Source organism: Stenotrophomonas sp. JAI102 (genome assembly GCF_013409105.1).
In the GTDB taxonomy this organism is placed as follows: Bacteria; Pseudomonadota; Gammaproteobacteria; order Xanthomonadales; family Xanthomonadaceae; genus Stenotrophomonas; species Stenotrophomonas maltophilia_AA.
Window position 1 is genome coordinate 169221 of the sequence record NZ_JACCCI010000001.1, and the last position, 112295, is coordinate 281515.

At 64.7% G+C, this 112295-nt stretch carries 116 protein-coding genes and 4 tRNA genes (2 of these 120 cut by a window edge); 92 read left to right on the forward strand and 28 right to left on the reverse strand.

What is annotated here, in order from left to right; translation table 11 throughout:
- The 5 genes from trpB to glmM form a co-directional block, all read left to right on the forward strand.
- Nucleotides 1–708, forward strand: partial view of a tryptophan synthase subunit beta gene (gene trpB / locus HDC96_RS00760; protein WP_123730627.1) — the 3' portion only. The gene continues 519 nt to the left of window position 1, outside the view; the window shows 708 of its 1227 coding nt (coding positions 520–1227); the start codon falls outside the window, past its left edge; its stop codon occupies nt 706–708.
- Nucleotides 705–1403, forward strand: coding sequence for a hypothetical protein (locus tag HDC96_RS00765; protein ID WP_179458343.1), 699 nt, complete (start codon nt 705–707; stop codon nt 1401–1403). Before trpB ends, HDC96_RS00765 begins: the two co-directional genes overlap by 4 nt.
- A 1-nt stretch (nt 1404) precedes the next feature.
- Complete coding sequence (trpA, locus tag HDC96_RS00770; RefSeq protein ID WP_179458344.1) at nt 1405–2217, forward strand: tryptophan synthase subunit alpha; 813 nt, start codon at nt 1405–1407, stop codon at nt 2215–2217.
- Between the two features lie 138 nt (nt 2218–2355).
- Nucleotides 2356–3240 carry an acetyl-CoA carboxylase, carboxyltransferase subunit beta gene (accD, locus tag HDC96_RS00775; RefSeq protein WP_019182669.1) on the forward strand — a complete coding sequence of 295 codons (885 nt, stop codon included), beginning with the start codon at nt 2356–2358 and terminating at the stop codon, nt 3238–3240.
- On the forward strand, nt 3240–4592 hold the full coding sequence (gene glmM / locus HDC96_RS00780) for a phosphoglucosamine mutase (protein WP_179458345.1): 1353 nt from the start codon (nt 3240–3242) through the stop codon (nt 4590–4592). Before accD ends, glmM begins: the two co-directional genes overlap by 1 nt.
- Before the next feature lie 72 nt (nt 4593–4664).
- Here the strand turns inward: glmM and HDC96_RS00785 are convergent, their stop codons facing one another.
- Together HDC96_RS00785 and HDC96_RS00790 are read right to left on the reverse strand one after the other, a co-directional pair.
- Nucleotides 4665–5519, reverse strand: coding sequence for a polysaccharide deacetylase family protein (locus HDC96_RS00785; RefSeq protein WP_179458346.1), 855 nt, complete (start codon nt 5517–5519; stop codon nt 4665–4667).
- Nucleotides 5506–6657: a glycosyltransferase family 4 protein gene (locus HDC96_RS00790; RefSeq protein WP_179458347.1), complete on the reverse strand. Its 1152-nt coding sequence runs from the start codon at nt 6655–6657 to the stop codon at nt 5506–5508. Before HDC96_RS00790 ends, HDC96_RS00785 begins: the two co-directional genes overlap by 14 nt.
- A gap of 316 nt (nt 6658–6973) precedes the next feature.
- On the opposite strand from HDC96_RS00790, the gene HDC96_RS00795 reads away from it, so the two are divergent.
- From HDC96_RS00795 to HDC96_RS00935, 29 genes are all read left to right on the forward strand, one after another.
- The gene (locus tag HDC96_RS00795; RefSeq protein ID WP_179458348.1) at nt 6974–7909 is read left to right on the forward strand and encodes an isopenicillin N synthase family oxygenase; all 936 of its coding nucleotides are present in this window, start codon (nt 6974–6976) and stop codon (nt 7907–7909) included.
- Nucleotides 7910–8150: 241 nt separating this feature from the next.
- Nucleotides 8151–8906: a triose-phosphate isomerase gene (tpiA, locus tag HDC96_RS00800; protein WP_179458349.1), complete on the forward strand. Its 756-nt coding sequence runs from the start codon at nt 8151–8153 to the stop codon at nt 8904–8906.
- A gap of 55 nt (nt 8907–8961) precedes the next feature.
- A complete protein-coding gene (secG, locus tag HDC96_RS00805) occupies nt 8962–9402 on the forward strand; it encodes a preprotein translocase subunit SecG (RefSeq protein ID WP_123730889.1) in 441 nt (146 codons plus the stop codon).
- A 49-nt stretch (nt 9403–9451) separates the two neighbouring features.
- Nucleotides 9452–9536: transfer RNA gene (locus HDC96_RS00810), tRNA-Leu, on the forward strand.
- A gap of 112 nt (nt 9537–9648) precedes the next feature.
- Nucleotides 9649–10005, forward strand: a complete 357-nt coding sequence (locus tag HDC96_RS00815; protein WP_026069699.1) for an NADH-quinone oxidoreductase subunit A — start codon at nt 9649–9651, stop codon at nt 10003–10005.
- Nucleotides 9996–10550, forward strand: coding sequence for an NADH-quinone oxidoreductase subunit B (locus HDC96_RS00820; RefSeq protein WP_019182677.1), 555 nt, complete (start codon nt 9996–9998; stop codon nt 10548–10550). Before HDC96_RS00815 ends, HDC96_RS00820 begins: the two co-directional genes overlap by 10 nt.
- Nucleotides 10551–10582: 32 nt before the next feature.
- Nucleotides 10583–11335: an NADH-quinone oxidoreductase subunit C gene (locus HDC96_RS00825; RefSeq protein WP_179458350.1), complete on the forward strand. Its 753-nt coding sequence runs from the start codon at nt 10583–10585 to the stop codon at nt 11333–11335.
- Complete coding sequence (locus HDC96_RS00830) at nt 11332–12639, forward strand: NADH-quinone oxidoreductase subunit D (protein WP_179458351.1); 1308 nt, start codon at nt 11332–11334, stop codon at nt 12637–12639. The genes HDC96_RS00825 and HDC96_RS00830 overlap by 4 nt, the downstream gene beginning before the upstream one ends.
- A 94-nt stretch (nt 12640–12733) precedes the next feature.
- Nucleotides 12734–13261: an NADH-quinone oxidoreductase subunit NuoE gene (gene nuoE, locus HDC96_RS00835; protein WP_121038421.1), complete on the forward strand. Its 528-nt coding sequence runs from the start codon at nt 12734–12736 to the stop codon at nt 13259–13261.
- Nucleotides 13262–13264: 3 nt separating this feature from the next.
- Nucleotides 13265–14605, forward strand: a complete 1341-nt coding sequence (gene nuoF / locus HDC96_RS00840) for an NADH-quinone oxidoreductase subunit NuoF (protein ID WP_123730636.1) — start codon at nt 13265–13267, stop codon at nt 14603–14605.
- Nucleotides 14602–16836, forward strand: coding sequence for an NADH-quinone oxidoreductase subunit NuoG (nuoG, locus tag HDC96_RS00845; RefSeq protein WP_179458352.1), 2235 nt, complete (start codon nt 14602–14604; stop codon nt 16834–16836). The genes nuoF and nuoG overlap by 4 nt, the downstream gene beginning before the upstream one ends.
- Nucleotides 16833–17924 (forward strand): NADH-quinone oxidoreductase subunit NuoH, encoded by a 1092-nt coding sequence (gene nuoH, locus HDC96_RS00850; RefSeq protein ID WP_121038412.1) that lies wholly within the window; start codon nt 16833–16835, stop codon nt 17922–17924. The genes nuoG and nuoH overlap by 4 nt, the downstream gene beginning before the upstream one ends.
- A 3-nt stretch (nt 17925–17927) precedes the next feature.
- On the forward strand, nt 17928–18416 hold the full coding sequence (nuoI, locus tag HDC96_RS00855) for an NADH-quinone oxidoreductase subunit NuoI (protein WP_121038409.1): 489 nt from the start codon (nt 17928–17930) through the stop codon (nt 18414–18416).
- A gap of 9 nt (nt 18417–18425) precedes the next feature.
- Nucleotides 18426–19082 (forward strand): NADH-quinone oxidoreductase subunit J, encoded by a 657-nt coding sequence (locus tag HDC96_RS00860; RefSeq protein WP_179458353.1) that lies wholly within the window; start codon nt 18426–18428, stop codon nt 19080–19082.
- Nucleotides 19079–19384, forward strand: a complete 306-nt coding sequence (gene nuoK / locus HDC96_RS00865) for an NADH-quinone oxidoreductase subunit NuoK (protein ID WP_019182685.1) — start codon at nt 19079–19081, stop codon at nt 19382–19384. Before HDC96_RS00860 ends, nuoK begins: the two co-directional genes overlap by 4 nt.
- Before the next feature lie 7 nt (nt 19385–19391).
- Entirely contained in the window at nt 19392–21578 is a 2187-nt protein-coding gene (nuoL, locus tag HDC96_RS00870) for an NADH-quinone oxidoreductase subunit L (protein ID WP_179458354.1), read from the forward strand.
- 23 nt (nt 21579–21601) lie between these two features.
- Entirely contained in the window at nt 21602–23110 is a 1509-nt protein-coding gene (locus HDC96_RS00875) for an NADH-quinone oxidoreductase subunit M (protein WP_179458355.1), read from the forward strand.
- Between the two features lie 36 nt (nt 23111–23146).
- A complete protein-coding gene (nuoN, locus tag HDC96_RS00880) occupies nt 23147–24607 on the forward strand; it encodes an NADH-quinone oxidoreductase subunit NuoN (RefSeq protein ID WP_176989302.1) in 1461 nt (486 codons plus the stop codon).
- 126 nt (nt 24608–24733) lie between these two features.
- Nucleotides 24734–24810 (forward strand) — tRNA-Met (locus HDC96_RS00885).
- Between the two features lie 187 nt (nt 24811–24997).
- A tRNA-Met gene (locus HDC96_RS00890) sits at nt 24998–25074 on the forward strand.
- Nucleotides 25075–25687: 613 nt separating this feature from the next.
- Entirely contained in the window at nt 25688–26278 is a 591-nt protein-coding gene (gene rimP, locus HDC96_RS00895; protein ID WP_176989303.1) for a ribosome maturation factor RimP, read from the forward strand.
- A 4-nt stretch (nt 26279–26282) separates the two neighbouring features.
- Complete coding sequence (nusA, locus tag HDC96_RS00900; protein ID WP_176989304.1) at nt 26283–27794, forward strand: transcription termination factor NusA; 1512 nt, start codon at nt 26283–26285, stop codon at nt 27792–27794.
- A gap of 95 nt (nt 27795–27889) precedes the next feature.
- The gene (gene infB / locus HDC96_RS00905) at nt 27890–30532 is read left to right on the forward strand and encodes a translation initiation factor IF-2 (protein ID WP_179458356.1); all 2643 of its coding nucleotides are present in this window, start codon (nt 27890–27892) and stop codon (nt 30530–30532) included.
- Nucleotides 30533–30691: 159 nt separating this feature from the next.
- The gene (gene rbfA, locus HDC96_RS00910) at nt 30692–31120 is read left to right on the forward strand and encodes a 30S ribosome-binding factor RbfA (RefSeq protein WP_176989306.1); all 429 of its coding nucleotides are present in this window, start codon (nt 30692–30694) and stop codon (nt 31118–31120) included.
- A 118-nt stretch (nt 31121–31238) separates the two neighbouring features.
- Entirely contained in the window at nt 31239–32150 is a 912-nt protein-coding gene (gene truB / locus HDC96_RS00915; RefSeq protein ID WP_179458357.1) for a tRNA pseudouridine(55) synthase TruB, read from the forward strand.
- 172 nt (nt 32151–32322) lie between these two features.
- Nucleotides 32323–32583: a 30S ribosomal protein S15 gene (gene rpsO, locus HDC96_RS00920; RefSeq protein WP_038687260.1), complete on the forward strand. Its 261-nt coding sequence runs from the start codon at nt 32323–32325 to the stop codon at nt 32581–32583.
- Nucleotides 32584–32730: 147 nt separating this feature from the next.
- A complete protein-coding gene (pnp, locus tag HDC96_RS00925) occupies nt 32731–34839 on the forward strand; it encodes a polyribonucleotide nucleotidyltransferase (RefSeq protein ID WP_179458358.1) in 2109 nt (702 codons plus the stop codon).
- Nucleotides 34840–35111: 272 nt separating this feature from the next.
- Nucleotides 35112–36296: a glycoside hydrolase family 18 protein gene (locus HDC96_RS00930; protein ID WP_179458359.1), complete on the forward strand. Its 1185-nt coding sequence runs from the start codon at nt 35112–35114 to the stop codon at nt 36294–36296.
- Between the two features lie 40 nt (nt 36297–36336).
- Nucleotides 36337–37947, forward strand: coding sequence for a winged helix-turn-helix domain-containing protein (locus HDC96_RS00935; RefSeq protein WP_179458360.1), 1611 nt, complete (start codon nt 36337–36339; stop codon nt 37945–37947).
- Here the strand turns inward: HDC96_RS00935 and HDC96_RS00940 are convergent.
- The 4 genes from HDC96_RS00940 to HDC96_RS00955 form a co-directional block, all read right to left on the reverse strand.
- Entirely contained in the window at nt 37916–38992 is a 1077-nt protein-coding gene (locus HDC96_RS00940) for a serine hydrolase (protein WP_179458361.1), read from the reverse strand. The two genes, HDC96_RS00935 and HDC96_RS00940, sit on opposite strands and share 32 nt — an antisense overlap.
- A 108-nt stretch (nt 38993–39100) precedes the next feature.
- The gene (locus HDC96_RS00945) at nt 39101–40666 is read right to left on the reverse strand and encodes a PepSY-associated TM helix domain-containing protein (RefSeq protein WP_179458362.1); all 1566 of its coding nucleotides are present in this window, start codon (nt 40664–40666) and stop codon (nt 39101–39103) included.
- A gap of 10 nt (nt 40667–40676) precedes the next feature.
- Nucleotides 40677–40940: a hypothetical protein gene (locus tag HDC96_RS00950; RefSeq protein WP_179458363.1), complete on the reverse strand. Its 264-nt coding sequence runs from the start codon at nt 40938–40940 to the stop codon at nt 40677–40679.
- Nucleotides 40940–41236 (reverse strand): hypothetical protein, encoded by a 297-nt coding sequence (locus tag HDC96_RS00955; protein ID WP_179458364.1) that lies wholly within the window; start codon nt 41234–41236, stop codon nt 40940–40942. Before HDC96_RS00955 ends, HDC96_RS00950 begins: the two co-directional genes overlap by 1 nt.
- Nucleotides 41237–41584: 348 nt before the next feature.
- Between HDC96_RS00955 and thrS the strand changes: the two genes are divergently transcribed.
- The 12 genes from thrS (at nt 41585) to HDC96_RS01015 (ending at nt 51922) form a co-directional block, all read left to right on the forward strand.
- A complete protein-coding gene (gene thrS, locus HDC96_RS00960) occupies nt 41585–43489 on the forward strand; it encodes a threonine--tRNA ligase (protein WP_179458365.1) in 1905 nt (634 codons plus the stop codon).
- A 48-nt stretch (nt 43490–43537) separates the two neighbouring features.
- Complete coding sequence (gene infC / locus HDC96_RS00965) at nt 43538–44077, forward strand: translation initiation factor IF-3 (protein ID WP_172838068.1); 540 nt, start codon at nt 43538–43540, stop codon at nt 44075–44077.
- 435 nt (nt 44078–44512) lie between these two features.
- Nucleotides 44513–44710: a 50S ribosomal protein L35 gene (gene rpmI / locus HDC96_RS00970; protein WP_017355265.1), complete on the forward strand. Its 198-nt coding sequence runs from the start codon at nt 44513–44515 to the stop codon at nt 44708–44710.
- 10 nt (nt 44711–44720) lie between these two features.
- The gene (gene rplT, locus HDC96_RS00975) at nt 44721–45080 is read left to right on the forward strand and encodes a 50S ribosomal protein L20 (protein WP_017355264.1); all 360 of its coding nucleotides are present in this window, start codon (nt 44721–44723) and stop codon (nt 45078–45080) included.
- 195 nt (nt 45081–45275) lie between these two features.
- The gene (locus tag HDC96_RS00980) at nt 45276–46271 is read left to right on the forward strand and encodes a phenylalanine--tRNA ligase subunit alpha (RefSeq protein ID WP_070470901.1); all 996 of its coding nucleotides are present in this window, start codon (nt 45276–45278) and stop codon (nt 46269–46271) included.
- A 93-nt stretch (nt 46272–46364) separates the two neighbouring features.
- Nucleotides 46365–48746 (forward strand): phenylalanine--tRNA ligase subunit beta, encoded by a 2382-nt coding sequence (gene pheT, locus HDC96_RS00985; RefSeq protein ID WP_179458366.1) that lies wholly within the window; start codon nt 46365–46367, stop codon nt 48744–48746.
- 26 nt (nt 48747–48772) lie between these two features.
- Nucleotides 48773–49072, forward strand: a complete 300-nt coding sequence (locus HDC96_RS00990; RefSeq protein ID WP_005410432.1) for an integration host factor subunit alpha — start codon at nt 48773–48775, stop codon at nt 49070–49072.
- Nucleotides 49053–49409 carry a MerR family transcriptional regulator gene (locus tag HDC96_RS00995; protein WP_019182707.1) on the forward strand — a complete coding sequence of 119 codons (357 nt, stop codon included), beginning with the start codon at nt 49053–49055 and terminating at the stop codon, nt 49407–49409. Before HDC96_RS00990 ends, HDC96_RS00995 begins: the two co-directional genes overlap by 20 nt.
- A gap of 67 nt (nt 49410–49476) precedes the next feature.
- Nucleotides 49477–49553: transfer RNA gene (locus HDC96_RS01000), tRNA-Pro, on the forward strand.
- Nucleotides 49554–49638: 85 nt separating this feature from the next.
- Nucleotides 49639–50121, forward strand: a complete 483-nt coding sequence (locus tag HDC96_RS01005) for a hypothetical protein (RefSeq protein ID WP_179458367.1) — start codon at nt 49639–49641, stop codon at nt 50119–50121.
- Nucleotides 50122–50222: 101 nt separating this feature from the next.
- Nucleotides 50223–50834 carry a hypothetical protein gene (locus tag HDC96_RS01010; protein WP_179458368.1) on the forward strand — a complete coding sequence of 204 codons (612 nt, stop codon included), beginning with the start codon at nt 50223–50225 and terminating at the stop codon, nt 50832–50834.
- On the forward strand, nt 50834–51922 hold the full coding sequence (locus HDC96_RS01015; protein WP_179458369.1) for an ImmA/IrrE family metallo-endopeptidase: 1089 nt from the start codon (nt 50834–50836) through the stop codon (nt 51920–51922). Before HDC96_RS01010 ends, HDC96_RS01015 begins: the two co-directional genes overlap by 1 nt.
- 70 nt (nt 51923–51992) lie before the next feature.
- Here HDC96_RS01015 and HDC96_RS01020 read toward each other — a convergent pair whose 3' ends face one another.
- Nucleotides 51993–53147 carry a tyrosine-type recombinase/integrase gene (locus tag HDC96_RS01020; RefSeq protein WP_306455607.1) on the reverse strand — a complete coding sequence of 385 codons (1155 nt, stop codon included), beginning with the start codon at nt 53145–53147 and terminating at the stop codon, nt 51993–51995.
- Complete coding sequence (locus HDC96_RS01025) at nt 53096–53293, reverse strand: helix-turn-helix domain-containing protein (protein WP_179458371.1); 198 nt, start codon at nt 53291–53293, stop codon at nt 53096–53098. The genes HDC96_RS01020 and HDC96_RS01025 overlap by 52 nt, the downstream gene beginning before the upstream one ends.
- Before the next feature lie 133 nt (nt 53294–53426).
- On the opposite strand from HDC96_RS01025, the gene HDC96_RS01030 reads away from it, so the two are divergent.
- The gene (locus HDC96_RS01030) at nt 53427–54047 is read left to right on the forward strand and encodes a hypothetical protein (RefSeq protein ID WP_179458372.1); all 621 of its coding nucleotides are present in this window, start codon (nt 53427–53429) and stop codon (nt 54045–54047) included.
- A 23-nt stretch (nt 54048–54070) separates the two neighbouring features.
- Here HDC96_RS01030 and HDC96_RS01035 read toward each other — a convergent pair whose 3' ends face one another.
- Genes HDC96_RS01035 through HDC96_RS01070 form a run of 8 tightly spaced genes read right to left on the reverse strand, consistent with a single transcriptional unit; the run spans nt 54071 to nt 56272 of the window.
- Nucleotides 54071–54328, reverse strand: coding sequence for a hypothetical protein (locus HDC96_RS01035; protein WP_179458373.1), 258 nt, complete (start codon nt 54326–54328; stop codon nt 54071–54073).
- Nucleotides 54325–54831: a hypothetical protein gene (locus HDC96_RS18280; RefSeq protein ID WP_257018546.1), complete on the reverse strand. Its 507-nt coding sequence runs from the start codon at nt 54829–54831 to the stop codon at nt 54325–54327. Before HDC96_RS18280 ends, HDC96_RS01035 begins: the two co-directional genes overlap by 4 nt.
- Nucleotides 54828–55124: a hypothetical protein gene (locus tag HDC96_RS01045; RefSeq protein ID WP_179458374.1), complete on the reverse strand. Its 297-nt coding sequence runs from the start codon at nt 55122–55124 to the stop codon at nt 54828–54830. The genes HDC96_RS18280 and HDC96_RS01045 overlap by 4 nt, the downstream gene beginning before the upstream one ends.
- Complete coding sequence (locus HDC96_RS01050; RefSeq protein ID WP_179458375.1) at nt 55121–55312, reverse strand: hypothetical protein; 192 nt, start codon at nt 55310–55312, stop codon at nt 55121–55123. The genes HDC96_RS01045 and HDC96_RS01050 overlap by 4 nt, the downstream gene beginning before the upstream one ends.
- Nucleotides 55309–55581, reverse strand: coding sequence for a hypothetical protein (locus HDC96_RS01055; protein WP_159497391.1), 273 nt, complete (start codon nt 55579–55581; stop codon nt 55309–55311). Before HDC96_RS01055 ends, HDC96_RS01050 begins: the two co-directional genes overlap by 4 nt.
- A gap of 13 nt (nt 55582–55594) precedes the next feature.
- Nucleotides 55595–55891, reverse strand: coding sequence for a hypothetical protein (locus HDC96_RS01060; protein WP_257018547.1), 297 nt, complete (start codon nt 55889–55891; stop codon nt 55595–55597).
- A gap of 4 nt (nt 55892–55895) precedes the next feature.
- The gene (locus HDC96_RS01065; RefSeq protein ID WP_179458376.1) at nt 55896–56045 is read right to left on the reverse strand and encodes a hypothetical protein; all 150 of its coding nucleotides are present in this window, start codon (nt 56043–56045) and stop codon (nt 55896–55898) included.
- Entirely contained in the window at nt 56042–56272 is a 231-nt protein-coding gene (locus HDC96_RS01070; RefSeq protein ID WP_179458377.1) for a hypothetical protein, read from the reverse strand. Before HDC96_RS01070 ends, HDC96_RS01065 begins: the two co-directional genes overlap by 4 nt.
- Before the next feature lie 246 nt (nt 56273–56518).
- Between HDC96_RS01070 and HDC96_RS01075 the strand changes: the two genes are divergently transcribed.
- Entirely contained in the window at nt 56519–57064 is a 546-nt protein-coding gene (locus HDC96_RS01075) for a DUF4124 domain-containing protein (RefSeq protein WP_257018548.1), read from the forward strand.
- A gap of 41 nt (nt 57065–57105) precedes the next feature.
- Here HDC96_RS01075 and HDC96_RS18285 read toward each other — a convergent pair whose 3' ends face one another.
- Both HDC96_RS18285 and HDC96_RS01085 read right to left on the reverse strand, forming a co-directional pair.
- A complete protein-coding gene (locus tag HDC96_RS18285; RefSeq protein WP_257018549.1) occupies nt 57106–57432 on the reverse strand; it encodes a hypothetical protein in 327 nt (108 codons plus the stop codon).
- Complete coding sequence (locus tag HDC96_RS01085) at nt 57386–57934, reverse strand: hypothetical protein (protein ID WP_257018550.1); 549 nt, start codon at nt 57932–57934, stop codon at nt 57386–57388. Before HDC96_RS01085 ends, HDC96_RS18285 begins: the two co-directional genes overlap by 47 nt.
- A 453-nt stretch (nt 57935–58387) precedes the next feature.
- Between HDC96_RS01085 and HDC96_RS01090 the strand changes: the two genes are divergently transcribed.
- The 29 genes from HDC96_RS01090 to HDC96_RS01230 all read left to right on the forward strand — a co-directional run bounded on the left by HDC96_RS01090 (nt 58388) and on the right by HDC96_RS01230 (nt 88975).
- Nucleotides 58388–58639 carry a hypothetical protein gene (locus tag HDC96_RS01090; protein WP_179458379.1) on the forward strand — a complete coding sequence of 84 codons (252 nt, stop codon included), beginning with the start codon at nt 58388–58390 and terminating at the stop codon, nt 58637–58639.
- Between the two features lie 47 nt (nt 58640–58686).
- Nucleotides 58687–59166, forward strand: coding sequence for a hypothetical protein (locus tag HDC96_RS01095; protein WP_343202987.1), 480 nt, complete (start codon nt 58687–58689; stop codon nt 59164–59166).
- 49 nt (nt 59167–59215) lie between these two features.
- On the forward strand, nt 59216–59389 hold the full coding sequence (locus HDC96_RS01100; protein ID WP_179458381.1) for a hypothetical protein: 174 nt from the start codon (nt 59216–59218) through the stop codon (nt 59387–59389).
- A gap of 199 nt (nt 59390–59588) precedes the next feature.
- A complete protein-coding gene (locus HDC96_RS01105) occupies nt 59589–60647 on the forward strand; it encodes a CHC2 zinc finger domain-containing protein (RefSeq protein WP_179458382.1) in 1059 nt (352 codons plus the stop codon).
- Nucleotides 60648–60818: 171 nt separating this feature from the next.
- Nucleotides 60819–62243: a VapE domain-containing protein gene (locus tag HDC96_RS01110; protein ID WP_179458383.1), complete on the forward strand. Its 1425-nt coding sequence runs from the start codon at nt 60819–60821 to the stop codon at nt 62241–62243.
- 432 nt (nt 62244–62675) lie between these two features.
- A complete protein-coding gene (locus tag HDC96_RS01115; protein WP_179458384.1) occupies nt 62676–63233 on the forward strand; it encodes a hypothetical protein in 558 nt (185 codons plus the stop codon).
- The gene (locus HDC96_RS01120) at nt 63230–65314 is read left to right on the forward strand and encodes a terminase gpA endonuclease subunit (protein ID WP_179458385.1); all 2085 of its coding nucleotides are present in this window, start codon (nt 63230–63232) and stop codon (nt 65312–65314) included. The genes HDC96_RS01115 and HDC96_RS01120 overlap by 4 nt, the downstream gene beginning before the upstream one ends.
- Nucleotides 65314–65646: a hypothetical protein gene (locus tag HDC96_RS01125; RefSeq protein ID WP_179458386.1), complete on the forward strand. Its 333-nt coding sequence runs from the start codon at nt 65314–65316 to the stop codon at nt 65644–65646. The genes HDC96_RS01120 and HDC96_RS01125 overlap by 1 nt, the downstream gene beginning before the upstream one ends.
- A 312-nt stretch (nt 65647–65958) precedes the next feature.
- Nucleotides 65959–67491: a phage portal protein gene (locus tag HDC96_RS01130; protein ID WP_179458387.1), complete on the forward strand. Its 1533-nt coding sequence runs from the start codon at nt 65959–65961 to the stop codon at nt 67489–67491.
- Entirely contained in the window at nt 67488–69734 is a 2247-nt protein-coding gene (locus HDC96_RS01135; protein ID WP_179458388.1) for a ClpP-like prohead protease/major capsid protein fusion protein, read from the forward strand. Before HDC96_RS01130 ends, HDC96_RS01135 begins: the two co-directional genes overlap by 4 nt.
- A 77-nt stretch (nt 69735–69811) precedes the next feature.
- Complete coding sequence (locus HDC96_RS01140) at nt 69812–70174, forward strand: DUF2190 family protein (RefSeq protein ID WP_179458389.1); 363 nt, start codon at nt 69812–69814, stop codon at nt 70172–70174.
- Between the two features lie 76 nt (nt 70175–70250).
- A complete protein-coding gene (locus tag HDC96_RS01145) occupies nt 70251–70547 on the forward strand; it encodes a hypothetical protein (RefSeq protein ID WP_179458390.1) in 297 nt (98 codons plus the stop codon).
- On the forward strand, nt 70544–70906 hold the full coding sequence (locus HDC96_RS01150; RefSeq protein ID WP_179458391.1) for a hypothetical protein: 363 nt from the start codon (nt 70544–70546) through the stop codon (nt 70904–70906). The genes HDC96_RS01145 and HDC96_RS01150 overlap by 4 nt, the downstream gene beginning before the upstream one ends.
- Before the next feature lie 188 nt (nt 70907–71094).
- Nucleotides 71095–71772, forward strand: a complete 678-nt coding sequence (locus HDC96_RS01155; protein ID WP_257018552.1) for a hypothetical protein — start codon at nt 71095–71097, stop codon at nt 71770–71772.
- The gene (locus HDC96_RS01160) at nt 71769–72215 is read left to right on the forward strand and encodes a hypothetical protein (protein WP_179458393.1); all 447 of its coding nucleotides are present in this window, start codon (nt 71769–71771) and stop codon (nt 72213–72215) included. The genes HDC96_RS01155 and HDC96_RS01160 overlap by 4 nt, the downstream gene beginning before the upstream one ends.
- Nucleotides 72191–72487, forward strand: coding sequence for a hypothetical protein (locus HDC96_RS01165; protein WP_179458394.1), 297 nt, complete (start codon nt 72191–72193; stop codon nt 72485–72487). The genes HDC96_RS01160 and HDC96_RS01165 overlap by 25 nt, the downstream gene beginning before the upstream one ends.
- A gap of 148 nt (nt 72488–72635) precedes the next feature.
- Nucleotides 72636–72899: a hypothetical protein gene (locus HDC96_RS01170; protein WP_257018553.1), complete on the forward strand. Its 264-nt coding sequence runs from the start codon at nt 72636–72638 to the stop codon at nt 72897–72899.
- Nucleotides 72886–73389 (forward strand): hypothetical protein, encoded by a 504-nt coding sequence (locus HDC96_RS01175; protein WP_179458396.1) that lies wholly within the window; start codon nt 72886–72888, stop codon nt 73387–73389. The genes HDC96_RS01170 and HDC96_RS01175 overlap by 14 nt, the downstream gene beginning before the upstream one ends.
- Entirely contained in the window at nt 73389–74189 is an 801-nt protein-coding gene (locus HDC96_RS01180) for a hypothetical protein (protein WP_179458397.1), read from the forward strand. The genes HDC96_RS01175 and HDC96_RS01180 overlap by 1 nt, the downstream gene beginning before the upstream one ends.
- Before the next feature lie 110 nt (nt 74190–74299).
- A complete protein-coding gene (locus HDC96_RS01185) occupies nt 74300–74878 on the forward strand; it encodes a hypothetical protein (protein ID WP_179458398.1) in 579 nt (192 codons plus the stop codon).
- Nucleotides 74878–78633, forward strand: coding sequence for a phage tail length tape measure family protein (locus HDC96_RS01190; protein WP_179458399.1), 3756 nt, complete (start codon nt 74878–74880; stop codon nt 78631–78633). The genes HDC96_RS01185 and HDC96_RS01190 overlap by 1 nt, the downstream gene beginning before the upstream one ends.
- A complete protein-coding gene (locus HDC96_RS01195) occupies nt 78630–79046 on the forward strand; it encodes a hypothetical protein (RefSeq protein ID WP_179458400.1) in 417 nt (138 codons plus the stop codon). The genes HDC96_RS01190 and HDC96_RS01195 overlap by 4 nt, the downstream gene beginning before the upstream one ends.
- A gap of 3 nt (nt 79047–79049) precedes the next feature.
- Complete coding sequence (locus HDC96_RS01200) at nt 79050–82652, forward strand: hypothetical protein (protein WP_179458401.1); 3603 nt, start codon at nt 79050–79052, stop codon at nt 82650–82652.
- Nucleotides 82649–83620 (forward strand): hypothetical protein, encoded by a 972-nt coding sequence (locus HDC96_RS01205; protein ID WP_179458402.1) that lies wholly within the window; start codon nt 82649–82651, stop codon nt 83618–83620. Before HDC96_RS01200 ends, HDC96_RS01205 begins: the two co-directional genes overlap by 4 nt.
- Nucleotides 83621–84737: 1117 nt before the next feature.
- On the forward strand, nt 84738–85763 hold the full coding sequence (locus HDC96_RS18290; protein ID WP_179458403.1) for a hypothetical protein: 1026 nt from the start codon (nt 84738–84740) through the stop codon (nt 85761–85763).
- Complete coding sequence (locus HDC96_RS01215; RefSeq protein ID WP_179458404.1) at nt 85753–85986, forward strand: hypothetical protein; 234 nt, start codon at nt 85753–85755, stop codon at nt 85984–85986. The genes HDC96_RS18290 and HDC96_RS01215 overlap by 11 nt, the downstream gene beginning before the upstream one ends.
- 78 nt (nt 85987–86064) lie before the next feature.
- Nucleotides 86065–87030: a DUF2971 domain-containing protein gene (locus HDC96_RS18470; RefSeq protein ID WP_179458405.1), complete on the forward strand. Its 966-nt coding sequence runs from the start codon at nt 86065–86067 to the stop codon at nt 87028–87030.
- A gap of 512 nt (nt 87031–87542) precedes the next feature.
- A complete protein-coding gene (locus HDC96_RS01225; RefSeq protein WP_179458406.1) occupies nt 87543–88475 on the forward strand; it encodes an SOS response-associated peptidase family protein in 933 nt (310 codons plus the stop codon).
- Between the two features lie 197 nt (nt 88476–88672).
- On the forward strand, nt 88673–88975 hold the full coding sequence (locus HDC96_RS01230; protein ID WP_179458407.1) for a hypothetical protein: 303 nt from the start codon (nt 88673–88675) through the stop codon (nt 88973–88975).
- Nucleotides 88976–89088: 113 nt separating this feature from the next.
- Here the strand turns inward: HDC96_RS01230 and HDC96_RS01235 are convergent, their stop codons facing one another.
- Complete coding sequence (locus HDC96_RS01235) at nt 89089–90441, reverse strand: HEPN domain-containing protein (protein ID WP_179458408.1); 1353 nt, start codon at nt 90439–90441, stop codon at nt 89089–89091.
- A 707-nt stretch (nt 90442–91148) separates the two neighbouring features.
- Entirely contained in the window at nt 91149–91640 is a 492-nt protein-coding gene (locus tag HDC96_RS01240) for a hypothetical protein (protein ID WP_179458409.1), read from the reverse strand.
- A 254-nt stretch (nt 91641–91894) separates the two neighbouring features.
- Here HDC96_RS01240 and HDC96_RS01245 point away from each other — a divergent pair, with 254 nt between their 5' ends.
- Nucleotides 91895–92230: a hypothetical protein gene (locus HDC96_RS01245; protein ID WP_179458410.1), complete on the forward strand. Its 336-nt coding sequence runs from the start codon at nt 91895–91897 to the stop codon at nt 92228–92230.
- An 88-nt stretch (nt 92231–92318) separates the two neighbouring features.
- A complete protein-coding gene (locus tag HDC96_RS01250; protein ID WP_218842003.1) occupies nt 92319–92753 on the forward strand; it encodes a GNAT family N-acetyltransferase in 435 nt (144 codons plus the stop codon).
- A gap of 136 nt (nt 92754–92889) precedes the next feature.
- Here HDC96_RS01250 and HDC96_RS01255 read toward each other — a convergent pair whose 3' ends face one another.
- The gene (locus HDC96_RS01255) at nt 92890–93351 is read right to left on the reverse strand and encodes an Lrp/AsnC family transcriptional regulator (RefSeq protein WP_179458411.1); all 462 of its coding nucleotides are present in this window, start codon (nt 93349–93351) and stop codon (nt 92890–92892) included.
- 120 nt (nt 93352–93471) lie between these two features.
- Here HDC96_RS01255 and HDC96_RS01260 point away from each other — a divergent pair, with 120 nt between their 5' ends.
- From HDC96_RS01260 to HDC96_RS01290, 7 genes are all read left to right on the forward strand, one after another.
- The gene (locus HDC96_RS01260; RefSeq protein WP_179458412.1) at nt 93472–94089 is read left to right on the forward strand and encodes a LysE family translocator; all 618 of its coding nucleotides are present in this window, start codon (nt 93472–93474) and stop codon (nt 94087–94089) included.
- A gap of 31 nt (nt 94090–94120) precedes the next feature.
- On the forward strand, nt 94121–94966 hold the full coding sequence (gene panB / locus HDC96_RS01265; protein WP_179458413.1) for a 3-methyl-2-oxobutanoate hydroxymethyltransferase: 846 nt from the start codon (nt 94121–94123) through the stop codon (nt 94964–94966).
- Between the two features lie 125 nt (nt 94967–95091).
- A complete protein-coding gene (locus tag HDC96_RS01270; protein ID WP_179458414.1) occupies nt 95092–95616 on the forward strand; it encodes a sigma-70 family RNA polymerase sigma factor in 525 nt (174 codons plus the stop codon).
- Complete coding sequence (locus tag HDC96_RS01275; RefSeq protein WP_343202988.1) at nt 95613–96668, forward strand: FecR domain-containing protein; 1056 nt, start codon at nt 95613–95615, stop codon at nt 96666–96668. Before HDC96_RS01270 ends, HDC96_RS01275 begins: the two co-directional genes overlap by 4 nt.
- A 159-nt stretch (nt 96669–96827) precedes the next feature.
- The gene (locus HDC96_RS01280) at nt 96828–99878 is read left to right on the forward strand and encodes a TonB-dependent receptor (protein WP_179458415.1); all 3051 of its coding nucleotides are present in this window, start codon (nt 96828–96830) and stop codon (nt 99876–99878) included.
- Between the two features lie 76 nt (nt 99879–99954).
- Complete coding sequence (locus HDC96_RS01285) at nt 99955–101337, forward strand: hypothetical protein (protein WP_179458416.1); 1383 nt, start codon at nt 99955–99957, stop codon at nt 101335–101337.
- A gap of 119 nt (nt 101338–101456) precedes the next feature.
- Complete coding sequence (locus HDC96_RS01290) at nt 101457–101630, forward strand: DUF1328 family protein (RefSeq protein WP_019182774.1); 174 nt, start codon at nt 101457–101459, stop codon at nt 101628–101630.
- Nucleotides 101631–101723: 93 nt separating this feature from the next.
- Here HDC96_RS01290 and HDC96_RS01295 read toward each other — a convergent pair whose 3' ends face one another.
- From HDC96_RS01295 to HDC96_RS01310, 4 genes are all read right to left on the reverse strand, one after another.
- Entirely contained in the window at nt 101724–102494 is a 771-nt protein-coding gene (locus HDC96_RS01295; protein WP_179458417.1) for a transporter, read from the reverse strand.
- Between the two features lie 155 nt (nt 102495–102649).
- Nucleotides 102650–103066 carry a hypothetical protein gene (locus HDC96_RS01300; protein WP_179458418.1) on the reverse strand — a complete coding sequence of 139 codons (417 nt, stop codon included), beginning with the start codon at nt 103064–103066 and terminating at the stop codon, nt 102650–102652.
- Between the two features lie 38 nt (nt 103067–103104).
- Entirely contained in the window at nt 103105–103317 is a 213-nt protein-coding gene (locus tag HDC96_RS01305; RefSeq protein WP_179458419.1) for a hypothetical protein, read from the reverse strand.
- Nucleotides 103318–103319: 2 nt separating this feature from the next.
- Nucleotides 103320–104108, reverse strand: coding sequence for a MipA/OmpV family protein (locus tag HDC96_RS01310; protein WP_179458420.1), 789 nt, complete (start codon nt 104106–104108; stop codon nt 103320–103322).
- A gap of 114 nt (nt 104109–104222) precedes the next feature.
- On the opposite strand from HDC96_RS01310, the gene HDC96_RS01315 reads away from it, so the two are divergent.
- From HDC96_RS01315 to HDC96_RS01340, 6 genes are all read left to right on the forward strand, one after another.
- Complete coding sequence (locus HDC96_RS01315; protein ID WP_179458421.1) at nt 104223–104897, forward strand: response regulator transcription factor; 675 nt, start codon at nt 104223–104225, stop codon at nt 104895–104897.
- Nucleotides 104894–106258 (forward strand): HAMP domain-containing sensor histidine kinase, encoded by a 1365-nt coding sequence (locus HDC96_RS01320; RefSeq protein WP_179458422.1) that lies wholly within the window; start codon nt 104894–104896, stop codon nt 106256–106258. The genes HDC96_RS01315 and HDC96_RS01320 overlap by 4 nt, the downstream gene beginning before the upstream one ends.
- A gap of 68 nt (nt 106259–106326) precedes the next feature.
- On the forward strand, nt 106327–106575 hold the full coding sequence (locus tag HDC96_RS01325) for a hypothetical protein (RefSeq protein ID WP_179458423.1): 249 nt from the start codon (nt 106327–106329) through the stop codon (nt 106573–106575).
- A gap of 276 nt (nt 106576–106851) precedes the next feature.
- Complete coding sequence (locus HDC96_RS01330) at nt 106852–107892, forward strand: linear amide C-N hydrolase (RefSeq protein ID WP_306455622.1); 1041 nt, start codon at nt 106852–106854, stop codon at nt 107890–107892.
- 118 nt (nt 107893–108010) lie between these two features.
- Nucleotides 108011–108214, forward strand: coding sequence for a hypothetical protein (locus tag HDC96_RS01335; RefSeq protein ID WP_179458425.1), 204 nt, complete (start codon nt 108011–108013; stop codon nt 108212–108214).
- Between the two features lie 169 nt (nt 108215–108383).
- Nucleotides 108384–108944: a DUF3011 domain-containing protein gene (locus HDC96_RS01340; protein WP_179458426.1), complete on the forward strand. Its 561-nt coding sequence runs from the start codon at nt 108384–108386 to the stop codon at nt 108942–108944.
- Between the two features lie 60 nt (nt 108945–109004).
- Here HDC96_RS01340 and dxs read toward each other — a convergent pair whose 3' ends face one another.
- The 3 genes from dxs to HDC96_RS01355 all read right to left on the reverse strand — a co-directional run.
- Nucleotides 109005–110915, reverse strand: coding sequence for a 1-deoxy-D-xylulose-5-phosphate synthase (gene dxs, locus HDC96_RS01345; protein ID WP_179458427.1), 1911 nt, complete (start codon nt 110913–110915; stop codon nt 109005–109007).
- A 116-nt stretch (nt 110916–111031) separates the two neighbouring features.
- On the reverse strand, nt 111032–111691 hold the full coding sequence (locus HDC96_RS01350) for an HNH endonuclease (RefSeq protein ID WP_179458428.1): 660 nt from the start codon (nt 111689–111691) through the stop codon (nt 111032–111034).
- Nucleotides 111692–111991: 300 nt separating this feature from the next.
- Nucleotides 111992–112295 carry the final stretch of an acyl-CoA dehydrogenase C-terminal domain-containing protein gene (locus HDC96_RS01355; protein ID WP_179458429.1) on the reverse strand. Its footprint extends 1490 nt past the window's final position, so only the last 304 of its 1794 coding nucleotides appear in the window; its start codon lies beyond the right edge, outside the window; its stop codon occupies nt 111992–111994.

A 112295-nucleotide genomic window follows, 5' to 3' on the forward strand; every position in this document is an offset into this window, starting at 1 on the left:
ACCTCCGGCTCGGCCACGCTCAAGGATGCGCTCAACGAAGCGATGCGCGACTGGGTCACCAACGTGCGCGACACGTTCTACATCATCGGCACCGTGGCCGGCCCGGACCCGTACCCGCGCATGGTGCGCGATTTCAATGCGATCGTCGGCCGCGAGGCGCGCGCGCAGATGCTCACCGACTACGGCCGCCTGCCCGATGCGATCACCGCCTGCGTCGGCGGGGGCAGCAATGCGATCGGCCTGTTCCATGCGTTCCTCAATGATCGCGACGTGCGCATCGTCGGTGCCGAAGCGGCCGGCGACGGCATCGAGACCGGGCGCCATGCTGCCTCGATCGCGGCCGGTCGCCCGGGCGTGCTGCACGGCAACCGCACCTATGTGATCTGCGACGACGACGGCCAGATCACCGAAACCCACTCGGTCTCGGCCGGCCTGGACTATCCGGGCGTTGGTCCGGAGCACGCCTTCCTGGCCGATGCCGGGCGCGCCGAGTATGTCGGCATCACCGATGACGAGGCCTTGGCGGCGTTCCACCAGCTGGCCCACAGCGAAGGCATCCTGGCCGCGCTGGAGTCCAGCCACGCGGTGGCGCAGGCGATCAAGATCGCGCGCGATCTGCCGCGCGACAAGCTGGTGCTGTGCAATCTGTCGGGCCGTGGCGACAAGGACGTGCACACCATCGCCGCCCGGGAGGGTCTGGTCCTGTGAATCCGCTACTGCGCCAGGGAAGTGCGCTGCTGATGGTGGTCGGCCTGACCGGATGTGCGCCGCCGGACCCGCCGGTCTTGCCGGCCCCTGCGGCACCGCTCGGTGTGGTGGCGCCGGCACGCGAACAGGCCAGCAATGACGACGACATCGCCAACCGTCCGATCGAGGACGCACCGGCAGCGCCACCGGCCGCCGAGGCAGCCGTGGCGGACGACGCCGTGCCGTCGGTGGTCTCGGTCGCGCTGGATCATGCGGGCGATGTCGTGATCGGGCAGCGGTTCACCGAGCTCGCCGCCGACGGCCCCTGGCATTCGGCCGGCCTGAGCGAGGGCGAGCCCGCCGGCGCCTGCGAGTATTACGAGCGGGGCAACCTGCCCGAAGGCGTGTCGATGATGGTCGAGGACGACCACGTGCAGCGCTTCGAGCTGGCCCCGATCGAAGATTCCTACGAAGCCATCACCCAGCCCGGGCCGTTCGGCCTGCGCCTGGGCATGACCCGTGACGAGGCGATGCAGCGGCTGCCGCCCGGCAGTACGCGCGCACCGCACGCCTATGACCCGCAAACGGGCGAGTACCTGACCTGGCAGGACCCCGGTTCGGATCTGGCGATCCGGCTGGAGATCTTCGACGGGGTGATATCGAAGCTGTACTGGGGCGCCAGTGGCGCCGTTGAATTGATTGAAGGATGTGCCTGAGATGTCCGTTGACCGTATCGATGCCTGTTTTGCCCGCCTGCGCGATGAGCGTCGCAAGGCGCTGATTCCCTTCATCACCGCCGGTGATCCGGGCCTGGATGCCACCGTGCCGGTGATGCACGCACTCGCCGCCGCCGGCGCGGACGTGATCGAGCTCGGGGTGCCGTTCTCCGACCCGATGGCCGACGGCCCGACCATCCAGCGCAGCTCCGAGCGTGCGCTGGCCCGTGGGGCAGGGCTGCGCTATGTGCTGGAGACCGTCGCCACGTTCCGCAAGGACGACGCCACCACCCCGGTGGTGCTGATGGGCTACCTCAACCCGATCGAGATCCACGGCACGGCCCGCTTCGCGCAGTCGGCCATCGCGGCCGGCGTGGACGGCATCCTGCTGGTCGACCTGCCGCCGGAGGAAGCCGCCGAAACCCGCGAGATCTTCACCGCCGCCGGCCTCGCGCTGATCCTGCTGGCCTCGCCGACCACGGCCGATACGCGCCTGGATGCACTGTCCGCGATGGCGCAGGGCTATCTGTACTACGTCAGTTTCGCCGGGGTGACCGGGGCCTCGGATCGGCTGGACAGCGGTGCCGCCGGTGCCCGCCTGCGCGACCTGCGCAGCCGGTCGGCGGTGCCGGTGGTGGCCGGCTTCGGCATCAAGGATGCGGCCAGTGCCGCGGCCATGGCCGTGGAGGCCGATGGCGTGGTGGTGGGCAGCGCGCTGGTGGCTGCATTGGGCGAGGCCCCCGATGCCACGGCCGCCACACAGGCCGCGCAGGCATTCCTCACGCCGCTGCGACGCGCACTCGACGCCGCCTGAAGCACGCAAACGTACGTACCAGAATGGTTTACGCCAGCCCCCCGGCATCGGCCGGGGGGTGCCCGAGCATGGAAACGGTGAGCTAGACTGTCCGCCTTTGCGGCCCCCGGGCCGCCCTGAACGGAAGTAGCATCCCGCATGAGTTGGCTCAGCAAGTTGATGCCGTCTGGCATCCGCACCGACAACGTCCCCAGCAAGAAGCGCAGCGTCCCCGAGGGCCTGTGGGAGAAGTGCAGCAGCTGCGGCAGCGCGCTCTACCGTCCTGAGCTGGAAGAGAACCTGGAAGTCTGCCCCAAGTGTGGCCACCACATGGCCATCCGCGCGCGCGCGCGCCTGGCCGCGCTGTTCGATGCGGACAGCACCACCGAGATCGGTGCGCGCCTGGGCCCGACGGACCTGCTCAAGTTCAAGGACCAGAAGAAGTACAGCGAGCGCATCAAGGCCTCGCAGAAGAATACCGGCGAGTACGACGCCCTGATCGCCATGCAGGGCCTGATGAAAGGCCGCCCGCTGGTCGCCTCGGCCTTCGATTTCGCCTTCATGGGCGGCTCGATGGGCTCGGTGGTCGGAGAGCGCTTCTCGCTCGCCGCTGAAAAGGCGCTGGAAATCGGCGCCCCTTACGTGTGCTTCTCCGCCAGTGGCGGCGCGCGCATGCAGGAAGGCCTGTTCTCGCTGATGCAGATGGCGAAGACCTCGGCGGCGCTGGGTCGCCTGCGCGACGCCGGCCTGCCGTACATCTCGGTGCTGACCCATCCGACCACCGGCGGCGTGTCGGCCTCGTTCGCGATGCTGGGCGACATCAACATCGCCGAGCCGCAGGCGCTGATCGGCTTCGCCGGCCCGCGCGTGATCGAACAGACCGTGCGCGAAAAGCTGCCGGAAGGCTTCCAGCGCTCGGAGTTCCTGCTGGAGCACGGCGCGATCGACCAGATCTGCGACCGCCGCGAAATGCGTGATCGTCTGTCCGAGATCCTGGCCATGCTGGCGCGCCAGCCGGCGCCCGCACCGGATGCGGCTGCCTGATGGCGTCGCGCAAGTATTTCGGCACCGACGGCATCCGCGGCAAGGTCGGTGAGGGCGTCATCTCCGCCGATTTCGTGCTGCGCCTGGGCAATGCGCTCGGGCGCGCGCTGACCGAGCGCAACGGGCGCCGCCCGGTGGTGGTGATCGGCAAGGACACGCGCATCTCCGGCTACATGTTCGAAGCCGCGCTCGAAGCCGGGCTGGTCGCGGCCGGCGCCGATGTGCAGCTGCTCGGCCCGATGCCGACCCCGGCGGTGGCCTTCCTCACCCGCACCCTCGGTGCGGATGCGGGCATCGTCATCAGCGCCTCGCACAACCCGCACTACGACAACGGCATCAAGTTCTTCTCCGCCGATGGCGAGAAGCTCGATGACGCCACCGAGCTGGCGCTGGAAGCCGCGCTCGATGCGCCGTTCACTACCGTCGAGTCCGAGCGGCTGGGCAAGGCCATGCGCGCGCGCGATGCGGTCGGCCGCTACATCGAGTTCTGCAAGGCCAGCGTGCCGCGCGGCTTCGACCTGCGTGGGCTGAAGATCGTGCTCGACTGCGCGCACGGTGCCACCTACCACGTCGCCCCGCTGCTGTTCCGCGAGATGGGCGCCGAGGTGATCAGCATCGGTGATGCGCCCAACGGCCTGAACATCAACGATGGCGTCGGCTCGATGCACATCGACAATCTGGCGGCCAAAGTGCGCGAGGTCGGGGCCGATTTCGGCATCGCCTTCGACGGCGACGGCGACCGCGTGCTGATGGCCGATGACCAGGGCAACCCGGTCGACGGCGATGACCTGCTGTTCGTGCTGGCCCAGGCCTGGCAGCGCAGCGGTCGCCTGCATGGTCCGGTGGTCGGCACGCTGATGACCAACTTCGGCCTGGAGCAGGCACTGGAACGGTTGAACATCCCGTTCCAGCGCAGCAACGTTGGCGACCGCTACGTGCATCAGGCGCTGGTGGAAAACAACGGCGTGCTCGGCGGCGAAGCCTCCGGCCATCTGCTGTGCCTGGACCGTGCCACCACCGGTGATGCGATCGTCAGCGCGCTGCAGGTGCTGGAAGTGCTGCGTCGCGACGGCACCTCCCTGCGCCAAGTGCTGTCGGTGCTTACCAAGGTGCCGCAGAAGACCGTCAACGTGCGTCTGCAGGGCGCTGCCAAGGCGACCGTGCAGGCCGAGAGCGTGCAGGCCGCGCTGGTCGCCGCGCAGCAGGCGGTGAAGGGGCGCGGTCGCGCGTTCCTGCGCCCCTCCGGTACCGAGCCGGTGGTGCGCGTCACCGTCGAAGCGGACACTGCCGAGCTGATGCAGGCCACGCTGGACAGCCTGTCGGCAGCGGTGAAGGCGGCGGCTGCGGCCTGAGCCGGCGGAAACACGGCTGAATCGAAAACGCCCCGGGAGACCGGGGCGTTTTCGTTGCGGAACAGCTGCGGGTCAGGGCCCTGCCACCATCTTCTTTTTTTTCGCCTTGAAGCGGTTGAACAGCGGCGCGATCAGCGGGTGGTAGCTGTAGGCGATGCGCTTGCGCAGCCAGCGCGCCGGGCGGTCACGGATCGCGAACCGGTAGATGTGCTCCGGGTCGCCCCCGACCACGTTGCGGCCGAACGGATGAGTGGTGTGCAGATACTTGAAGCCCTGCGCCCGCGCGATCTGCACATAGTCCTCGTCGAAATCGCCGTACGGCCAGCACAGCGTGTCCGATACGTCGCCCAGCTGCTGCCGGAGCACGTCGCGTGCCACCGACAGGTCGTCGCTGATGCCCTGACGCTTGTGCTCGCGGGAGATATCCTGCTTGAGCCAGCGGGTATGCGTGTGCGTGTGGCAGTGCACCTCGAAGGTGCCGGCGGCGATCATCTCGCGCGCTTCGCTCCAGCGCATCATGACGTCGTCGGGGCGGTTCTCACGCAGGATGGCCGCCTCGCAGCCGCGATGGTCCGGCGTCGCGGGCAGGGTGGCGCCGGGCTGCCCGGCATGCGGGCGGACCTGGCCTTCGCCCATCCAGCCGGTGACCACGAACACCACGGCGTGCATCCCGTACTTGGCCAGGATCGGGTGCGCGTACACCCAGTTGTCCAGGTAACCATCATCGAAGGTGATCACGATCGACTTGGCCGGCGTGGGCTTGCCGGCGAGGAAACCGGCGTACTGGTCCAGGGTCAGCGAGGTCCAGCCGTTGGCTGCCAGCCAGGCGATCTGGCTTTCGAAGTTTTCCGGCGAGACCGTGATCATCCCCGGCGACGGGGAGACGTGGTGGTGCATCAGCACCGGGACGGATCTAGCGTTGGCCATGGCCCAGTTCCTTCAACCACTGGTGGTAATAATGTTCGGTCGCTTCAGTGTGACCGGTCGGGGTGAAGCGGTGGGCGCTGCGCATCCATTCCCAGCCGGCCATGCCCATCTGCTCGCGGCGCTCGGGCTGCTCGATCAGGGTGCGCAGCGCGCCGGTCAGCGCGGCCTGGTCGCCCAGTGGCGCAAGCAGGGCATTGCTGCCTTCCACCACCATTTCCGGGACGCCGCCGACACGCGTGGCGACGATCGGCACGCCTACGTAGGCCGCCTCGAGAAACACCGTGCCGGCCGCTTCCTTGTGGGTGGCGAGGGCGAAGATATCGAAGGCGGTCATCAACCGGCAAGCGCCCTGGCGGTAGCCGAGCAAGTGGACCTGCGCGGTGATGCCGAGCTGCTCGCGCAGGGCGATCAGGCGCTCCATGACCGGCTGGCCGTCGCCCACGATCACCAGTTGCACGCGTGGATCGGCGCGGCACAGCGGTGCCATGGCCTGCAGCAGATCGAGGTGGCCCTTCGGTTCGCGCAGCACGGCAACGCAGCCGACCACGATCTGGTCGTCGCTGAAGCCCAGCTCGGCGCGCGTTTCCGCGCGGGTGTCCTGCCGGCACTGCCACGGATCGCGCTTGGCGATCTGCGACCACTGCGGCGGCACCGCGATCGGCGGGACGATCCCCACGTGCGCGTCGTCGATGCCGCGGCTGACCATCAACTTCTTGACGAAGCTGCTCACTGTCATCACCCGGTGGGGCAGGCCGGTGTAGGTCAGCAGCGAGTTGATCGGGCTCATCAGGTGACGCGAGCGCACCACCAGTGGCGTCCCTCCGAGCCGGGCGCCGGTCGCGGCGATCAGGCTGTCGCGGCGGCTGGTGGTGTTCACCACGTGGTAGCCATGGCGGCGCACCAGGCGCGACACCGACCAGATCCCGCGCAGCAGGCGCAGCAGGCCGCCCATCTTGAGCGCGTGGACGGTGAAGCCGGCTTCGCGCGCCATCTCACCCAGGCGGGCGTCGGGCTGGCACAGCAGGGAGACGTCGTGGCCGCGGTCGCGCATCGCCAGCATGTGGCGGTAGATGTAGATCTCCTGCCCGCCAAATCCCTTGGCAGCCTCGGTATGGAGAATTTTCAGTGGAACGTTCATCGGTGGACAGTCCATGTGTGGAAGCGCGCCCGCGGCATGCGCGGGCGGTGGTCGTCATTGCCTGCGGGATCGCGCCAGCGCATCCGATGCGCTGTGCGGTGCCGTGGGTGGGAGGTCGTGCGGGGGCAGCGGCCACGCGCGCGGCCCTGCCGGCGTGGGCCAGCGCAGCGCCGTCGGTGGCCCGTTGTGGCCGTCCGGGCGCGCGCATTGTATCGGTTTGTATCAATGTATCGGTGGCGGGGATGGCCCGATCTGGCACAATGTTCAGCCGGGCCACAGCTGGCCCACCGACCACCATGAACAAGCAGGAATCGCTGTGAGCCAGATCCCCACCCTCGACATCACCCGTTTCGACACCGACCGCGATGCGTTCGTGGCTGAGCTGGGTGCGGCCTACCGCGAATGGGGCTTTGCTGGCATCCGCAACCACGGCATTCCGCAGGCGGACATCGACGCCGCGTATGAGGTCTTCAAGGCCTTCTTCGCGCTGCCGGAAGAGACCAAGCGCCAGTACCACGTGCCCGGCAGCGGCGGCGCGCGCGGCTACACCGCCTTCGGCGTGGAGACCGCCAAGGGCTCGCAGCACTTCGATCTGAAGGAGTTCTGGCACATCGGTCGCGAGATCCCGGACGACTCCAAGTACCGTGACGTGATGGCCCCGAACCTGTGGCCGAGCGAGGTTCCGGGCTTCCGCGAACGTGGCTACGGCCTCTACCAGGCCCTGGACAAGCTGGGTTCGCGCGTCCTGTCGGCGCTGGCCCTGCACATCGGCCTGCCGGAGGACTTCTTCGCGGACAAGACCAACAACGGCAATTCGATCCTGCGCCCGATCCACTACCCGCCGATCACCGCCGAGAACATCCCGAACGTGCGCGCCGGTGCCCATGGCGACATCAACTTCATCACCCTGCTGGTCGGCGCCAGTGCGGCCGGGCTGGAAGTGCAGTCCCACGAGGGCAAGTGGGTGCCCTTCACCTCGGACGCGGACACCATCGTGGTCAACATCGGCGACATGCTGCAGCGCCTGACCAACCATGTGTATCCGTCCACGATCCACCGCGTGGTCAACCCTCCGGGTGAGCAGGCGCGCCAGCCGCGCTATTCGGTGCCGTTCTTCCTGCACCCGAACCCGGATTTCCTGATCGACGTGCTGCCGACCTGCATCACCCCGGAAAACCCGAGCCGCTACCCGGAGCCGATCACCGCCCACGGCTTCCTGGAAGAGCGCCTGCGCGAGATCAAGCTGAAATGAGCAAACGAAGGCCGCCGCAAGGCGGCCTTCATCGTTCCAGTAGTGCCGGCCGCTGGCCGGCTCGCTCCAACCCACCCACGCCCGCCCACTCCGGGCACGTCCACCGGCCCCGTCGCCCTTGCTTTTGACTTGGGGCCGCCGCGGAAAATAAATATCCAATTGAAATGTAAGCGTTTTCCCGCCCACGCCATTTCGTTGCATCCGTTATCATGGCCGGCTGATACCCAAAGGAGCCATCGCCATGCGCCGCAAGATCGTCGCCGGTAACTGGAAGCTGCACGGCAGCCGCCAATTCGCCACCGACCTGGTCAGTGACCTGGTTGCCGACCTCCCGCGGCAGGGCGTCGAGGTCGTGGTCCTCCCGCCGCTCCCGTACCTGGGCGAACTGGTCGAAGCCTTCGAAGGCCGCGCCGTCGCCTTCGGCTCCCAGGATGTCAGCAGCAACGAGAAGGGCGCCTACACCGGTGAGGTCTCGGCCACCATGCTGGCCGAAGTCGGCGCCCGCTACGGGCTGGTCGGGCACTCCGAGCGCCGCCAGTACCATGCGGAAAGCAGTGAGCTGGTCGCGCGCAAGTTCGCCGCCGCCCTGCACGCCGGCCTGACGCCCATCCTGTGCGTGGGCGAAACCCTCGCGCAGCGCGAGGCCGATCAGACCGAGGCGGTCATTGCGGCCCAGCTCGCCCCGGTGCTGGAGCTGGTCGGCGCCGCCGGCTTTGCCCAGGCCGTGGTCGCCTACGAGCCGGTCTGGGCCATCGGGACCGGCCGGACCGCCTCCAAGGAGCAGGCCCAGCAGGTCCACGCGTTCATCCGTGGCGAAGTGGCCAAGCTCGATGCTAGAATTGCGGATTCACTGTCGATCCTCTATGGCGGCAGCGTGAAGCCCGACAACGCCGCGGAACTGTTCGCACAGCCCGATGTCGATGGTGGGCTGGTGGGCGGCGCCTCGCTGGTGGCCGCGGACTTCCTTGCCATCGCTGCCGCGGCGGCGGGGCGCTAATTCGTAATGTTGCCGGCCCAACCGCCGGCACGACATGTCCGAGGACGGATTCGAAATGCTGATGTTGATCCTCAATGTGGTCTACGTGCTGGTCGCAGTGGCCATGATCGCGCTCATCCTGATGCAGCGTGGTTCCGGCGCGGCCGCAGGGTCGGGTTTCGGTGCCGGCGCCTCGGGTACCGTGTTCGGCGCGCGTGGCGCGTCCAACTTCCTGTCCAAGTCGACCAAGTGGCTGGCCGTGGTGTTCTTCGGCATCAGCCTCTTCATGGCCTGGTACGCCAGCCATGGCTCGCGCCCGGCGGCACAGCAGGACCTGGGTCTGATGTCGGCGCCGGCCGCAACCGCGCCGGCCGCACCGGCAGGCGAGCTTCCGGCCGTGCCGAAGGCCCCGGAAACCCCGGTCCAGCAGCCTGTTCCGTCGGCCACTGTGCCGGCTCAGGCGGAAACTCCGAAATCTGGTGAAGAAAAGCCTTCGGAAGGCACCCAGACTCGCTGAAGACGGTTACAATATGCGGCGCACTGGAGAACAACCGGTGCGATCGTAAGCCCAGGTGGCGGAATTGGTAGACGCACTACCTTGAGGTGGTAGCGACGAGAGTCGTAGGGGTTCGAGTCCCCTCTTGGGCACCATTTGTTTGTAAGCGGGTTCGTCTGGCGCGCAAAGCGCCAGGTAGCGGTATCCGTCCACTCCCCCATGCCAAAGCGCCTGCAGGCGCAGCGGCAGAGGCAAGAGAGAATCGCTGTGCTGGCCGAATATTTGCCGTCTCTGCTGTTTCTGATCGTTGCCACCGGTATCGGCGTTGCGCTGATGCTGGTTGGCCGATTCCTCGGTCCCCGACGTCCTGATCTGAAAAAGCTCTCGCCGTACGAATGCGGCTTCGAGGCTTTCGAGGACGCGCGCATGAAGTTCGATGTGCGCTACTACCTGATCGCGATTCAGTTCATCGTATTTGATCTGGAAATCATCTTCATCGTGCCGTGGACCCAGGTGTTCATGGAACTGGGCGCACGTTCGCTGGTCACGATGGGCCTCTTCGTAGGCATGCTTTTCCTCGGTTTCATTTACGTCTGGAAGAAGGGAGCGCTGGAATGGGAGTAATTCAGACGCTCGACGGCCTGATGAACAACCCGGTCCCGGAAGGGCGGGTCGATGACATCCTGCGCCCCGAAGGCGACAACCCCCTGCTCGAAAAGGGCTACGTGACCACCAGCGTCGATGCGCTGTTGAATTGGGCGCGTACCGGTTCGATGTGGCCGATGACCTTTGGTCTGGCCTGCTGCGCAGTGGAAATGATGCACGCCGGTGCGGCGCGTCTGGATCTTGACCGTTACGGCGTGGTGTTCCGCCCGTCGCCGCGTCAGTCCGACGTGATGATCGTGGCCGGCACCCTGGTCAACAAGATGGCTCCGGCCCTGCGCAAGGTCTATGACCAGATGCCGGACCCGAAGTGGGTCATCTCGATGGGCAGCTGCGCCAACGGTGGCGGCTACTACCACTACTCGTATGCAGTAGTGCGTGGCTGTGACCGCGTCGTGCCGGTGGACATCTATGTCCCCGGCTGCCCACCTACCGCCGAAGCGCTGGTGTACGGGATCCTGCAATTGCAGAAGAAGATCTGGCGTACGCAGACCATCGCCCGCTGACATCCCTCCTGACAAGAGCACGCCAAGCCCCCATGGCAGAGCAAGCACCTTCCTTCATCGACCGACTTTCCGCACGTTTCGCAGGTGCGCAGGTCTTCGTGGTCGAACCCCGCGGCGAAGTGACGCTGGAAGTGCCCGCCGCTGACTGGCATGCCACCGCTCTGGCGCTGCGCGACGAATTCGGTTTCGAGCAGGCGGTTGACCTGTGCGGCCTGGATTACCTCGGCTATGGCAGCGACGAATGGGATACGGCCGATGTGTCGTCCCAGGGCTTCAGCCGTGGCGTCGAGGGCAAGTCCGTCGGTCGTTTCGCCTGGGGTGAATTCCCCACCCGCGAAACCAGCGATGGCGCCGAGCCGCAGCCGATCCCGCTGCAGCGTTTCGCCGTGGTCACCCAGCTGCGTTCCTACCAGCACAACCTCACGATGCGCATCCGTTGCTTTGCGCCGAACGAGGAACTGCCGGTGGTCGCGTCGTTGACCAACATCTGGCCGGGCCTGAACTGGTTCGAGCGCGAAGCGTTCGATCTGTTCGGCGTGATCTTCGAAGGCCACCCGGACCTGCGCCGGATCCTGACCGACTACGGTTTCGTCGGGCATCCGTTCCGCAAGGATTTCCCGCTGATCGGCAACGTTGAAGTGCGTTACGACGAAGAGAAGCAGCGCGTGATCTACGAGCCGGTGACCTCGGTCGAGCCGCGCGTCGGCGTGCCGCGTGTCATCCGTGACGACGCCCGTTTCCAGACCGCTGCCGGTGAATCCGCGCAGTCGGAGGCAAGCAAGTGAGCGAATTCACCCAGGCCCACCAGGCCTTTGCGAGCAACCCGGCCGAACTGCGCCAGGAAATCCGCAACTACACCATGAACTTCGGTCCCCAGCATCCGGCCGCGCACGGTGTGCTGCGCCTGATCCTGGAAATGGACGGCGAAACCATCATGCGTGCCGACCCGCACGTGGGTCTGCTGCACCGGGGTACCGAAAAGCTGGCCGAGTCCAAGCCGTTCAACCAGTCGATCGGCTACATGGATCGCCTGGATTACGTGTCGATGATGTGCAACGAGCACGCCTACGTGCGCGCGATCGAGACCCTGATGGGGATCGAGGCGCCGGAGCGTGCGCAGTACATCCGCACCATGTTCGACGAAATCACCCGCATCCTGAATCACCTGATGTGGCTGGGGTCCAACGCGCTCGATCTGGGCGCGATGGCGGTCATGCTGTACGCCTTCCGCGAACGCGAAGAGCTGATGGACTGCTATGAAGCGGTCTCCGGCGCGCGCATGCACGCGGCGTACTACCGTCCGGGCGGCGTCTACCGCGACCTGCCGGACCATATGCCGAAGTACAAGGAATCGCGCTGGCACAAGGGCAAGGCCCTGAAGAACCTCAACGCCTCGCGCGAAGGTTCGCTGCTGGACTTCCTGGAGAACTTCACCGTCGAGTTCCCCAAGCGCGTCGACGAATACGAAACCCTGCTCACCGACAACCGTATCTGGAAGCAGCGTACGGTCGGCATCGGCGTGGTCACCCCGGAACTGGCCCATGCGTGGGGCATGACCGGCGTGATGCTGCGCGGCTCGGGCATTGCCTGGGATCTGCGCAAGAAGCAGCCGTATGCCAAGTACGACGCGGTCGAGTTCGACATCCCGCTCGGCAAGGAAGGTGACTGCTACGACCGTTACCTGTGCCGCGTGGCCGAGATGCGCGAATCCAACCGCATCATCAAGCAGTGCGTCACCTGGCTGAAGGCAAACCCGGGCCCGGTCATGGTCAAGAACTTCAAGGTCGCGCCGCCCAGCCGCGAAGACATGAAGGACGACATGGAAGCGCTGATCCATCACTTCAAGCTGTTCAGTGAAGGCTACTGCGTCCCGGCCGGCGAAACCTACGCCGCCGTCGAAGCGCCCAAGGGCGAATTCGGCTGCTACCTGATGTCCGATGGTGCCAACAAGCCGTTCCGCGTGCACCTGCGCGCGCCGGGCTTCGCCCATCTTTCCTCGATCGACTCGGTTGTGCGCGGGCACATGCTCGCCGACGTGGTGGCCATGATCGGCACCTACGATCTGGTGTTCGGTGAGGTGGACCGGTGATCGCATCCGCCTGCACGATGCCTGACACCCGCCGGCTGCTGCCGGCGCTGCAGGTTCTGGTTTTTAACGATTTCGTATTCGCTGAGGTCGGCCGATGAAGGCGACAGGTAATTTCGAGGCGGCGCGCGACGTCGACCCGATGGTGGTCTTGAATGACAAGACCCGTGCGCACATCGATCACTGGCTGGCCAAGTTCCCGCCGGATCGCAAGCGTTCGGCTGTCCTGCAGGGCCTGCACGCCGCACAGGAACAGAACGCAGGCTGGCTGACCGACGAGCTGATCGCCGGCGTCGCCAAGTACCTGGATCTGCCGCCGGTATGGGCCTACGAGGTCGCCAGCTTCTACTCGATGTTCGAACTGGAGAAGGTCGGCCGCCACAACGTCGCCTTCTGCACGAACATCAGCTGCTGGTTGAACGGTGCCGAAGACCTGGTCGCGCACGCCGAGAAGAAGCTTGGCTGCAAGACCGGTCAGTCCACCGCCGATGGCCGCATCTACCTCAAGCGCGAAGAAGAATGCCTGGCCGGTTGCGCCGGTGCGCCGATGATGGTCATCAATGGCCATTACCACGAGCGCCTGACCGTCGAGAAAGTCGACGAGCTGCTGGACGGGTTGGAGTAAGACATGGCACATCATCACGCACCCAGTGGTCCGGTCGGTCCCGCACCGTTGCCGCACCAGGTGGTCTACACCACCCTGCATTACGACACTCCGTGGTCGTATGAAAGCTACCTCAAGACCGGTGGCTATGCCGCCCTGCGCAAGATTCTCGAAGAGAAGATCTCGCCGGAGCAGGTCATCGAGATGGTCAAGCAGTCCAACCTGCGCGGCCGTGGCGGCGCGGGCTTCCCGACCGGCCTGAAGTGGTCCTTCATGCCCAAGGGCACCATGCAGAAGTACATCCTGTGCAACTCGGATGAATCCGAGCCGGGTACCTGCAAGGACCGCGACATCCTGCGTTACAACCCGCATTCGGTCGTGGAAGGCATGGCGATCGCCTGCTACGCCACCGGCTCGACCGTGGGCTACAACTACCTGCGTGGCGAGTTCCACCACGAGCCGTTCGAGAACTTCGAGCAGGCCCTGGCCGACGCGTACGCGAACGGCTGGCTGGGCAAGGACATCCTCGGCAGCGGCGTGGACATCGACATCTACGGTGCGCTGGGCGCCGGCGCCTACATCTGCGGCGAAGAAACCGCGCTGATGGAGTCGCTGGAAGGCAAGAAAGGCCAGCCGCGCTACAAGCCGCCGTTCCCGGCCAACTTCGGCCTGTACGGCAAGCCGTCCACGATCAACAACACCGAGACCTATGCCTCGGTGCCGGCGATCATCCGCAACGGCCCGGAATGGTTCGCAGGCCTGAGCCTGACCAAGAACGGCGGTCCGAAGATCTTCTCGGTCTCCGGTTGCGTGCAGAAGGGCGGCAACTTCGAAGTGCCGCTGGGCACCACCTTCGACGACCTGCTGGAAATGGCCGGTGGCCTGAAGCCGGGCCGCACGCTCAAGGGCGCGGTTCCGGGCGGCGTCTCGATGCCGGTGCTGAAGGCCGAAGAGCTCAAGGGCCTGCAGATGGACTACGACACCCTGCGTGCCCTGGGCACCGGTCTGGGCTCGGGCGCCATCGTGGTGCTGGATGACAGCGTCTGCTGCGTCAAGTTCGCCTGCCGCATCTCGCAGTTCTTCCACAAGGAATCCTGTGGGCAGTGCACCCCGTGCCGTGAAGGCACCGGCTGGATGCACCGCGTGCTGGAGCGCATCGTCGCCGGCAAGGCCACGATGGAAGACCTGCATCAGTTGAAGACGGTGGCCGGCCAGATTGAAGGCCACACCATCTGTGCGTTCGGTGAAGCGGCGGCATGGCCCATCCAGGGCTTCCTGCGCCAGTTCTGGGACGAATTCGAGTACTACATCGTCAACGGTCATTCGATGGTTGACGGCAAGAAGGTGGAGGCAGCCGCCGCATGAGCGCGCAACCCGTAAACCCGAGCGTGCCACCGGATCATGTGACCGTCGAAATCGACGGCCAGTCCCTGGTCGTGCCCAAGGGCTCGATGATCATCCAGGCCGCCGACAAGGCCGGCATTCCGATCCCGCGCTTCTGCTACCACGAGAAGCTGCCGATCGCCGCCAACTGCCGCATGTGCCTGGTCGACGTGGAAAAGTCGCCCAAGCCTGCGCCGGCCTGCGCCACGCCGGTCATGGATGGCATGAAGGTCGCCACCCGCAGTGAAAAGGCGCTGAAGTTCCAGCGCTCGGTGATGGAATTCCTGCTGATCAACCATCCGCTGGACTGCCCGATCTGCGATCAGGGCGGCGAGTGCGAACTGCAGGACGTTTCGCTGGGCTACGGCCGTTCGGTCAGCCGCTTCAACGAGCGCAAGCGCGTGGTGCCCGACGAGGACATCGGTCCGCTGGTCGCCACCGAAATGACCCGCTGCATCCAGTGCACCCGCTGCGTCCGCTTCACCGCCGACGTTGCCGGTACCTATGAACTGGGTGGCATGTACCGCGGTGAGAACCTGCAGATCGGCACCTATGACGGCAAGCCGTTGACCACCGAGCTGTCCGGCAACGTCGTCGACGTCTGCCCGGTCGGCGCGCTGACCAACAAGGTGTTCCAGTTCCGCGCCCGCCCGTGGGAACTGACCGCGCGCGAATCGCTGGGCTACCACGACGCGATGGGCTCGAACCTGTTCCTGCACGTGCGTCGCGGCGAAGTGCTGCGCGTGGTGCCGCGCGACAACGAGTCGGTCAACGAATGCTGGCTGTCCGATCGCGACCGCTATTCGCACCAGGGCCTGTACAGCGAAGACCGTGCGGTCAAGCCGCTGCGCAAGGTCAATGGCGAGTGGAAGGAAGTGAGCTGGGCCGAAGGCCTGGCCGCCGCCAAGGACATCTTCGCCGCCCACCAGGGTGACGACCTCGGCGTGCTGGTGCACCCGTCGGCCTCGAACGAGGAGGGCGCACTGCTGGCCCGTCTCGCGACCGGCCTGGGCACCACGAACATCGATCACCGCATCAACAACCGCGATTTCTCCGACGCCGCCACCGCCGAAGTCTTCGGCCTGCCGCTGGCCGAGATCGAAGGCGCGGACAGCATCGTCGTGCTCGGCAGCAACATCCGCCACGAGCTGCCGCTGCTGCATGCCCGCCTGCGCAAGGCGCAGACCACGCGCAATGCGAAGATCCACGCCGTCAATCCGGTGGACTTCGATTTCGCCTTCAAGCTGGCCAGCAAGCAGATCGTCGCCCCGTCGGCCTTCATCGACGCACTGGGCAATGCCGAGCTGCGTGACGCCGTGAAGGGCGCCAGCAATGCCGTGCTGATCGTCGGTGGCATCGCCGAAAACCACCCGCAGGCCGCCGCGATCCGCGCCGCTGCGCGTGATTTCGCCGCCGCGACCGGTGCCAAGCTGTGCCGCATCCCGCAGGGCGCCAATGCCGTGGGCCTGACCCGCGCCGGCGTGCTGCCGGCCGGCAAGGACGTCAACGCCATGCTGGCCCAGCCGCGCAAGGCCTATGCCATCTACGGCATCGAGCCGGGCCTGGATTTCGCCGACGCCGCTGCTGCCCGCAAGGCGCTGGCCGGTGCCCAGGTGGTGGCTTTCAGCCAGTTCGCCTGTGCCTCGACCCGCGACGTCGCCGACGTGATCCTGCCGATCGGCGCACTGCCGGAAGTGGATGCCACCCTGACCAACCTCGATGGTCGCGAGCAGTCGGCCCGTGCCGGCGGCAAGCTGCCGGGCGAGGCGCGTGAAGGCTGGCGCGTGCTGCGTGCACTGGGCGGCGAGATGTCGCTGGCCGGTTTCGAGTTCACCGACCTGGCCGGCCTGCGCGCCAGCCTGGCCCCGGTCAGCGTCAACGTCTCGTCCTCGGCGGCAACGCCGGTCGCGGGCGAGGGCCTGGAAGTGACCTCGACCGCCGCGATCTACCGCACCGATGCGGTGGTCCGTCGCGCCCAGGCGCTGCAGTCGCATCCGCTCAACAACGCCCCGCGCATCGTGCTCAACGCCGACGACGCCGCCCGCCTGCAGTTGGTGGAAGGCCAGATGGCCAAGGTCGGCACCGATGCCGGCCGTGCCACCTTGCCGGTGGTGGTGGACGCCCGCGTTGCCGCAGGGTCGGTCTGGATTGAATCGGGCCACGGTGCAACCGCACCGCTGGGTGCCGCACGTGTAACGGTGGTGGCTGCATGAACGAATTGCTGTTGAACGCGGTCGACCCGCTGCACCAGTGGCTGCTGTCACTGGGCGACATCGGCGCGCTGCTCTGGATCATCCTGAAGATCCTGGTGATCGCCATGCCGGTGATCATCTCGGTGGCCTTCTACGTGGTCTGGGAGCGCAAGCTGATCGGCTGGATGCACGTGCGTCATGGTCCGATGTATGTCGGCATGGGCATCTTCCAGGCCTTCGCCGACGTCTTCAAACTGCTGTTCAAGGAAATCATCCAGCCCAGCAGCTCGCACAAGGCGATGTTCATCCTGGCGCCGCTGATCACGCTGGGCCCGGCCTTCGCGGCCTGGTCGGTGATTCCCTTCGACGCGCAGATCGTGCTGTCCAACGCCAACGCCGGCCTGCTGTACCTGCTGGCGATGACCTCGCTGGGCGTGTACGGCATCATCCTGGCCGGTTGGGCCTCCAACTCGAAGTACGCGTTCCTCGGTGCCATGCGCGCCTCGGCGCAGATGATCAGCTACGAAATCGCGATGGGCTTTGCCCTGGTCGGCGTGATGATCGCCTCGGGCAGCCTCAACCTGAGCAGCATCGTGATGGCGCAGGCGGGCAACTCCGGTCTGTTCGACTGGTTCCTGCTGCCGCTGTTCCCGCTGTTCATCGTGTACTGGGTGTCCGGCGTCGCCGAAACCAACCGCGCGCCGTTCGACGTCGTGGAAGGTGAATCGGAAATCGTTGCCGGCCACATGGTCGAATACTCCGGTGGTGCGTTCGCGCTGTTCTTCCTGGCCGAATACGCGAACATGATCCTGATCAGCTTCCTGATCTCGATCTTCTTCCTCGGTGGTTGGCTGAGCCCGCTCCAGGGCTGGATCACGGCAGACATCTCGCCGTGGATCGACTGGATCTGGAAGGGCGGCTGGCCGTGGCTGCTGCTGAAGGTCTTCTTCTTCGCCAGCTCCTACATCTGGTTCCGTGCCAGCTTCCCGCGCTTCCGTTACGACCAGATCATGCGTCTGGGCTGGAAGGTCTTCATCCCGCTCACCATCTTCTGGATTGCAGTGACGGCGTTGATGGTGTTTTACGGCGTGATCCAGAAGGGCGTCTAAGCGATGAACCGAATTACCCATTACTTCAAAAGCCTGCTGCTCCTTGAGCTGCTCGGTGGTCTGTGGCTGACCCTGAAGTACGCCTTCAAGCCGAAGTACACGATGATGTACCCGATGGAGAAGTTCCCGCAGTCGCCGCGTTTCCGCGGTCTGCATGCACTTCGCCGCTACCCCAACGGTGAGGAACGCTGCATCGCATGCAAATTGTGCGAAGCGGTGTGCCCGGCGCTGGCGATCACCATCGATTCGGCCAAGCGCGAGGACGGCACCCGCCGTACCACCCGTTACGACATCGATCTGTTCAAGTGCATCTTCTGCGGCTTCTGTGAAGAAAGCTGCCCGGTGGACTCGATCGTCGAGACCCACATTCTCGAGTACCACTTCGAGAACCGTGGCGAGAACATCGTTACCAAGCCGCAGCTGCTGGCCATCGGTGATCGGCTTGAAGCCGAGATCGCCGAGCGTCGCGCCGCCGATGCCGCTTTCCGCTGAGGTCGAATGATGGATTGGGTAAATATCAGTTTCTGGGTCTTCTCCATCGTGGCGGGCATTTCCGCCGCGGCGGTGATCAGCGTGCGCAATCCGGTCTATGCCGTGTTGTGCCTGATCCTGACCTTCTTCTCCGTAGCCTGCATCTGGATCCTGGTCGGGGCCGAGTTCCTCGGTGTCGCGCTGGTGCTGGTCTACGTCGGCGCGGTCATGGTGCTGTTCCTGTTCGTGGTGATGATGCTGGACATCGATCCCTCCAACCTGCGTGAGGGCTGGGTGCGTTACCTGCCGCTCGGCCTGGTGGTGGCGGTGACGATGCTCGTGCAGATGCTGGTGCTGATCGGCGTGAAGGGCAGGGCGGTCAATCCGTTCCCGGCCGACAACGCTGCCGCGCTGGCGGCCGACACCTCCAACATCACCTGGCTGGCCCGCAGCCTGTTCACCGAATACCTGCTGCCGTTCGAGTTCGCCGCCGTCATCCTGACCGTGGCCGTGGTTGCCGCCGTGATGCTGACCCTGCGTCGCCGTACCGGCCTGAAGACCCAGAACCCGTCCGAGCAGACCATGGTCAAGGGCAGCGACCGTCTGCGCATCGTCAAGATGGACGTCGAGAAGCCGGTCGTGCACACCAACATCAAGCCCGCCAGCAACGAGGAGGCGCAGCCATGATCACCCTTGGCCACATTCTGGCGCTGGGCGCGGTGCTGTTCTGCATCAGCCTTGCCGGCATCTTCCTCAACCGCAAGAACATCATCGTGCTATTGATGTCCATCGAGTTGATGCTGCTGTCGGTCAACATCAATTTCGTCGGGTTCTCGCGTGAGATGGGTGATACGGCCGGACAGCTGTTCGTCTTCTTCATCCTGACCGTGGCCGCGGCCGAGGCCGCCATCGGCCTCGCGATCCTGGTAACCCTGTTCCGTACTCGCCGCACCATCAATGTCGGCGAAGTCGATTCGCTGAAGGGCTGATCCGTAGATGGAAATCACTCTCTCCAAGAGTCTGTTGATCGCAGTGGTGCTCGCACCGCTGTTCGGCAGCATCATCGCCGGCCTGTTCGGTCGTCAGGTCGGTCGCGCTGGCGCGCAGGCGGTCACCATCCTCGGCGTGGCGGTCAGCTGCGTGCTGTCCAGCTACGTGCTGTACATGCTGCTGTGGGGCGGCGCCCAGCCGTTCAACCAGAACATCTATACGTTCTTCGAGGTAGGCCAGTACTCGGCGCATGTCGGCTTCATGGTCGACAAGCTGACCGCGATGATGATGGTCGTGGTGACCTTCGTGTCCTTCCTGGTGCACGTGTACACCATCGGCTACATGCAGGATGACCCGGGCTACCAGCGGTTCTTCAGCTACATCTCGCTGTTCACCTTCTCGATGCTCACCCTGGTGATGAGCAACAACTTCCTGCAGCTGTTCTTCGGCTGGGAAGCGGTGGGCCTCGTCTCGTACCTGCTGATCGGTTTCTGGTTCAAGCGCCCGACCGCCATCTTCGCCAACATGAAGGCCTTCCTGGTCAACCGTGTGGGTGACTTCGGCTTCATCCTCGGCATCGCCGGCGTGTTGTGGGTGTTCGGCACCCTCGATTACGCCACCGTGTTCGCCAATGCCCAGGTGCTGGGCCACCCGGATGCGCTGATCCAGATCTGGTCGGGCACGATCGATCTGTTCGGCACCTCCATCCCGGTGATGAGCGAGCCGGTGATCTGGTCGGTCGCTACCGTGATCTGCATCTGCCTGTTCATTGGTGCGATGGGCAAGTCGGCCCAGGTGCCGCTGCACGTCTGGCTGCCGGACTCGATGGAAGGCCCGACCCCGATCTCGGCGCTGATCCACGCGGCGACCATGGTCACCGCGGGCATCTTCATGGTCACCCGCATGTCGCCGCTGTTCGAGCTGTCGCAGACCGCGCTGAACTTCGTGCTGTTCATCGGTGCCACCACCGCGTTCTTCACCGGCCTGATCGGCATCGTGCAGAACGACATCAAGCGCGTCGTCGCGTACTCCACGCTGTCCCAGCTGGGTTACATGACCGTCGCCCTGGGCGTGTCCGCGTACTCGGCGGCCGTGTTCCACCTGATGACCCACGCCTTCTTCAAGGCGCTGCTGTTCCTCGGCGCGGGCTCGGTGATCATCGCCATGCACCACGAGCAGGACATGCGCAAGATGGGCGGCCTGCGCAAGTACATGCCGATCACCTTCGTCACCATGTGGATCGGTACGCTGGCCCTGGTCGGTACCCCGTTCTTCTCCGGCTTCTACTCCAAGGACACCATCATCGAGGCCGCGCAGCACCACGCGCATGTCTCCTCGAGCTGGGTGGCGACCTATGGGTACTGGGCGGTGCTGGGTGGCGTGGTCGTGACCAGCTTCTACAGCTTCCGTCTGCTGTTCCTGACCTTCCATGGCAAGGAACGCTTCCGCGATGCGCATGACGATCATGGCCACGACGATCACCACGCCGCTGACGCACACGCCGCCGATGCCCACCACGGCGACGCGCATCATGACGATCATGGCCACGGCCATGGCGCGCATGAGCCGCACGAAACCCCGTGGGTGGTGACGCTGCCGCTGATCCTGCTGGCGATCCCCTCGATGGTCATCGGTTTCTTCAGCATCGGCCCGATGCTGTACGGCACCGACTGGGCCGGCCACCACGCCGAGACCGCCATCCCGGGCCAGGCGCATTCGTTCTTCACCGGCATCGTCGACTTCTACGTCCCGGCGCGTGACACCATCGGTGCGCTGGCCGAAGAGTTCCACGGTCCGGTTGCCTTCGCGATCCACGGCATGATGGCCCCGGCCTTCATCCTGACGGTGGTCGGCTTCCTGCTGGCGGCGCTGTTCTACCTGTGGAAGCCGGAACTGGCCGGCAAGGCCCGCAAGACCTTCGCGCCGATCGTGTCGGTGCTGGAGAACAAGTACGGCTTCGACAAGCTCTGGATCGGCGGTTTCGCCGGCGGCGGTATCAAGCTCGGCAAGGTTTCGCGCGCGATCGACACGAATGTGGTCGATGGTGTGGTGGTCAACGGTTCGGCGCGCCTGATCGATCTGGCGGCCAACCTGCTGCGTCGCACCCAATCCGGTTTCCTCTATCACTACGCCTTCGCGATGATCATCGGCCTGATTGCCCTCCTGGGCGTCCTGATGCATTACCTGCGTTGATGACCTGTACGGAATAAGAAGACGTGTCGAACTGGCCCCTACTTAGTGTTCTCATCTGGCTGCCGATCATCGGCGGTGCATTGATCCTTGCCATCCGGGATGCCCAAACCGCCCGGTGGGCGTCCCTGGGCGTCGCGGTGCTGACCTTTGTGGCCAGCCTGTCGCTGCTCAGCGGCTATGACACGGGAATCGACGCACTGCAGTTCGTCGAGACCCGCGCCTGGATCCCCGCCTACGACATCGGTTACAACCTCGGCGTCGACGGCATCGCAATCGCGCTGATCCTGCTGACCACCCTGGTCTCGGTGCTGGCCCTGATCGGTGCCTGGAGCGCGATCGACAAGCGCGTCAACCAGTACGTGGCCGCCTTCCTGATCCTGGAAGGTGTGACCGTCGGCATCTTCGCTGCGACGGACGCGATGCTGTTCTACGTGTTCTTCGAAGCGATGCTGATCCCGATGTTCCTGATCATCGGTGTCTGGGGCGGCCCGCGCCGCATCTACGCCGCGCTGAAGTTCTTCCTGTACACCTTCCTTGGCTCGGTGCTGATGCTGGTGGCGCTGATCTACCTGTACCTGAAGGGCGGCAGCTTCCAACTGGCCGACCTGTACCAGCTGCAGCTGTCGGGCAAGGAACAGACCTGGATCTTCTTCGCCTTCCTGATCGCCTTCGCGGTCAAGGTGCCGATGTTCCCGGTCCACACCTGGCTGCCGGACGCCCACGTGGAAGCGCCGACCGCCGGTTCGGTGATCCTGGCGGCGATCGCCCTGAAGATCGGTGGCTACGGCTTCCTGCGCTTCAACCTGCCGATCGTGCCGGACGCCTCGCACGAGTGGGCCTGGCTGGTGATCGCGCTGTCGCTGGTGGCGGTGATCTATGTCGGCCTGGTCGCCCTGGTGCAGGACGACATGAAGAAGCTGATCGCCTATTCGTCGATCGCGCACATGGGCTTCGTGACCCTGGGTACCTTCATCGCGATGTGGCTGGTGCGTGACGCCGGCAACCCGGATGCGGCCCGCCTGGGCCTGCAGGGTGCGATGGTGCAGATGGTCTCGCACGGCTTCGTGTCCGGTGCGATGTTCTCCTGCGTCGGCGTGCTCTACGACCGCATGCATAGCCGCCGCATCGCCGATTACGGCGGCGTGGTCAACGTGATGCCCTGGTTCGCCACCTTCGCCATGCTGTTCTTCATGGCCAATGCCGGCCTGCCGGGTACCAGCGGTTTCGTCGGTGAGTTCATGATCATCATGGCCAGCTTCCAGCGCAATCCGTGGCTGGCACTCGGCGCGGCGAGCACCCTGGTGATCACCGCGGCGTATACGCTGTGGCTGTACAAGCGCGTGTTCTTCGGTGAAGTGGCCAATGCCCATGTCGCCGAACTGAAGGACATCAACGGTCGCGAGTGGCTGGTGTTGGGTGTATTCGCCGTGGGCACTCTTGCCCTGGGCCTGTACCCCAAGCCGCTGACCGACCTGATGGAGCCCTCGATCGCGAAGCTGGCGATGCAGATCGCATCCAGCAAGCTGCTGTAATCGGGCCGTCGAGAGTATTGATTCCAGGATTTGATGATGACCACCTCGCCGCTGTTGCCACTGACCGCCGCTGACCTCCCGCCGCTCGCTCCCGAGCTGGTGCTGGTCGGCAGTGCGTTCGCCCTGTTGATGCTTGATCTTTTCATCAGTGAGAAGAACAAGATCTGGACCCACCTGTTCTCGATCGCTGCGCTGGCGGTCGTGTTCTTCATGCTCGCCACCGGAGTGGGCGGGCAGGGCGAGGTCTTCCACGGCATGTTCGTCCGCGACAACGCGGCCGACGTGATGAAGACCGTGATCGTGCTGTGCAGCGGGCTGACCCTGATCTACGGCTGGAGCTACCTGCGCGAGCGCAAGCTCTACCAGGGTGAGATCCCGGTGCTGATCCTGTTCGCTACCGCGGGCATGATGATCCTGGTCTCGGCCGGCAGCCTGCTGATGGTCTACCTGGGCCTGGAACTGCTGGCCCTGTGCTCCTACGCACTGGTCGCCAGCAACCGTGAAAACGGCCTGGCCTCGGAAGCGGCGATGAAGTACATCGTGCTGGGTTCGCTGGCCTCGGGCCTGCTGCTGTACGGCATGTCGCTGATCTACGGCGCCACCGGCTCGCTGCACCTGGACGCCATCAATGCGGCCATCCCGCACACCGAAGAGAAGATGCTGCTGCTGACCGGCGCGGTGTTCATGATCGCCGGCGTGGCCTTCAAGCTCGGTGCGGCCCCGTTCCACATGTGGCTGCCCGACGTGTACCAGGGCGCCCCGGCACCGGTCGCGCTGTTCATCAGCTCGGCCCCGAAGCTGGCCGCGTTCGGCATGGCCTACCGCCTGCTGGAAATGGGCGTGGGTCCGCTGGCCGACGAGTGGAAGTACCTGATCGGTGGCCTGGCCGCGCTGTCGCTGGTGATCGGCAACCTGATGGCCATCGCGCAGACCAACCTCAAGCGCATGCTGGCGTTCTCGACCGTCTCGCACATCGGCTTCCTGCTGATGGGCATGGCCGGCGGTGGCGAGCGGGGTTACTCGGCTGCGCTGTTCTACGCCCTGAGCTACGCGATCATGTCCACCGCGGCGTTCGGCGCGATCATTGCCTTGTCGCGCAATGGCTTTGAAGCCGAGAAGATCGAAGACTTCAAGGGCCTCAATGCCCGCAACCCGTGGATGGCCGGCCTGGTGCTGTGCATCATGGCGTCGCTGGCAGGCATCCCGCCGTTCCTGGGCTTCTGGACCAAGCTGGCCGTGCTCGGCGCGGCGATCCAGGGCGACATGCTGTGGCTGGCCATGGTCGGCGTGATCTGCGCCGTGATCGGCTGCTTCTACTACCTGCGCGTCATCAAGGTCATGTACTTCGATGAGCCGGTGGGCGAGCCGCTGCCGGCCAACAACGACCGCGTGCTGGGCGTGGTGCTGGGCGTGAATGCCCTGGCGCTGCTGGCGCTCGGCGTGGCGTGGAACCCGATCATGGTGTGGTGCCAGCAGGCATTTGCACATATTTCGTAAAAAACGATACAAACGTGCGCAACTCGTGTAATATTCATCTCCTGAGTTGTTGATGCAGCGGTTTCGCCAGAACATCGTTGCGGTAGGTGCCAACCATTGGTTGGCGCACAATTCATCCACTTCTGCTGCGGGGTGGAGCAGTCTGGCAGCTCGTCGGGCTCATAACCCGAAGGTCGCAGGTTCAAATCCTGCCCCCGCTACCATATAGCTTCGGTGCAAACCGGAGGCAGTGGACGAATCAAGCGATACCGGAGACGGTGTCGCTTTTTTCGTTCCAGGATTCGGCTCGCGCTGGTTGTTTGGCGTTGGCGTTGACCGAGGGCTGTCGCACAGCAAATGTTTCAAAGGGGTTGCACGGGAACACGAACTCCCTTACAATTCCGCTTCTGCTGCGGGGTGGAGCAGTCTGGCAGCTCGTCGGGCTCATAACCCGAAGGTCGCAGGTTCAAATCCTGCCCCCGCTACCACAGAAAATCTGCAGTGCAGATGCAGTAGACGAAAAGGCGATCTCGGCAACGAGGTCGCTTTTTTCGTTATGGCATCGCCCGGCTTTTGCTGTGCCTTTGCACCTGACCTCGATGACTGACCTGCCAAGTGTGCAGGCAGCGGTGGGGGCAGGTTGGCGGGACCATTGGGGCGACATGGATGTCGCCCATGAGCCCCCATGGACGGGTTCACGGCGCGTCCCGCGGACCTGCCCCCGCCGCTGCCCGCGACGAAGGTTACACACCCGCTTGGCTGTTCAGCTTTCCGAATAGAGGCACCAGTAGCCACCCCAACCATTGCACCAGCGCGGTGCAACGGCTATCATCAGTGGCTTAGCGGACTGTCTACTCTTATCCCCTCAACGGATATGAACAGGCCCCGCAACCGGCTTCCAGGAACGGCAACCTGTACCCAGGCCGCCGTGACCCCCGGAACGCTGGGCTCGCAGACGCGCACCACGTGCGCATCTGCACCGGAATCCAGCATGACCGGAGTTGTACCGGACAGGGGCCCAACGGGCCCTTTGTTGTTTCCGGAAGGTGGTCCATGCAACGGACCAGCCCCGTATTTCTTTTCAACGAATCAAGGCCGACTGTGAGCGACAAGGCAACCGAAATCGCGAATCTGCTCGCCCCCACCGTTCAGTCGCTGGGTCTCGAGCTGCTGGGCGTGGAGTATCTGACCGCACCGGGCGGCGCAACGCTGCGCCTGTACATCGACGTGCCGCTGGCCGAACAGCCCGAGCGCATCGTCAACATCGACGACTGCGAGCGCGTCAGCCGCGAAGTGTCCGCCCAGCTGGACGTCGAAGACCCGATCACGGCGAACTACACGCTGGAAGTCTCTTCGCCGGGCGTGGATCGCCCGCTGTTCACCGGCGCGCAGTTCGAGCGCGCCATCGGCGAATCCGCCAAGGTGACGCTGAGCCTGCCGCAGGACGGCCGTCGCCGTCTGCAGGGCGAGATCCTCGCTGTGGATATCGAACAGGGCACGGTGACCTTCAAGGTCGACAATGCTCCGTTCACCGCCGACATCGAGAACATCGACAAGGCACGCATCATGCCGGACTGGGCCGCCCTTGGCCTGGCTCCGACCAAACCGACTGGCCCGGCACCCAAACAGGGTGGCAAGGCGAACAAGAAACCATCCAACGAGCCGGCGGCCAAAAAGCCGCGCGCGGAGTGAGCCAATGAGCAAGGAACTTTTGCTGGTAGTGGATGCGGTCGCCAACGAAAAAGGCGTCCCGCGCGAAGTCATCTTCGATGCCATCGAGGCCGCGTTGGCTTCGGCTGCCAAAAAGCGTTACCCGGAAGAAGAAGTGCTGGCCCGTGTGTCGATCGACCACAAGGACGGCAACTACGAAACCTTCCGCCGCTGGGAAGTGGTGGCCGATGACGTGGTCATGGAGTCTCCGGACCGCCAGATCCGTCTGATGGACGCCATCGATGAAGCCGACGGCGTGGAAGTCGGCGATTTCATCGAAGAGCAGATTGAAAACCCGGACTTCGGCCGTATCGCCGCACAGGCCGCCAAGCAGGTGATCGTCCAGCGCGTGCGCGAGGCCGAGCGTCAGCAGGTGGTCGATGCGTGGAAGGATCGCGTCGGCGAACTGGTCACCGGTGTGGTCAAGCGCGCCGAGCGCGGCAACATCTATGTGGACCTGGGCGGCAACGCCGAGGCCTTCATTCCGAAGGACAAGGGCATTCCGCGCGACGTGCTGCGCGCTGGCGACCGCGTGCGCGGTTACCTGGCCGAAGTCCGTTCGGAACCGCGTGGCCCGCAGCTGTTCATCAGCCGCGCCGCCCCGGAATTCATGATCGAACTGTTCAAGCTCGAAGTGCCGGAAGTCGGCCAGGGCCTGGTCGAGATCAAGGCCTGTGCACGTGATCCGGGCGACCGCGCCAAGATCGCCGTGCTGGCCCACGATTCGCGTACCGATCCGATCGGTGCCTGCATCGGCATGCGCGGTTCGCGCGTGCAGGCGGTGTCCAACGAGCTCAATGGCGAGCGCGTGGACATCGTGCTGTGGAACGAGAACCCCGCCAACTTCGTCATCAATGCGATGGCGCCGGCGGAAGTGCAGTCGATCATCGTCGATGAAGAAAAGCACTCGATGGACCTGGCCGTGGCGGAAGAGCGCCTGGCCCAGGCGATCGGCAAGGGCGGCCAGAACGTGCGTCTTGCCAGCCGCCTGACCGGTTGGCAGCTCAATGTGATGACCCAGGACCAGGTGACCGCCAAGTCCGAGGCAGAGCAGACCGTTGCCCGCCAGCTGTTCATGGACAAGCTGGAAGTGGATGAAGAAATCGCCGCCATCCTGGTGACCGAAGGCTTCAACACCGTGGAAGAAATCGCCTACGTCCCGGTCGGCGAACTGCTGGCCGTGGAAGGCTTCGACGAAGACATCGTCGAAGAGCTGCGTGCCCGTGCCCGCGATGCGCTGCTCAACGAAGCGCTGGCGGTGGAAGAGGGTCTGGAAGACGGCTCGCCGTCGGAAGACCTGCTCGCCCTGGAAGGCATGGACGAGGCGACCGCCTACGCCCTGGCCGGTCATGGCGTGCGTACCAGTGAGGACCTGTCGGACCTGGCCGCCGACGAGATCCTCGAGTTCGGCATCGAGGACATGGACCAGGAGCGCGCCGCCGCCCTGATCCTTGCCGCCCGAGCCGAGGAGATCGCCCGCCTGGAGCGCGGCGAATGAGCCAGCGATGAACAGTGCCCTGACCCGCTCAGGGCTTAGACTCCGCGCTGCCTTCGCACGTTTCGAGGGAGCGCCAACCAGATCATAGGATCCGAATGTCGCAGCAAACCACCATCCGCAAGCTTGCCGAACTGGTCAACACCCCGGTCGATAAACTGCTCGTACAACTTGCCGAAGCCGGCATGAAGTTCAGCGGTCCCGACCAGGTCGTGACCAGTACCGAGAAGGTGAAGCTCCTGGGCTTCCTTCGTCGCTCGCACGGCAAGACCGAGCAGCCCGTCGAGAGCACCGACGAAGCCGCCAAGAAGATCACCCTGAACCGTCGCAAGTTGCAGGAAGTGACCGTCAGCGCCGGCCGCAGCAAGACCACCGTCAACGTGGAAGTGCGCCAGAAGCGTACCTACATGAAGGACGCCAGCGGCAAGCCGATGACCGCGGATGAGGAGCGCGCCGACATCCTGCGCAAGCTGGAGGAATCCCGCCAGCGCAATCTGGACGAGCAGCGCGCACTGGCCGAGAAGGACCGTGCGCGCGATGAAGAAATCGCCCGCAAGCGTCAGGAAGAAATCGACGCCAAGGAACGTGCCGAAGCCGAGCGCAAGGCGGCCGAAGCCGCTGCCGAAGCAGCCAAGAACGCACCGCCGGCTCCGGCCCCGGTTGCGGCCAAGCCCGCTGCTGCCGATGCACCGGCCCGCAATGCGCGTCCGTCCGCGCCGTCGGCTGCCCGTCCGGCACCGCGTTCGGACGATCGCAACTCGAACAACAACAACAACCGTCCGGGCGCCAAGCGCGACGACGATGGTGGCAACCGCTTCGCCGGTCAGCTGCATCTGTCGGCCGCCGATCGTGCCCGCCGCGGCAACAACAGCAACTCGCGCGGTCGTCCGACCGGGCGCGTGCAGCACGGCAGCCGCCGTGACAGCAACCAGTCGCGCAGCGGCGGTGGTGCCCATGGCTTCGAACGTCCGGTCGCGCCGATCGTGCGTGACGTGACCATCGGCGACACCATCACCGTCGCCGATCTGGCCCAGAAGCTGGCCGTCAAGGGCGGCGATGTGGTCAAGGCGCTGTTCAAGATGGGCGTCATGGCGACCATCACCCAGACCATCGACCACGATACTGCCGCGCTGGTGACCGAAGAACTCGGCCACAACGTGATCCGTGCCAACACCAACGACGCCGAAGACGCGCTGCTGGCGCTGGCCGGTGGCAACCAGGGCGAGCCGGTGGCACGTCCGCCGGTCGTCACGATCATGGGCCACGTCGATCACGGCAAGACCTCGCTGCTGGATTACATCCGCCGCACCAAGGTCGCCACGGGCGAAGCCGGTGGCATCACCCAGCACATCGGTGCGTACCACGTTGAAACGCCGAAGGGCGTGATCAGCTTCCTGGACACCCCGGGCCACGCGGCGTTTACGTCCATGCGTGCCCGCGGTGCCAAGCTGACCGACATCGTGGTGCTGGTGGTGGCTGCCGACGACGGCGTCATGCCGCAGACCAAGGAAGCCATCCAGCACGCCCGTTCGGCGGGTGTGCCGCTGATCGTGGCGATCAACAAGATCGACAAGTCCGGCGCCGATCCGATGCGCGTCAAGAACGAGCTGCTCACCGAGCAGGTCGTGTCCGAAGACTTCGGTGGCGACACCCAGATGGTCGAAATCTCGGCCAAGGCTGGCCTCGGCATCGACGACCTGCTGGATGCGATCTCGATCCAGGCCGAACTGCTGGAACTGAAGGCCGTGGCCGACGGCCGCGCCACCGGCGTGGTCATCGAGTCCTCGCTGGACAAGGGCCGCGGCCCGATCGCCACCGTGCTGGTGCAGCAGGGTTCGCTGAAGAAGGGCGATTACCTGGTCTGCGGTATCCAGTACGGCCGCGTGCGCGCCCTGTTCGACGAAACCGGCGCACAGCCTGAGCAGGCGGGTCCGTCGATTCCGGTGCAGGTGCTGGGTCTGTCCGGCGTGCCGGATGCCGGCGATGACTTCGTCGTGGTCGAAGACGAGCGTCTGGCCAAGGACGTCGCGCAGCAGCGCGAAACCAAGCGCCGTGAATCGCGTCTGGTGCAGTCTGCCGGCAGCCGCATGGAAGACATCATGGCGACCCTGGGCAAGGGCGATGGCCAGCAGGTGCTTAACCTGGTGATCAAGGCCGACGTGCAGGGTTCGGTGCAGGCGCTGAGCCAGGCACTGGTCGCGCTGTCCAACGACGACATCCGCATCAACGTGATCCACTCCGGCGTGGGCGGCATCACCGAGTCGGACGCCAACTCGGCGGTTGCCTCCAAGGCCACCGTGATCGGCTTCAACGTGCGTGCCGACGCCTCCGCGCGTCGTATCATCGAGTCCAACGGCGTGGACCTGCGTTACTTCTCGATCATCTATGACGTGATCGATCAGGTGAAGCAGGTGGCATCCGGTCTGCTCGGCGTGGAAATCCGCGAAGAGATCATCGGTATCGCCCAGGTCCGCGATGTGTTCCGCAGCTCGAAGTTCGGTGCGGTCGCAGGCTGCATGATCATCGAAGGTACGGTGAAGCGCAGCAAGCCGATCCGCGTCCTGCGCGACAGCGTCGTGGTCTTCGAAGGCGAGCTGGAATCGCTGCGTCGCTTCAAGGAGAACGTCGAGGAAGTCCGCAACGGTACCGAATGCGGTATCGGCGTGAAGGCTTACAACGACGTCAAGCCGGGTGACCAGATCGAGTGCTTCGAGCGTATCGAAGTGCCGCGCACCCTGTAATGTCGCGCTGTGGCCCGACCAACGGTCGGGCCCTACCGTTATGTAGAGCCCGACCGTTGGTCAGGCCACGCAGTGATGTAGAGCCCGACCGTTGGTCGGATCCCGTATACCCGTAGCGCCCGACCGTTGGTCGGGCGTCAACTGAATCAAGAGTGCCTCGTGCCAAAGACCTTCCATCGAACCGACCGTGTTTCCGCCCAGATCCGCCGCGAACTGGGGACGCTCGTGCACAACGCCGTGCGTGTACACGGCCTGCCTTCGGTGAGCGTCTCCGACGTGGAAATCACCCGTGACATGGCGCATGCCAAGATCTTCGTCACCGCGCTGATGCCCGAACGTTCGGTGGAAGCGATGAAGGGCCTGAAGGAACTGGCCTGGGAATTGCGCATGGAGCTGGCGCGTGCGATGAAGCTGCGCCACGTGCCCGAGCTGCACTTCCACTACGATGATTCGGTGGACCGCGGTGAGCGCATCGACAACATCCTGCGCGACCTGCCCGATACGCTGGCGGCAGAGAAGAGCCGGCAGGGTGATGAAGGCGATGAAGGTGTCGAAGACGACACCGACGAAGGCGAAAAGAAAGTCTGATGGACCAACAGCCCGAAAGGGCTGTTGTCTTATGGGGCGGGGCCTGTCGCAGCGCGACCGCTCCGCCGGAGGCCGGATTGACCGGCAGCGCCACACGGCGCCGTTTTGAATTGAATGCATGGCACCTCGAATTTCGTTCCGCCGCCTGGATGGCATCCTGCTGCTCGACAAGCCCACCGGCATGAGCTCCAACGCGGCCCTGCAGGTGGCGCGGCGCCTGTACCGGGCAGAGAAGGGCGGCCACACCGGCAGCCTGGACCCGCTGGCCACCGGCCTGCTGCCGCTGTGCTTCGGTGAAGCCACCAAGATCGCCGGCCTGCTGCTCGGCTCGGCCAAGGCCTACGACGCCGAGGTGGTGCTGGGCCAGACCACCGATACCGATGACGCCGATGGCACCGTGCTGCGCGAGCGGCCCGTTCCGGCCATCAGCGCAGCGGCGCTGGAGGCGGCGCTGGCCCCGCTGCGCGGTCGCATCCGCCAGCGCGCCCCGATCTATTCCGCGCTCAAGCAGGGCGGCGAGCCGCTGTACATGAAGGCCCGTCGCGGCGAGGCGATCGAGGCGCCCGAGCGCGATGTCGAGGTGCACGCCCTGGAGGTGCTGGACCAGCAGCCGACGCGTCTCTCCCTGCGGGTGACCTGCGGTTCAGGCACCTACATCCGCAGCCTGGCCCGGGATCTCGGTGAGACCCTGGGCTGCGGCGCGCATATCGCGGGCCTGCGCCGGCTGTGGGTGGACCCCTTCCGCGAGGCCCCGATGGTCACCCTGGAGACCCTGCGGGCGCTGGCCGAGCAGGGCGATGAGGCCGGCATGGAGGCCCTGTTGCTGCCGCTGGACGCAGGTCTGGCCCATTACCCCCGGGTCACCCTGGACGACGAGCAGACCCCCCGCTTCCGCGTGGGTCAGCGCATCCGCGACGCCGGCTGGCCGCAGGGTGGGGTGGTCGTCTTCGGCCCGGGCGAGGCGATCCAGGGCCTGGGCCAGGTCGATGAGACCGGTCTGCTGGCGCCGCAGCGCCTGTTCAACCTCTGACCGACCCGGCCCGGGACCACCCCGGTCCTTGTTCCGGAGGGCCACGGACGTTACAATTCCGCGGCCTTTTCAGGCTTCCCGCGTTCTGCGGGTTCATCCTTTCGTTCACGGCGAGTCGCGCGGTACGTCAATGGGACGTTTCTGCGGGCCACGCATCCAAGAGAAAAAAGATATGTCGATCGACACCCAGAAGGTCATTGAAGACAACAAGCGCAGCGCGGCTGACACCGGCTCCCCGGAAGTCCAGGTCGCTCTGCTGACCGCCCGCATCGAACTGCTGACCGGCCACTTCAAGACCCACAAGAAGGATCACCACAGCCGTCGTGGTCTGCTGCAGATGGTCAACCGTCGCCGCAGCCTGCTCGACTACCTGAAGAAGAAAGATGCTCCGCGTTACAAGGCCCTGATCGAAAAGCTCGGCCTGCGTCGCTAAGCACGAACCCCCACCGCGGCGCAGGAATGCGCCGCGGTTTTGTTTTGGCAGTACCGCATCAAACGTATGGGCCGGACAACCGGTCACCCGTCGGCGGCAAGGGTCGCCCGCGGTCCATTGAAGAAAGCATCATCCAAGGAAACCCCCGTGGCAAAAATCACCAAAACCTTCCAGTACGGCAAGCACACCGTCACGCTTGAAACCGGCGAAATCGCCCGTCAGGCCGGCGGTGCCGTCATCGTCAAGTTCGACGACACCGTGCTGCTGGTCTCCGCCGTTGCCGCCAAGAGCGCGCGTGAGGGCCAGGATTTCTTCCCCCTGACCTGCGACTATCAGGAGAAGTTCTACGCAGGTGGCCGTATCCCGGGCGGTTTCTTCAAGCGCGAAGGCCGCGCGACCGAAAAAGAGACGCTGATTTCGCGCCTGATCGATCGCCCGATCCGTCCGCTGTTCCCGGAAGACTACAAGAACGAAGTCCAGATCATCGCTACGGTGATGTCGCTGAACCCGGACATCGATGGTGACATCGCTGCCCTGATCGGTGCCTCGGCTGCGCTGTCGCTGGCCGGTACCCCGTTCAAGGGTCCGATCGCCGCCGCCAAGGTCGGTTACAAGAACGGTGAGTACATCCTCAACCCGACCGTGACCGAGCTGAAGGATTCGGAACTGGAACTGGTTGTCGCCGGTACCGCCAACGCAGTGCTGATGGTGGAATCCGAAGCCGCGCTGCTGTCCGAAGACGTGATGCTGGGCGCCGTGACCTTCGGTCACCGCGAAATGCAGAAGGTCATCAACGCGATCAACGAGCTGACCGTGGAAGCCGGCACCAAGCCGTCGACCTGGGAAGCCCCGGCCAAGAACGACGTGCTGATCAGCGCCCTGCAGGAAGCCATCGGCCCGCGCCTGGGCGAAGCGTTCCAGGTGCGCGACAAGCTGCAGCGCCGTGACGCCATCTCGGCGATCAAGAAGGACGTGGTCGAGTCGCTGGCTGGCCGTGTGGCCGCCGAAGGCTGGAACCCGGCCGAGCTGTCGAAGGAATTCGGCGAGCTGGAATACAGCACCATGCGCAACTCGGTGCTGGACACCAAGGTCCGCATCGACGGCCGTGCGCTGGACACCGTCCGCCCGATCTCCGTGAAGACCGGCATCCTGCCGCGTACCCACGGCTCCTCGCTGTTCACCCGCGGTGAGACGCAGGCGATCGTGACCATCACCCTGGGCACCGCCCGTGATGGCCAGGTCATCGATGCCGTCGCCGGTGAGTACAAGGAAAACTTCCTCTTCCATTACAACTTCCCCCCCTACTCGGTGGGTGAGACCGGCCGCATGATAGGCCCGAAGCGTCGCGAAATCGGCCACGGCCGCCTCGCCAAGCGCGGCGTGCTGGCAGTGATGCCGTCGCTGGAAGCCTTCCCGTACACCATCCGCGTGGTCTCGGAAATCACCGAATCCAACGGCTCCTCGTCGATGGCCTCGGTCTGCGGCTCCTCGCTGGCCCTGATGGACGCCGGCGTGCCGGTCAAGTCGCCGGTGGCCGGTATCGCCATGGGTCTGGTCAAGGAAGGCGATCGCTTCGTCGTCCTGTCCGACATCCTGGGTGACGAAGATCACCTGGGCGACATGGACTTCAAGGTGGCCGGTACTGCCGAGGGCATCTCCGCCCTGCAGATGGACATCAAGATCGAAGGCATCACCGAAGAGATCATGAAGCAGGCACTGCAGCAGGCCAAGGCTGGCCGTCTGCACATCCTGGGTGAAATGGCCCACGGCCTGACCGCCCCGCGCGAAGAGCTGTCGGACTACGCGCCGCGCCTGCTGACCATCAAGATCCACCCGGACAAGATCCGCGAAGTGATCGGCAAGGGTGGTTCCACCATCCAGGCCATCACCAAGGAAACCGGCACCCAGATCGACATCCAGGATGACGGCACCATCGTCATCGCGTCGGTCAACGCCATCGCTGCGCAGGCTGCCAAGGCCCGCATCGAGCAGATCACCTCGGACGTCGAGCCGGGCCGCATCTACGAAGGCAAGGTCGCCAAGATCATGGACTTCGGTGCGTTCGTCACGATCCTGCCGGGCAAGGACGGCCTCGTCCACGTGTCGCAGATCTCCAGCGACCGCGTCGAGAAGGTCGGCGATGTGCTGAAGGAAGGCGATGTGGTCAAGGTCAAGGTCCTGGAAGTCGACAAGCAGGGCCGTATCCGCCTGTCGATGAAGGCCGTCGAAGAAGGCGAGGGCGTCACCGCCGAGTAATCGGCCCACGCCGATCTCGCGGCAGGTGAGGACCGTTGGTCCTCACGCTTTCGCAGATACGAAAAAAGCGGGCTTCGGCCCGCTTTTTTTGTGCCCGATGCGACCCGCATGACACGAACAGTCACGCTGCAGCACGTTGCATGACGTCACGAGGCGGCCCGGAAGACCGCATGGACTGTCCGCTGGACGGATTCGCAGGACATCGTCACCGATGGCACGCACAGCGTGCGCCGCACTGCTAACGTGGCCTCGCCTTCGACCGGGGAGATCCCATGTTCCGTCCTGCCGTCGCTGTTCTTGCCGTCCTGATCGCCACCATGTTGCCGCAGGCGGCCTCCGCCGCCGAGCCGTTGCCCACGGTCATCGGCGCGTATTACCCCGGCGGCTCCGCCGACCGCTATCCGGTGGAAGACATTCCGGCCGACACGCTGACCCATCTGTTCTACGCGTTCGCCACCATCGACCAAGGTGAGTGCGTCGTCGCGCCGCAGGCCGACGCGCACTTCAAGGCACTGGCCACGCTCAAGCGCGCGCATCCGACGCTGCATACGCTGATCTCGATCGGTGGCTGGAACGCCGGCGGCTTCTCCGATGCGGCGCTGACCGCGGAAAGCCGCCAACGCTTCGTGTCCTCCTGCGTGGCGATGTTCTTCGAGCGCCACCGCGGCAGCTTCGACGGCGTGGACATCGATTGGGAGTTCCCCGTGTATGGCGGGCCGACTGGGATCACCGACCGCCCGGAAGATCGGCGCAACATGACCCTGCTGGTGCAGGAGTTCCGGCGCCAGCTCGATGCGCTGGACAAGGCCGACGGCCAGCATCGGCTGGTCACCGCCGCATTGCCTGCCGGTCGGGTGCAGACCGATGGTCCGTACGATCCGGCACGCAGTTATGAGCTCAAGGCGCTGGGTCACGCGCTCGATTTCATCAACCTGATGAGCTACGACATGGGCACCGGCTTCTCGGCGGTGTCCACCTTCAACGCGCCCCTGCACGCGGTGCCGGAGGATCCGCTGGCGCCGGAACTCAAGCGCTGGAACAGCGTGGCCGGGGCGGTGGCCTACTACGAGCAGCAGGGAGTGCCGAAAGAGAAGCTGGTGCTGGGCGTACCGTTCTACGGTCGTGGCTTCACGCTGGAGGGCGATGCCAACCACGGCCTCTACCAGCGCTACAGCGCGCCGCATCCGGCCGGTGACTGGCGGCAGATCCAGGCCGGCATGCTCGGCCAGCCCGGCTGGGAGCGGCACTGGCACCCGGCCGCGCAGAGCCCGTGGCTGTACAACGCCACCGAAAAGGTCTTCGTCAGCTTCGAGGATCCCACCTCGATCGGCCTGCGCGCGAGCTTCGCCAGGGACAACGGCCTGCGCGGCGTCTTCATGTGGGAGCTGACCGGCGACGATGCGCAGGGCAGCCTGCTCAAGGCCATGGTGGCGCCGTTCCAGGGCCCTGCGAAGTAACCCCACGGGAAGAGGGCGCCGCGACCCAGGCGCGTGCCCTATGCTTGCCCGCATGGAGAGCGTCCGCCTGCTGGATCTGCACATCGACCGCAACGCACAGCAAGTGCGGCGCGGGGATGAGCTGTTGCCGGTCAACGGGCTGAGTTGGCGGCTGTTGGAGTGTCTGCTGGCCCATGGCAACGCCGTCGTCGATTTCGACACGCTGGCCGATCAGGTGTGGGCACCGGCGGTGGTCGGCGAGGATGCGATCAGCCAGCGCGTGAAGCTGCTTCGTCAGGCGCTGGGCGATGACAGCCGACGGCCACGGTATGTGCGCTCGGTGCGCGGCCGTGGCTACCAGCTGTGCGCGTCGCCGCAGCCGGTGATGCACGACACCGTGGCCACCGTCAGCGCGGAGGGCGCCCTCGCGTCACGCCGGCACGGCGGTGCTCGCTGGATCTGGTGGGTGGCGGGCGTGACCGTCGTCGCGGTGGCTGCCGCGTTGATCGCGGTCCGTCCCGGTACCGCGCCGGTGTCGCCTGCCGATCCGGTGCTGCAGCGCGCTGCCTATTACGCGGGCATCGGGCAGGCCAGCAACAACGAGCGTGCGATCGGGCTGTACCGCCAGGCGCTGCAGATGGATCCGGAATCGTTGATGGCCAAACGTGGGCTCGCCCGTGCACTGGCGGCCGACGCCTGTCTGTTCAACGGCGCACGCGAACGCGCGCAGGAAGCCCTGGTGTTGGGCGACGAACTGGTGCGCAAGGTGCCGGACGATGCGGCCAGCTGGGCCGCGCGCGGTTATGCCCACGATTGCCTCGGCGCAATGTCGCAGGCCATGGCGGACTACCGGCAGGCCCTGCAGCGCGATCCGGGTGACGAGCGCACGCGTGCATCGCTGGCCTATCTGCAGCAGGAAAAAGGCGACCTCGCGCAGGCCCTGCAGGACAATCTGTCGCTGCGCGCGCCCGAGCGTGTCCGCTTCCGCGACGTGCAGGTCGCGCGCGAACTGGAGCTGCTGGGTTTCACCGATGCCGCCGCGCGCCGGCACGCACGCAACTTCCAGCTCTATCCGGACAATGTGTTCGCCAACATCGCCTGGCCGCACAGCCTGTTGTCGATGGGCGAGCCGGGCAAGGCACGGCAGGCACTCGATCAGGCACTCGCTCGCGGGACGCCGCACCCGCAGTTGCTGCGCCTGCAGGGCGAGATGCTGTTGTTGAGCGGGAATCGCAAGGGTGCCGCTGAAGCCTTCGAGCAGAGCCGTGCCCTGCGCCCGCAGCAGTCGATGGGCCAGACCTTGGCCGGCCTGTACGGCGATGCCGCAGCCACACCCGCGTGGATCACCGGGCACCTGCAGGTGCTGGAGGGCCAGGCCTACGATGGCTGGTCCGACACCGCGCTGGAGCGCGCGATGTTGCTGCAGGCCCTGGGCGACGACGCCGCAGCGCTGGCCGCCCTGCATCACGCGGTGAACGCCGGCTTCCGCGATGCGGGGTGGTTGCGCGCCACCCCCTTGTTTGCGCCGCTGCACGGTGCGGCCGGCTGGCAGGGACTGCTCGAAACGATCGAGACGGACGTAGCTGCCCAGCGTGCCCAGGTGTTGGCCGCGCCGTGGCGGCCAACAGACCTCGAGGGCCTCAGCGCAGCGCGGGCAGCAGGAACTCGGTGAGGATGCGGCGCGACTGCGGGTGGGCGAAGCTGCGGTTGTAGGCCTGGCTGGTGATCACGGCCACCAGCTTCTTCTCCGGCATCACGAACACGTAGTTGCCGCCGTTGCCGGACATCGCCCACACCGTCGTTTCCTGCGCGTCGACCGGAAGCTTCAGCCCCCACCACTGGTAGCCGTAATCGCTGCCGTCAGCGGTGGTGGCCTGGCCGCTGAGCATCGCCCGGACATAGCGGGCCGGGATCAGCTGCCGGCCCTGCCAGCGCCCCTCGGCCAGCACCAGCTCGCCCAACCGCGCCAGGTCACGGCTGCGGTAGCGCGTTCCGCCGCCGCCCATGCCGATGCCTTCCGGGGAGCGGTTCCACCTGCTCGCGGTGATGCCCAGCGGGCGCTCCAGCACCTGCGCGGCGTAGTTGGCCAAGGGCCGCTTCGTGGCCTGTTCCAGCACCGCGCCGAGCACGAAGGAGTTGGCCGTGCAGTAGGCGTGTGACCGGCCATGCGGGCTGTCCTCCGGGCGCGTCATCCACGGTGCGAAGCCTTTGACCGGCAGCGACAACGCGAAGTCCAGCCAGTGCTCGGTCACGTACATGCGCTCTTCGTTACCGGCCGAGAACGCATTCTCGTCATCGCACTCCCACAGCGTGCTCATGGTGAGCAGGTCTTCCACCGTCATCGAGCGCAGCCGTGCATCCACCGGATGGCGGGCGGTGAACGCGGGGAAGTAGTCGTACACACGGGCCTGTACGCCGGGCAGGGACCCGTCGCCGATGGCCGCGCCGACCAGCATCGCGGTCACGCTCTTGCTGGCCGAGCGCACGTCATTGAGCGTGTCCGCCGTGCCACCGTTGAAGTAGCCCTCGTACGCCACCTGGCCGTCCACCAGCAGCAGGACGCTGGTGACCTGTTTGATGTCCTGGGTGGCGATCGCCAACTCCAGCGCGGTGATCCGGGCGCTATCCAGCGCCACGGGTGCCGCGGGAGAGGTCAATGGCAGGGCGGCCGTCAGGGCGAAGGCCAAGGCGGCAAGTCGGTGTCGGTAGTGGTGCATGGGCAGGGCTCCTCGAGATGAGGGTCGACTACGCCATGACGCGGTCTGAAGTGCTGGAAACGCGGCTGAAGAATTCTGAAAGCCCGCCGCAGCAGGCTTTCAGGGTGATCAGCGCGGTGCACTCCACACGCTGTTCGGGTCGCCATGCCGCGCGCGGCGCAGGCTCGCACGGGCCAGCGTGGCAAATCCGAAGGCCAGTGCCAGCGCCACCGCGTCCACCCAGAACAGCGGCCAGTAGCCACGTGCCGCGCTCGCCCACGGCCAGTAGCCGGTGAGTGCGCCGTGTACCACCGCCACCAGCGTGGTGCTGATGGCGGCGGCCCAGAGCAGCTCACGGGCGGCCTGGTCGGGGCGACGCAGTGCCGCCCACAGCGCACACGCGGCCCAGGTGGCGAAACAGATCCAGCGGATGCCGTGATCGACTGCCTGCGGCGCGACCTGCTCCAGGATCTGCGCGCCCACGAAGCTCGCCGAAACCGCGACGCACAGCCCGATGCACACCCCCACCGTGGCCCGGGCCATGTTGATCTGCGCGCGCCCCTGTTCGACCTGGCGCCGCTTGCGACGCGATTCGATCCACAGCAGGTTGCCGGAATAGAACAGGAAGGCGCCGCCCAGGCCGAGCAGGAAGTACAGCCAGACCACCACGCCATTGCCGAACTCGCCGAAATGCAGCGCGTAGGCCGCACTCAGGGTGGCGTGGTTGGCATCGCGCTGGCCGGGCAGCTGGCTGCTCAGCAGCCGTCCGCTGGCCGCATCCAGGCCGACCGCGCCGAGCGGCCCCAGGGTGCCGCCGGATTCGCCGGTGATCTCGATCGTGGCATTGGCATCGCCGGCATGGGCAAGCTTCAGGAAGGCCGGTTCGAAATCGGCCACGCCCTGGGTGCGGGCCACCTCGATGGCACGGGCGTGCAGCATGCGCAGGTTCGTTCCATTGCCGGACGGGCCGCTGGGCTCGCGTACCGGCGCGGTGTCCATCGCGGCCGGCACCGCCTGCAGCAGCTTGCCGTCGAAGATCAGCGGATTCAGCGCCGCCATCTGCAGGAAGATCAGACAGAGCAGCGCGCCGGTGACCGCGAACATCAGGTGGAAGGGCAGGCTGAGCACACCGATCACGTTGTGTGCGTCCTGCCACATCTGCTTGAGGTTGCGGCCCGGGCGCAGCGCGAACAGATCACCGAACAGCTTGGGCAGGTGGATGACCAGGCCGCTGAGCAGGGCCACGCCATACAGCAGGCTGACGATGCCCATCAGGTAGGTGCCCGCGACCGGCAGGCCGAGGCTGTAGTGCAGTTCGTTGACCAGCTCGGCCAGCCCGGTCTGCGGCGGCGTGATGCTGCCGTCGTAATGGTCCAGCCAGGCATACAGCCAGGTGCCCTTGGCATCCTGCCAATACGCGATCGGCTGCGGATGGTCGCCGCCGGGGAAGGTCATGCCCACATGGGTGCGTGCGGCCGGGTGGCGCTCGAGCACGCCGTCGAGCAGGCGCTGCGCGTCGTCCAGGCTGGCGGCGGGCGTGTCCACCGCATGCGGGGTCTGCCACAGCGGCAGATCGTGGTGGAACAGGGTCAGCGCGCCGGCATAGAACGCCACGAACAGCGCGAAACCGGCGACCAGGCCGACCCACGTATGCAGCGTGGTGAAGGTGCGCAGGGTGTGGGAACTGAACTTCATCGCATCGCTCTCATTGCACCGCGCCGGTCAGGCGCAGCAGCCACAACAGGCCGAATCCGGCCACGGCGGTCGCGCTCATCACCGCCCACGCGCGCGGGCCGGTGCGGAAGCTGAAGGCCCAGATCGCGGCCAGCATCCACAAGGGAATGAAGGCGATCAGGCTGGGCACCAGCGCGTTCTGCCACGGCCCCGGCGGCAGCCAGGCGACCAGGCCGGTGGCCGCGGCCGCGACGAAGAACCCCGCCAGGAGGCCGGCGCCCGCGCGGGCCCACATCAGCGCATCACCTGTGCCGGGCGGTGCCACGCGGCCAGCAGCGGGAGCAGGATCGCCACCAGCATCCAGCTGCACAGCATCACCACCACACCAGTGGCGATGCCCAGGTTGGCGATCCACAGCCACAGCGCCGCCACGGCAGCCACCAGGCTGATCTGCCGGCCCAGGCGGCCGGCACGACGCAGGCGGGGCCAGCGGCAGTGCGGTGAGGCGGCATACAGCGCCAGCGCGGAAAAGGCGGAGCCGGCCAGCGCCAGGCTGCAGAAGCCGAGCGAGGTCAGCGCAACAGTGATCATCGGGAATCCAATCGGCAAACCTGTCCTGGGCAGGACAGTAATCCGCGCATGGTAATCATTGCGGTTTGTGGGCGCCACACGGACGCATTCAGGCGGTCCGCGGCCGGGCTGCAGCCGGGGGCGGCGCATTCATCGGCGGATTGGTTTAAGATCAGGGCAACTCTATCGAGGCAACAAAGGTGGCCCGCGCCCTGCGCCGGTCTAGCGTGTGACATGAGCACTACCACCGCCCACCGCTGAACGCCCCCGACGGCCCCTGACGCAGGCGCCTTCGTGGCGCTTTTTTGTTGCCGCCTCGCCCCCGGATTCTCCAGGCCCCCTTGCGGGCCACCAGACCAAAGCACTCTCATGATCGCGATCACGCTTCCCGACGGCAGCCGCCGTGAATTCGAAAACCCCGTCAGTGTCATGGACGTCGCCCAGTCGATCGGTGCCGGCCTGGCCAAGGCCACCATCGCCGGTTCGGTGGATGGCGTGCTGGTCGATGCCAGTGACGTCATCGACCACGATGCCAGCCTGCGCATCATCACCGCCAAGGACGAGGAGGGCGTTGAGATCATCCGCCACTCCGCCGCCCACCTGGTCGGCCACGCGGTCAAGCAGCTGTACCCGGACGTCAAGATGGTGATCGGCCCGGTCATCGCCGAAGGCTTCTACTACGACATCCATTCCGAGCGCCCGTTCACGCCCGACGACATGGCCGCCATCGAAAAGCGCATGGGCGAGCTGATCGCGCAGGACTACGACGTCATCAAGAAGGTCACCCCGCGTGCGGAGGTCATCGAGATCTTCAAGGCGCGTGGCGAAGACTACAAGCTGCGCCTGATCGAAGACATGTCGCCGGAGATCCAGGCGATGGGCATGTACTACCACCAGGAATACGTGGACATGTGCCGCGGCCCGCACGTGCCCAATACGCGCTTCCTGAAGGCCTTCAAGCTGACCCGCATTTCCGGTGCCTACTGGCGCGGTGATGCCAAGAACGAGCAGCTGCAGCGCATCTACGGCACCGCCTGGGCCGACAAGAAGCAGCTCGAGGCCTACATCAAGCGCATCGAAGAAGCCGAAATGCGCGATCACCGCCGCATCGGCAAGCAGCAGGAGCTGTTCCACCTGCAGGAAGAGGCGCCGGGCCTGGTGTTCTGGCACCCCAAGGGCTGGGCGCTGTGGCAGGTGGTCGAGCAGCATATGCGCCGTGTGTATCGCGACAGCGGCTACGGCGAAGTGCGCTGCCCGCAGATCCTGGATGTATCGCTGTGGCAGAAGTCGGGCCACTGGGACAACTACCAGGAAAACATGTTCTTCACCGAATCGGAGAAGCGCACCTACGCGGTCAAGCCGATGAACTGCCCGGGCCATATCCAGGTGTTCAACCAGGGCCTGCACAGCTACCGCGACCTGCCGATCCGCTACGGTGAGTTCGGCTCGTGCCACCGCAACGAGCCGTCCGGCGCGCTGCACGGCATCCTGCGCGTGCGTGGTTTCACCCAGGACGACGGCCACGTGTTCTGCACCGAGTCGCAGATCGAAGCCGAAGTGACGGCCTTCCACCAGCAGGCGCTGGCGGTCTACACGACCTTCGGTTTCGACGAGATCCAGATCAAGATCGCGCTGCGTCCGGAAAAGCGCCTCGGCGATGACGCCACCTGGGACAAGGCCGAAGCCGCGCTGCGTTCGGCGCTGGGCAACTGTGGCGTGGAGTGGCAGGAGCTGCCGGGCGAGGGCGCCTTCTACGGCCCGAAGATCGAGTACCACCTCAAGGACGCCATCGGCCGTACCTGGCAGCTGGGCACCATGCAGGTCGATTTCATGATGCCAGGCCGCCTCGGCGCCGAGTACGTGGACGAAAACAGCCAGAAGAAGCACCCGGTCATGCTGCACCGGGCGATCGTCGGCTCGATGGAGCGTTTCATCGGCATCCTGATCGAGCACCATGCCGGGTCCTTCCCGTCCTGGCTGGCCCCGACCCAGGTAGTGGTGGCCAATATCACCGACGCCCAGGCTGAATACGTCAGCGAAGTGCGGAAAACCCTTGCAGATCAAGGCTTCCGCGTGAACGCCGATTTGCGCAACGAGAAGATCGGATATAAGATTCGCGAGCATACGCTGCAGCGGGTCCCGTACCTGCTGGTGGTTGGCGACCGTGAGAAGGAAAATGGCGCCGTGGCCGTGCGTACGCGCTCTGGCGAAGATCTGGGCAGCATGTCCGTCCAGGCCTTCATCGAGCGGTTGCAGGCAGAACAGTCCGTGTAAGAAAGTCCCGGCCCTGCGGATGCTCCGCGATGGGCCGGTTTGATTCCTCTGGGAGATTGCAATATCAGTACCCCTGACAACAAACAGAACCGCAAGAATCAGGAAATCCGGGTGCCGCGCGTCCGCGTGATCGGCAGCGACGGAGAAATGATTGGTGTGTTGACGCGTGACGAAGCGCTGTCGATGGCCGAAGACGAAGGTCTGGACCTGGTCGAGATTCAGCCGCAGGCTGATCCGCCGGTGTGCAAGATCATGGACTTCGGCAAGTTCAAGTTCGAAGCGCAGAAGAAGGCCAACGAGGCCAAGAAGAAGACCAAGCAGGTCGAGATCAAGGAAGTGAAGTTCCGCCCGGTCACCGATGAAGGTGATTACCAGATCAAGCTGCGCAAGATGCGCGGGTTCCTGGAAGAGGGCGACAAGATCAAGGTCAACATCCGCTTCCGTGGCCGTGAAATGAGCCATCAGGAACTGGGTCGCGAGATGGCCAGCCGGATCGAAGGTGATCTGGGCGAGGACATCGTGATCGAGTCCCGTCCGCGCCTTGAAGGCCGGCAGATGGTGATGATGATCGCGCCGAAGAAGAAGTAACAGGCCGGCCCCAGCCCGAACGGGTGGGGCGTAGAGCCGGGCCATGCCCGGCTGCCGGCGCCGCCGGAGTCGATTGCTTCAGATTCGCGTCAGAAGGCAAGGGCGTCTTTTCAGGCGCCTGTTGCCGTTTGCCGTGGCCGCAGCCTCCTGTGGCCCGCCCGGCGGGCGTTCCACGCCCTGTCGGCACCGGTAAACACCCGCCCAATCAAGCGTTTGCAACTGCCTGGATTCACGGGCATAATGGGCGGCCCCGTTTTGCGGGGGTGCTGTTTTGAACGGTTTCCCGCCCCACAAAGGCACGCTGTTTCAACGGCAAACAGGACCGGCCTGGTTCCCATAGGGGATCCCGGGCTTACAAGCAGGCAAGGGCACGGACGGAAAGTGTGGCAATGCCACCGCCCTGGTCAGTGACAAAACATCATCAAGGACATAGCAATGCCCAAGATCAAGACCAACCGGGCGGCGGCCAAGCGCTTCCGCAAGACCGCGTCCGGCAAGTTCAAGGCTGGCCACGCCAACCGTAGCCACATCCTCACGAAGAAGTCGACCAAGCGGAAGCGCAATCTGCGTCAGACGAACCATGTTCGTGCAGAAGACGCAGGCCGTTTGAACCGTATGCTTCCCTACCTCTGAGGACTGACCCATGGCACGAGTAAAGCGTGGCGTACAGGCGCGTCGCCGCCACAAGAAAATTCTGACCCTGGCGAAGGGTTACTACAACGCTCGCCGCAAGGTCTTCCGCGTTGCCAAGCAGGCCGTGATCAAGGCACAGCAGTACGCCTACATCGGTCGTAAGCAGAAGAAGCGCAACTTCCGTTCGCTGTGGATCACCCGCATCAACGCGGCTGCCCGCATCAACGGCCTGAGCTACAGCCGTTTCATGAACGGCCTGCTCAAGTCCGGCATCACCCTGGACCGTAAGGTTCTGGCTGACATCGCCGTGCACGACGCAGCTGGTTTTGCTGCACTGGCCGAAAAGGCCAAGGGCGCACTGGCGGCATAAGTCCATTCCCCTGCCGTTGCCGTTCACGCGCAACGGCTGTGGGTAAGGCAAATGCATGGGGAAGGGCGCAAGTCCTTCCCCATTCTTTTTTGTGTTGGCGGTGGCCCTCCCGGTGCCATCGATCGACAGCGGTGGCGACGGGGGTCGGCCCGACGCGCATCGCGATGGCATACCGACGCGAGGCTCCGGCTATCCATGAGTGACATCCAATCCCTGACCACGCAGGCGCTGGCCGACGTGGCCGCTGCCCAGAGCCCCGATGCGCTGGAAGCCCTGCGCGTGGCCCTGCTGGGCAAGAACGGCAGCATCACCGCACAGCTCAAGCAGCTCGGTGGCCTGCCGGCCGATGAGCGCAAAGCCGCCGGCGAAGCCATCAATCGTGCCCGTGACGCGCTGACCAGCGCGCTGGGTGATCGCAAGACCGTGCTGGAAGACGCTGCGCTGGACGCGCGCCTGGCCGCTGAAGCGATCGACATCACCCTGCCGGGCCGTCGCGATGAGCGCGGTGGCCTGCACCCGGTGACCCGTACCCTGGAGCGCATCACCGAGATTTTCGGCCGCCTCGGTTACGAGCTCTCCGAAGGTCCGGAAATCGAAGACGACTGGCACAACTTCGAAGCGCTGAACTTCCCGCCGCACCACCCGGCGCGTGCGATGCACGACACCTTCTATTTCGGCGATGGCCGCCTGCTGCGCACGCATACCTCCGGTGTGCAGGTGCGCTACATGGGCGAGCACGCACCGCCGCTGCGCATGATCGCGGCCGGCAAGGTGTACCGCAGCGACAGCGACCAGACCCATTCGCCGATGTTCCACCAGGTCGAAGGCCTGCTGGTCGATGAGCACTCCACGTTCGCCGATCTGAAGGGCACGCTGTCCGAGTTCGTGCGCGCGTTCTTCGAGCGCGATTTCGAGATGCGGTTCCGTCCCAGTTACTTCCCCTTCGTGGAACCCGGCGCGGAAGTGGATATCGCCTGGCAGCAGCCCGACGGCAGCACCCGCTGGCTGGAAGTGCTCGGCTGCGGCATGGTGCACCCGAACGTGCTGCGCAGCGTCGGCATCGATCCGGAGCGCTATACCGGCTTCGCCTTCGGTTTGGGCGTGGAGCGCTTCGCGATGCTGCGTTACGGCGTCAACGACCTGCGCGCGTTCTTCGAAAACGACGTGCGGTTCCTGAAGCAGTTCGCGTAAGCGCGTCAGCGTAGCGCCGGGCCATGCCCGGCTGGACAGGATTCAAGACCATCACGGCCCAGGCGCCTGCGCCGGGCCCACCAGGGTGACACCATGAAATTCTCTGAAAACTGGCTGCGCAGCCACGTCCCGACCACCGTTTCGCGCGATGAACTCAGCGCGGTGCTGACCGCGATCGGTCTGGAAGTGGAAGAGGTCGATGCGCTGGGCGATGGCCTGCAGCATGTCGTCGTAGCCAAGATCATTTCCGCCGAGCGCCATCCCGAAGCCGACCGCCTGCAGATCTGCCAGGTCGATGCGGGGCAGGGCGAGCACCTGCAGATCGTGTGTGGCGCGCCGAACGCGCGGCCGGGCCTGGTTGCCCCGCTGGCGATGGTCGGTGCGCAGATCGGCGACCTCAAGATCAAGCCGGCCAAGCTGCGTGGCGTGGAATCCAACGGCATGCTGTGCTCGGCCAAGGAACTGGGCCTGGACACCGATGCCTCCGGCCTGTTCGAACTGCCGGACGATGCGCCGGTCGGCCAGACCCTGGTCGAATACCTCGGCCTGCCCGACGCCAGCATCGAGATCAAGCTGACCCCGAACCGTGCCGACTGCTTCAGCATCCGCGGCATCGCCTTCGACGTGGCCGCCGCGTGCGCCAGTGAAGTGGTGCCGTTCGACGCCGCCCCGGTGGCTGCCGTGGGCACGCGTGAGCTGGCGATCCGCCTGGATGCCGGTGCCGAAGCGCCGCGCTATGTCGGTCGCGTGATCGAGGGCGTCAACGCCCGCGCCGCGACCCCGCTGTGGATGGCCGAGCGCCTGCGCCGCAGCGGCGTGCGCCCGGTCTCGCTGCTGGTGGATGTCACCCAGTACGTGATGCTCGAGCTGGGCCAGCCTATGCATGCCTTCGATCTGGGCACCCTGCAGGGCAGCATCGGCGTGCGCCGTTCACGCGCCGGTGAAACCCTGAAACTGCTCGATGGCCGCGACGCCGCGCTGGACGACAGCTTCCTGCTCGTCACCGATGCCGACCGCCCGATCGCGCTGGCCGGCCTGATGGGCGGCTTCGACACGCGCGTTACCGACGACACCACGAATGTGTTCCTGGAAGCCGCGCATTTCGCGCCCGCCGCGATCATGGGCCGGGGCCGCAAGCTCGGCCTGCACACGGATGCCGGCCACCGCTTCGAGCGCGGCGTCGACCCGGCGCTGCCGCGAACTGCGGTCGAGTACGCCACCCGCCTGATCCTGGATCTGGCCGGCGGCACCCCGGCGCCGGTCACCGAGGCCGTGCGTGAGGCCGACCTGCCGGCGACCGCCACCATCGCCCTGCGCCGCGCCCGTATCGCGCGCGTGCTGGGCATCCAGATCGCCGATGCCGATGTGGAGCGCATCCTGCGCGCGCTGGGCATGGACGTGGCCGCGTCCGCCGATGGCTGGCAGGTCACCGCGCCGAGCCGCCGCTTCGATATCGCCATCGAAGAAGACCTGATCGAAGAACTGGCCCGCATCCACGGCTACGAGCAGATTCCGACCACGCTGCCGGGCGGCGCCTCGCGCGTGGCGATGCCGACCGAGACCCGCCTGGACGACCTGAGCGTCCGTCGCCAGCTGGTCGCCCGGGACCTGCAGGAAACCATCAACTACGCCTTCGTCGATGCCGCGCTGCTCGCGCAGTGGCAGCTGGACGAGGGCCTGGTCGCGCTGGCCAACCCGCTTTCCGCCGAACTGGCGGTGATGCGCCCGTCGCTGCTGCCGGGCCTGGTCGCGACCCTCGGCCGCAACGCCGCGCGCCAGCTGGGCCGCGTGCGCCTGTTCGAACTGGGCCGCGTGTTCCATCAGCAGGCCGGCGAGGGCCAGCCCGCCCCGCTGGAGACCCAGCGCGTGGCCGCTGCGATCTGTGGCGATGCCGACACCCAGCAATGGGGCTTGCCGACCCGCAAGGTCGACTTCCACGATCTCAAGGGCGACCTGGAATCGCTGGCGGCCGCCAGTGGCGCCGAACTGGAGTTCAAGCCGTCGCAGCGTCCGTATGGCCACCCGGCACGTTCGGCCGAGGTCTACCGTGACGGCGTCAGCCTGGGCTGGATCGGCCAGATCCACCCGCGCCTGGCCAAGGCCATGGATATCGACGTGGACGTGTTCGCCTTCGAGCTGGACCTGGCGCCGCTGGCCACCCGCGCGCTGCCGCGGGCGACCGAGCTGTCGCGGTTCCCGTCGATGCGCCGCGATCTGGCCTTCCTGGTGCCCGAGGCCGCGGCCTGGGCCGACCTGGAAGCCACCCTGCGCCGGGTCGTCGGCCCGCTGCTGCGCGAGGTCACCCTGTTCGACCGGTACGTCGGCCAGGGGGTCGAGCCGGGGTTCAAGAGTCTCGCTATGGGCTTGATTTTGCAGGACAAGTCGCGCACTCTGACGGACCGCGACGTGGATGCGGTGGTGGCCGAGGCGGTCTCTGCCATGGAGCGTGAACATCACGCCCGGATCCGCGGCTGAGCGGGAAGCATGGGGGATAGCAGGCAATGGCATTGACCAAGGCGGAGATGGCCGAGAAGCTGTTCGACGAAGTCGGTCTGAACAAGCGCGAAGCCAAGGAATTTGTCGACGCGTTCTTCGATGTGCTGCGTGAAGCATTGGAACAGGGACGTCAGGTGAAGCTGTCCGGCTTCGGGAATTTCGACCTGCGGCGCAAGAACCAGCGCCCGGGTCGCAACCCCAAGACCGGTGAGGAAATTCCGATTTCCGCCCGTACGGTGGTCACCTTCCGTCCGGGCCAGAAGCTCAAGGAAAGGGTAGAGGCATATGCTGGATCCGGGCAGTAACCGAGAACTTCCGCCGATACCGGCCAAACGCTACTTCACCATCGGTGAAGTCAGCGAGCTGTGCGACGTCAAGCCGCACGTGCTGCGTTACTGGGAAACCGAGTTCCCCAGCCTCGAGCCGGCCAAGCGCCGCGGCAACCGCCGCTACTACCAGCGCCACGACGTGCTGATGGTCCGCCAGATCCGCGGCCTGCTCTACGAGCAGGGTTACACGATCGGCGGCGCGCGCCTGCGCCTGGAAGGTGCCGATGCGCGCGAAGAATCGGCGCTGAGCAACCAGATCATCAAGCAGACGCGGATGGAACTGGAAGAAGTGCTGCAATTGCTGCGCCGCTGAACCATTTTTCACGCAAACCCGTTATACTCGTTGGCCCGCTGAGAGGCGGGGACATTGCCAGCATCATCGGGGCGTAGCGCAGCCTGGTAGCGCATCTGCCTGGGGGGCAGAGGGTCGTCGGTTCAAATCCGGCCGTCCCGACCATTGTTGGTATTAAGATCAAAGGCTTGCACTCAACGGTGCGAGCCTTTTTTCGTTCTACACCCTATTCCCACCCTATTTACACCCTATGACCTATCTATATAGAGGCGTGACAAAGCGCGGGGATGAAGAGCTCGGTGGTGTGCTGCAGCCGCGAGGGCGTGATGCCGCGATTGCGATCATGGCGGACGGTCAGTTCAATGCAGATGGAACTGCGACTGCCGGCACGACAGTTGAGAACGCTGCGCGAGCCCATCAGATTATGGCCGGCCTGTACGGCGGGAGCTGCATGTCGTTCACCAAATCGATCGAGGTTGCGCTTGATTTTGCGACCAACCACTTCTCCGAACCTGGTTACATCTACACCGTTGATGCGTCGGATATTCAGAGCCATGGTATCGATTCCCGGTCCTTTGCTGACCCCCGCCACCCCGCCGAGGAAGAAGTCACACTGATCCAGACGACTGGCGGCCCCATCCCAGCCTCGGTCATAGTGAGTAAGGTCCTAGTTGATCGCGATGGCCGCCCCGATAGAGAAGAGGGGCCGGAGCACGCGCCGTCGTCCCAATAGAGTCGCCCGGGGTGTGGGTTATAGATGTAGTTATAATTTACATGAGTAAATGTAGTTGATACACTGGGGCTGTCATCAATTGCCTCTGCAGGTGTGCGCCAGTGACCGAACCCAAAATCGAGGTCGTGAAGTCAGCTCTCCACCGGATTGAGCCGGCGCTCAGGACGGCCATCACATCGGGCTGGGAGGACTGGCGGGGGTCTAAGCTCAGTCATTGGCGTCGGCGCGGACGCGCCAATTATGTTTGGGAGCAGATGGCCCATTACGCGGCCGTGGCACTGGAGGGCGTTCCTGGCGTGTCGGTGGTCGTCAAGCACGAGTCTTATCACTTCCTTGTGGATGGCACTGTCGCCTTCCGACTTAAAAAGTCCGATGGCGGGGGCCTTACGAGGAACTACCCGACCCAGGAGGCGCTTGCGTTCCATGACCCTCAGCTGCCGCTGACAGGAGTCGCCGCCCAGCAGCGCGTGGAGGTTACGTACTGTCTAAATCCCAATGAGACTGATATTGCTGACATTTTGGTCGTTGGCCGGGCAGGGGGGGCGATCCTGTGGACCTATTCCTTGATAGACAACGATTCGGTAAGCTCGCTGCCCGCCGCCCAGCCTGATGCTCCGCTGCAGCCGATGCCCGCCGTCAAACCCACAGGTTTGGTGCGTTTGAAGGGCCGTAAAACTAACGATGACAAGGCCGGTGAATCCGGTGAGAGCTGATGTCCACCTTCAACAAAGAGATCCTTCGGACCGTGCGCCAAGCTCGGGGCAAGAGCCAGTCGCAGCTGGCCGCTGACGCACGCGTGTCCCAAGCGGCGGTATCGAAACTTGAGGCGGGGCTGATCACCGACCCATCCGACGAGGTCGTGGATAAGCTCGCTGCGGCGGTCGATTTCCCAAAATCTATCTTTTTCGAGTCTGACCGGTCTTTCGGCCTGCCGATTAGCCTTCACGGTAATGCTATGTATCGGCGGAAGGCGAGCACGGGCAACCGCGCATTAGAAAAGCTGGAAGCGGACCTCAATATCCGCCTCATGCATATCCGTCGGTTGCTGGCTGCGGCAGATATCGAAGCGCAGTTGCTTCTGCCGGCACTTGATCCGGATGAGTACGATGGCGACATCGAGCTGATCGCAGAGATGGTGCGCCGAACATGGGGCCTGCCCAACGGCCCGCTGCACAACCTCACTGACCACATCGAGCGCGCGGGCATCGTCGTCATAGAATGTGATATGTCGTCCATTGGCGTTGACGGGCTGACCATCAGAACTCTTGGTGCCCCGCCCTGCATCTTCATCGACAGCAACGCCCCTGGTGATCGTCAGCGCTTTACGCTTGCGCACGAACTTGGTCATCTGGTCATGCATAGCGTGCCTTCTTCAACCATGGAGGAGGAGGCCAATCAGTTCGCAAGCGCGCTGTTGATGCCCCGGCGCGACATACGGCCGTACCTGCTCGATCGGATCACGATTCAGAAGCTCGCGGCACTTAAGCCAATTTGGCGTGTCTCGATGGCCTCGCTGTTGATGCGTTGCCAGTCCATTGGCCTTGTGCAACCAAGCCAAGCCCAATACCTGTGGAGGCAGATGAGCGCGATGGGATATCGTCGCGCTGAGCCGGATAGCATTGCCGTCGCACGTGAGCCAACGAAGGTACTGAAAGAAATCGTCAACCTTCATTTGCAGGAGCTTGGCTACACGGCGGGGGAGCTCGCCAAATCGCTCCATATGCACCCCGAAGAATTGCGCCTGTTGTACGGGGTTGAGGATCAGGAGAAGCCTGTACGAAGGCTCCGATCCGTGAGCTGATGGTTCAGCGCGGTGCATGCCGGAAGGAGCGAGCGAAAGGAGGCGACTTGGTCGCCCCGGCCGATTTCAGCTAACGGCCGAGCGTGAGCGCGGGCGCTACCTCCGTCCACGGCGCGTCGTGCCCGTCCAGGTAGTGGTCTGTCATCGACTTGGAAGCGTGCCCCATCAATGCTTGCACCTCTTCGGTCGTCCAGCCCGCATCGCGGACCAAGGCGCCGCCCAAGCTTCGGATTTCATGGAAGCTTGGCGGGTTTTCGCCAGCGACACCCGCAGCCTCACGTGCATCCTGAAACGCTCGGGTCAGCTGCTCCGGCATGACTTGGGTGTGGTGCACCCGCGCGGAAGCGCGCTTGTCCGAGGGCCGGGCCCGGTCAGGGAGGCGATGAACCACGTACGGGGAAATCACCGAATCGCGTGCCTGTGAGAGCAGAATGCCCAGCTGCTCGCCGACCTTGATCTTCAGCTTCACCAATGACGTGCCCTCGGTTTTCTGAGGCACGACCCACAGGAAGCCGTCCCGCACGTCGGAGAACTTCAGGGACACGATGTCCTCCCGGCGGAGTAACGTGATCAGGGACAAGTCCATCGCAAGCCGTAGCCATGGCTCGGCGTGGTCCCAGATCGTGTCGTAGATCTCTTTGGTCAAGCGGGTGCGTTTTTTCTCGTGTTGGAAGCGGCGGGTGGCCAGCACCGGGTTGGTATCGATCCAACCTTCCTGTACGGCGCAGCCCAGAATCCAGCCCAGCACCAAGCGGAATTGTTGGCGCGCGCGATCGGAGGCGGTGATCGCGCGGATGAACTCCGCGCACTCCTTGACCGTGACCTGTTCGACCGGACGGGTGCCGATGCCAGCTTCAATGCGACGGATCACACTTTCGTACACCTCGGCCGTCTTCGGCGCCCACTTCCGTCCCGGGATATCGTCCCGGCGGAAGACGGCAATCGCGTCGGCGACGGTTTCCTTTGAGCCGATTACCCGATCGACAAGATCGTTCGTGGGCATGAGGAGCGCGTTGAGTTTCTTGGCAGCGGCAAACGCTCGTGTCTTGTCCGTGCCCATCCACGTCTCCCGCTTTGTCACGGGGTGCCGATACTTGAACCCTTCCCGATTGGGGTAGAGGTTCGCCGGCCATCCTTGGCGGCTCTTGCTGCGCGGTCGCGGTGCCATTCGTATCAACCTGCCTTCAGTACGCGCTCGACGAGCAGGTCGCCGTCGGCAAGCCATTCGTGTTCGTCGATGAACCAAGTCCCGCCGACCTTCTTGCCGGGAATCTTTCCGTCGCGCAGCCAGCGCTGCAGCGTGGCAACGCTCGGGCGGCTAGTGTCGTCAAAGTACTTTTGCAGCCATTTATCGGCGGTCAGAAGTTTCATGCCTGGCCTCCCATGCTTGCCGCCGTGGCAGGAACGTTTGTGGCGGCCAAGGCAGATTGCATTGCGTAGGCGCCGCTGTTGGGTTGGATGCAGTTCATGGCAGAATCGGCTCCGACAAGGACAGGACAACCACATGCGAGCCTTTGCCGAGATTTGGTCCATGCGGGATGGCGTCAGCCAGTGTTGGAAGCTCAGCAAGTACTGTACGGTTGACTGGGAAGCTTGGGCGGCCATTGGCACCGTTACAGCGGTTCTCGTTGCGCTGTTTGGCCCGGCGATCCAGCGCCGATTCGTTCGAAAAAAAACGAATGCTCTCTTTGCGCTGAGCTACCGTTCCAGTGTGGTCGCCGCTCTTGGGCGTCTGCGCAATCTTGACGATCGCTTTCCACTGGATCCCGCTGCGCCAGCGGCTTGGCAAGTTCATAGTTCGCTTACGCGCAAGGGTGACGAGCAAGCTAATTTTCTTCAGATTTGCGAGCGTCTTAGCGATCTGTCGGGCCGCGAAGTGGACCTGACAAAGTGGGGTGCAGCAGATTTGGATCTTGCGGCCAAGATATCCGTGGCTATCGAATCGACTGGCCATTTTCAGCTGGGAGCCGATACGCTCAGTCTGTATAGCGAACGCACGGAATGGGTTCTGATGATGACTTCGGTTCACTACGCTCACGTTCGGGCCGTACGCGATGTTCAGGCCGCTTCCGACACGATCCATAAGGCGCTCAGCGCATACAAAGTGACTGCTAGCATGGATTGAGGCAGCCACGCTCTTTGCCCTGTTCATGGGGTACCTCCGGTCGCCGCTCGATTGATCTCTTCCACCTGTGCGCGCAGGCGATGGCACGCAGCACGGAGCGCGATCGACATATCTCGGCGGGCGGCGCGACGGTAAAAGTTCAGGCCTACGAAATGCACCGCGCCGCTATGGTCCCGAAGGAACAGGCGGTAGACGACGATTCCGGAAAGCCCCATCGGGAAACGGCCCCAAGAGAACCCGCCAAGCTTATTCGGCGAGCGCCGCGCTACCGAGCGGCTCATGGGTGGCCTCGTTTGGCAGTCGCCTGCGCCAGCCGTTGGCTACCGGAGGCGACGTTGATCTCGCGACGGGTCATCTCTCGGCGTGTTGGGGTATTGCCCAAGACTTCTACCTTGCCGCCGGCGCGCCGGAACGCGGCAAGCTGATCGGCGATTTCGGCGCGATCCCGGTCCTTGTGCTGGACGGTGGTGCTGTTGTGGCTGCCCGTGGGGGCCGAGCGCATTACGCGGGCCACAGCGGCGCGAGTCGGCTCCACGCGCGCATCAGGGGTGCGCATCAGCCTGTGCATCGCAGTGGTCAGCATCCAGACCCTGTTGCCCTTGGTGATGCTGACCTGCACCTGGCCGGTGTCGCGCATCGCCGCCAGCGAACTGTTGAGCTGCTTCAGCGTGCACGTCAGTGTTCCGGAGGCGAGCAGTTCTTCATCGCTCGCGCCAGCAGGCCGGTCGAGCAGAAGAGCGCGGATGGCGGCGGCACGGCCGAATTGCTGGATCTTGGCGCTCATGCTGGTTCCTTGGCGGTAAGGTCGCGCACGCGCACGCCCTGGCGATCAAGCCAGCGGCGCGCCGACTGCAGCGACTTTTGAGAGAGGGCGAATCGGCCGGTACCGATCTGGAGTTCGCGGCCACGCACGGTCGCTGAGCGGCCCGTGGCGGCCGCCACTTCGGTGGGAGTGGCGCTGTGCGGGCTGGCGTAGATGCCGGCCCACAGCCATCCTGCGCAGACCATCAGCACCAGGGTGGTGCCATGACTGCCCGTGGGGAAGGAATGCTCAACGGGGAGGGCCGACGCCTTCATGCGGGATCCGCCTGCTCAGCGGAGGCGCGATATGACGCAGCCAGCACATCCCACTGCGACGCGAAGCGCCGGAACGTCTCTGCCTGCTCTTCATGGCCGACCATGGACTCGGAATCGGCCTCAACGCGAAGCGGCGCGGCGCATGCCGCCTTGGCCTCGGCAACCTTGAGGTAGTAGGCGCGGGTCATGGGGCCCCCGCGCTGAGGCGCGCCTGTTCGACCAGCGCGGTGGCTTGCGCCATGCCCGACTTGGTCAGCGTGGCCTGCGTCGGAAAACTCGGGTCGTCGTAGTCGATCAATGCGCGCTCGTAGAGCCAGTTGGTGACCCGCCGCGTAAAGACCTTTGCGGGCTGCCTGGTCGAGCAGAAGCCACCACGGGTGCGTTTCAGCGCATGGCCGGCCGCAGCGAAGGCAGTAACGAGCGCGGCGCGCTCCAAGGGTTTGAGTGGTGCAGCCATTGCGTTCTCCAGGTCAGGCGGCGTGCGCTGCCGGCATGCGCGCGAGAACAGCGCCGCGGGCACGGGCAAGGTGGGAGATGGGGATCAGCTGCGATGCCAGATCGGGATCGGTCCAGCGCAGCTCGGCGATCGCGAGAGAGGGGCTGGGTACGGTTGCCTTCTGGCAGAGATGGCACTCGAAGTGCACGAGGGCCGGCACAGGTGCGCCGAGCTGGTGGCCTGTCGGCGCACCAGTGGTCGTCACGATTTGCGGGCGGTGCCTTGGGCGGCACAGCGGAACAGAAGGGGGCGCGGGGCGGGCGGTCTGCATGGCATCACCCGCGAACACTGGAGGTCGCCGCCCAGCGCGCTTGGTTGGCGTCGCGGTCGGCGTGGGCTTGGCTGATCTCCACCAGGCGAAGAGGCACGACGATGGCTGCCACAGCGCCGACGACAGCCCAGGCGATCCGGTACCGGCGGTTCATGCCCGCACCTCGGCTGCCATGTCGCGCGACTCGGCTTCAACGCGGCGGGCGGCAACGCCCATGCGGCGCGATCGGCGCAGCTGGTTACGGCTGTGCTCGCCGGCGCTGCGGGCACGCAGGACGTTGGCGCGGGTGTGGTCGCGGGCAGCCTGCGCCAGCAGGCACGAGGCGGCCTGGAACGGCAGCGGGGCCTTGGGCAGGGAGTCGGCAGCGGTGCGGTAGGACATGGCGCTCTCCGTAGGAAAGGAGGGCGCCGGCGGGCCTATTGCCTGGGGAGAGGCGTCTGCGGCTCAGCAGGGGAAGGCTGGGCCGCAGTGGCGACCCGCCGGTCGCCCATCGGCTGGGGTGCCGACGGTGCGATTTATCGCACAGCTAAATTCAGGAAGCAATAGCTGACAGCTAAATCTCGCCATGTGCCGCCAGTTCGGCCGGTGGATGACCGATAATTGGGCTACAGCCGGGGAGGGTTAGAGATGCTCAAGGAAGTGGCGTTGTCGATCGGATTGGCGGTGGGCCTGCTGATGGCTCAAGGTGCAGCCGCCCAAGTCTTCAAGTGCAAGGGGAGCAACGGGGAGACGGTGTATTCACAGCATCCTTGTGGACCGCAAGCGCAAGAGATGAAGGTTCGCGGGGCGAAGGCGCCAAGCGTCTCCGCTGCCGAGGTCGCCAATCGAGACGCGGTGTATCGCTCGACAGATCTCTCGGACGCCGCTATCGCTGAAAGGAATTGCTTGGCCTCATCCAGGGCTGGCATCTATCCCTCTGCCGAATCGAGGATTGCTGGGTACCAACGGCAGATTGCGGGGCTCAATGCTTCGGCAGAGCGGGTGAACAACAACCTCGCTGGGGCTACATTGGACGCCGGGATTCGTGCGCAGATCTCTGGCCTGCAGCAGTCGATAACTTCTGAACATCAGGTGGCCGACACTGCGATGAATGCTGCTCGACAGCGATGCGCTGATCAGCGTCGGGATCGCGAGGCCGTAATCGGGCAGAAGTACAACTCTCAGACCCCATAGGGTCGGTGGCCGGCGCGCGAAAGTCGCCGCCGGCCACTACGTCACTCGTCGATTGCGACGTTGCGAATGAACCCAGCTTCCTCGATGGATATGCCCTCGACGCAGCACTCGCGTGCGTCCTCCATTTCGCGGTGAAGCTGCATCAGGTCAGCATCTTCCAGGCAATCGACGCCCGGAAGATTGAACGTGGCCTGCTCGATCAAACACCCAAGGTTGTACTGGTCTCTGAGCCACCTGATCCGCCGCAGTATGCAGTCCCGCGTAATCGCATCGATGACCGTGGGTTTAGGGGTCGTGATGACTCTGAGCTTCGGCGCTTGCTTACGCTTTTCGACGCGCTGAGCGATGACCGCTGCTAGCGCTTCCATGGTCCCGGGCTCGGGCAACCTCTTCTTCGTTTCCATTCCTCTCCCTGAGTCGATCGGCCAATGCCTTGCTGAAATCGATCAGGTTGTCGGGTGTGACCGTAACCTCGCCTCGCCGGTACAAGTACTCGTACGCATACGCCAGTGGCGTGCCGTCGAGCTCGTTGTCGAAGTCGTCAATGTCGAGATTTGAGAAGGTCAGCCTCAACAGCCTGAGCGCGGAGGCGATGATCTCAGGGTCTATTCGCAGGGGCTGAGATGCTTGATTGCTCGCGCTCTCGGCGCCGCCCTCATGCGCAACGTCCATCCACCCATGCGACAGGGAGCCCAGGCGTTCGATCTTGCGCGCGACGTCGTCACCCATTTTCTTTCCCCCCAACAGCTGATTGAGGTAGGACGGGGACATGTCGAGGCGGATCGCGACCGCCTTTTGAGTACCCAAGGCGGCCGCCAGTTGATCAACTAGGGTCCGAAGGTTGTGCTGGCGGGTACTGGTTACGTCCATGACGTAAGAGTAGCTAGGGGCTAAAGCCCGGTGTTTCGCTGTCAGCTTGACATGCGGGTTTAGCTCAGGGCTAAATACGTCCACATGGACCTCCTATCCTTCATTTCAGATTCCGAGCGGAAGCGTCGCCTGGCAGTGCTGACTGGCGCATCCGAGGGCTACCTTTGGCAGTGCGCTACCGGCTGGAGGGGTAAGCGCACCAGTCCAGAGCTTGCCCAGAGCATTGAGCGCGCCTCGTTGACCATCGGCGCCGAGGTTGGTGTCGAGGGGGTCTTACGGTGCGACCTTCGACCCGACATCTGGCCTCCCGGGGAGGCTGCATGAGCCTCTCTGCGATCCCGCTCGAGTCTGACCTTTCAAATGGAGAGGTCGGCTGCCTTGTGGACATAGCGCTCATCGAGACCCGTCACCCCGACGGTATGGCGCTGTCTGTTGATCAGTGGGCAGCCCTGCGTGAGCAGCGACAACGTGCAGGGCGACCGCTTCATTGGTGGGAGGTGGCGTCCCATGGGTAGGGAGACTGCACTCCGGCGTGAAGTAAACGGCGACCACACCGCCCACGCCTCGATTGGCATCGAAGGTGCGAAGTGCACTGAAGCGCATGCGGTGGTGGAAAAGGATGATCTCGCTCATGGCCTGCATCTTGGTGCAGCCGATGGGCGCGGCGAAACGATGAAATGCAGCCTGTTTCAGGGTGACGCATGACGTGCCAACGATCTGACCTCTATTGGCGGGATGCGCTGTACAACGCCGTGTCAAAAGCGCCTGGCAATGTCCAGGCAGCTGCGGTCTACCTCAGCGAGCGCCGCGGTAAAGGCATCACCGGCGAGACCCTGCGCAAGAAGCTGCGAGGCCTGGCGGGTGAATCGCTGTCGATGGAAATGGCCGAGATGCTCACCGAGTACCTCCAGCAGTTCGTGGACACGGCCGAGCTGGCAACCGACTGGATCGCCTCACTCGGCGGTCAATTCAACCTGATGGTCGATTTCGTGCCACCGCCGCCCGAGGGCGGCTGGCCCAATGAACTGGAAGCGCTGCAGAAAAAGCTGCTGCAGCTGCATGCAATGACCGGCCGGCTCTCGGGAACGACGCTGGAGGCAGTTGCTGATGGCGATCTGAGCATCAGCGAAGCCAACGGAATGCAGGACCTGACGCGCAGCATCCGAACGCTCTGCTTCCGTCTGGAGCGCAACGCCTGCAGGGCGGCCCAAAAAGCGGTGAGCCGTGAATGACGTGGCTACCTTCCGCGCGCCCCGGGCACGGTACAGGCGACGAGGAAAGATGAGCGCTGCTGCCTGCCGTGCGATGGAGGAGGCTGCCCGTGCGCTGACGGACGCTGTGCCAGCCCTTGTCGGTGACGAAGCGATGGCAGAGCGCGAGCGCCTGCGACGCGAGGACGAACTGAAGGCTACTGCCCAGCGCCAGCTGGACCTGGGGGGTAAGCCGTGGGCGTGAGTTGCTGCCTGCTCAAGGCCCTCGATATCGGCCGTAAGCCGCGTTCAGAATGGAAGGCCTCAATCGAGGCGCTGCCGACGATGTGTCCGCACCCTGGCGTCTGCACGGGCGACGTCGGGTGCCGCGAGCGCATTGCTGACTACATGCGCATGCAGTGGAACATGGCTGCAGCCCGCGCGGCACGCAAGGGCGGGCGGTCATGATTCACAACGGCATCGATGTCGAAGCGATCAAGAACTCCGTGGATCTCGATGAGGTCATCGGAAGGTATGTGAAGCTCCGGCGCACCGGCAGGGAATCCACTGGCCTGTGCCCGTTCCATGAAGAGGGATCCCCTAGCTTCACGGTCAACCCTGCAAAGGGATTCTTCCATTGCTTCGGCTGTGGCGCCCACGGTGATGCCATCGGTTTCATTCAGAAGATCACCGGCCTCGATTTCAAAGAGGCCTGTGCGCAGCTGGGCGGCCACGAGTTCGCGCCGGCCTCTCCGACCGCCCGAAAAGTGGTGGAGCAGCCCTTGGAGGTGAACTGGGTGCCGTTGCTTCCGGTCCCTGAGGCCGTGCCGCCGCTGATAGCCGGCGGGGAATGGACTGTGCCGATCTGGAACCCGAAGAACGGGAAGCTCCGCCGGATGAAGCCGACGCGGGTGGACGCCTACCGCGACGCCGAGGGGCGTCTGCTGGGGTACGTCCTGCGCTGCGAGTTCGTCGAGCAGTCCTCGCAGAAGCTCAAGAAGTGGACGCCGCAGGTAACGTGGTGCGTCGGTCCTGACGGCCAGCAGCAGTGGTGCCTGGTCAAGTTCCCAACACCGCGCCCTCTGTGCGGTCTGGACGCGCTTGCGGCCAAGCCGGATGCGCCGGTACTGATCCCTGAAGGCGAAAAATGCCGCGCGGCTGGCGCTGGCGCGTGGGCGGGGTACGCGGCACTGACCTGGGCTGGTGGCGGCAATGCCGTCGGCAAGTCCGACTGGTCGCCAGTGGCAGGACGTGATGTCGTGCTTTGGCCCGATGCGGACCCTGCGGGCCGCAAGGCAATGCTGGGCTGGCACAACGACGCGGGGAACTATGTCCCGGGCGTAGCGCAGCTCTGCGCACGCGCTGGGGCGAAGTCGATCCGGATGATCGACGTAAGCGGGCAGCCCGCCGGCTGGGATATCGCCGACGCACTAGAGCTGGACAAGTGGACGCCGCGGCAGCTCGCAGCTTGGGCGGCCAATCGCGTCGTCGAACTGAATGTGGTGGCACCCGATGTCACGTAACGGCCGCCTGTTGGAGCGCATCAAGTACTCGGACCGGGAGCTGGCACGGCTGTATCGCCTCGCTGCCAAAGCGGCCATCGAGAACCCTTACGAATCTTCGCGCGCTATACGCCGCGAGCGTGCGAAGGCGTACCTGCGCATCGCGCGAGGACATGAAAAGGCAATACGGGGATGACAGAGCCGAAGCGTAAGAGATTGACCGTGGTCGACGGTGGCCGCGGTGCGCCGCCGCCAGGCGGTGATGGGGTAGATCCGGAAGCATGGAAGATCAACCTGACGTTCAACCGCGACCACAATGTCGAGGGGACGCTCCACAACCTGATCCTGATCATGGAGAACGATGAGCGGCTGGCAAAGCTGTTCTGGCTCAACGACTCCAGCAACCAGGTGAAGCTGGAGCGGGATCCGCCGTGGAACGGTGGTAGCCGGGAAGAGTTCATTGACACGGACGCATATGAACTGTCCGCGTGGCTGCAGCACCCTGACCGATACCGGATGAAGTGCAGCGATGACCTCGTGCTGAAGGCAGTGATTGCGGTGGCACGACGCTACAGGCGCCACCCCATTCGCGAGTACCTCACTGCGCTGGAGTGGGATGGCGTGCCTCGCGTTGAGCAGATGCTAACGGTCATGTTCGGCGCGCCGGACAATGCATACAGCCGGCGCGCAGCGCAGTGCTTCATGGCAAGTGCCGTGGCGCGGTTGCTCTGGGTAGATCCGAAGCAGCCGTTTGTCGGCGCGCAGGTTGACTTCATGCTGGTGCTCGAAGGCGAGCAGGGCAAACAGAAGTCCAGCGGCTTGCGCGCAATCTTCGGTAGCCAGTGGTTCGTCGAGACCAGTGAGTCGCCCAGCGGCAAAGACTTCTACCAAGTGATCCAAGGTGCCTGGGGGGTTGAGATCGGCGAGATGGACTCCTTCTCCAAGGCGGACGTGACCAGCGTAAAGACGGCCATCACCAGGCGAGTCGACAAGTTCAGAGCGCCCTACGACCGCGTCCCTCGCTCGTACAGGCGCGAGTGCGTACTCACCGGCACGACCAATGAACATCAGTACCTGCGCGATCCGACGGGTGGCAGGCGCTTCCTGCCGGTCAGGACGGAGGGGCAGGTTCGCATCGACTTGATTACGGAACAGCGCGACCAGCTGTGGGCTGAGGCCGTCCAGCTATTCGAGGGTGGCTTCGACTTCTGGGTGCTGCCCGAGGACGCCAAGGAAGAGCAGGCCGCGCGGTACGTCGGCGACAGCTGGGAGGGCAGGGTGGAAGCGTGGGTGGAGATGCGAGCCGATACGTCCAAGTATCCGACACGCCTGCAAATGGCTACGAGGCTCGGCTGGGCGACCACCGATGACCTGTTGACCTTCGCGATAGGGCTGGATGCCGGCAAGCACGGGAGGCCTGAGCAGATGCGTGTGGCGGCAATCATGAAAACGCTGGGGTGGGAGAGCGCGAGGCGGCGCTGGCCCGAGGGTGGCCGCGAGCCCCGATGGTTTCGGGTCGGCGAATCTGTCGATGACTGGATGGCGAGCGCCAGCCAAGGCAAGGCGAGTGGCAGCCAGGGCCAGCATGCGGAGGTGGGCGATGGCCCTGACTTCTGACCAGACCTCGGCAGGATTGTCCGGACCTGTCCCAACCATTGACCAGACCTTGCCCCTTGCAACGCAAGGCCGTCCCGACCGTCCAGACCTTTTCGCGCGCGTGTACATGGAATACCACCCCATCAAACCAATCTCAAAATCTCTCAACAGGTATGGACAGTCTGGACAGTTAGGACAACTCAACAGCCCCAAGGGTTCGCGGTGTCCAGACCTTGCCTCCATGGTCTGGACGGTGAGGACGGGCTGGATGTTCCACGCGAATCCACGACCGGCTAAGGCGGCGGCCGGCGCCCCGGCCCGTCGACAGGCCCCCTCGGCGCGGGTCCTCCTGGCCCGTGGGGATTGCGGGCCACCAAGCGCGCGATGCTCGAACGTGTTTCTGGTTCTGAGTTTGGTTCCGATGGAACTGGGGGGTTCCGCATGAGTTCCGTTATGGACCTGATGACCGTGGCCCAGTACGCGGAACACCGTGGGGTCAGCGATTCGTACATCCGCCGCATGCGCCGCGAGGGCAAGTTGGTCTGCGACGGCAAGGCGATTCGCGTCCAGGCCAGCGACACCCTGCTGAATGACCTGACGCACCCGCTGCGCGGCGGCGATCGCACGCCTGGCGCGGAAAGCCCGGCTGCCGCCACTGCTGGCGTTCTCTCCGCCTCCGGCGGGCCGAGTGTGCAGGAGGCGGTACGTCGCGAACGGCTGGCGCGGGCGCGGTTGGCAGAGCTGGAGCTGGGCGAGGAACTCAACGAGCTGACGCGCACAAAGGGCGTGGAGCGCGCTGTGTTCACCCTGGTGCGCCAGGCGCTCAACAGCATGATGAACCTGCCGAGCAGGCTGCGGTCGCAGCTGGCCGCAGAGAGCGAGCCGCGCAAGGTGGAGGCGATGCTGGAGGATGAGATTCGCAAGATCGCCGAGAAGATGCAGAAGGACGCGCAGGCACTACTTACCGGTGCCCCGGCTGAAGCCGCCCCGTTGCAGCAGGCCGCCGAATGAGCCTCGACCTGATTGCGCATGATGTGGTGCTCGCAGATCCGCAGAGGGTCGTTTGCTCCGCTTGGGAGAAGGCCTGGACGTTGCCGCCACGGCAGACGGTCAGCGAGTGGGCGGATGCAAATCGGATCATCGCCAAGGGCGCGGGTGCCGAGCCCGGTGAGTGGCGTACGGCTCGTAACCCGATCCTCCGCGAGATCATGGATTGCCTGAGCGACCATTCGCCGGTCCGCATCGTTGACTTCATGAAGTCAGCCCAGATTGGTGCCACCGAGATCGGCATCAACTGGACTGGGTACGTGGTCGATCGCGGTTCGGATTCAATGATCGTGGCGCAGCCTGTGAAGGACCTCGCTCGCAGCTGGGTGCTGTCGAAGTTCGATCCGGCGGTGCAAGAGATGCCCGAGCTGCGCGCCAAGTTCGCTACAGACAACACCCTGGAGAAGCACTTCCCGGGCGGCACGCTCTGGGCGATCTGGGCCAACTCCAGTAACCAGCTGCGCCAGCGCACTGCTCGCTACATCTTCATGGATGAGGTGGACGAATACCCGAAGGACTTGGGCGGCCAGGGTCCGGCCGATCAGCAGCTGGAGGCGCGCGCCAGTTCCTACGGCGACCGCGGCAAGGTCTATCGTGCCTGCACTCCGACGATCGCGGGCGCCAGCGCCATTGAGGCTGGCTACCAGGCCGGGGACATGTGCGTTTACGTCGTGCAGTGCCCTGAGTGTGCCGGTGAGCAGACGCTCGATGTGGAACGACTGCAGCCGGATGGGACGTTTGCCTGCGAGGTGAGTGGCTGCGTGATCCACGAGCATCACAAGGACACGATGCTTGCCGAGCGCGGCTTCGGCGGCACCGCGTACTGGAAGCCGACGAACCTGGCAGCTGACCCTTATCACCGCAGCTTCCACGCCTGGGCCGCTTATGCGCCCTTGGGTCTGGGGCCGTCATGGAAGGATCTGGCTGACGCGAAGGCAGAGGCAGATCGCGATCCGAACAAGATGGCTGGCTTCTACAACCTCAAGCTGGGTCTCCCCTTCGAAGGCGAGCGGCAGCAGCAGGATTCTGAGGAAGTCGCGAAGCTGGCCGAGCCGGGTGTGCACAAGGGCATCGTGCCGCCTGGTGGATTGGTGCTCACTGCGGGCGTTGATTTCCAGCATGACCGCGCTGAGATCCAGGTGGTTGCAACAGGGCGCGGCCAGCGACGTTGGGTGGTGGACTACGCGGTAATCGACTTGGACCCAACGATCCTGGAAACGTATGACGCGCTGGATGAATACCTGAAGGGTACTTGGCGCACAGCGAAAGGAATTGAGATGGGAATTTCTGCGGCAGCGCTGGACGGCGGCAACTGGACCGAGACCGTGGCGCAGTTCGTCAAGAAGGTGGTCGGCAATTCTGGCTCCAACCGAATGATCGAGACGCCGCTTGGCTTCATCAAGCAGGCCGTCTATTTGGTGCGTGGTCGTGCGGAGAGGAAATCGGACCGTGCCGTCTACCGCCCGGCCAAAACCGAGGTCAACCACCGTGAAAAGACAGTGGCCCGCAGCATTGGTGTGTGGGGTGTCGGCACGTCCGTGCTCAAGCACATGGTCTACGGCTGGCTGACGGCCGCGCTGGGCGCAAAGGATGAGGCGGAGCGGGAGGGTGCAGACGAAAACCTCTCGGTGCGTATGCTGCGCTTCCCTGGCGGCCGTGGCGATGAAGTGCACGATCCGCTTAACCCCGATCCGGGTGCGTTGCCGGCCCGCTACTTCAAGGGCTTGACGGTGGAGTACTTCGATCAGGACGCGGGTGCATGGATCAAGCCGAAGGGAGCAAGGAACGAAGAGCTGGATACCGTCGTCTATGCCATCTGGGCTTCGCTCGCCCCAGCGGTAAAAGCGGACGTGATTCGCGACTCGCAATGGGCTGCGCTTGAGGAGCAGTACCACCCGGTGTCACATGGGCTGTTTGACCAGCCTTCGGATTCCCGTGAAACATTGGTGCCCGGTTCTGTGCCTGTGGCGCCGGTCAAGCCGCAAGCGCCTGCGGCTCCGCCGCGCTCGGCAGGCATCGCGGCGCGCGATGGATGGGGGTTCTGATGGCCCGTCGTAAGGAAACAGAAGAGCAGCTGCGCGCGCGCATCTTGGGCAAGATGCGCGAGGACATCGGGATCAGCGAGGCTATGGCGCGACCGTTCGTGGAATCAGTGATGCGTTGCTTCGCAGGTGAACAGCCCTATTTTCCCGCCGCCCAGCGAAGCTACCCAGTGGCTCTGATCAAGAGCGCATTGGAGCGTGGGAATTCAGTGAAAAAAGTGATGGCTGAGTTTGAGGTATCGCGCTCAAAGCTGCATGAGCTGTTCCCTGGAGGGCTTCCGAAGCCCTCAAATGCGGGCGTGTCCACGGTTTCAGTGAAAGTGGAGACAAATTAGTTTTTAGGCCCTTTAAAAACAGTTAGTTACATGAGGGGGTGTCCACGACTTTGTTTAGTTCGTGGACACCGACATCCCTAGCCTATGCAGCATGACAACTGCACAGCAAATGCTCGAACACTACGCACAGGCGGAGATCGCTGTGCTGAAGGGCCAGAGCGTTCGCTTCGGTGAGCGGCAGCTGACGCACGCTGACCTGGCAGAAATTCGAAAAGGCCGCGCTGAGTGGCAGGCGGTTGTTGACCGTGAGGCAAACGGGGGCCGCCGCCGTCGGGCGGGCTGGGCTACAGCGGACTTTGGCGGTTCCACCTGATGGCATCCGCATCGATCGCCCGCCAGCGCTTGCTGACCATCACAGCCGAAGATCGCGCACCACGCACCCTGGCGGCGGCCCCCGTTGAAGCCCGTGCCCACGAGGTGACCCGTCCGTCGCGCAGCCGGAAGCTCGCCCGTGACTGGGGTAGTGGCGGCGCCATTGCTGGCATGGATGCCCGACAGCTGAGGGACCAAGCACGGCACCTCGAGCGTGATCTGGACTTGGCCGACAATGCCCTGAACGTCCTGGTGCAGAACACGGTCGGGTCTGGGATTGATGTCCTTGCTTCCCCGCGCTTGCCGGGCCAAGCGATCAACCGCGACCTGGCACTGCAGCTCGATGATCTGTGGGACGAATGGTGGGACCGTCCGGAGGTCACTCAGACGCACGACTACGGTGCATGTCAGCAGCTGCTGGCACGGAGCTGGTTTCGCGATGGCGATGTGTTCTATCAGGACCTGATCGGCTTCGTGCCGGGATTGGCGCATGGCAGTGTCGTCCCCTACAGCATCGAGATGCTGGAGGCGGATCTGGTGCCTCTTGAGTTCAGCGACCCATCCCGAAACATCCTGCAGGGCGTCGAGAGAAACGCCTGGGGCCGCCCTGTCGCATTTCATGTCTACAAGCAGCACCCGGGTGATCCCTTCGGTAACCGGCTTGAGACGAAGCGGGTCTCTGCCGACTTCATGCATTGCATCGCCAACCTGAGCCGGCTGCACCAGGTGCGCGGGCTCAGCGTGTTCGCCAGTTCCATGTCGCGCTTCGAGGATGTGAAGGACTACGAAGAGTCGGAGCGGATTGCGGCCAAGGTTGCTGCGTCGATGACCTTCCAGATCAAGAAGGGCGAGGGCAGCATGTTCGGCGGCGGTGACGGGCTCGGTGGTCGTGTGCTGATGCAGGACGGTGCTCCGGTTCGCGAACTCCGCATGGCACCAGGCGCGATCTTTGACGATCTGCTGCCGGGCGAATCGATTGAGAGCCTCGGTACCGATCGGCCCAACCCGAATGCCGCGACCTGGCGCAAAGAGCAGTTGCGTGCCGCCGCCGGCGGTATCGGCGTGAGTTATTCCAGCCTCTCGCTGGACTACAACGGCACGTACTCGGCTCAGCGACAGGAGCTGGTGGAGAAGTGGGGCAGCTACCTGATGCTCGCCGAGCGTTTCATCGCGATGAGCATTCGCCCGCAGCGGCAGCGCTTCATTGAAGCGTGCGTACTGGCAGGCAAGGTCAAGTTGCCGCGTGGATGGACGCTGCGCCATTTGGCCGCGTCGACCTACGTGCGACCTGTGATGCCGTGGATCGACCCGCTGAAAGAAGCCTATGCCAAGGGTGAGGCCGAGGACCGGGGCTGGGTCAGCCCGCAGCAGAACATCCTGCAGTACGGAAACAACCCGACCGACGTGCTGCGCCAGCGAGAAGACTGGCAGCAGCAGGCCGCCGAAATCGCGCCGACGGCGCCCCATACCAGCGCAGAGGCCCGGGCACAGGTGCTCGGCTCGCTGACGCGCGATCTTTCCAGGAGCGAATGACCATGCGTGGAGTGAGCCTGTTGGCAAGCGCCATCAACCTTTCCATCACCGCCGACGCTGGCCCGGACTGCCAACTGGGGCCGTGCCTCTTCCAGGTGCACGCCGAGGCTGACACTGCCGAAGTCATGATCTATGGCGCCATCGGCGGGTACCTCTTCGAGGAATCGGTGTCCGCCCTGGATCTGGTGGAGCGCATCGGGCAGATCACCGCCTCGACCATTCACGTCCGCCTGAACAGCGTGGGTGGCGTCGTCACCGACGGTATGGCGATCTACAACGCCCTGAAGTCCCATCCGGCCCGCACCGTGGTGACTGTTGAGGGTCAGGCCGCCTCCATCGCGTCGCTGATCCTTCAGGCGGGCGATGAGCGCCGTGTCTTCGCCAGCTCGCTGGTCATGGTGCATGGGCCGCGCACCGTCGCGGCTGGCACTGCCACGACCTTCCGTCAGAACGCTGAGGCGTTGGACGCCCACGCGGCAGCGATGCTTGAGGCATATGCCTCTCGTTCGGGCCGCCGCGAGGACATGGAACGGCTGCTCACGGATGACGCTGACCACTGGTACTCCGGGCCGCAGGCGATCGATGCCGGCTTGGCCGACGTGGTGGTGGATGCCGATCCAGGTGCCAGCGCCCGCTGGCAGGCCGCTTCAGCAGTCGCTGTTACCGGCTATCTCCACGCAATCGAGGGGGCTGGTGCGCCGGTGACCGCCCAGCTGCGTCGCCACATCGTTGCCAGCCTCTCCCCGCAAACCTTCGCCTCACTCCCTGAGGTAAGCCAGTCGGCCGTGATCGGCCATATCGAGGATCCCACCATGAAACAGCAGTACGCCACCATCCTCGCCAGTGCCGGTCTCGCGACCGCCGCAGCGGCGGGCAATACCGCAACTCCGGCCGCAGCTCCCGCAGCTCCGGCGCCGGCGCCCGTCACTGCCGCTGCTCCCGCGGCAGATCCGGTAGCGGCGGCGATGCTGGCGCTGCGGACGCGCAACACCGAGATTCAGGCGATTGCGCAGACACACATGGGCATCCCGGCCGTGGCTGAGTACGTCAACGGCATCATCGCCGCGGCAGACATCAGTGTGACTGCCGACAATGCCGGCCGCCACATCCTGGCGCTGCTGGGCTCCAACGGCCAGCCGCTCAACGGAAACGCTGGGATCGTTCCGGGCGGTGATCAGCGCGACCTGACCCGCGCCGCCATGTCGAACGCCATTGAGGCCCGCGCCGGCCTGGTGCAGGCCACCGATGGCAATCCGTTCCGTGGCATGACCATGGGCGAAATCGCCCGTGCATGCGTCCAGGCCACCGGCACCAACGTCGCCGGGATGGATCGCATGCAGATCGTCGGCATGGCGTTCACGCACAGCAGCTCGGACTTCCCGTCGTTGCTGGGCGACGCTTCCCGCCGCGCCGTGGCGCAGGGTTACCAGGAAGCGGAGGAGAACTTCGACCAGTTCACCCGCCCGGTGAACGTGCCGGACTTCAAGGCGACCAACCTGGTCGGCCTGGGTGCGTTCTCGGATCTGGACATCGTGCCGGAAGGCGGCGAGTACAAGCAGGGCACCTTCAGCGAGCAGTCGCAGGCGATGAAGATCGTTACCTACGGCAAGCTGTTCACCATCACCCGCCAAGCTGTCATCAATGATGACCTGGGCATCTTCAGTGACGTGCCGCGCAAGATGGGTCAGGCCGCTCGCCGCACGCTGGCGAAGGCCGTGTTCGAGCTGATCAACAGCAACCCCATCTTGGCGGATGGCAAGCGTCTCTTCAGCGCTGAACACGGCAATCTGCTGCCGGCTGCCCTGATCAGCACGGCGAGCGTCGGGGCCATGCAGTCGGCCATGCGCCTGCAGAAGGACAAGAGCGGCAACCTGATCCAGGTGCCCATGAAGGGGCTGCTGACCCCGGTCGCGCTGAACCTGCTGGCGCGGGCCGTACGCGAGGCCGAGTACGCCGTCGGTGCTGGCACGGGGGACAAAGACCCGAACACCGTCCGCAACACCTTCGAAGTCTGGGATCACGGTCGTCTGGACGAGAAGGACCCGAAGGCGTGGTACGGCCTGGCGAACCCCGCGTTCGTTGACGGCATCGTCGTCGGCTACCTGGATGGCAACCAGACCCCGTATCTGGAGCAGGAGCAAGGCTTCACGGTTGATGGCGTGGCCTGGAAGGTCCGCCTCGACGCTGCGCCGGCGATCGCCGACTACCGCGGCATCTACAAGAACCCGGGCAATCCGACCTGAGCCTCCGCCAATTTTGAGCGCGGCCGGGTTGCCGGTTCGCGCCCAAGCGATATCCCTTTCGATTTGAGGAAACAGTCATGAAGAACGCACATCAGGACGGCCGCGTGCTGGACGTGGTGCTGGACAAGGCGGTCAAGAGCGGCGGTGTCGTCGCGAAGGGCAAGCTGTTCGGTGTCGCGGTCACCGACGGCGGAATCGGCGACCGCATCGCGGTCCACGTGGAGGGCGTCTTCCGCCTTCCGAAGCTGGCAACCGCAGTCGTTGCCAACGGCGCGGCGGTCAACTGGTCCAGCGCTGACGAGCGGGTGATCGTCGCCGCCGGCGGCGCCACGGACTTCAACAGCTTCGGCTACGCCGTGGAGGCGGCAGCGAACGGTGACGCTGAGGTGCTGGTGCGCCTGACGCCGGGCACCGCAGCGGCCGGTACCGGCGGCGCATAAGGGTTAGCCCACCACCGCACACAGATGCCCGGGTGGCGTGTGCGGTGGTGGAGCTTCTACGAACACAGGGGGATTGATGAGCACCACTGATGCAAATGCCCAGCTCGACCGGGCCATGAACGGAAAGTTTGCGTCTGTGGCGCTCAAGGTTGCCATTTTCGCGCTGCCCTTCGTGCTGACGATCGCAGGCAGCGTGGTGAGTTGGATGCTCAACGACATCCGCAGCATCCAGGCAGAGCAGGGCAAGGGTCTCCAGCAGGTAACCAGCGACGTGCAGGTGGTCAACGCGAAGCTGGACAACGGGGTGATCTGGCGGATCGCCGAGCTGGAGCGTCGTCTCAATACCGTGGAACAGGCGCAGAAAACACCATGAATCGCATCCTCTCCTTCTTCAGCCGCTGGCAGGAGTTCATCGTCTGGCTGCCGGTCCTGATCTTCCTGGCGCTGCTCGGCTGGATTCTGCTGGGTGCGCTCGATCGCACCATCGGCGGGGACGTGTTGGCGCAGCTGCTGCAGCTGCCGATTTCCGCCGCGTACCTGGCGACCGCCTGCGCGGCTGCCTGGCTGTTCAAGCGCACCTATCTGTTCGACCTGCGCGACGATGAAGAGCGGCAGTTGCATGAAGCTGCCCGGACTGGTGACCGATCGGCCTGGCGCCTATTGCTGCTTGATCGCGCCGAATGGGTGGCGTTGGTTGGCCTGTTCGTTGCCTTCTTCTGGATCGCCCGATGATCGCCTGTCGCGTTCTCTCTGCGCTGCTGGTTGCCGCGCTCACCGCTTGCGGCCAGGCCCCAGTGGCAGCGTCCGTGCCGGCCTCTGCTGACGCGCCGGCAGCAGCAGTAGCTGAGGCGCGCGCAGATGTGGCCGACGCTGCAGCCCCGGTGGTTGAATCAGCCCAAGAGTCGGCCGCAGGTGCAGTGATGCCGGTGGTCGTGGCTCTGCAGGAAGCCGTGCAGCAGGTCCTGCCACCGGCGGCCAACGTCCCCCGGCTGTCGGTCATCTCGCCAGCTGCTGTTGCGCTGATTGTCCGTTGGGAGGTTGGCAGCCAGGCGCTGTACACGCGGCGCTATGAGGCGCCCATCTGGCCGGGTGGCGCATCAGGCGTCACGTGGGGCATCGGCTACGACGGCGGCCACCAGACCCGCCAGCAGATCGGCTTGGACTGGTCCGCCCTGGCCGCGGCCTCCCGCCTCCAAGCGACCGCTGGGATCACCGGGCCTGCCGCGCAACCCGTCGTGCGGGATCTACGCGACGTGCGCGTTCCGTTCGGGCTGGCGAGTGACGTGTTCGGCGTGGCCTCGCTTCCGCGCTATCACGCCAGTGCGCGCCGAGCATTCGGTGCTGACGGGTTCGATGCTCTTCCCGCAGACGCCCGCGGTGCACTGGTCTCCGTGGTCTACAACCGCGGTGCCTCGATGACCGGTCCGGCGCGCACGGAGATGCGTGCAATCCGCGACGTGTGCTTGCCCGGCGCGGACGTGCATTGCGTCGCGGGCCAGATTCGCCAGATGTGCCGGTTGTGGCGTGGCACCAATCTGGAGGCGGGTCTCTGCGGTCGCCGCGAGGACGAAGCCGGCCTGACGGAGCGTGCGCGATGAAGCTGCCCTCCGTGGTCACGATGAAGCCGCTTCTGTGGATGATCGGGGTTCTCGCCCTGGTTGTGATCGCTCTGTCGGTCTGCCTTGTGGTTGTGCGGGCCAATGCTCGTGCTGCCGCTGCCTCCTATGAAGGTGCGGCGACAGCCTGTGCCTCGCAGAAGGAGGGCGCCAACACGCGGGTTGCGGAACTGGCTGCGGCCAACGCTGGCTACGGCCGCACCGTTGGCGTCCTCCAAGCTGAGCTGGCGTTGGCGCAGAACCAAGCGGCCACGCTCAAGCGGCAGAGCGACAGCGCGGTAGCCGCAGCTGAGGCCCGCGAGGCGGATGCAAACCAGACGTTGAAGCAGTTCATGAATCGCTATGCCGGCCAAGCGCGTGAGACGCGCTGTGCGCTGGCCCTGACCGAGGTGGAAGCATCATGCCCAGCATTCTCCGGTTACTGACCGTCGCGGCGCTCGCCGCCGTGCTTGCTGCGTGTGGGCAGACGAAGCCTGATGCAGGCCCGGCGCAGTGCGCGGTGACCCCTGAGCCTGTGGTGGTGGAGCGGCGCGTATATGTGACGATTCCGGCCGCGCTTACCCGCACCGAGGCTGTTCCCGAAGGCCCGATCGCGCAGTGCTTTGATGTTGCCGCCCAGAGGCGTGCTGTCATTGAGCGCCTCAATGGCCGCGCCGAGCAGGTCCGCGCTATCCAGGGCACCGAGGTGAAGCCGTGAGCGCGCTTCTGGCATTCGCCGTCGTCGTGCTGTGCGTCGTGTTGGCGCTGTGCGTCACCAGTCGCCGTGAGAATCGCAAGTAATGGGACAGCGCGCATTCCTTGCCGAGATGGACGCTGGCCTACATGCGAGCCTTGCCGCAGCGGGCATGGCTGACCTCGCCACATACACGCCGCCGGACGGCGGTGCTGCCGTGCCCTGCCAGGTTTATGTGGACCGCGACAGCGAAATGATCGGCGGGCTCAGGCAGTTCGTGGCCGGCCGAGTCGAAATCGCTTACGTGCGAACCGCTGGCTTCCGTCCGGCCTTCAAGGGGCGGGTGCTTGTAGACGGCGAGCTGTATTCCAACTCCAAACCCATTTCTGACGACGGCTCGCTGAGCCGCTGGCTGGTGATTCGTGTCACTGACTGATGTCTCCAAGGAGCCGGCAAGCTGGCAGCTACTTGAGTTCCTGGCAGGGCGGGTGCGCCTCATCAGGACGGAGTCGGGCTTCTTCACCGATATCGGAAGCGGTCTGATCCTGCTCGATGACGAAGACGCGCCGCCTGATCTCGCCACTGCCGCTACCGCGATTGTTGTGGATCGGATCAGCTCCACGTCGGGAGGCCGCGCCCAGGCTAGTTCCGATGTGGCTCTGACCATCGAGTTCAGCGTGCCGCGAGGTCAGGACGAGGACCGGCCGAATCGTCTGGTACACCGCGCCCGGCATGACCTGTTGAGGGTGCTCACCTTCGACTCACGGTCGCTGCCGCTGGGTCTCACCAAGTTCGAAGTCGTCGATTCACAACTGGTCCCCGTCACCGATGACGCCGGTCATTCCAGTGTTGTCGCTCAGATCACCGCGCGGGCCGGTCTGACCGAGAGTTTCCAGCCCGTGTCCAATCCCCAGGAGAAACCCTAATGGCCCAACCCAAGGTCCGTAAGTTCGCCGGCGATCTGCGCTTCTATGAGCACGGCGCCGGTGCCAACCGCATTCCCGTCATTCCCGATCCGGACGACAAGTTTGGCAACAAGCCGCTCGAACAGAGCTCGCTGACGTTCAGCTATGAGGCTGGCGACACGACCGAAGTGAAGAGCAAGCGCCGCGATGATCGCTACGGGCAGATCATCCACACCGATGCCAATCCCGGCACCACCGGCATCAGTGTGACCGCACTGGAAGTGCCGCCGGCCATCCTCGCCCGCATGCTCTACGGCAGCGCCGTATCGACCTCGGTCGATGCAGGCACTGTGTCGAACCAGGCTCTCTCCGTCTACAGCAAGGACGCACCGATCGAGCTTGGCCATCGCTTCATCATGGCCTCACCGGCGCCGGTCATTAAGAAGGGGGCCGAGACGCTGGAGGCCGGTGTCGACTATGACATCGACAACCGGCAGGGCATCCTCATCCCGCTGGCCGAGGGTGACATTGCCCATGGCGATGCCCTGACCGTGTCCTACAGCTATGACGGCTATTTGCAGACGGCCATCAATGGCGGCGCGGTGCCCAACAAGGCCTTCATGATCATGGGTGACGTGCAGGATCGCATCAGTGGCGAGAACGGCCTGCTGCGTATTCCGCAGGTTGATTTGACCGTAGATGGCGATGTGGACTGGTTCAGCGACGACCCGATCCAGGTGACCCTGACCGGCTCGGTGATCTTCCGCTCGGAAGAGACCGCGCTGTACACCTTCAAGGTGTACGAGCAGAAGCCCGATTGATGCGGCAGAGGGCTGCTCTCAGTCCTCAGTGGTCGGCGCCTGGGATGGCGCCGACCACCTTTGTGTGGGGGCTCTGAGCTATGGGTAGGTTCGCAAGCCTCGACCGACGCATGAATGCCGCTGCCTTGGCCCGCATTGCTGCCAAGGTGAATGGTGTGAGCGCAGCGGCGATCGCAAAGGCCGACGCTCGGTCGGCCATCACGGTGCGTCGGCGGTTCGAGCCCGCGGCAAAGAGAGCCATTCGTGAGATCTACAACGTACGCGTTAGCGATCTGACCGGTCGCTTCACCGTGCGCACCGGTGCGGATGAGAACGGTGAATACATCTCGCTGAATGCCTCGGCCAAGCCGCTTCCGCTGTTTGGGTTCGGTGGGCGCTGGGGCGGACGAAAGACAGCTGGTGCGACCGCCCTGATCCAGAAGGGTGAGCGGAAGGTCTACAACTCGGCCTTCATCGCGACGGTTGATGGCCAAAGGCGCCTGGTGGCGCGCCAGTTCTCGCGAGACGCCACGGCGTCGTCCGGGCGCGATGGCCGCCGCAAGCTGCGGACGCTCACAGGTCCGAGCGCATTCCAGATGGTGATGGGCCAGGGGGACGTGGTCGTTTCACGCCTGGCTCGTGAAATGAACGAGTACCGCGGTAGCGAGCTCATCCGGCAATTGAAACTGGCAAGGCAGGGGAAACGTTGATGGCGAACAATGCGGCATTCGAGGAAGCGCTGCGGCTGGTCCTTGAGACCAGCGGCACCGAGGGCGTGGACGAACTGCGCCTGGCGCTTGCCGAAATGGGTGTGGCCTCGGACGCTGCGGTTGCCGACACTGGCAAGCTGGTGGACAAGCTGGCCGAGCTCAACGCTACCGCCGAGAAGGCCGAAGCGTTCGACGGCTTGCTTGAGACCTTGGGTGATCTCGAGACCCGCTTTGATGCCAATCAAAAGGCGGCGTATCAGCTCTCCTTGCAGATCGCTGAAACGGCGGCGCCGTCGAAGGAGCTGCTCAATGCTCAAAGAAGCCTGCGTGCTGAGGGTGACAAGCTCAAGGAATCGCTGAACAAACAGTGGGAGGCCGCGGCAAAAGCTGAGGACAGCCTCAGCGACCTCGGGGTCAACACCACCCAGCTGGCCGCCAGCCAACAGCGCCTCCGCGAGGAAGCATCGAAGATCGCCTCGGCCTTTGCCGACCAGGCCCGGGCTGCTGCCCAGGCTGCGGATGAAACGCGCCGGCGCAACCAGCAGATTCAGGAAGGCGACGACAAGTTCCGGGCTCAGGCCAAGGCCAGCACCTCCGCCGCCGAATCGCTGAAAGCCTACCGCGAGCGCGCCGGCGAGGCAGCACGGGAGACGGCTGAGCTGGGCGCCTCGGCGTCCGTGACCACCAGCATCCTCAACAAGCTCAAGGGCATTGCCGCGACCGCGCTTGGCTTCATCGGGTTCGGCAAGGTCGTTGATGGCATCAAGGACATCATCAAGGAAGGCAGCGACGCGGAGCAGGAGCTTGGGCAACTGGAGGCGGCCCTGGCCGCAACTGGCAGGCAGGGTGAGTTCACCGCGGCCGGGCTGGCCCGGATGCGCAAGCAGCTGCAGGGTGGCCTGTTCGATGACGGCCAGATCTCGGCGGCTCAGGTGCGCCTGCTGTCCTATACCAACATCGTCGGTGAGCAGTTCCCGGCGGCCATGCAGATAACGATCGACCAGGCCCAGCGCTTGGGGATGAGCCTGGAGGCCTCGGCCGAGGTGGTGGGCAAGGCTCTGCAGACGCCTTCCAAGGCGATGGAGTCGCTGAGCAAGCAGGGCTTTACGCTGGATGACAGCCAGAAGCAGCTGATCAAGCAGATGGAAGCGACAGGCCGTGTCGCTGAGGCGCAGGCGATCATCCTTGACCTGCTGACCGAGTCCTATGGTGGCGCAGCAGCAGCGGCCAAGGTGGGTACTATCGCCGGCCTGTGGAAGGAAGCCACCGAGCGGTTCAAGGACTGGAAGCAAGAGGTCGCCGACCAGGGCGTGCTGGCCTACTTCAAGGGCCAGCTGACCGACATGCTCGCCACGGTTGACCGGCTTGCCAAGGATGGCACGCTCACTCGCTGGGCCAAGCAGACGGCCGACGCGATCATCACCATGGCCGAGGCAGCCAAGGGCGCCACCACGTGGGTAGTGGATCACGGCAGCGCGCTGGTGACGCTCGGCAGGGTATATGCGACCTTCTCGATCATCAAGCTGATCGCGCAGTTCAACACATGGCGCGTCACGCTGGCTGCGACCACGCGCGCACAGTGGGCAAATGCTGCCGCTATGGATGCGACCGGCAAGGGCGCAGTGACGCTCGGTAACGTGCTGAAGGCCATGCCGAAGGCTCTGCTGATCACGGTGGGGCTGGTGGGTCTGGAAGTGGCCCTGAAGGGTCTGCGTTCGATGGGCCAGGCTCTGGGTGAGGAACTGGGGAAGAACAGCGCGGCCAGCAAGCATGCGGGCGAGGTCAGCCGGCAGCTGCGCGAGGTGATGTACCAGGAAGCCGTTGCGCGGAAGGAGGCGGCCAATTCGTTCATCGAGTACCGCGATACTGCGGTTAGGACTTCGGCCGAAGTCGCTGCGCTGGCTGATGCTGAGCGGCAGTCCTACATGGACCGGCTGGACGGCCTGAAGGAATACCTGGCGGGACAGCTCGGTTTCTTGGTCCGGATGGAGGCCTTGGGCATCGCGACCGACGACCAGCTCAAGCAGCTGGAACAGGTCAAGGTGCGCCTGCAGGAGGTCAATCAGGGCTACAAGGCCCTGGCCGAGGGTGCTCGGGTTGCGGGTGATGCCCTTGCCAACGGCATCGGCCCGGGGGCCCAGCTGGTTCTGGAGCAGCTTCAGGGGATCGACTCGGACGCCAAGCTGGCGGCCACCTCAATCGGTAACCTGTTCCAAAGCCTCAACTACGCTGACAGTGCCTCGCTGGAGAACGTCGGTGTGGCGCTCGCCCACATGGCGGAGCAGGGTACGGTCGCCAGCCGGAATATTCGTGATGGGCTGCTGGACGCCCTCCAGCGTCTTTCCGGTGAGGAACTGCAGCGGTTCCAGATGGCGGCGCAGACGGCGTTTGAGGCGCTTCCCGGCGCGGCAGTCAATGCGTCGGCCGTGCTTCAGCAGACGCTGGTAGCTGCATTGCAGAAGCTGGGCGTCACCGCCGAAAGCGTGGGGATGAGTTTCGGTAAGACCGGGCGCGACGCGATCGCTGCGTTCGCCACGGTCACCGATAGCGCACTGTCCACCGGCGTGCAGATCGAGGCGGCGTTCAAGAGCGCCCTCGGCAACGTGTCCACCTTGGAAGAGGCCCGGACACTTGGCACTTTGCTGGAAGACGCGGGCAAGCGGGGAAAGACCGGCTTCGACCAGGCAGAGCGTTCGGCAGCGGCGCTGAATTCGCGCATCCGCGAAATCACCAATGCGATGAATCCGCTGAACGATGAGTTCGGCAAGCTGGGGATCCAGTCGCAGGCGTCTCTCAACGCGGCTCGCGACGCGGCGAAGGATGCCTTCGAGGCAATCCGTCGCGGTGCCTCTCAGGGTAAGGCCAGCATCGAAGATGTGCGCCGGGCCCTGCGCGCCTACAGCGATACCGCTCGCGCCTCGGTTGCCGACAGTGATGTTGCGGCAAGGCAGATGGTGGAAATGCAGCTGGCTCACCTGGATGCCATCTACCAGGTGAGCGATGGTCTGGATGACATGGGTCGCCGGGGTGGGGAGGCGACGCGCAAGGTGGCCGATGGTGCAGCTGGCGCAGCAAAGGAACTGGATGGTGTGGCGGCCTCGGCAAAGGGCGCCGCAGCTGCTACCGAGGCTGTAGCTGCCGCCGGCGGCAGCGCAGCCAGCAGTTTCGCGGAGGGAGCGTCCGCAGCTCATGGATTCTCGCTCTCGATGGGCGAGGTCTCCGAAAAGACATGGGAGCTGCTGGGCACGCTGGGCGGGCCGAACTCGCTGCAGCAGTTCGCCAACATCTGGAATGGTTTGTACGACCAGCGCCGCGAACTGGAGGCCTACAAGAAGGAACTGAACGGGACGCTGCAGGCATTCGACGATCTTTCCGGCAAGCGAAAGGAGCTGTCTGATCGTTTTGATCTTGTCGGGCCGGGTGAGCTGGAGAGCGTTCTTCAGGTCGAAAACCAAATCGAGAGCAAAAGGCTGGAACGTGACCAGGCGGCCAGGCGCGCTACGGAAGAGCGGTTGCGCGCCGCTGAGGCAGAGGCCAAGTCCCAAGCCGAGGCGGACGCCAAGCGTGTTGGCGACAACAAGGGGCAGGAGATCCTCGTGATCGACTGGCGCGCGCCCAGCAAGAGCGTTGAGGCCAGTGCCAGCGCCGAGGCTCGCGCGCAGGCCGAGCAGATGGCGGCGCTGGTGGCGCCGTTGGTCCTGCAGAAGATCTCGCGCAGCAGGAGCGTTTCCGTGCGCGCTGGGGGTAACCGATGAGCCGCATCTTGCTGGCAGGCATTGAGCTGCCGGCCGATCTGCAATGGACTGACGAATTCACCGGCTGGCGGGTGGGGCAGGCGGTGAAGACCAGTTTGACCGGTGCCCGGATCGTGCAGGAGTCAGCGCTCCAGGCCGGCCGGCCGATCACGCTGCAGACGCAGCGCGAGGGTGCCGCCTACATCGCCCCGGTGACCTTGGCCGTACTGCGCGCCCTGCAGGCGAGCGAGGAGCAGCCGCGCACCTCGCCGCTGTCCCTGCTGATGCCTGCCCACAACGGCGGCGACCGCTCGTTCCCGGTGGCCTGGCGTCGCACCGATGGCCCCGCCATCGAGGCGGATCCGATCCGCTATGCCGTCCCCGCGCTGGACGGCGACTACTTCTCCATCACCCTTCGACTCATGACGGTGTAACCGATGACGATCTCCGCAACAGACATCAAGATGCGCCAGTCCCAGCGCCTGACCGACAACCCGGATGGCGGCGGGCGGATGGTGCAGACCGAGATCGTGGACGGGCAGATGAACAACCTGTTCCCCGATATCGGCGATGAAGAGCGCACCACGGGCCGCGCCACCCTGCGCAAGCTGTTCGTGCACGTGGACACCCCGACCACCGACGTCCTCAAGGATGCGATCGGTGTGCTGGTGGACCCGCCGGCTGATCCGCGTGTCCAGGTCAGCATGTTCGCCACCGGCAGCTACAGCGACGTGCGGGCGGACGCTCGCAACCGCGTCGAGAGCTACATCACCCGTGGCGTCGAGTCCCGCTACATCCTGCTGAGCAACCATTTCATCGGGCAGATGACCGTGCAGTTCTACTGCATGAAGGACGCGCCCAGCCCGGATATCAACGACAACCTGTGCCTCACCACCAATGGCTCTGGGTACACCCCGAACGAGCAGTACATCCGGGTGAAGGGCATTCTGTCGCGGACCACACGGACCTTCTATGACGACAGCGGCGCATTCGAGCGGGACGTGATCGTCATCGAGACGGTCAATGCACTTACCTTCGACTTCTTTGGTCAGGAAGTCTCGCGCTATACGAGCGCCAAGCCGCCGACTCGCATCTATGACACCAACGTTGTTGAAGCAACCAGCTATCACAGCGTGAAGCGACTTACGGCGGCGGCGAAGCCTGGTGACCTGTCTGTGCAGGTGGATACCCCGTACGTGACGATCGTGCCGACCTCCACGGCAGAGACCGCCGTCAGCGACGTGCTGGCTGGTCTGGGCACCATCAGCTACGTTGCTGCCGGACCGGCTGGAACGCTGGGATTGAACTACTCAAGTTCGTTCGCTGCGGGCGCACCGGTCATCCGCTTCCTGGGTAACCCTATGGCGGTTGGATCGGTCAAGGTCCTGGCTGGAAGTGTAGAGCTGACCGACGATGGTGCTGGCGGGTTGGCTTCGGCGACCAGTTCGCCGTGGTCCGGAAGCGTGGACTACCTCGCTGGCGCCGTGACGATCGCCCACGCCAACGGGATTGGGTCGACGGCAATCAGCATCACAGCGACGCCGGCAGGTGCCGTTGTGGAGCAGGGGTTCACAGACGAGATTGCCGTAACCCAGAACAACCAAGGCTACAACTGGTTGTTCCAGATCGCGCCCCTCCCAGCGCCGGGGACGGTTGTGGTGGACTACCGTGCTCTGGGCAAGTGGATCCGATTGAAGGACAACGGTCGCGGCCAGCTGATCGGCAAGCCCGGGCAGGGCAGCGGTACCGTGAATTACGCAACCGGCGCTGTGGTGATGACCGCCGGCGCGTTGCCGGATCTGACCAGCAGCGTCATGGTCAGCTGGGGCACGGGTGTGCTGGCGGAGGCGCGAACCGGGGATGTCGCCATTGCACCTCCCGCGCTGCATTTCATGCTCGGACAGGTCGGCATCGTACCTGGTACTGCTTCCTTCACGCTGCGGGTTGCCGGGGCGGACGTGCCGGTGACAGACAACGGCACCGGTGGGCTCTTGATCGCCTCTGTCCTGCGCGGTTCGATCGCCTACACGACCGGGGAGGTGATGATTCGTCCGATCACCCTGCCGGACGCCGATAGCCGGTTGGCATGCTCGTATGAGTATGGCGAAGCACTGAGTGCGGCGCTGCAGCCAGTGCCCGATGGCTCGGGCGTGGTGGCCTTCCTGGTGCCCAATGGACCGGTGCGCGCTAACTCTCTGGCGCTCGACTGGACGATCTCGGTGGCAACCGGTCCGGACGGCATGCCGAGTACCCCGCACACCATGCGCGTGCTTGCCAAGGACGACGGCGCCGGCAACATCGTCGCGCAATCCGTGGGCGGCCAGGGCGCCTCCAATGTGCTGGGCTCGGTCAACTACACGACAGGTGCTGTGAACCTGCAGGCGGGGCGTTTCACCGTGCGACAGGTGTCGATTCCAACCTATGGTCGTGTGGACGGCCGGTGGAAGGTTACTGGATACGAGCGCAAGGACGTGGAGGCGCAGTTCTCCGCGGGGACGCTGGTGTCGGTGCTTTGGATGGTCGCTGGTGCTGCGCAGGCCTCGGCGACTGAGTCGCTGGCACTTCCGCCTGTTCAGCTCTTGCTGACGCCAACGATCAGCGACAGCATTGTGCCGGGGAGCGTGCGGTTTACCTTCCGTGGCCGTACCTATGTGGACCGTAGCGGTGGCCTATACCACTCTATCGATCCGGTGACCGGCGCCGGCACCTATGCTGGAGCGATCGACTACTCGGCCGGTGCCGCCAACCTCACGCAGTGGTTGGCTGGCGGAAGCAACACGGTGCAGGTCCAGTCTCTGCTCACTCGGATCGCAGATCCGGGCACTGCGGCCGTCTTCTTCCGCACGCCTGGCTCTCCGCTACGTCCTGGCAACTTCACCCTGCGCGCACTGACCTTGGACGGCGTCCAGTTGACCGCCTCGGCTGACATCAACGGCGTGCTCTCAGGCGCATCCGTGCGAGGCGCGGTGGACTGGGAAACCGGAGTGGTCAAGGTGCAGTTCGGTCTGATGGTGTTGGCTGCGGGGAACGAAGGCCAGTCCTGGTACGACCCCGCCGAGGTGGTGGGCGACCAAGTGTGGAAGCCCACGCTGGTAATGGCCGGCTCCATCTACATCGGCGCGGTCGTGTTCCGGTCCATCCCGCTATCGGCGGTGGTCATCGGCCTGGAATCCGTTCGCCTGCCCAGCGATGGCCGCGTTCCGGCGTTCAAGCCTGGGCAGACGGTATTGATCCACCACACCGTCAGCCACATCATCGCCACTCCGTCGGCGGGGCAGAACGTCAGCTTTGGGCGGGGGCGACAGGCCGCTGTGGAAGTCCGGGATGCGGCGGGGAAGCCCGTTGAGTCAGCCTGGTACACCACAGACTTGGACGGGGGCTCGCTCCGGTTCAGTGATCCGCTCAACTTGTCCGCCTATACGCTGCCGCTCGTCATCCAAGAGCGCGTGGAAGATCGAAGGCTTGTGGTTCAGCCGCAGATCACCGGTGAGATCGAGCTCAACACCAGCCTGACCCACGACTTCCCGGTAGGCGAGGCGCTGATCAGCACTGCGCTGCGCCTAGGCGAGGCCAACGGCTCGCTGGATCTACAGGCCCGCGTTGTGAACCTGTTCGACCAGGCGACGTGGGGCAATGTGTGGAGCAATGAATTGATCGGGAGCGCGGCTCCCGCGACTTACAACGACACTGACTATCCTCTGCTGGTCTCGAATGCGGATGCCATCACGGAACGGTGGGCCATTCGCTTCACCAACAGCACCACGTTCGAGGTCATCGGAGAGACGGTAGGCACCATTACGACTGGCGTGACCTCGGCTGATTGCTCGCCGGTCAATCCTCGTACGGCGCGACCGTATTTCACGCTGAAGCGCGAAGGATGGGGTAGCGGGTGGGCGACGAATAATGCACTCCGCTTCAACACGGTGGGTGGCCTGGCCCCGATCTGGATGGTGCGCACCACGCTGCCGGGCACGCCTGAGGGCGCTACCGATTCAACCCGATTCCGTGTCATTGGAAACATCGCAGGAGAGATGCAATGAGCTTGATGCCGACCATCTATCGGAGCACCGATGCCGGTGCGCCGTCGCTTAGCGGTCAGCCAGGCGCTCTCGCCGCGTTGCTAGACGCTGTTCTTGTAGATGGCTACGGGACAGGCGCTGGTGCGAAAACTGGCCTTGGGTGGGCGCGAGAGTTTTTGAGCCCAAACAAGCGCGTGTATCGCAATAACGTAGTTACCGGCTCCGGCTATTACCTCAGGCTGGACGACGCAAACGCCCAGTATGGATTGCTGCGCGGATTCGAATCGATGTCAGATGTGGATAATGGCGGCAACGCTGTTCCCACAGTCGCGCAGATGACCAATGGGTGCCTATGGCCGAAGTCGTCAACTGCATCCGCGACTGAACGGCCCTGGTTCGCTATTGGCACCGAGCGATGCTTTTACCTCTTCATACGACACACAGGTATTTCCGGCCAAGATGCACCGCACTTCGCTGGCGACCTCGCCAGCTACGTAGCTGATGATCAGCACAGTTTCTGTGTGTCCAACACCAAGCTGACGTCGTATTCGAGCGGGTTTGGAATGAACGTCCTGTTCATGATGTTCGCCCCTGATTTGAACGCGTACCCCATCAATTCCAACACCGGCGGCCTCTACATCGCGAGGAGTAGTGCCGGCGCCGCGGCGCCGCAACGGCTGACGTCATGGTCTCCATACTACATGGGGCGGACGATGGTGCCTTATGGCGGGGTGGCGGGCACGATCCAAGTTCCAGAGCAGGTGAACAAGGGGGTCTTCGCGGTACCCGGGCAGCTTTTGGAGCGCCTTATGGTGTTCCGAGGAGAGTACCCCGGTCTGCTACTGCCATTTTCGAGCCTGTCTTACAGCGACGGGACCTATCTTGAAGGGCAGACCACAATCAGCAAGCGCTTTAGCTGCACTTCTGAGACAGGAACGTCTCCACTTGAGGGCGAAGTGCTGTTTGATCTGGCAAGGGCGTGGCACTGACTATGCCAATGATCCGAGTGTGGCCCACCCTAAGAAACACGCCGGACCTGACGGGCTTCGGGTTTCTCGCCGGATCTGCTCCGGCTAGCAGCGACCCCGGCGCACCTGATGGTCGATTTCGGATGCTTAACGTCCCCAGAGTGGGGCGCGTAGTTGCGTTGGAGCGAAGCACCTTGCGTGTGGTTGGCTCTGCGATCAGTCGAACGGACGGAACGTGGCGCATCGAAGGTCTCCCGCTAGACGTGTTTTTTCTAGTGGTTGGCTTCGACGATCGCGGTAACTACAACGCGGCCGTGCAGGACTGGGTAAAAGCTGCGCCAATGGGGGAATGATGGCTGCGCCGGACGGGAAGTTTGTCGGGATCAATCTCGGTCCATTGGGCAGTGGTGGGGCTTTTGTATCGCTCAACCTTGGCATTCAGTGGGACGACACGCCTGTTGAGCCGGTCATCCGCGGCTTGAGCCAGTCCATCGCACTGCCTTGGGGCGCGGCGTTACCTTTGGCGCGCATTACGCGGATTGGCTGGGGCGAAGCACCGGTCGCTCGCTCCGATCGCAGCATGTCTTGGTCGCCGTCCGCTTCGACCAGCGCAGCGGTCCGAGTCCCTTGGGGCAGTGCGGATCGTCGCCGAGCGGGAGTGGGTTTTGGCTGGCACGGATCAGCACCGAGTCTTGGTGCTGGGTACGTTCTTCCATGGTCTGCTCAGGAGCGGCAGCGCGCTTCATTGCAACTGCGGTGGCGCTCTGCCTCCCCAGTGCTGAGTCGCGCCAATGTCTTGTCCTGGAGAGCGTTAGCGCTCATCCGGCCCGATCGACGGCTGCCATGGAATGGTGAGATGCCGCAGGTTCGTCCGGAGCGAAAGCTCCCTTGGACGCACCCTGGTCTCACGTATAGAGCAGCGAAGCTGCCTTGGGGCGCTGCGAGGTCGGTGCCCTGGATCGTTCGCCCGCCTCCGCCAAAGCCTGATCCAGATCCTGATCCCGAGCCGGTCGCTCCAAGCGGCGATGCTGTCGCGCTCAATCTTGGCTGCTTGGTCGTTGGATATCCCGGCCTCGCGCCCCTAAATATTGGCGTCACCGCGTGCTACGTGGTCCGCCCGCAACGAAGGACATACGTCGTGATCAACAGCGTCTCAGTGGTCCGCTTGCCGGACCGCACCCCGATTCAAGTGGAGAGCATCTCCATCTCCTCCAGCGTCGATGCGTGGGGCAGCAGCTACGACATCGAGCTGGCCGACAGTGCGCAGCTCGCGCTGCTCAAGCCGACGGCGGCCGGGCCGCGCCTGATTGAGATCGACCTCAACGGCTACGTCTGGACGGCAGTCATGGAGAGCTACAGCGGCCGCCGGGAATGGAGCCGTACTGGCGCAACCCTGGCGGGCCGGTCGCGCACCGCGCTGCTCGCCGGGCCCTACGCGCCAAGCCGGGTGAAGGTGACCACCGAAGAGCGCAGCATGGCCCAGCTGGTCGACGAAGAGCTCGCCGACACGGGCTTTACCGCCAGCTATGACACAGTGGATTGGTTGGTGCCGCCGGGTGCCTGGTTCTACGACGCGCTGCCGGCGCTGGATGCGATCAGTCGTCTGGCCGAAGCCAGCGGCGCGGTGGTCCAGTCGGATCCGGCCGATCCCACCCTGCGGGTGCGTGCGCGGTATCCGGACAGTCCCTGGAACTGGCGCGATCGCACCCCGGCCCACGTGCTGCAGGAGGACATCATCACGAATGAAAGCCTCCAGATGCGCAGCGCGCCCCTGTACGACGCCGTCGTCGTCACCGGTGAGCTGGCGGGGAAGGGCGTCACCTGCAAGGTGCGCCGCGCGGGCGAGGCCGGCCAGCTGTTCGCCCAGCAGGTGAGCAGCCCGCTGATCAACACCGCCGCCGCCGGCGCCGAGCGGGGCCGGAACATTCTGGCCGACCGCGGCGAGCAGGCGGCCATCGATCTGGTGGTGCCCCTGTTCACCTCGCCCCTGCGCCCGGGCGAGGTGGGCCGGATCCTGCCGCTTGACCTGGTCGAGGTGGTGGCCGAGGAGGGCACGTGGCACGGCCTGTGTACGGCGGTCCGGACCGAGACGCGCATCGGCGAGAAGGCCGTCGTGGTCGAGCAGACCGTCACCCTTGAGAGGCACTACAGCGATGCGGACTGAACTGTGGGATCAATTTGACGGGCTGGTCAGCGCCAGCCCGCGACTGTTGGCGACGGTCACCGCGCACAACGCTGATGGGACCAGTAGCCTGACGACCTATGACGGGGCGCAGATGCGGGCCATCGGCATCTTGGGTGGCACCATCCCCTACAACGTGTGGGTGCGAGGCGGGCATGTGACAGAGGCGGCCCCGAACTTGCCTCTAAGTGAGATCCTGATTTGAAAAATTCGTGATTCGCCGTTGGTTGGGCGTATTGGTTGCTGGTGCTAGTATCCGAGAAAATTCAACATGGTGGCCGACGTGAACGATGCCCAGCCTAGCGCTCGAATCATGGATTTTCATGAAGATATCTGGGCCGACGAAGATGAGTCAAAGAGCTTCCCCGCAGTAAGGCCGTTGCTCGCGCACTACACTTCGCTGCAGAACCTTGAGTCCATTTCACGTGGCGCTGAGTTGTGGCTATCCCATCCCTTCATGATGAACGATCATCAGGAACTGGCATGGGCGCTGTCCGAGGGAATGCGGCTGGTTACGTCGGACCCTCGCTTTGGCGTCATCTTGCCGCCCAAGGCGTATCAAGAATTTCTAGGATTGCTAAAGGCGATAAGGGAATTCGACTCTGTCAGCGACGACCTTGATACCTACATCGCTTGTTTCAGTAGGCATGAGGCGGGGGATACGGATGGTGTGCTCTCTATGTGGAGGGCATATGGCGGGAATGGCGGCGGCGCTGCAATTGTCTTTAACACCGCTCGGATCAGCGACCAGCTGACCGCGCCGTTGATTATTGCGCCGGTCGACTATTTGACGACCAAAGTAAGGTTGCAGTGGATTGAGCAGCTGATAGATAAGATGTTTGATTCGATGAAGAGAATGCCGGTCGGCGTGGAGGATGCTGCTTCCTACGCTTGGAATTTCTACAACCGTCTGAGGATGTTCTCGCTCTTTACCAAGCACGAAGGCTTTAGAGAAGAGAACGAATGGCGTGTTGTCTACGATCCAAAGCGGAAGGAGGGGAAGGCGCTGGATCAATGTATGGGCTACGCAGTGACAGCGAAAGGAATTGAGCCAAAGTTCAAGCTGCCAATGAATGGGTCGATTGATCCCAGCATTGATCTGGATTACCTCGTCGATCAAGTTCTTCTTGGCCCCACTGCAGGCACTCAGGTTGCGATGTTCGCTGCGTCGCGGATGCTCTCGTTGCTGGGCAAGCCCCGGATGAGTCGTCTCGTCGCCGCATCCGCGACACCTTTAAAGCCCTGTTAAGTCCGGCTGCAGTCCGGGTTGTCAGCGGCCGCAGCGCCCCCCAAGTGCTCAGCCCGTCCTGTCGGGCGGAGAATTCAGCCCAACAGCTTGGCTGGGTTGATCCGGCTGGCTGAGGTGATTCGTCGGCGCCGACCCAGTGGGAGACCCGCTCCCAACGCGAGCGATGAACTCGGAGAACCTGGCGAGGCTGACGGCCTGACGATTCTCGCAGTACGGACAGGCAAGGACGGCCCCGCCTGGAATAGTGATCAGGCCCTTGCCGGGCGTGGCGATAAAGGTGCACCCGCACGGCAGGCATCGGCACTCTACGACGGTCACCTCGAGGAGCCTTTCGGACTCATCGCCTTGTCCGTCGACGCGGAGGAGATAGAACTGTCCGGTGTTAGGCATCGGCCTCTGTTGGTCACGACTGGCCAAGAGGCCTCGGACGTGAATCATATCCGTCCATTTGTTAAGGTTCGGCAGATTTCGTCGCTCACGAAGCCTTTAGCTGGCCGTGGTGTAATCGCCCCATGTGCTACTCCGCTCAGATCAAGGCCGACTACCACAAGCTCGTGCGCGAGTTCGGCGCTGTCGTGTCTATAGAGGAATTCGCGGCGCTGTACGCCCACGATCCTGGCAAGAAGCGGCCGAAGACGCCGAAGGCCATGGACGATGCGTTCGCTGCGGGCAAGACACCTGCCGAGCGTTCGATCTGGGCGGAGATCCAGGACTGGAACGCTGGCGATGCCACTTCCTTCGAGCAGGAGCTGTTCACCCAGAAGACCCGGCTGGTCAACGCCGAGCGGGCGCTGCAGACCAAGGTCACGAAGAAGGCCGAGAACGATGTGCGGGTGGCCACCAATAAGATCGCCCGGGCCCAGGGAAAGCTCGCCGACCTCCGGCGCACTGACCACCTTGCGAGAGACTCGCGGATTTTCCCCGGCGTGTACGGCACGGTCATCGTGTCCGAGGGTGGCAAGCGAGTCATCACTCCAATGCGCTACCAGTGTCGGCTGGCCGGGAAGCCGGCCAGTTATGATCAGCGCTACCCCGGCACTTACAACGCCCGGCGCGACAGTCTGGAGGGATTCTGGCGACAGGCCTTCGGGTGCACGCATGCGCTGATGGTGGTGGACACCTTCTACGAGAACGTAGAGGGGCCGGACGGCGGCAACCAGGTGGTGCAGTTCACGCCCCGCACGGGTGATCCGATGCTGGTGGCTTGCCTGTGGTCGCACTGGGTGGACCCAGCCGGCAAGGAACCCGATCTGCTGTCCTTCGCTGCCATCACCGATGACCCCGAACCCGAGGTCGCCGCGGCCGGCCACGACCGGACGATCATCAATATCAAGCCCGAGCACGTGGATGCCTGGCTCAACCCCAACCCGGCCGACCTCGGCGCGCTCTACGCAATCTTCGACGACAAGCGGCATCCGTTCTACGAGCATCGGCTGGCGGCGTAGGGCAGCGCCCACGCTGCAGTGCGCGTTTGGCCTATGGTCCCCGGGTGTGCCGGGACGCATGATCGGCATGCCGGATCCGGGAGCCGCAGGCAGCTCAACCTGGGTGATGGGGTGCCTGAGCAGCGGCCCGCCGGCACCTTTGCATCACCCTGACGCGCTGTCGCGGAATCTGAGACCCCGGCCCGTATGCTGCGCCCATGCCGTTGCCTCCCGACTTCCGCTGGCAGAGAGCCGCCGCCACGGCCCACGAAAAGGACGTGATCGCGTTCGAGGGCGTGTGGGTGGTCCGGCTATACCAGGAGCACTGGGGAGGGCCGTACTTCGCCGCGCTGGATCAGCACCTACCGCAGGAGCAGCAGACCCGCCGGCCATGCAGCACCCACCGGCAGGGCCGGGCCGGGGCTGAGCTATGGATCGAGCGCCATCAAGCCCGGCTGCGCCTCGAAATCCAGCAGCAGCGGCGCCTGATCGCTGCGACGCCGGCTCCAAGGGTGCCGTGAGGCCTCCTGAAAACCTACACGAGTGGCCTGCGGGGACAACGGTTCCACGGGGCTGCATCCTGAAAACGTTGAGGGCCGCAGCCCTTGCGGCGCAAGCTCATGGAGGCGAACTTTTAATCTTTTCGTTGGATCATCGAAATCAACGTTTTCTGATACTTCTCTACCGAGGTCTTGCTTGCGCCTAGCTGGTCGAGGACGTATCCAATGATCACTGCCTCCAGTGCCAAGCATGCGGCGTATTTGTCCCTGAACGACATCTTGTCCAGATAGGTGCGCGGGCGTCCCATGTGGGCTATGTCATTTCGAAGATCGGAGATTGCTTTTCCAAGATCGGATGCTTCCCGTCGGAGAAGGCTCTTCAGGAAGTTCGATAGGAATGGGCTTGAGTAAGTATCGATTCCGTACTGGTATTTCTTTTGATTCTCGTGCTTGCCAGCCTCGTGGGCCATTCCTTCGAGTTGGGCAACGTTTAAAACGATGCGGGATAGCACCTCGCTTTCGGATATCAGGGTGGTTGAGCTCTGGACGATCGACAATGTTGTGGAGAATTTGTCGGATATCTGCATCCACTTTGACAGCAACTCACCGAAGTTCACGTCCAGGTTGTTGAGTGGCAGATGGAGATAGCTCTTATCGTCTGCGGCCCTCTGTAATGACCCCGCCTCGCTCAATCTCCATGGAAATACATCAAACTCGTGAGGAAATCCTTTCTCGTCTTTAACGGTGGCGGTTAGGCGGGACAACTTGGCCGGGCCGAAAAATAGGATGGCGAATAGGTCGGCGACTGCCTGGCAGTTCCTCTGTGCACTCATGACATCGGCCCCGTCCGGAATCGACAGTTTAAAGGCGAATTTGGCGCTCTTCTTGATCAGAGGACGAAAATCTTGGTGCTTCTCTCTTATGGTCGTGTAGGCCGCCTGCAGCTCAGCCATCGCATCGTCGTCGTTGCCAAGAATGTAGTCGGATAGGCGGGGTGGTAGTGAGTTGAACGTTCCTGTAAATCGTCCACTAAACTCGCATGAGCCTGAAAGGGCACGAAACAACGGCTCACTTCCAAATGGGATGAGGGCAATACTCCCGCTTCGGGCAAAGAATGCATCAGCCCCTGCGATGTCGAAAGTATATTCAATGAACGCCGAGTCGGCTGCAAAGTGATGGCCGAAGATGGCGAACTGAAAGGGGTGGCCCTTCGAAGTATGATATGCCATGCCTGACCGGAGGTTGAGACCAGCGGTTTTAGTGCTGAAGTTTCCGACCAATGTTATGGCTACACCGGCAGACGTGTACCCGTGCAGGTGATGGTAGTCCTCATCGTAACGAGCATCGATTGGGGTCGCGAACTGAAGCGTCAGGCCTGACGTGGGAGAGTGCTTCAGCACGCCCGGAAACGCCAGCTCCGGGTGGTCGGCAGGGAAGAGGGTACAAGCCCACTCCTGTTCTATAAGCAGGTCAGGGTTGATCTTCATGATTTTGAAATGCTGTGCTGAGTTAGTTGGGAAGGCGCGCAGAGGCGAACAGGGTCCAAGCGAAACCTCGTCAGGAGAGCGGGAAACTCGCAGTCGCGAAGTCTAGCCGGTTTTGGTTGGTCGACGTGCTGCCTAACTTGCACGGGCGAGAAGGTAATCTGCACAAGCGGTTGCCAGTAAAGCGCGCTTCTCTATGTGCTGAAGACGCCGATACGCCGTTACGCTGGTTCGGCTTTGTTGCATATTGCGTCGGCCTGATCCAGAGCGCTCAGCTGATAAACGCTGAACGGCGGAGGGCCTCGCCCTTGGCTGGCGTCTTCTGCATCAGGAGGTCCGTCGAGCCTGTTGAGGCATCACCCTATCGCCCCCTAACGCATTGATCTATATATGCATTGATTGCTAGTTCTTGCACGCTGCTGCGCAGGTCAGATCCCTTTCCGTTCAGTGACATAGCCCGGTGTTGGGCGATGCCTGGGGGGCAGAGGGTCGTCGGTTCAAATCCGGCCGTCCCGACCAATGTTGGTGATTCGAAGAAGCCTGCGCCGCAATGCGTGGGCTTTTTTGTTGCTTTTGGCAGCCATCTGGGGTGGTAGTCCATCGGAAGTCTGGGTCATCCATTCTTTCGCAGGTTATTAGTCGAGGCGGTCACCGCATCGCGCATGCGATGGCGTTCAAGCCCGAAAAGAGCGTGGTATCAATCGTGGCCCTTATTTTTCTTGCTTTAGCGGCGAGGGCGAAGGAGCGTCCTCGGGAAAATAGGCACTGATTGGACGCCCGTCGTAGCGGTACTCAATGATTGCAATTTCAAGGGCGGGGTCGATGATCTCGAGCGCCGCACTGGTCAACTGGGACAGAAGGTCCTCAAATTCTGAGCCATTGACCTTTGGCACATAGCCACGGCTCAATGAAATGGTGAGCTGCCGCTTGGCTGGATCCACCTTGGCACGGACGCTGACGAGCTTGCTCTGTCCATCGATCCGAGACTGCTTGTCCACAATTTGTTGAAGTTCAGCGGTAACAAGGGAGTCCATCTCCGCCCATTTCACCTTCGACTGCATGGTGGCCAGAGTGGCCGCCGATGGCGGTGCTGCTGTGGAAACCTGTGAAACTACGGCGGCGGTCAAGAGCGTTGCCGCGATGCCTTGCTTGATTCTCAAGCCACATCGGGTCGTTAGCCCGATTGCATGCACATGCTTCATCTGCACATCCTCGTGATTGTGAAATAGTCCATTTGAAAGCGACAGATAGTCCTATCCATTCCGTCACTTGGCGAAGCTGGTGCGCGTGCCGTTTGTCCGAGTCCATCCTGCGGGCAACACCGATGGTGTGGTTGGCCGTCCCCCGTCACTGTGAATGCTCTTCTCTGCCAACCCATGTCTGCCGCAATGTGCGGCAACAGCAGTGAAGCACCTTCATATGACCTTAGGGGAGATGTTTATGGTGGTACGCCTGCGTGTTTTTGCTTTTTTCCGTGGCGCTGATCTGCGCCCCGCCCGTTGTTTCCAATGACGCTGCTGCTGCCGATCCGGACAGGATGACCGTGGAGACCCAGGCACCGGTAGAGCCGCTCGCCATACGGACGGCGAACGCTCCTCCCGTCCCGCTCCCCACATGGGGCACGCCGGGAGAGCAGCTGACCATCATCAACGAGCTGCCTGGCGGCTTTAGGGAGCGCTGGACGTTTCAATGGGTGCCTGCCCGAGGGGGCGACGGTGGTGGAGAATGGAAACAGACGCACTATGAGTCGTTTGCAACTGTCAGTGGCCTGTATCAACTCGATGAGTTGTGATGCGGGCAGAATGATGCCGGGCGAGTCGTCGCAACGGGTGACAATGCGGGCCAAGCCGCCCTGCGGCCCAGCGAGGAGGGGTAGACGCGTGATCGAAATTCGCCAGGCGACGATGCAGGACCTGCCAGCGCTGGAGGCCATCGACAGCGTCGCCGCACAGGCACCGGAACGCGCTGAGCTGATCCGCGCCTGGATCGCGGCGGATGCGTGTTACGTGCTCACCGTCGACGCATGCGCCGCCGCGTACGGCGTACTCGACTATCACTTCTTCGGCTGCGGCTTCATCGAGATGGTGATGGTCGATCCAGCGCGCCGTCGCCAAGGGCTGGCCCGGATCCTGATCGAGCACCTGAAATCCGTCTGCGTACACCCCAAGCTGTTTGCATCGACCAATCGTTCCAACACCCGGATGCAGGCAGTGCTTCTGCAGACCGGCTTCGAATCCAGCGGATACATCGATAACCTCGACCCCGATGATCCGGAGCTGGTGTTTTACTGCAGGGTCACCCCGGGCGAGGATTGAGCCTTCGAGGCCGGGCGTGCCCTTGTCGATGCAGGGCGACTGGATGAGCTGCCGTTTACGCGCGGCGTCGGCTTCGCTGCGGGTCGCGTCGTGGGCAAGCCAGAGGTTCGCGGTCAGAAGGTTTAATGCGGGTGCCTCAATGCCCGTTCAACGGCAGCGGCCGGTCGATCACCACGTCCTTCATCACCAGGGTCGAGGTCAGCCGCTGCACGCCGGGCAGGGCGGAGAGGTGTTCGTCGTACAGGTGCCGGAACGCGGCCAGGTCGCGAGTGACCACGTGCAGCAGGTAGTCCGGGTCGCCGAACAGGCGCTGTGCCTGCAGGACCTGCGGCACTTCGGCCACCGCGTGTTCGAAGGCGTCCACCGCGTGGCGGTCGCCGTCGCGCAGGGTGATGAAGACCAGCGCTGAGAACTTCAGGCCCAAGGCGGCGGGATCCAGCTCGGCGCGGTAGCCGCGGATCGCGCCGGACTGCTCCAGGGCACGCACGCGGCGGTGACAAGGCGAGACGCTCAGGCCGATGCGCTCGGCCAGCTCGGTCACGGTGAGGCGGCCGTCTTTCTGCAGCTCGGCAAGAATTCGCTGGTCGGTGGCATCCATGCGCAAGAGTTTCCTCCTGTAAGCCAGACCTGGGCAAGTATTTGGAAGCACATTCCAGAGATGCGGGAATATTCTTCTGTCTATCCCGCAGATCGCGGCAAGACCGCCCCTTGGACCCCCATGCAACCCAGCGTCATTGCCGCCTTCTGGGCGGTGTCCATCCTCTTCGTGCTCACCCCCGGTGCGGATTGGGCGCACGCGATCGCCGCCGGCCTGCGCGGGCGGGCGGTGGTGCCGGCGGTAGTCGGATTGCTGTCTGGTCATCTGCTCGCGATCGGGCTGGTCGCCGCGGGCGTCGGTGCGATGCTCGCCCGCGTGCCGCTCGCGCTGCATGTCCTGACGGTGCTGGGTGCGCTGTATCTGCTGTGGCTGGGCATCGGCCTGCTGCGCCATCCGCCGGTGGCTGCGGCGGAAGCTGCGGGGGCGGTGACGGGATGGCGCCATTGGGCGCTCAAGGGTGCCTGCGTCAGTGGGCTCAATCCCAAGGTGCTGCTGCTGTTCCTGGCCCTGCTGCCCCAGTTCATTTCCGCCAGCGCGACGTGGGCGATGCCCGTGCAGATCATCGCACTGGGCATGGTCCATCTGGTCAGCTGCGGCGCGGTCTATCTTGCCGTCGGCTATGGCGCCGGTGCCATGCTGCGCACCCGCCCGCGTGCATCACGCGCTGTCGGCCGTGTCTCTGGCGCTGCGATGATCGTGATCGCCGTGCTGTTGTTGAGCGGAACCGGCACACTCTGACCCCACCTTGTTCTCCACCAGGATGCTTCGCATGACCGAACAGCTTCATCCCTACGCGACGCCGGGCACTGCCCCGGTCCCGGCACCGCGCGTGCGCATTCCACACCTGCAGCAGATGAAGGAGCGCGGCGAGAAGTGGGCCATGCTCACCGCCTACGACATGTACACTGCGGCGATCTTCGAAGATGCCGGCATTCCGGTGCTGCTGATCGGCGATTCGGCGTCCAACAACGTGTTCGGCAACGACTCGCTGCTTCCCGTCACCGTCGACGAGCTGATGCCGCTGGTGCGCGCAGTGAGCCGCTGCACGCGGCGGCCGCTGGTGATCGCCGATCTGCCGTTCGGTTCCTACCAGGCCTCGCCGGAGCAGTGCTTCCACACGGCCGTCCGTTTCATGAAGGAGGGCGGCGCACACGCCGTCAAACTGGAAGGCGGGATCGAGATGGTGCCGCAGGTCCGCAAGCTGGTCAGCTGCGGCATCCCGGTGATGGCGCATATCGGCTTCACGCCGCAGTCGGAGCATCAGCTGGGCGGTTTCCGCGTGCAGGGCCGAGGCGAAGATGGCGCACGGCTGATCGAGGAGGCACGCGCGCTGGAGGCTGCCGGTGCTTTCGCGGTACTGATGGAAATGGTCCCCGGCACGGTGGCCGCACAGATCACCGCGGCGCTGAAGATTCCCACCGTCGGCATCGGAGCGGGCAGCGACTGCGATGCCCAGGTGCTGGTCTGGCAGGACATGGCAGGGCTGCGCACCGGCAAGCTGCCGCGCTTCGTGAAGCAGTACGCGGACATGCACGGGCTGCTGGAGAAGGCCGCGCGTGAATTCGCGGAAGAGGTGGGAGCAGGCACGTTCCCCGGCCCGGAACACACGTTCTGATCGATACGCGCGCGGCCTGAGGCGCGTTTCCACGGTACCGCCGCGCGGCGGTACCGTGCTCTCTGCGTCATCCAATCGTCATGCAGGCCACGTACCTTCGCCGCACCTGGGGGCGAGGCGCGATCGTGGCCGAACACGCAAAACGGCGTTTGGCGCGCATGTTTCTGGAGCAGGGGCCGGTGCTGAGGGGATTCTTCACCCGCCGCGGTGCGCGCCAGGACGCCGACGACATGGTGCAGGAAACCTATCTGCGCCTGCTGCGCGCGCATGAGGATCACGGCGAGGGCATCGCCAATCCGGAGGCCTATCTGTTCACGGTCGCGCAGAACCTCGCGCGCGAGCAGGCCGCGCGCCGGCGCTGGTCCATGCTCCCGATCGATGATCTGGAAAACCTCACCACGCTGCTGACCGGCGAAGAAACCGTGGAGGACGCCGCCGAGCGCGAGCAGCGCCGCACGCACCTCCAGACGCTGCTGGGCACCTTGCCCGAGCACACCCGTGCGGTGTTGGTGATGCAGTACCGCGATGGACTCAGCTACAAGGAGATCGCCGAGCGGCTGGGCGTGTCGTCCCATATGGTCAAGAAGCACGTGGTGCGTGGCCTGTCCGTTTGCCGCCGCGCGCTGGCCGGTCATGCGGAGGCGTGGTGAGCGAGATTCCCGCGCCGCGTCCTTCCCTCGCCAACGAAGCCGCGCACTGGCATGCGCTGCAGCGCCAGGGCGGGGTGACGCCTGATCAGCAACGCCAGTTCATGACCTGGCTGGTGACCTCGCCGGCCCACCTGCGCGAGTACATCACGGTCAGCCGCGTGGCCACCGAGCTCAGCGATGCGCTGCGGGGCATGGCGGTCGACCTGGATGCGCTGATTGCTGCAGGGCCGCCGCCGGCCGACGACAACGTGGTGGCGCTGCCAGTGCGGCGGCGTCCGCCGCAGCCGGTGGCGTCGCGCGCGTCACGCCGGCACCTGCCGGGTATCGCCGCGGCCGCCGCGCTGCTGCTGGGCGTGGGGGTGGTCGGCCACATGGCCTGGCCACAGACCCGCCACTACGTCGCGGCGCATGGCGCGCCGCGCAGCTTCGCGCTGCCCGATCACACCGTGGTGCATCTGAACGCGGAGAGTGAACTGTCGATCCGCTTCACCCTGCTGAGCCGCCGCGTGGAGCTGTCGCGCGGGCAGGCCAGCTTTGTGGTCGCCGAGGAACGTCGTCCCTTCGCCGTGCATGCGGCAGGGCTGGAGGTGCGCGATATCGGCACGACCTTCGACGTGTCGCTGCGGCGCGAGCAGGCGAGGATCGAGGTGGCCGAAGGCAGCGTGCAGGTACGCGGCGACTCGGGCCAGGGCCGTCTGCTCGCTGATCTTCGCGCCGGGCAGAGCGCCCATATCGACTACCGCGACCAGTCCGTCAGCATCCGCCAGCAGCATGCGGACACGATGACCGCATGGTGGCGACGCCGCGTGGTGTTCCAGGACGAGCCACTGCGCGAGGTGGCCGAGCAGTTCAACCGGCTCAACGACGTGCGCCTGCAGGTGGATGACGATGTCGCCGGCGCGCTGCGCCTGACCGGCAACCTGCGTGGCGATGATCTTGCATCGCTGCGTACCTTCCTCGACCAGCAGCCCTCGCTGCATACGCGTGTGGTCGACAGGACGATCCGTGTGGGCAGCCGCTCTGCCGCTGGGGCCGCGCAGAAACCGCAGTAATGGCACTGCGCCGCGGGACTGCGCGCGGCGCTGCCAAGGGCTGTCAAAAAAAATTCATCGAAATACCGGTGCCCGATCCGCGCCCTGCGCCCTCGTAGTCCAGGCAAGCGCGAACGATTCCGTCTCGCGACGCTCATACCACCCCACTGGACTTCTACGATGCGCCGCATTCTCTTCCTTTCGATCGCTCTTGCCCTGCAGAGCGCCGCCGTCACCGCCACCGCGCAGGAATCGCGTGTTGCCAGCGAGGCGATTCCGGCCCAGCCGCTCGACCGTGCGCTCAACGATCTGTCGCGCCAGACCGGACTGCAGTTCGTCTACAACGCGCAGCAGGCCGGCAACCCGCGCACCCGCGCCATGCCCGCCGGCCTGGCGCCGCAGCAGGCCCTGGAGCAGCTGCTGGACGGAACCGGACTGCGCTATCGCTATCTCAACGACACCACGGTGACCATTGAAGCGCGCAGTGACGCCGCACCGTCGGGCACGTCCGCCGTGCCCGTCGCCACATCCGCCGTGGCGTTTGAAGCGGCACCCGCGGGCGCCGGCGATGCCGGCCTGCAGCAGCTGGAGCGCATCGACGTGGTCGGCAGCTACAGCCGCAGCCTGGAGCAGGCGGTGGACATCAAGCGCGCCACCATCGGTTTCTCCGACTCGATCGTGGCCACCGACGTGGCCGATTTTCCCGAGCAGAACCTGGCCGAAGCCCTGCAGCGCATGCCCGGCGTGACCATCGAACGCGACAAGGGCCTGGGCAGTCGCGTCAATGTGCGTGGCCTGCCATCGGAGTACACCCATGTTTCGATCAACAACCTGGCCACCGCGTCGGGCAGCGGTGGGCGTGACATCGAGTTCGACATCTTCGCCTCGGAGATCATCCAGCAGGTGACGGTGCTGAAGTCGCCGACCGCGGCGGACGAGGAGGGCGGCATCGCCGGCTCGGTGCAGATCTCCACCGCGCGCCCGTTCGATTACACCGGCCGCAAGCTGGTGGCGTCGGTCGAAGGCGCGCACAACTCGATCTCCGAAGAGGTCGACCCGAAATTTTCCTTCCTTGCCAGTGACACCTGGGGCGACTGGGGTGGTCTGGTGTCCTTCGCCACCGCCAAGCGCAGCAACCGCACGGACGCGACCTCAGGAATCAATTTCCGCCCGATGTCGCGCTTCCTGGGCGCCTCCGGCACGCGCGGCACGCAGGCTGCCGCGGTGCTGGCCCGCGATGCCGGTGTGGTGGTCAAGAACCGCAACGACACCGAGGAAAGCAACCTGATCGTGTTCCAGGACAAGGTCGGTGACCGCGTGTTCGTGAACGACCAGGACAAGTGGGGTGCCACCGCCTCGCTGCAGTACCGCCCGAGCAGCCGTTTCAGCGTGACCTTCGATGCGATGCTTGGCGGCTACGACACCACCGAAGACGAGTACGACGCAGCCGCGTATTCCGCCTCCAGCCGCAGCACGCTGGAGACCATCCATGACTACGACGCCAGCACGCTGTCGCAGTACGGCATCGTGGTGCTGCGCGATGTGTCCTACACCGCCACCCAGCACGAAATGCTGAGCAAGGAGCGGATCAACAAGACCGACTTCAGCCAGTACAGCATGGCGCTGGATTGGCAGGGCGATACCTGGGGCGTGGATGCGATGGTCGGCTACTCCGGCGCCGACAAGACCCTGGATGCCAGTAACCTCAAGCACGTGGCCTACGCGCCCTCGCGGACCCGCTGGACCGGCAAGAGTGGCGAGACGATTTCCAGCGCCAACCCGGCCAGCATCGACATGTACAACGCTTCGGAAAAGTACCTGTTCGAGGCCTACGAAACCACGCTGGAGAAGGTCAGCGATGACAAGTACGCCGCCCAGGTGGATGTGACCAAGGCGCTGGAACTGGCCTTCCTGCCGGCCCTGCGCGGCGTCCAGTTCGGTGCGCGCTACACCGACAAATCCAAGCAGCGCGAGTACGGCGAAGCGAAGATCTACGGGCCGGGTGCGGGCAACAACAGCTGGGTGAACAAGCGGACCCTGGCCGACAGCCCGCTGCAGTCGATCGGCGACATCGTGCCCGGTGGTGGCTACTCGGTGAAGGACCTGGACTGGAAGATGGTCTCCAACGACTACGCACGCAGTGCCTTCCGCTATCCGGGCTTCGCGACGCCGTTTGATCCGGGTCAGTACTACCGGGTCGATGAGAACGTGACCAGCCTGTACGCGATGACCGACATCGGCTTCGATGTGGGCCGCGTGCCGGTCTCGATCAACGCCGGCGTGCGCTACGTGGATACCTCGGTGCAGTCCTCCGGCTTCCACCCGATCCAGCGGGCAGACGGCAGCACCGGCTATACCGACACGCCTGTCTCGCGCAAAGGCAGCTACAACGATCTGCTGCCGAGCCTGAATGCCACCGCCGAGCTCGCCGAGGGCCTGGTGCTGCGCGGCGCGGCCTCCAAGACCTTCATCCGCCCTGCGTTGACCGACATCGCCTACAAGCGCACCGCCAGCTGGAGCTCGTTCCGCTTCACCGATGGCAACCCGGATCTGCAGCCTACCTATGCCAAGCAGTGGGAGCTGGGGCTGGAGAAGTACCTGGACAACGGTGGCCTGCTCGCGACCTCGTACTTCCACAAGAAGATCGACGGTGTGGTGATCAATGCGTTGACCGGGGTGGTGCCGGATGTGGCGGTCTACAACGCCAACGGCTCGCTCAACGGCACCTATGATTTCGACGTGTACCAGCCGATCAACGCCGATGGAACGTACGTGGTGAAAGGCGTCGAGCTGATCGCGCAGCTTCCGCTGAGCATGCTGCACCGCTCGCTGGAAGGCTTCGGCATCAACGCCAACTACACGATGCTGGACAGCTCGCTGGCCGGCGAATCCGACCTTGGCGTGAGTACGCCGATGCCGGGTCTTTCGGAGAAGTCATACAACGTCACCGTGTACTACGAGAACGAGCGCTTCGACGCGCGCGTCTCGTACAACCACAAGGGCGAGTACGTCGAATCGATTGGCTACAACATGTACCCGATCTGGCGCGATGACTACGGCCAGGTGGATGTGTCGATCGGCTATCGCCTCACCGACAGCATCAAACTCAGCCTGAAGGGCATCAACCTGACCAACCAGGCGACCACCGGCTACACCATCGATCCCGCCTTCCCGACGATGTACGAACGCTCCGGCCGCCGTATCAGTCTCGGCCTGCGCGCGGACTTCTGAGCCGCCCGCTTCGCGGTGCATCCGGAGGCGCGTACGCGTGCCCCGGATGCGGCCGCCCGATTGTGAGGAATACTTGATGCGACATTTCTTTTTCCTGCCGCTTGTGGCCGTGCTGGCGTGGCCGGTGGTCGCCCAGGCGGCCGATGACGATGCCGGCCGCAGCTGGCAGGCCGGTGATCACCATGTCCACAGCGAGTGGAGCGTGGACTGGGATCGCAGCACCCTGCCGCCGACGCCGATCCGTGGCGGCGACTCGTCCTACACCCGCACCCATAACGCCCGGCAGGCGCTCGCCAATGGGCTGGCGTGGATGGTGCATACCGATCACGGCGGGCCGGGACATTCCGCGGTCACCCGGGACCATGCGTGGCCGGCGCTGCTGGACGCCCGGCGCGAAGTGCCCGGACTGATCCAGTTCAACGGCATGGAGTTCGACGTACCGGCGGGCGAACACGCCTCGCTGATCATCGCGCCCGGTCCGCAGGAACGCGATCAGCTGGTCGCGATCGAACGCGATTACAGCCGCAGCGAGCCGCTGCAGGGCAGCCGCGATGATGGGCAGACGATGCTCGATGCACTGGCCCGCATGCGGGCGCTGCCGGCACCCCCGTTGATGTTCATCAATCACCCCTCGCGCACCGCCACCGCGATGGGCCGGTGGGGCGATGTCGAGCCCGATGAACTGCGGGCCTGGCATGCAGCCGCACCGCAGGTGCTGGTTGGCATGGAAGGCGCGCCGGGCCATCAGGCCACCCGTGTCCATCGTGGCCTGTATCGCAATGCCGATGCACCGACCCTGGGCGGTTTCGACCAGATGACAGCGACGGTGGGCGGCATCTGGGACGCGCTGCTCGCCGAGGGTCACCGCTTCTGGATCACGGCCAGCTCCGATTCGCACGTCAACCAGCGTGATGGCGGCAGTGACTTCGATCCGGGCCAGTACAGCAAGACCCATGTCTGGGCGCGGCGGGACGCCGAGGACATCCTCGATGGCCTTCGACACGGGCGGATGTTCGCGGTGACCGGCGATCTGATCGATGCACTGGAGTTGCGTGTGACTGCGAACGACGCCGAGGTACGTAGCGCCACGATGGGCGGCACGCTGTCGATGTCGCCTGACGCCTCCATGCGCGTGGAACTGCGGGTGCGTGTACCGGCCTCAGCCAGTCACGCTGGGCGACACCCGGTGCTGGATCACGTCGAGTTGATCGTGGGCGGCTCCGGCAGTGGAAATGGGCCTGTGATGCAAACGCGTGTGTTCGGCGCCAGCGACTGGCAGGTGGACGGCGCATGGCGCTCGGTGTCCTGGGTGTTGCCGGTCCCCGCCCGGGGCGGCTTCGTCCGTGCCCGCGGCAGTAGTACTACGGAGGTGACGCCGCTGCCCGATGTGCCAGGCGAAGATCCGTGGCAGGACCTGTGGTTCTATTCCAATCCCGTCTTTGTCGAGGCCGTGCGCTGAGCGGACCCCGCTTGAGAGGCAAACTTCACGCCGTTCAGCCGACGCGTTCACGAAGGTGAGACAGCCTGCTGGCTACCGTGGAGTCCTGTCATTCAACCCGATTCGGGGAAAGGATCATCATGATCAAGTGGGCCATTATCTTTGCTGTCATCGGCCTGATCGCCGGTGCCCTCGGTTTCGCCGGCATCGGCGGCGCTGCGATCGGCATCGCCAAGTTCCTGTTCTGGGCCGGCATCATCATCGCCGTCGTGCTGTTCGTGCTGGGCATGACGATCGCCAAGAAGGTGACCTGACCCGTCGCGTCAACACGCGGCGGTTCCACACCAAGGCCTGCGCGGTTTCGCGCAGGCCTTTTCGTTTGCAGGGCAGCACGTGCCCCGCGAGCCTCAGTTGAAGTACACCGATACGCCCAGCCCGGCCTGGGTATCTGGGCTGTCGTCGTCCAGCCCCACATCGAAGGACGCATCGAGCTGCACGGTCGGGCTCGCCATCCAGGTGATCCCTGCGCCAGCGATCCTGCTCGAGGCCTCGCCGTCCGTATGGGTGAAGCCCGCTTCCAGGTAGGTGCTGACCGTGTCGGTGGCGGCGAAACTCAGGCTGGGCGCCCAGGTGACGCTGTCCTCACTGCCGCCGCGGGTCACGTTGGCATACAGCGCGCCGGTCCAGCGATCGCTCACCTCGTACTCATAGCTGGCGCCCAGCGCGTACTGCGTCGCGCCCTCACTGAAGTCGCGTGAGCCGGTGGCAAAGGTGGTGGTGGCCAGCAGGGCCACGGCGTGCCTGTCCGATGGCAGGGGCAGGGCGACTTTGAGGCCGATGCCGAGATCCCCGGCCCCACGGCTGCGCGCGGTCGGCGCATCGCGCGGCGCCACGCGCAGGTGGTTCCAGGGCGAAGTGAACGCCTGCAGCTCAACGTTGCCGGCCACGCCGATCCGCAGGGCGAGGTCGGCACTGTACTGTGTGCTCAGCACCCCGTCCGCGTCGCGGTCGCGGCTGAAGCTGGGCAGTCCCGCCTCCAGCGCTACGCCACCGCGGGGCAGCGTCGAAGCCGCAAACCCGATGCCCGGGCGATCGAAGGCCAGCTCGGGTGGCGCATCCTCCTGCGCGGATGCGGCAGTGGAAAACACCAGGGACAGCAGCAGCGCTGTACATCGCATGGAAACACTCCAGGCCGGACCATCACGGCATCAAGGAGCAGCCAGCCTGCTCCATGGCCGGAATGTAGCACGGTGATTTTCGCGCTTCTGTGCAGATGCCGGTGCTGCGGTTGTACTCCTCGGCGCCGCAGCGCCACCGCGGCGAACTGCAGCGGTCAGTGTGTCGGTCGGGTCATGGCGATGAGGGCATCGCGCATGCGCACGGTCGCTCCGTCGGGTGTCGCGTCACAGCCGAGCACGCAGGCGCGGAGCAGGAACCCATCGGCGGCGTGCCGGGCGGCGGTCAGCTGCGCATCGCGATGGTCCAGCGGATGGTCGCGCAGCACGGCATCGAGCCACGAACGCCGCGCGGTGACCCATTCGCTGTCGACGTGGTGCGGCCGGCACTCGACGCCGATGGTGCGCCCGATGTCGAACAGCTCGGCGATGTAGGCACGCGAAAACCGGCCGTGGGCCTGGCTGTCGCGGTCCATGCGGTGCTGGATCGCACGGTGGAGATTGGCCACGATCGCATGCGCGGCGAGGTCATCATTGGCTGCTTGCAGCAGCGAGGTATCGGTTGCGTTGTGCATTCGCGCCTCCAGGACACCGGTGGGGGAAAAACGAGGAATCAGCCGCGCGGCAGGACCGGATCACCCTGCCGCAGCAGGGTGTCCAGCAGCGCGACGACGCGCTCGCCCTGGCCCTCGCAGGCCAGTTCGAACGTGGTCTGCCCGTCGAGTGTGGGCAGCGGGGAATGCAGAATCCATTCAAGAACGGCGGCGCGGTCCGGCTCGATCTGCAGGGCCAGATCCGCGACACGACGTACGATTCCCTGATGCATGATCAGAATCCGTAACTGAGGGAGAGGGCGGCGGTATCCATGTGGTCGCCACGGGTCATCGGGCTGTCACGCACGGCATCGGCCAGCGAGGTGCGGCGGATCGAGGCGGTGGCGGTCCAGCGCGGCCCCAGCGGCATCACTGCGGCGATGTCCAGGTAGGGCGACACGCCGCTGCCGGCGGAGTAGTGCGCCAGGCCACTGCGGGCGGCTTCGCGCTCGCTGACACCGAAGTAGTAGTCGTTCAGATCGGCGCTGGCGTAGTTCAGGCCCACCGCAGGCATGAACGTCACGCGGCCGGCCGGGATCGGGTAGGCATAGCGGGCGTCGGCCGAGAAGCCGCCGCCGTGCCCGGTCACTTCTGCCTGCGCATTGGCCTGCAGCACGCCCCATTCGGCCTGGTGCCGCCAGGAGACGCCGAGCATGCCGGACAGGCTGCGGTTGTCGAGCTGGCGCAGCTGCGGGTCGTGGCTGTCGCGGCGCTTGAAGCGCATCACGTAGGGCGAGGCGGTCAGGGCCAGCTCGGACTGCGCCGTCTGGTGCAGGCGATAGCCCACGCTGCCCCCGCGGAAGAAGAACGAACGGCCTTCCCAGCTCACGATCGGGGCGGCCAGGCGATCGGTGTCGTAGCCGGCGTAGGGGGCCTTGAGCGCGACGACGGCAATGCCGACGCTGCTTTTCCTGCCCGTCTCGGGGGCATCGGCTGCCTGGGCGGCGGTAGCGATGAACGCACTGGCCAGGGCCAGGCCAGTCAGGGTGGAAAGCGGACGCGAAAAACGAAAACGGACGTGCATGGGCCTGCCGAAGGGGAACAACCGGAGTGTCATGGTGGGCGCCCTACATTGTCGGAACGTTACGTCCGGCTGCGCGGTACCATCGCCTCCTTCGTACCCGCAGGCACCGCTCCCATGCGCCTTCTTCTCCTGGAGGATGATCCGGAAATGGCCAGCGCGATCCAGGTCAGCCTGGCGCGCCACGGCATGGTGGTCGACGTGGTCGGCACGATGGCGCAGGCCGATGAAGCGCTCAAGGCCGGCGTCCACCAGATCCTGCTGCTGGACCGGCAGCTGCCCGATGGCGATGGCGCCAGCTTCGTCCGCATCGCGCGCGAGCACGTGCCGAACCTGCCGGTGATCATGCTGACCGCGCGCGCGTCGGTGGCCGACCGGGTCACCGGGCTGGACGTCGGCGCGGACGATTACCTGACCAAGCCGTTCGCCGTCGAAGAGCTGCTCGCGCGGATCCGCGCGATCTCGCGGCGGCCCTCGCAGATCACCTTGCCGGTGTTGTCGCTGGGCCGGCTGCAGTTCGATTTCGTCTCGCGCGAGGCGCGCGTGTCCGAGGTGCTGCTGGCGCTGCCGCGACGGCAGCTGCTGGTGCTGGAGGCACTGGCGCTGCGCCAGGGGCGCACGGTGGGGCGCGCTTCATTGCTGGAGGCCGTGTACGGTTTCGACGACGCGATCCAGTCCAACGCGCTGGACGCGCATGTCTCCAAGCTGCGCAAAGCGCTGCTGGAAGCGGATGCGGGCGTGGAGATCCACGTCATGCGCGGGATTGGGTATCTGCTCAAGGACACGCCGTGAGATTGCTCAAGCCCGATTCCCTGGCGTTCAACCTGGTGTGGAAGGTCTGCCTGATCCAGGCCGCCACGATCGCGCTGGCATTGAGTGCGATGGTGCTGACCTACGGCGATCGCCGCTCGGCCTACATCGACTGGAAAGCCAGCGACCAGATCGCCTCGGCGATCACCGTCGGCCCCCAGGGACTGGAAGCGGATCTGCCGAAGGTCGCGGCAGTGGTACCACGGCCGCCGGCAACATTCTGGTTCGCCGCCGCCGATGAGCAGGGCCGACGCCTGGTGCATGGCGATGTTCCCGTGCAGTACCGTCAGTTGGTGGCACGGCTGGATCAGATCGAGCAGACCGACATCCGCACCCGCATCAATGCCGATGCGCTCGCCGTGCGCGTGGTGGTCGCTGATCGGCCGGAAGGGCGACTGCACGTGGCGGTGGGGGGCATTCCCGAGCGCAGCATCGTGCGCCAGCTGCTGTTGATCTTCCGCTACCTGGGCGGCTGGATCGCGCTGCCGGTGCTGGTGATCACCCTGGTGGTGGCACCGTGGGTGATCCATCGCGCGCTGCGCGGGGTCAACCGTGTGGCCGCGCAGGCGGCCGCGATCCAGGTCAACGAGCGTGGCAGCGGCCTGGATACCCGCGCGGTACCGCTGGAAATCTACCCGCTGGTGGACGCCTTCAACGCGGCCGTCCGCCGCATCGGTGAAAGCTACGACGCACAGGACCGCTTCCTGGCCGGTGCGGCGCATGAACTGCGCATGCCGATCGCGATCCTGGCCACGCGCCTGGCCGACCTGCCGCCGGGCGATGCGCGTTCGCGCCTGCAACTGGACCTGAGCCGCCTGAGCAACATTGCCGAGCAGTTGCTGGATCTGCAGCGGCTGGATCGGCATGGCAGCCAGTCCCAGCGCATCGACCTGTCCGCGCTGACCCGCGAGGTGGCCGCCGATGTGGCGCCGCTGGTGGTGGATGCCGGCTACGGGTTCTCGGTGGACGCCCCCGAGCAGCCGATCTGGGTGCGCGGCGACCCGCACGCGCTGCACCGGGTGATCGCCAGCCTGCTGCAGAACGCCATTGCCCACGGCGGCGGGCGGGGCATGATCGCCGTGGCGCTGCACGACGACGGCTGCCTGTCGGTCAGCGATGAGGGCCCGGGCGTGCCGGAGGCCGAGCGGCTGTCCGTGTTCGAGCCGTTCCATCGCTTGCGGCCCAGTGGCAGCGGCAGCGGCCTTGGCCTGCATCTGGCCCGGGAAATCGTGCTGCGTCATGCCGGGACCATCGCCGTGGATGCCGCGCCCGGTGGCGGTGCGCGGTTCCTGGTCGTGCTGCCGGTGGACCCGCGCCCGCACCCGGCGCTGGCCCCGGCATGACCAATGGCAGGTGATCGGGCCCGGGCATCGTGGGACAACAGCTGCGTCCCCTTTCAGGTGCCGGTTCGATGCGCGTACGTTCGCTGTTCCCTGTGATCGCGGTATCCGGCCTGGCCCTGTCCGGCCTGTCCGGGTGTGCCACCTATGACGACGTCGCCTCGCGCCCGCAGTGCGAGGATTCCCCGCTGGTGAAGGAACTGCCGGCGCAGGTGGCCAGCCGCGAAAGCCGCTGCAATGAGCTGAACATCCGTTTCAACGATGACCGCGGCCGCGACAGCAAGCCGCTGGATTTCGGCGGCAAGAACAAGGACGGCTGAGCCCGCGTTGGTCAGCGTTTCGCCGGCCCGGCCGGCGGCACAGCGCAGCAGGCGGCAGGATGCAGGGTTCACTCCTCCATCACCGGGCGTGGGCTGATATGACGCTCGACGATTCTGCCGATGTTGCGTTGTAGTCCGTGACGAGCACCGCGGAACGCGATGATGCGTTGAAGCAGGATGCGTGCGACCCGCCTGTGTGGACATCGCCGGTATCAGGTTTGACGCCAGGTTGTCAGCGCCACTGCCAGGAGGCACGTCATGAAAACACTGTTTTCGATGCGTCACATCGCACTCGCTGCGGCACTCGCCTGTGTCTCCGCCCAGGCCGATGCCTGCACGCGCGTGGTCTACCTGGGCGACAACCAGGACGTCATCACCGCCCGCTCGATGGACTGGAAGAGCGACATCGCCACCAACCTGTGGGTGCTGCCGAAAGGCATCGCCCGCGATGGCCAGGCCGGTCCGCGTTCGATCCGCTGGACTTCGCGCTACGGCAGCGTGGTCGCCAGCGGTTATGACATCTCCACCACCGATGGCCTCAACGAAGCCGGACTGTCCGCCAACCTGTTGTGGCTCGCCGAATCCGAATACCCGCAACAGCGCGGCAGCAGGCCAGGGCTGGCGATTTCGTTGTGGGCGCAGTATGTGCTCGACAATTTCGCTACCGTCGCCGAGGCCGTCGCTGCGCTCGAACGCGAACCGTTTTCGATCGTGACCGACAAGGTGCCCGGCGAGTCGCGGCTGGCCACGCTGCACCTGTCGCTGTCTGATGCCAGCGGCGACAGTGCCATCGTGGAATACATCCAGGGCAAGCAGGTGATCCACCACGACCGTGCTTACCAGGTCATGACCAACTCGCCGGTGTTCGATCAGCAGCTGGCGCTCAACGCGTACTGGCAGGACATCGGCGGCACCGTGATGTTGCCCGGCACGAACCGCTCGGCCGATCGTTTCGCGCGCGCCAAGTTCTACATCAACGCCATTCCCAAAAGCGAGGATCCGGTGGTGGCGCTGGCCAGTGTGTTCAGCGTGATCCGCAACGTCTCCGTGCCCTATGGGATCACCACGCCAGGTGAACCGAACATCTCTTCCACGCGCTGGCGGACCGTGGCCGACCACAAGCGCAGGCTGTATTTCTTCGAATCGGCGATGACCCCCAATACCTTCTGGGTGGACCTCAACAAGGCGGATTTCTCGCACGGCGCGCCGGTGCTGAAACTTGACCTGGGTCCGGACCAGCGCAATGTGTTCGCCGGCGACGCGCTGCCCCGGTTCCAGCCGTCCGAACCGTTCCGGTTCCTCGGCACCGACGGCTGAGCAGAATCAGACTAATCCGATACCGGCAGGCTGCGGCCTGCTCTATCGTTCCTGGTGAGGGATGGATCCCTCCCGTCGTGAGCTTCCCGCCCAGGCATGCCGCAAAGGAACGATCCACATGGTGATCAAACTGCAACACATCGAGCGCCGCTGGCACGTCCTGCACCCGGCCAAATCCGCACCCATCGCCTTCCGCAGCGGCGCCACCGCCTTCGATTTCGCCGATGCGCTGGCACGCGAGCACTATGCCGAGACCGGCCACAGCAGTGCGGTCCGCGTGCAGGTGCTGGAAACCTATGTGGACGCGGTCCGCTACGGCTGAGCCGCATCCCCGCCTCGCGGAAGAGGATGTGACGCGAGGCACGCTGTGCCGGTCAGCTCCGCGTCGGTTACCTAAATAGGGGATGAAATCAGCGACTTCTGGCCTATGTCGCCCGCCGGGACGATCGCCGATCCTGTGCGCCTCCCCACACGGTAACGAGGAATGCATGATGAGCAACAGGAAGCCCACGGGGTCGAACCGCTGGCTATGGGCCGTGGTGCCCGCACTGATGGCGCTGGCCGGTGCGGCCCAGGCGCAGAACTACGACCGCTATTACGACGACGGCTACAACGGTGGCCCGGTGCGCTGCGAATCGATCAAGAACCGCACCCAGCAGTGCGCGCTGCCCGGTCGTGCACGCCTGGTGCGGCAGATCTCCGGCTCGCCTTGTGTTGAAGGCCAGACCTGGGGCCAGGCGCGCGGTGGCGTCTGGGTGACGCAGGGGTGCCGGGCGGAGTTCGTCGCCGAGCGCGGCCGGCCCTCGCACGGGGGGTGGGGCAACAATGGTGGCGGCTGGAACAACGGCGGCCATGGCAATGGCCGTGGCGAGCTGATCACCTGCGATTCCAACGATCGTCGGCAGCGCCGCTGCAACGTGACCATCCGGCGTGATGCACGCTTGGTCCGGCAGACGTCCAAGACCGCCTGCATCGAAGGGGAAACCTGGGGTTGGGACCGCAGCGGTGTGTGGGTGGCGGGCGGTTGCCGCGGTCAGTTCGCGGTGAATTGATCGGCATTGCCGATCCTGGCGGCCTGCCATCACCGATGACAGGCCGCGTGCCGCGAGCGGTCAGCCCGTGGCGCTGAGCGGCTGGCCGCTCTTGACCAGCATCGGCCAGCGCTTGAGCACGGCCTGGCGGATGCCGGCGGCATCGATGCCGGCCTCGGCCAGCAGGTCTTCGCGGCTGGCATGGTGCTGGAAGCTGTCCGGCAGGCCCAGGTGCAGGAACGGCCTGAGCACGTCTTCGGCGTTGAGCAGCTCGGCCACACCGGAGCCGGCACCGCCGGCGACCACGTTGTCCTCGATGGTCACGAAGCCTTCGTGGCGCTGCGCCAGTTCCAGCAGCAGGGCGCGGTCCAACGGCTTGATGAAGCGCATGTTGACCACGGTCAGGCCCAGCTCGCGGCCCACCTGTTCGGCGGCGCTCACGGTGCTGCCAAAGGCGAGCAGGGCGATGCGGCTGCCCTGCAGGCGCAGGTCGGCCTTGCCGATCTCCAGCGTGGACAGGTCCGTGCCGGCGGCGATACCGGTGCCACTGCCGCGCGGATAGCGCACGGCGGCCGGGCCGGCGTAGCGCAGGCCGGTGGTCAACATCTGGCGGCACTCGGCCTCATCGGACGGCGCCATCACCACCATGTGCGGCACGCAGCGCAGGAAGCTCAGGTCCAGGTTGCCGGCATGGGTCGCGCCGTCCGGGCCGACCACGCCAGCGCGGTCGATCGCGAACAGCACATCCAGCTCCTGCACGGCGACGTCGTGGACCAGCTGGTCGTACGCGCGCTGCAGGAAGGTCGAGTAGATCGCCACCACCGGCTTGGCGCCCTGGGTGGCCATGCCGGCGGCCAAGGTCACCGCGTGCTGCTCGGCGATGGCCACGTCGAAATAGCGCTCCGGGAATTCCTTGCTGAAGCGCACCAGGCCCGAGCCTTCGCGCATCGCCGGGGTGATTCCCATCAGCTTCGGCTCGGCGGCCGCGGCATCGCACAGCCAGTCGCTGAAGACGTCGGTATAGGTTGGTTTCTTGGCGCCACTCTTGGAGACCAGGCCCTTGTCCGGATCGAACGGGCCGACGGCGTGGTAACCGATCTGGTCGCCTTCGGCGCGCTCGTAACCCTTGCCCTTGGTGGTCATCACGTGCAGCAGCTTCAGGCCCTTCAGACTCTTGAGCGTCTTCAGCGTGGCGACCAGCGCCGGCACGTCATGGCCGTCGATCGGACCGGTGTAATGGAAGCCCATTTCCTCGAAGAAGGTGGAGGGCACGAACATGCCCTTCCAGTGCTCTTCCCAGCGCTTGACGAAGCGCGCGGTCGGGTTGTGCTTCTTGTCGCCGAGGATCTTCTTGCCGCCTTCGCGCAGCGCATTGAGCGTGCGGCTGCCGGTGGCGCGGCCGAGCATCTTGGTCAGCCCGCCGACCGCCTCGGAGATCGACATGTTGTTGTCGTTGAGGATCACCAGCAGGTTCGGCTCGCTGTCCATGCCACCGGCATGGTTGAGCGCTTCATACGCCATGCCCGCGGTCATCGCGCCGTCGCCGATCACGGCCACGACCTTGCGGTCATCGCCTTCGGCCTGGCGCGCGATCGCCATGCCCAGCGCGGCCGAGATCGAGGTGGAGGAATGGCCGACGCCGAAGGTGTCGTACTCGCTTTCCTCGCGCTTCGGGAACGGCGCGACGCCGTCCTTCTGCTTGACCGTGTGGATCTCGTCGCGGCGGCCGGTCAGGATCTTGTGCGGGTAGGTCTGATGGCCGACATCCCAGACGAGCTGATCGACCGGTGTCTGATACAGGTAGTGCAGGGCGACGGTCAGTTCGATCACGCCCAGGCCGGCGCCGAAATGGCCGCCGCTCTTGCCCACCGATTCAATCAGGTAGGCACGCAGTTCATCCGCGATCGCGGGCAGTTCGGATTCATCGAACCTGCGCAGGTCATCCGGTGACTGGATGCGCGCAAGGCGGGGATAGCGGGCGGAGTCGATCATGTTTATCGCGCTTCTTCTGAGCGCCTATTTTCCCCCCCAAATGGGGGTGGGGCAAGCAAACCGCCTTTTCAGTGAGTAAACGGTGACGGTGGCTGCGACAGAACGTCGCAGCGCGCTCAGGCGGAGAGCTTGGAACGCTTGGGAAGCTGCGCCTTCAGGAACGCCATCTGATCGGCCAGGATGTTGCGGTTGGAGAGGATCATGTGTTCGATCCAGCTCGGCCGGTAGGGCACCGCGAGCAAGGGCATGCCGGCCTGCTGCGGGGTCCGGTTGCTCTTGCGCGAATTGCAGTGGAAGCACGCGCTGACCACGTTCTCCCACACGTCCAGGCCGCCCTTGGAGATCGGCATGACGTGGTCGCGGGTCAGCTGGGGGCGATTGAACTGTTGCCCGCAGTACAGGCACAGGTGCGAATCGCGCGCGAACAGCGCGGGATTGGACAGGTTCGGGGTGGGATCGATCGCGCGGGAGCGGGCGTGGCCGCGGGCGGCGATGATCGGGTGCAGGTCCAGGCCACTCTGCAGGCCGGTGGTGCGGCAGATGCCGCCATGGATGTGCAGGCAGGGGTCGCCGAGGGTCCAGGCCACCGCGCCGCGCGCGTAGAGGCAGGAGGCATCCTGCCAATTGATCCAGTCGAGCACGCGCCCGTGGGCGTCCAGGGCCAATAACCGTACCGAACCGGGCCGATGCAGCGTAACGATCGGCGACACCTCGGCGACCGGGGCGGACGAGGCTCCGGTATCGATCAGACCCAAGCGTGTAGTGTCTGTCTCCATCGGGAAAACAGCTTATACCCGAATCGTTACGAATTGGGTATAGGGGCTTGCGCCCCTACCCAATTCGTAACGATTCGGACAGGCATTCCACCTAAGCCCCGCGCCTGTCGGCGCGCCCCCTTGAACATCAAGGGGGCTTTTCTCCAGAAGGTGTATCGGGGTGCCGACCAACGGTCGGCACCTACCCGGGGCGACCGGTAGCCACCAACCGTCCGACCGGTAACCACCAACCATCCGACCGGTAACCACCGACCGTCCCACCGGTAGCCACCGACCGTTGGTCGGTGGGCCGGTCAACGATCAACCTTCGCCGAAGTGCGCGTCGGTCATCGCCATCAGCGGCTCGGCGCCGGCCTGGATCGCGGCGGCGTGGCTCAGCGTCCGCGGCAGCACGCGGGCGAAGTAGAACCGGGCGGTTTCGCGCTTGGCCTGCTTGAACGCCGCGCTCTGCGCGGAGGCATCGGCGGCGGCGACGCTGCGCGCCCACCAGTAGGCCAGCACCACATAGCCCGAGTAGAACAGGTAATCGAAGCTGGCCGCGCCGAGCTCATCCGGGTTGCCGGCCGCGCGCTGCAGCGTTGCCATGGTCAGCTTGCCCCATTCG

Excerpts from the sequence above, each read along its gene's own strand:
- trpA (WP_179458344.1), top strand. The coding sequence starts at position 1,405 with ATGTCCGTTGACCGTATCGATGCCTGTTTTGCCCGCCTGCGCGATGAG.
- accD (WP_019182669.1), top strand. The coding sequence starts at position 2,356 with ATGAGTTGGCTCAGCAAGTTGATGCCGTCTGGCATCCGCACCGACAAC.
- glmM (WP_179458345.1), top strand. The coding sequence starts at position 3,240 with ATGGCGTCGCGCAAGTATTTCGGCACCGACGGCATCCGCGGCAAGGTC.
- HDC96_RS00785 (WP_179458346.1), bottom strand. The coding sequence starts at position 5,519 with ATGGCCAACGCTAGATCCGTCCCGGTGCTGATGCACCACCACGTCTCC.
- HDC96_RS00790 (WP_179458347.1), bottom strand. The coding sequence starts at position 6,657 with ATGAACGTTCCACTGAAAATTCTCCATACCGAGGCTGCCAAGGGATTT.
- tpiA (WP_179458349.1), top strand. The coding sequence starts at position 8,151 with ATGCGCCGCAAGATCGTCGCCGGTAACTGGAAGCTGCACGGCAGCCGC.
- secG (WP_123730889.1), top strand. The coding sequence starts at position 8,962 with ATGCTGATGTTGATCCTCAATGTGGTCTACGTGCTGGTCGCAGTGGCC.
- HDC96_RS00820 (WP_019182677.1), top strand. The coding sequence starts at position 9,996 with ATGGGAGTAATTCAGACGCTCGACGGCCTGATGAACAACCCGGTCCCG.
- HDC96_RS00825 (WP_179458350.1), top strand. The coding sequence starts at position 10,583 with ATGGCAGAGCAAGCACCTTCCTTCATCGACCGACTTTCCGCACGTTTC.
- nuoE (WP_121038421.1), top strand. The coding sequence starts at position 12,734 with ATGAAGGCGACAGGTAATTTCGAGGCGGCGCGCGACGTCGACCCGATG.
- nuoF (WP_123730636.1), top strand. The coding sequence starts at position 13,265 with ATGGCACATCATCACGCACCCAGTGGTCCGGTCGGTCCCGCACCGTTG.
- nuoG (WP_179458352.1), top strand. The coding sequence starts at position 14,602 with ATGAGCGCGCAACCCGTAAACCCGAGCGTGCCACCGGATCATGTGACC.
- nuoH (WP_121038412.1), top strand. The coding sequence starts at position 16,833 with ATGAACGAATTGCTGTTGAACGCGGTCGACCCGCTGCACCAGTGGCTG.
- nuoI (WP_121038409.1), top strand. The coding sequence starts at position 17,928 with ATGAACCGAATTACCCATTACTTCAAAAGCCTGCTGCTCCTTGAGCTG.
- HDC96_RS00860 (WP_179458353.1), top strand. The coding sequence starts at position 18,426 with ATGGATTGGGTAAATATCAGTTTCTGGGTCTTCTCCATCGTGGCGGGC.
- nuoK (WP_019182685.1), top strand. The coding sequence starts at position 19,079 with ATGATCACCCTTGGCCACATTCTGGCGCTGGGCGCGGTGCTGTTCTGC.
- nuoL (WP_179458354.1), top strand. The coding sequence starts at position 19,392 with ATGGAAATCACTCTCTCCAAGAGTCTGTTGATCGCAGTGGTGCTCGCA.
- nuoN (WP_176989302.1), top strand. The coding sequence starts at position 23,147 with ATGACCACCTCGCCGCTGTTGCCACTGACCGCCGCTGACCTCCCGCCG.
- nusA (WP_176989304.1), top strand. The coding sequence starts at position 26,283 with ATGAGCAAGGAACTTTTGCTGGTAGTGGATGCGGTCGCCAACGAAAAA.
- infB (WP_179458356.1), top strand. The coding sequence starts at position 27,890 with ATGTCGCAGCAAACCACCATCCGCAAGCTTGCCGAACTGGTCAACACC.
- truB (WP_179458357.1), top strand. The coding sequence starts at position 31,239 with ATGGCACCTCGAATTTCGTTCCGCCGCCTGGATGGCATCCTGCTGCTC.
- rpsO (WP_038687260.1), top strand. The coding sequence starts at position 32,323 with ATGTCGATCGACACCCAGAAGGTCATTGAAGACAACAAGCGCAGCGCG.
- HDC96_RS00930 (WP_179458359.1), top strand. The coding sequence starts at position 35,112 with ATGTTCCGTCCTGCCGTCGCTGTTCTTGCCGTCCTGATCGCCACCATG.
- HDC96_RS00935 (WP_179458360.1), top strand. The coding sequence starts at position 36,337 with ATGCTTGCCCGCATGGAGAGCGTCCGCCTGCTGGATCTGCACATCGAC.
- HDC96_RS00940 (WP_179458361.1), bottom strand. The coding sequence starts at position 38,992 with ATGCACCACTACCGACACCGACTTGCCGCCTTGGCCTTCGCCCTGACG.
- HDC96_RS00945 (WP_179458362.1), bottom strand. The coding sequence starts at position 40,666 with ATGAAGTTCAGTTCCCACACCCTGCGCACCTTCACCACGCTGCATACG.
- HDC96_RS00950 (WP_179458363.1), bottom strand. The coding sequence starts at position 40,940 with ATGTGGGCCCGCGCGGGCGCCGGCCTCCTGGCGGGGTTCTTCGTCGCG.
- HDC96_RS00955 (WP_179458364.1), bottom strand. The coding sequence starts at position 41,236 with ATGATCACTGTTGCGCTGACCTCGCTCGGCTTCTGCAGCCTGGCGCTG.
- thrS (WP_179458365.1), top strand. The coding sequence starts at position 41,585 with ATGATCGCGATCACGCTTCCCGACGGCAGCCGCCGTGAATTCGAAAAC.
- rpmI (WP_017355265.1), top strand. The coding sequence starts at position 44,513 with ATGCCCAAGATCAAGACCAACCGGGCGGCGGCCAAGCGCTTCCGCAAG.
- rplT (WP_017355264.1), top strand. The coding sequence starts at position 44,721 with ATGGCACGAGTAAAGCGTGGCGTACAGGCGCGTCGCCGCCACAAGAAA.
- HDC96_RS00980 (WP_070470901.1), top strand. The coding sequence starts at position 45,276 with ATGAGTGACATCCAATCCCTGACCACGCAGGCGCTGGCCGACGTGGCC.
- pheT (WP_179458366.1), top strand. The coding sequence starts at position 46,365 with ATGAAATTCTCTGAAAACTGGCTGCGCAGCCACGTCCCGACCACCGTT.
- HDC96_RS00990 (WP_005410432.1), top strand. The coding sequence starts at position 48,773 with ATGGCATTGACCAAGGCGGAGATGGCCGAGAAGCTGTTCGACGAAGTC.
- HDC96_RS00995 (WP_019182707.1), top strand. The coding sequence starts at position 49,053 with ATGCTGGATCCGGGCAGTAACCGAGAACTTCCGCCGATACCGGCCAAA.
- HDC96_RS01005 (WP_179458367.1), top strand. The coding sequence starts at position 49,639 with ATGACCTATCTATATAGAGGCGTGACAAAGCGCGGGGATGAAGAGCTC.
- HDC96_RS01015 (WP_179458369.1), top strand. The coding sequence starts at position 50,834 with ATGTCCACCTTCAACAAAGAGATCCTTCGGACCGTGCGCCAAGCTCGG.
- HDC96_RS01020 (WP_306455607.1), bottom strand. The coding sequence starts at position 53,147 with ATGGCTTGCCGACGGCGACCTGCTCGTCGAGCGCGTACTGAAGGCAGG.
- HDC96_RS01025 (WP_179458371.1), bottom strand. The coding sequence starts at position 53,293 with ATGAAACTTCTGACCGCCGATAAATGGCTGCAAAAGTACTTTGACGAC.
- HDC96_RS01030 (WP_179458372.1), top strand. The coding sequence starts at position 53,427 with ATGCGAGCCTTTGCCGAGATTTGGTCCATGCGGGATGGCGTCAGCCAG.
- HDC96_RS01035 (WP_179458373.1), bottom strand. The coding sequence starts at position 54,328 with ATGAGCCGCTCGGTAGCGCGGCGCTCGCCGAATAAGCTTGGCGGGTTC.
- HDC96_RS18280 (WP_257018546.1), bottom strand. The coding sequence starts at position 54,831 with ATGAGCGCCAAGATCCAGCAATTCGGCCGTGCCGCCGCCATCCGCGCT.
- HDC96_RS01045 (WP_179458374.1), bottom strand. The coding sequence starts at position 55,124 with ATGAAGGCGTCGGCCCTCCCCGTTGAGCATTCCTTCCCCACGGGCAGT.
- HDC96_RS01050 (WP_179458375.1), bottom strand. The coding sequence starts at position 55,312 with ATGACCCGCGCCTACTACCTCAAGGTTGCCGAGGCCAAGGCGGCATGC.
- HDC96_RS01055 (WP_159497391.1), bottom strand. The coding sequence starts at position 55,581 with ATGGCTGCACCACTCAAACCCTTGGAGCGCGCCGCGCTCGTTACTGCC.
- HDC96_RS01060 (WP_257018547.1), bottom strand. The coding sequence starts at position 55,891 with ATGCAGACCGCCCGCCCCGCGCCCCCTTCTGTTCCGCTGTGCCGCCCA.
- HDC96_RS01065 (WP_179458376.1), bottom strand. The coding sequence starts at position 56,045 with ATGAACCGCCGGTACCGGATCGCCTGGGCTGTCGTCGGCGCTGTGGCA.
- HDC96_RS01070 (WP_179458377.1), bottom strand. The coding sequence starts at position 56,272 with ATGTCCTACCGCACCGCTGCCGACTCCCTGCCCAAGGCCCCGCTGCCG.
- HDC96_RS01075 (WP_257018548.1), top strand. The coding sequence starts at position 56,519 with ATGCTCAAGGAAGTGGCGTTGTCGATCGGATTGGCGGTGGGCCTGCTG.
- HDC96_RS18285 (WP_257018549.1), bottom strand. The coding sequence starts at position 57,432 with ATGGAAGCGCTAGCAGCGGTCATCGCTCAGCGCGTCGAAAAGCGTAAG.
- HDC96_RS01085 (WP_257018550.1), bottom strand. The coding sequence starts at position 57,934 with ATGGACGTAACCAGTACCCGCCAGCACAACCTTCGGACCCTAGTTGAT.
- HDC96_RS01100 (WP_179458381.1), top strand. The coding sequence starts at position 59,216 with ATGAGCGCTGCTGCCTGCCGTGCGATGGAGGAGGCTGCCCGTGCGCTG.
- HDC96_RS01105 (WP_179458382.1), top strand. The coding sequence starts at position 59,589 with ATGATTCACAACGGCATCGATGTCGAAGCGATCAAGAACTCCGTGGAT.
- HDC96_RS01110 (WP_179458383.1), top strand. The coding sequence starts at position 60,819 with ATGACAGAGCCGAAGCGTAAGAGATTGACCGTGGTCGACGGTGGCCGC.
- HDC96_RS01115 (WP_179458384.1), top strand. The coding sequence starts at position 62,676 with ATGGACCTGATGACCGTGGCCCAGTACGCGGAACACCGTGGGGTCAGC.
- HDC96_RS01120 (WP_179458385.1), top strand. The coding sequence starts at position 63,230 with ATGAGCCTCGACCTGATTGCGCATGATGTGGTGCTCGCAGATCCGCAG.
- HDC96_RS01125 (WP_179458386.1), top strand. The coding sequence starts at position 65,314 with ATGGCCCGTCGTAAGGAAACAGAAGAGCAGCTGCGCGCGCGCATCTTG.
- HDC96_RS01130 (WP_179458387.1), top strand. The coding sequence starts at position 65,959 with ATGGCATCCGCATCGATCGCCCGCCAGCGCTTGCTGACCATCACAGCC.
- HDC96_RS01135 (WP_179458388.1), top strand. The coding sequence starts at position 67,488 with ATGACCATGCGTGGAGTGAGCCTGTTGGCAAGCGCCATCAACCTTTCC.
- HDC96_RS01140 (WP_179458389.1), top strand. The coding sequence starts at position 69,812 with ATGAAGAACGCACATCAGGACGGCCGCGTGCTGGACGTGGTGCTGGAC.
- HDC96_RS01145 (WP_179458390.1), top strand. The coding sequence starts at position 70,251 with ATGAGCACCACTGATGCAAATGCCCAGCTCGACCGGGCCATGAACGGA.
- HDC96_RS01150 (WP_179458391.1), top strand. The coding sequence starts at position 70,544 with ATGAATCGCATCCTCTCCTTCTTCAGCCGCTGGCAGGAGTTCATCGTC.
- HDC96_RS01155 (WP_257018552.1), top strand. The coding sequence starts at position 71,095 with ATGCCGGTGGTCGTGGCTCTGCAGGAAGCCGTGCAGCAGGTCCTGCCA.
- HDC96_RS01160 (WP_179458393.1), top strand. The coding sequence starts at position 71,769 with ATGAAGCTGCCCTCCGTGGTCACGATGAAGCCGCTTCTGTGGATGATC.
- HDC96_RS01165 (WP_179458394.1), top strand. The coding sequence starts at position 72,191 with ATGCCCAGCATTCTCCGGTTACTGACCGTCGCGGCGCTCGCCGCCGTG.
- HDC96_RS01170 (WP_257018553.1), top strand. The coding sequence starts at position 72,636 with ATGGCTGACCTCGCCACATACACGCCGCCGGACGGCGGTGCTGCCGTG.
- HDC96_RS01180 (WP_179458397.1), top strand. The coding sequence starts at position 73,389 with ATGGCCCAACCCAAGGTCCGTAAGTTCGCCGGCGATCTGCGCTTCTAT.
- HDC96_RS01185 (WP_179458398.1), top strand. The coding sequence starts at position 74,300 with ATGAATGCCGCTGCCTTGGCCCGCATTGCTGCCAAGGTGAATGGTGTG.
- HDC96_RS01190 (WP_179458399.1), top strand. The coding sequence starts at position 74,878 with ATGGCGAACAATGCGGCATTCGAGGAAGCGCTGCGGCTGGTCCTTGAG.
- HDC96_RS01195 (WP_179458400.1), top strand. The coding sequence starts at position 78,630 with ATGAGCCGCATCTTGCTGGCAGGCATTGAGCTGCCGGCCGATCTGCAA.
- HDC96_RS01200 (WP_179458401.1), top strand. The coding sequence starts at position 79,050 with ATGACGATCTCCGCAACAGACATCAAGATGCGCCAGTCCCAGCGCCTG.
- HDC96_RS01205 (WP_179458402.1), top strand. The coding sequence starts at position 82,649 with ATGAGCTTGATGCCGACCATCTATCGGAGCACCGATGCCGGTGCGCCG.
- HDC96_RS01215 (WP_179458404.1), top strand. The coding sequence starts at position 85,753 with ATGCGGACTGAACTGTGGGATCAATTTGACGGGCTGGTCAGCGCCAGC.
- HDC96_RS01225 (WP_179458406.1), top strand. The coding sequence starts at position 87,543 with ATGTGCTACTCCGCTCAGATCAAGGCCGACTACCACAAGCTCGTGCGC.
- HDC96_RS01230 (WP_179458407.1), top strand. The coding sequence starts at position 88,673 with ATGCCGTTGCCTCCCGACTTCCGCTGGCAGAGAGCCGCCGCCACGGCC.
- HDC96_RS01235 (WP_179458408.1), bottom strand. The coding sequence starts at position 90,441 with ATGAAGATCAACCCTGACCTGCTTATAGAACAGGAGTGGGCTTGTACC.
- HDC96_RS01240 (WP_179458409.1), bottom strand. The coding sequence starts at position 91,640 with ATGAAGCATGTGCATGCAATCGGGCTAACGACCCGATGTGGCTTGAGA.
- HDC96_RS01255 (WP_179458411.1), bottom strand. The coding sequence starts at position 93,351 with ATGGATGCCACCGACCAGCGAATTCTTGCCGAGCTGCAGAAAGACGGC.
- HDC96_RS01260 (WP_179458412.1), top strand. The coding sequence starts at position 93,472 with ATGCAACCCAGCGTCATTGCCGCCTTCTGGGCGGTGTCCATCCTCTTC.
- panB (WP_179458413.1), top strand. The coding sequence starts at position 94,121 with ATGACCGAACAGCTTCATCCCTACGCGACGCCGGGCACTGCCCCGGTC.
- HDC96_RS01280 (WP_179458415.1), top strand. The coding sequence starts at position 96,828 with ATGCGCCGCATTCTCTTCCTTTCGATCGCTCTTGCCCTGCAGAGCGCC.
- HDC96_RS01285 (WP_179458416.1), top strand. The coding sequence starts at position 99,955 with ATGCGACATTTCTTTTTCCTGCCGCTTGTGGCCGTGCTGGCGTGGCCG.
- HDC96_RS01290 (WP_019182774.1), top strand. The coding sequence starts at position 101,457 with ATGATCAAGTGGGCCATTATCTTTGCTGTCATCGGCCTGATCGCCGGT.
- HDC96_RS01295 (WP_179458417.1), bottom strand. The coding sequence starts at position 102,494 with ATGCGATGTACAGCGCTGCTGCTGTCCCTGGTGTTTTCCACTGCCGCA.
- HDC96_RS01300 (WP_179458418.1), bottom strand. The coding sequence starts at position 103,066 with ATGCACAACGCAACCGATACCTCGCTGCTGCAAGCAGCCAATGATGAC.
- HDC96_RS01305 (WP_179458419.1), bottom strand. The coding sequence starts at position 103,317 with ATGCATCAGGGAATCGTACGTCGTGTCGCGGATCTGGCCCTGCAGATC.
- HDC96_RS01310 (WP_179458420.1), bottom strand. The coding sequence starts at position 104,108 with ATGCACGTCCGTTTTCGTTTTTCGCGTCCGCTTTCCACCCTGACTGGC.
- HDC96_RS01315 (WP_179458421.1), top strand. The coding sequence starts at position 104,223 with ATGCGCCTTCTTCTCCTGGAGGATGATCCGGAAATGGCCAGCGCGATC.
- HDC96_RS01325 (WP_179458423.1), top strand. The coding sequence starts at position 106,327 with ATGCGCGTACGTTCGCTGTTCCCTGTGATCGCGGTATCCGGCCTGGCC.
- HDC96_RS01330 (WP_306455622.1), top strand. The coding sequence starts at position 106,852 with ATGCGTCACATCGCACTCGCTGCGGCACTCGCCTGTGTCTCCGCCCAG.
- HDC96_RS01335 (WP_179458425.1), top strand. The coding sequence starts at position 108,011 with ATGGTGATCAAACTGCAACACATCGAGCGCCGCTGGCACGTCCTGCAC.
- HDC96_RS01340 (WP_179458426.1), top strand. The coding sequence starts at position 108,384 with ATGAGCAACAGGAAGCCCACGGGGTCGAACCGCTGGCTATGGGCCGTG.
- dxs (WP_179458427.1), bottom strand. The coding sequence starts at position 110,915 with ATGATCGACTCCGCCCGCTATCCCCGCCTTGCGCGCATCCAGTCACCG.
- HDC96_RS01350 (WP_179458428.1), bottom strand. The coding sequence starts at position 111,691 with ATGGAGACAGACACTACACGCTTGGGTCTGATCGATACCGGAGCCTCG.